Origin of the sequence: Kitasatospora acidiphila (genome assembly GCF_006636205.1) — a bacterium.
Classification (GTDB): Bacteria; Actinomycetota; Actinomycetes; order Streptomycetales; family Streptomycetaceae; genus Kitasatospora; species Kitasatospora acidiphila.
The window spans coordinates 3,267,844-3,383,186 of sequence record NZ_VIGB01000003.1; the positions used below are offsets into that span (position 1 = coordinate 3,267,844).

Sequence of the window (115,343 nt, forward strand, 5' to 3'; positions counted from 1 at the left end):
ATGAGGTCCTTCACCTTGGCCGCGTCCGCCTGGCCGCGGGTGGCCTTCATGACCGCGCCGACCAGCGCGCCGACCGCCTGCACCTTGCCGCCGCGGATCTTCTCCGCGACGTCCGGGTTCTCGGCGATCACCTGGTCGACGGCCGCGCCCAGCGCGGAGTCGTCGGAGACCACGGCCAGGCCGCGGGTGGCGACGACCTCGTCCGGCTCGCCCTCGCCGGCCAGCACACCCTCGATCACCTGGCGGGCCAGCTTGTCGTTGAGCTTGCCCTCGGCGACCAGCGCGCAGACCCGGGCCACCTGGGCCGGGGTGATCGGCTGCTCGGCGAGCTCGGTGCCGGTCTCGTTGGCCCGGCGGGCCAGCTCGCCCAGCCACCACTTGCGGGCCTGGTCGGCGGGGGCGCCGGCCGCGATGGTCTCCAGGATCGGCTCCACCGCACCGGCGTTGAGCACCGCCTGCATGTCCTTGTCGGACAGGCCCCACTCGGCCTGCAGCCGGGCCCGGCGCACCCGGGGCAGCTCCGGCAGTCCGGCGCGCAGCTCCTCGACCCACTCCCGGGACGGCGCCACCGGCACCAGGTCGGGCTCGGGGAAGTAGCGGTAGTCCTCGGCGTTGTCCTTGATCCGGCCGCTGGTGGTGCTGCCGTCGTCCTCGTGGAAGTGCCGGGTCTCCTGGATGATCTTCTCGCCCTGGCCCAGCACGGTGGCGTGCCGCCGGACCTCGAAGCGGGCGGCCCGCTCGACGCTGCGCAGCGAGTTGACGTTCTTGGTCTCCGAGCGGGTGCCGAAGGTCTCGGTGCCGTTCGGGCGCAGCGACAGGTTGACGTCGCAGCGCATCTGGCCCTTGTCCATCCGGGCCTCGGAGACGCCCAGCGCGCGGATCAGCTCACGCAGCTCGGCGACGTAGGCGCGGGCCACCTCGGGCGCCCGCTCGCCGGCGCCCTCGATCGGCTTGGTGACGATCTCGATCAGCGGAATGCCGGCCCGGTTGTAGTCGAGCAGCGAGTGGGTGGCGCCGTGGATCCGGCCGGTGGCCCCGCCGACGTGGCTGGACTTGCCGGTGTCCTCCTCCATGTGGGCGCGCTCGATCTCGACCCGGAACGTCGAGCCGTCCTCCAGCTGCACGTCGAGGTAGCCGTTGAAGGCGATCGGCTCGTCGTACTGCGAGGTCTGGAAGTTCTTCGGCATGTCCGGGTAGAAGTAGTTCTTCCGGGCGAACCGGCACCACTCGGCGATCTCGCAGTTCAGCGCCAGCCCGATCCGGATCGCCGACTCCACGCCGACCGCGTTGACCACCGGCAGCGAGCCGGGCAGCCCCAGGCAGGTCGGGCAGACCTGGCTGTTCGGCTCGGCACCCAGCTCGGTCGAGCAGCCGCAGAACATCTTGGTCTTGGTGCCCAGCTCGACGTGGACCTCCAGGCCCATCACCGGGTCGTACGACGCGAGAGCGTCCTCGTAGGAGACCAGGTTCATGACGCTCACAGCGTCCCCTTCACTCAAAAGTCTTGGAAGCGGCCGGCCGCGGCGCTGGGCGCCACGGCCGACCTGACGGAACGTCAGTCCGCGAGGATGTCGTCGCTGCCGAGCCGGCGCAGCTCGCGGACCAGCAGGGCGGTGCCGGTGGCCAGGGCCAGGGCCCCCACCAGGGCATTGGCCAGCAGCAGGCGGTCCTGCTCGGAGCGGGCCTTCTTGACGTCCTTGATGATGCTCAGGGCGCCGAATGCGCTGGTGCCGATGGACAGCAGCAGGCCGGGCTTCGAGTGCTTCCACCCTTTAAGCGACGGACTGGCTTTGGCCTTCTCGATCTTGCTCACAGTGCCGGTGCCTCCTCCAGCAGGGGGTGCCCCCACTTGTCGTCGAGTGCGGCCTCCACGGCGCCGCCCACCCGGTACAGGCGGTCGTCCGCCATCGCGGGAGCGATGATCTGCAGGCCGACCGGGAGATTGTCCTCCGGCGCCAGCCCGCAGGGCAGCGACATGGCCGCGTTGCCCGCCAGGTTGGACGGGATGGTGCACAGGTCGGCCAGGTACATCGCCATCGGGTCGTCGGCGCGCTCGCCGATCGGGAAGGCGGTGGTCGGGGTGGTCGGCGAGACCAGCACGTCGACCCCGGCGAACGCGGCGTCGAAGTCGCGCGAGATCAGGGTGCGGACCTTCTGCGCCGAGCCGTAGTAGGCGTCGTAGTAGCCCGAGGAGAGGGCGTAGGTGCCCAGGATGATCCGGCGCTTGACCTCGGCGCCGAAGCCGGCCTCGCGGGTCAGCGCGGTGACCTCCTCGGCCGAGCGGGAGCCGTCGTCGCCGACCCGCAGGCCGTAGCGCATCGCGTCGAAGCGGGCCAGGTTGGAGGAGGCCTCACTGGGGGCGATCAGGTAGTAGGCGGGCAGCGCCAGGGTGAAGGACGGGCAGGACACCTCGACCACCTCGGCGCCCAGCTCGCGCAGCAGCTCCACGGACTCGTTGAACCGCTGCATCACGCCGGCCTGGTAGCCCTCGCCGGCGAACTCCTTGACCACGCCGATCCGCATGCCGCGGATGTCGCGCATCTTGGCGGCCTCGACCACGGCCGGGACCGGCGCGTTGATCGAGGTGGAGTCCAGCGGGTCGTGGCCGGCGATCGCCTCGTGCAGCAGCGCCGCGTCCAGCACGGTGCGGGCGCACGGGCCGCCCTGGTCCAGCGAGGACGAGAAGGCGACCAGGCCGTAGCGGGAGACCGAGCCGTAGGTGGGCTTGACGCCGACCGTGCCGGTGACCGCGCCGGGCTGGCGGATCGAGCCGCCGGTGTCGGTGCCGATCGCCAGCGGGGCCTCGAAGGCGGCCAGCGCGGCCGCCGAGCCGCCGCCGGAGCCGCCGGGGATCCGGGACAGGTCCCAGGGGTTGCCGGTCGGGCCGTAGGCCGAGTTCTCGGTGGAGGAGCCCATCGCGAACTCGTCCATGTTGGTCTTGCCCAGGATCACCACGTCCGCGTCCTTCAGACGGGTCGTCAGGGTGGCGTCGTAGGGCGGGATCCAGCCTTCGAGGATCTTCGAACCGCAGGTGGTCGGCACGCCCTTGGTGGTGAAGACGTCCTTGAGGGCCAGCGGCACGCCGGCCAGCGGGCCGAGCTCGGTGCCGGCGGCGCGCTTGGCGTCCACCGCGCGGGCGGCGGCCAGCGCGCCCTCGGTGTCGACGTGCAGGAAGGCGTTGACCTTGTTGTCGACGGCGTCGATCCGGTCCAGGTGGGCCTGGGTCACCTCGACGGCGCTGACCTGGCCGGCCTTGATCGCCGCGGCGGTGTCCGCCGCTGTGAGCTTGATGAGGTCGGTCATGGCTGGTCAGTCCTCCCCGAGGATCTGCGGGACCCGGAAGCGCTGCTCCTCGGCGGCGGGGGCGCCGGAGAGCGCCTGCTCGGGGCTGAGCGACGGCCGCACCTCGTCGGCGCGCATCACATTGGTCAGCGGCAGCGGGTGGGAGGTCGGCGGGACGTCCTGTCCGGCGACCTCGGAAACGCGGGCGACCGCGCCGATGATCACGTCCAGCTGCTCGGCGAGGTGGTCCAGCTCCTCGGCCTGCAACTCCAGACGCGACAGCCGGGCGAGGTGGGCGACCTCCTCGCGCGTGATGCCAGGCATGCAGCGATCCTCAGGGTGAGTTCGGGCGAGGACGACACCGGCATCACCGCACGCGATCACCGCACGCGGGAGCGACCCGTCCTCCTTGTCTTTACCGACCATCCTAGGGGGCACGGCGCGTGACCGTTGTTACTGAGGGGTTGCCGGCGCCCGGCCGGGGCTACTGAGGGGCCGTCGGAGCCTGGCTCGGCGGGGCCAGCGGCTGGCGCGGCACCCCCGGGCGGGACAGTTCGGCCATCCCGGTCCAGCGCCGCAGCCCGGGCACCCGCTCGGCCGGCGGCGGGCCGGTGCGGTGCACCTTGAGCCAGGCGGTGGCCTGGTCGGCGGGCAGCGCGGCGGAGACCAGCCAGCCCTGGACGGCGTCCACCCCGAGGCTGTGCAGCCGCTCCCAGGTGGCGTCGTCCTCCACGCCCTCGGCCACCACGGTCAGCCCCAGCGAGTGGGCCAGCTCCACCGAGCAGCGCACCACCGCGGCGTCGTGGTGGTCGGCGACCATCCGGGAGACGAAGGACCGGTCGATCTTCAGCTCGCCCACCGGCAGGCTGCGCAGCCGCACCAGCGAGGAGTGGCCGGTGCCGAAGTCGTCCAGCGACATCCCGACGCCCTGCCGGCGCAGCTGGGCCAGGGTGTCGGCGGCCAGCCGGGAGTCGTCGAGCAGCAGCCGCTCGGTGATCTCCAGCTGGAGCGCGTGGGCCGGCACCTGGTGGCGGCTCAGGTGGTCGGCCACCCGCTGCGCGAAGCCGGGGCTGAGCACGTCGCGGGGCGAGACGTTGACGGCGACCTGCACCTGGAGGTCGTGGGCCCGCCAGGCGGCCAGCTGGCCGATCGCGGCCTCCAGCACGTAGTCGGTCAGCCGGGGCATCAGGCCGCTGGACTCGGCCAGGCCCACGAACTCGTCCGGCGAAACCCGGCCGCGCCCGGGCCGCTCCCAGCGCAGCAGCGCCTCCAGGCCCACCACCCGGCCGTCGAAGGCCACCTTGGGCTGGTAGTGCAGCTGCACCTCGCCGGTCTCCAGGGCCCGGCGCAGATCGCCGAGCAGGCCGATCCGGTACGGGGTGTCGACGTCCTGGGACTTGTCGTACCGGGCGACGCCGGTGCGGGAGCGCTGGGCGTGGCCCATCGCCACGTCGGCCCGGCGCAGCAACGATTCTGCGTCGTCGGCGTGCTGCGGGTAGACGCAGACGCCGGCGCTGGCCTCCAGCACCAGCAGCAGGCCGTCCAGCCGGATCGGAGCGGCCAGCTCGGCGATCAGCGCCTTGGCGAGGCGCTCCAGCAGGTCGGGGCGGCCGACGCCGGGCAGCAGCACCGCGAACTCGTCGCCGCCCATCCGGGCCACCACCGCGCGGCGGCCGTTCTCGGCCAGCGGCTCCAGGCCGGCCAGCAGCTCGCCGGTCTCCCGGCGGCGCTCGGCGGCCAGGGACGAGGCGGGCGGCGCCGAGGCGGGCGGCGATGAGGCGGGCGGCGCCGGCAGCGGGGCCTTGCGGGGGGCGGGGATGGGCGAGGCCGCGGGGATCGTGGTGGCGGCGAAGGAGGCGGGCTGCGGTGCCAAGCCGCCGGCAGCGGAGGACGGCAGCGCCAGCAGGGCAGCGGCGGCGCCGGCGCAGGAGGAGGTGGGCGCGGTCGGCCGGCCGTCCGCGGCCCCGCCACGCAGCACCCGGTGCAGCCGGCGCCCGATGTGCACCAGCAGCCGGTCCCCGGCGGCGTGACCGAGCGTGTCATTGAGCGATCGGAACCGATCGAGGTCGAGCAGGATCAGCCCGACCGAGTAGTCACCCTGGTCCTGGTGCTCGGCGATCGCCTCCTGGGCTGCGAGCAGCAGGGCATGCCGGTTGGGCAGGCCGGTGAGCGGATCGGTGAGCTGGTCCCGGGCCCGGTCCCGGGCGATCCGCCAGGCGGCCACCAGCACGGCCAGCGGCACCGCGAACAACGGCAGCAGTTCGGGCTCGTGCCGGCTGACCAGCACGGCCAGGGGAATGAGCGGTGCGGCACCGGCCAGCAGCACGCCGAGCAGCAGGACGGCGCCCGCCACCCCCTGCGGCGGACGCGTCGGCGCACCGCCGGTCGTACGATCCATACGCCCTGTCCTCCGTCAGGCCCGCCCCCGCCAGGCCGCATCGCGGCTGGAGCCGACCCGAAGAACGGTCGGCCTGGCACCTTCTGATCGAGTGCCAGTCGGTCTCAGCCTGGAAGCGCCCCTGTCGGCGCCGGCCACCCGCTGATCCCGCTGGCCGGTGCCCCCACTCCTGCTGACACACTGTTGCGCTCCAGGGTAAGTCCGCCCCCGTCGGGAGGGCGGACTTTCGGTCATCCGCGAGCACGTCAGCACGGAACCGGCGCCGCACAGTGACACGATGCCCTCTTTAGGCGCCCGGCACCCAGGTGACGGGGCATCAGCACCATAACAAGAGGGACACGTCAGCCCTGGTCAGCCCCCTCGGTGGTTACCTCGGCCGGCTCCTCCTCGCCGGTCGGCAGTCCGAGGTGGGCTCGCGCCGCGGCCGGCCCGGACTCCAGCAGCACCGCGAATCCGGCGTCATCCAGTACCGGCAGGCCGAGTTGGACCGCCTTGTCGTACTTCGACCCAGGGTTGTCACCGACGACCACGAAGTCGGTCTTCTTCGACACCGACCCGGTCACCTTCGCGCCCCGGACCACCAGCGCCTCCTTGGCGCCGTCCCGGGTGTGCCCGGCCAGCGTGCCGGTGACCACCACGGTGAGCCCCTCCAGCGGGCGCTCGCCCTCCTCCTCGGGGGCCTCCTCGACGAACCGGACCCCCGCCTCGCGCCACTTGCGCAGGATCTCCCGGTGCCAATCCTCCTGGTACCACTCGACGATGGCCTTGGCGATGATCGGCCCGACGCCCTCGACCGCGGCCAGCTCCTCCTCGCTCGCCGCGAAGATCCGGTCCAGGTCGCGGAACTCCCGGGCCACCGCCTGGGCGGCCACCGGGCCGACATGACGGATCGACAGGCCGTTGAGGTAGCGCCAGAGCTGGCGCTCCTTGGCGCCGGCCAGGTTGTCCAGCAGCACCGTGGTGTTCTTCTTGGGCTGGCCCTTGAGGTTGGCGAAGAAGGCGACCTCGCGCTCCTCACCCGTGGCGTCGTCCAGCTTGGGCATGCCGGTCTTCGGATCGCGCACCAGCACCCGGATCGGCAGCAGCTGCTCCACGGTCAGACCGAAGATGTCCCCCTCGTTCTTGACAGGAGCGTCAGCAGGCTCCAGCGGCTGGGTGAGCGCGGTGGCCGCCACATAGCCCAGCCCCTCGATGTCCAGCGACTCGCGTCCGCCCAGGTAGGCGATCCGCTCGCGGATCTGGGCCGGGCAGAACTCCGCGTTGGGGCAGCGCAGATCGATGTCGCCCTCGGACATCGGGCGCAGCTCGCTGCCGCACTCGTGGCAGTGCGAGGGCATCACGAACTCCTGCTCGGTGCCGTCCCGCAAGTCCTCCACCGGGCCGAGGATCTCCGGGATCACGTCACCGGCCTTGCGCAGCACCACGGTGTCGCCGAGCAGCACGCCCTTGGCCTTCACCACCTGCTGGTTGTGCAGGGTGGCGTACTGCACCATCGAGCCGGCCACCTTCACCGGCTCGGCCAGCACGGCGTACGGCGTGGCCCGGCCGGTGCGGCCGATGCCGACCTTGATCGAGGCCAGCTTGGCGGTGACCTCCTCCGGCGGGTACTTCCAGGCGATCGCCCAGCGCGGCGACTTGGAGGTGGAGCCGAGCCGGCCCTGCAGCGCGATCTCGTCCACCTTGACCACCACGCCGTCGATCTCGTGCTCGACGGAGTGGCGCTGCTCGCCGTACTGCTTGATGAACGCCCGCACCTCGTCCAGCGTGCCGACCACCTCGTTGTGCTTGGCGGTGGGCAACCCCCAGTCGCGCAGCAGCTGGTAGGCGTGCGACTGGCAGTCGATCACGAAGCCCTCGCGGGCGCCGATGCCGTGCACCACCATGTGCAGCGGGCGGGATGCGGTGACCAGCGGGTCCTTCTGGCGCAGCGAACCGGCGGCGGCGTTGCGGGGGTTGGCGAAGAGCTTGAGCAGCGCCTGCGGGCGCTTGCCCTCCTTGGCCCGCTCCTCGTTCTCCGCCTTGCGGCGCTCGTTCTCGGCGGCGAACGAGGCGTTCAGCTCCTCGAAGGCCTCGGTGGGCAGGTAGACCTCGCCGCGGATCTCCACCAGGGCGGGCAGGTCGTCGCCCTTGAGCTGCTGCGGGATCTCCTTGATGGTGCGGATGTTGGCGGTGATGTCCTCGCCGACCCGGCCGGTGCCGCGGGTGGCGGCCAGGGTGAGCCGCCCGTGCTCGTACGTGAGGTTGACGGCCAGGCCGTCCACCTTGAGCTCGCACAGGTAGTGGTAGTCGATGCCGTCCAGCTCGCGGGCCACCCGGTCCGCCCAAGCGGCCAGCTCCCCGTCGTCCATCGCGTTGTCCAGGCTGAGCAGCCGCTCGCGGTGCTCGACCTTGGTGAAGCCCTCGGCCGCGCCGCCGCCCACCTTCTGGGTCGGCGAATCCGGCGTGACCAGCGCGGGGTGCTCGGCCTCCAGCGCCTCCAGCTCCCGCATCAGCGAATCGAACTCGGCGTCGCTGACGATCGGAGCGTCCTGCTCGTAGTAGCGGACCCGGTGCTCCTCGATCTCGGTCGCCAGCTCCGCGTGCCGCCTGCGCACCTGCGCCGGGACGTCCTCCCAGCCCTCGACCGCCGCCACCTTGAGCCTCCTGTTCGCTACTCCGGGTTGTCCACCAGGCTCTGGGCGCCCCTCACGCTGAGTGACAACGCCTTGCGGGCGTAGACCGGGCTCGCGCCGGCCAGGCCGCAGGTCGGTGTCACCAGCACGCGGCGGCCCAGCAGTTCCGGATCGAGCCCGAGCCTGCGCCACAACGTCCTGACACCCGTGACACTACCGGCCGGGTCGGACATATCTTCGTCGGTGGACGGCACCACACCGGCCAGGATCACCGTGCCCGCCTCGACCGCCTCACCGATCACATCGTCCTCACGCTCCGTCAGCAGACCGAAGTCCAGTGACACGCCCGCGACCCCGGCCCGGCGCAGCAACGGGACCGGCACCCCGGGGGCGCAGCAGTGCACCACCACCGGCACGTCCAGGCCCCGGACCAGCTCCCGCAGCACCTCCTCGGCCAGCTGCCGGTCCACCGAGCGCAGCCGCTGGAAACCGCTGGCCGTCTTCACCTGCCCGGCCAGCACGGCGGGCAGCGAGGGCTCGTCCAGCTGCAGCACCAGCTGCGCACCGGGCACCCGCCTGCGGACGTCCGCCAGGTGCCGGCGCAGCCCCTCGGCCAGCGAGCCGGCGATGTCCCGGCAGGCACCCCGGTCGGCGAGCGCCTTCTCGCCGTGCTTCAGCTCGATGCCCGAGGCCAGCGTCCACGGCCCGACCGCCTGGAGCTTGAGCGCCCCCTGGTACCCCTGGGTGAACTCCTCCAGCGCGTCCAGGTCCTCGCCCAGCCACGAGTGCGCCCTGCGGGTGTCCCGGCCCGGCCGGTCGGCGAACCGCCAACCACTCGGCTGCACCTCGGCGAACAGCTCCACCAGCAGGCCCGCCGAGCGCCCGATCATGTCGGCCCCGGGCCCGCGCGCCGGCAGCTCGGGCAGGAACGGCAGCTGCTCGAGCGCACCGGTCGAGGTCTTCGCAGCCTCCCGGGCATCGGTACCCGGCATCGAGCCGATACCGGTGGCGGCGCCGAGCAGGTCGGGGAAGGGGAACGTGGTGGTCACGCCCGGCAGCCTACGGGAGTTCCGGGCCTCCCAGCAGTCCGGCCGGCCGCAGACGCTCCCGCCGCCCGACGCGCGGTTGCGCGGGCCCCGGGGCCGGCAGCTCCGCTGGTCCAGTGCAGCCGTCAGGCGGACTTCGCCTTCTGCTGGAACTGGGAGTAGTCGATCACCTGGTCGGCCGGCGGCGCCTGGACGTCGAGGGGCTTGTTGAAGTCACCGAGGTCCATCGTGCCCGGGTCGCTGTCGTTGCTCTCCACGCGCAGCAAGTAGGGCTGGCCCTGGGTGGCGATGTAGAGGGTGCTGCGACTGCCGCCGTCGGAGACCAGGAGACTGATGACGGGGGTGCCCTTGATCGTGGTGGGGTCGCCCACGATGGCGTTGGTGCCGTCCTTGGAGAAGCTGTCGGCCATGTCCGAGATGAGGCCGCACATGCCGACCGTCTCCTGGAGGTCGGGGTCGGCGTCGCCGCCGGTCAACCAGCGGCCTTTGAAGAGCTCGGCGACAGCGGGACCGGAGTCCGGCACGCCCGCCTGCTTGGCCATGCTCTGCCAGACGGCCGCGTCGGGGCGCACCCATGTGCCGGCGCTGTTGTGGAGGACGTCCATCGCGCCGGTCCCGCTGACGGTGACCTTGCCCGTGCAGTCCTTGGCCTTGTCAGCCGAGAGGTCGAGGGTGACCTGCTGGCCGTCCGATGTGGCGGTGCCGGACACGTGCATCGAGCTGAGCCCGCTCATCACCTTGCCGCTCGCGTGGAGGATCTGCCTGGCCGACAGATGGTAGGGGTCCAGTCCGGAGGCGGTCGCGGAGGCCGAGGCCGAGACCGAGGACGACGCGGTCGCGGAGACCGGGGCGGCGGCCTGGCCGGACGACCCGCCCTTGGCGCCTCCGCACGCGGTGACCGTGCCGGCCAGGGCGATGCACAACACGGCGGAGTGGACGAGGCGGTGGGAGAACATCGCGATCCTTCGACTGGACTACTGGCCGGTGTGACCAGAAGAGGATCAGTATGCAGATTGTCAGACTACGCGTGATCGAATTCGAGGCAGCAGTGATTGACGTCAGCTCCCCAACAACCCCGCCAGGCGAGCCCGGTACAGCACCGCCACGGTGAAGCCGTCGGTGATCCGGCCGTCGGCCACCAGGCGTTCGGCCTCGGCGAACGAGAACCGCACCGCCCGCCGGATGCCCTCGGCGTGCTCCACCTCGCCGTGGCCGGTCAACCGGGCCGCGTAGAGCACCACATGGCCGGCCACCAGGCCGGTGTCGGGGTGCAGCCGGCCCAGTGGCAGCAGTTCGTCGGCCCGGGCGCCGAGTTCCTCGGCCAGTTCGCGGCGGGCGTTCTGCTCGTCGTCGGCGCCCGGTTCGCCGTAGCCGCGCGGCGCCTCCAGGTGCCAGGAGCGGGTGGCGTGCCGGTAGTGCTCCAGCAGCAGCACGCCGTCCGGCAGCACCGGCAGCACCACCACGCCCGGTGCCCCGGCGGTGCCCAGCATCCTCAGGTGCAGGCCGAGGCCGCCGCCGGGGAAGCGCACCGGGTCGCGCAGCAGGGTGACGTACGGGTCGGCGTACACCACCCCGGACTGCGCGGCGGCCACCGGTGCCGTACCGCCGCGGTCGCGCACCGCCTGCTCGGCCGCGGCGGCCTCGGCCGGCGTGGTGAGGATCTGGATGCCGTCGGGGTCGTTGCGGAACAGCTCGGGCCGGTCGGTGCGGAGCTGGGCGTAGCGGTCCATGGATGTCCTTTCCTGCCTGCCGTCCATGGTGCCCGCTGCACCCGCTCCGCATCCGGGAGTTGACCTCGAGTTGCCCCGGGTCAGCCGACTCGCTCCGGCTCGGCCAGCTCGGCGGCCTCGGCCCGGCCGCCCACCGCCCCGACCTCGGTGAACCCGGCCAGTCGCAGATCCGCGATCAGCGCCTCCCACTGCCGTAGCCCGCTGCCCGGGAACCGCCCCTCGATCACCCGCAGGCTGCTGTCCAGCCGGGCCTGCTCGGCGCGGCCCACCTGCCGGTTGACCAGCAGCCGGACCACCACCGGCGCGGCCCGGTTGGCGAACGCCCGGGTGACCTCGCCGAGGATCTCGAACGCCGGATTGGCGCCCAGCAGCACCCGGACCCCGGCGTTGGCCACCTCGACCAGCAGCTCCACCGTCGGCATCCATCGCGCCATCCGGGCGGCCACCCGCCGCTTGGACACCAGCGAACTGGCCTCCCGGAGCATCTCCACATAGGCGGCGACCACGGCCGGCGCACCGTGCTCGGGGTCGGCGAACCGGGCCGGCTCGGCCACCAGGGGGTCGGTGAGCAGCCCCTGGAGCCGGGCCAGGTAGCGGCGCCACTGCGGGGTGCCGCGCAGCGCCAGCACGTCCGTCAGCGTGAGTTCGGCGAACGATTCGACGAACAGGCCTTCCTGGACCACCTCGAAGGCGGTGCGGCGGACGATCTCCACCAGCTGCCCGGGCGCCAGGTCCCGTCCGGGCGTCTGCCGCTTCAGGTGCCACTCCTGCAGCGCGGAGCGGGGCGGCGAGCCCTGCGGGGTGAGGGCGTAGGCGCCGAGGCGGTCGGCCAGGTTGACGTTGTAGGCGAGGTCGATCAGCTGCTTGATCTCGGCGCCGAACTCCCTGGTCCGGTCGTAGCCGCGGTCCGCCGGGTTGGCGCCGTCGGTCACCACGAAGTGCCGGTAGATGTCGTCGCGCAGCACCAGGCCGGTCTCCCGGATCCGGGTGTTGCAGAAGTCCGCCACGTCCAACAGCCGCTCGCGCAGCCGCTCCTGGCGCTCCGCCGGCACCTCGAGGACACGGGCCAGTGCGGGCACGTCGATCAGGTTGAGGTCGTGCGCGTAGCGGGAGAACTCCCGGCCGAGCGCCTGCGCGTCCTCCGCGTTGGCGGCGTCGTCCCAGTCCATCCGCAGGCAGCTCAGCCGGGTCTCCTGGCAGACCCGGCTCCAGCCCTGCCAGCCGGCGCCGTCCACCCCGAACCACGGCTCCTGCACCGGGGAGGACTCGTTCCAGAGGAAGGGGATCAGGACGCCGTCGGCCAGCAGCCGCTTGAACGCCTCGCGCTGCGGGGAGTCGTTCAGGTAGTCACGCGCCACGGCCGGGTTGTTGTAGAGGTAGGCCCGGTTGACCACCGTCTGCTCGCCGTTGACCAGGGCCCGCACGTACTCGGCCCGGACCCGCTCGTCCTGCCTGCGCAGCGCGGCCCTGGCGGAGAGCCGCCCGTCCCACAGGCCGCGCAGTTCCGGGGTGGCGAGCCACTGGTTGTCGAGGGCCTGGGCTATGACCGGCACCTGCTTCAGGCCGTCCGGCCCGATAGGTTCGAAGTCGACGTTCGCCTCGCTGGACATACGAGCGACTCTATCGGGCCGCAGTGACGGTCCGTCAGGCTTTTCAGACGGAGTTCACCTTCTGCTGGAAGGTGCCGCTGTCGATCACCTGGTCCGCCGGCCGGGCCTGGATGTCCAGCGGCTTGTCGTAGTCGCTGAGGTCCACGATGCCGCCGTCCGAGCCGTTGTTCACCACCCTGAGCAGGTACGGCTGCGCATCGGCCGCCGGATAGAGGACGGTGGGGCCGCTGTCATCGGTCACATTGACGACCAGCGCACGGGCGCCGTCGACGAAGGCGTAGTCGCCCTTGGTGGCGCTCGTCTTGGTGGAATCCTCGCCGAGGGCGTCGTCGATGCCCGCGAGCACGCCGCACATCTCGGCCATCCCCTTCAGGTCCGGGTCGTCCTGGGCGCCGGTCAGCCAGCGGCCCTTGAACAGCTCGGCGACGGCGTCCCCGGCCTGCGGGTTGCCCTTCTGGGTGGCCATGCTCTTCCAGTACGTCGCGTCCGGCTTGATCCAGGTGCCGGTGCTGTTGTGGATCAGTTCGATCGAGCCGGTGTCACCAGCGGTCACGGTGCCCGTGCAGTTCTTGTTCTTGCCGGCGGACACGTCGAGGGTCATCTTCTGGCCGTCCGACATGGCGTAGCCGGCCACGTGCACGGAGCTGACCGTGCCCATCGTGGCCCTGATCCGGTCGATGACCCGATCGGCCGACATGCTGCTCATGTCCGGGACGGACGGGGACGCGGCGGCTGAGGCGGATGCGCTCGCCGGGAAGGCGGCGGAAGCCGGGGCGGCCGCCTTGCCGGAGGAGCCCTGCGAGCCCCCGCACGCGGTGGCCCCGGCGGCCAGCACGGCACAGAGCACGGCGGAGGAGCGGGCGAGCCGGCTGGAGTACACGGTGATCCCTCTACTGAACGGCCTGCGCGGAACCTTCACGACGGGGACGGTCCGTCGGCTGCCTGCGCGCCGACGGACCGTCATGCCCACCTGCTCGCCGCTACACGGACGCCAGCTTCTTCTGGAACACGGTGTAGTCGATCGTCTGGTCTGCCGGCGGGGCCTGGACGGTGAACGGCTTGTTGAACTCGCTGAAGTCCATGGTGCCGCCGTCCGCACTCTTGTCCTCGATGCGCAGCGCGTAGGGCTGGCCCTGGGTGGCGACGTAGATGGTGCTGGGGCCGCTGTCGTCGGTCGTGCTGATGGGCAGGGCGGGGGTGCCGTTGACGGTGGTGGGGGCACCCTTGGTGGCGCCGGTCGACTTGGTGGTGTCGTCGGCGAAGTGCGGGAGCAGGCCGCACATGGCGGCGATCTGCTGCATCTTCTGGTCGCCGGGAGGGGCGGTCACCCAGCGGCCGTTGAGGAGCTTGGCGATGGCGGGCCCCTGCTGCGCGTGGCCCTGCTGGGCGGCCATGGTCTGCCAGAACGCCGCGTCCGGCTTGATCCAGGTGTTGGTGCTGTTGTGGATCAGCTCCACGTTGCCGCTCGAGCCGATGCCCATCGTGCCGGTGCAGTTCTGCTGCTTGTCCATCTGCAGCTTGAACGAGATCTTCTGGCCGTCCGAGTTCGTGGTTCCGGCCATCCGCGCCGACGTCAGGGCGGCCATCACCGTCCTGGCCTGGTCGGAGATCTGGTCGGCCGACATGGTGCTGAGGTCCGGGCCGGCCGGAGAAGCGGCCGCGGAGGCCGAGGCGGGAGCGGGCGCAGCCGAGTTGGTGGCGCCCTTCGACCCGCACGCGGTGGCCCCTACGGCGAGAGCGGCACAGAGCACAGCGGAGCGGACGAGCCGACTGGAAAGCATGACGATCCTTCAACGCAACAAGAACGGGTCCGACCAGATGGTCCGACAAGAAGGATCACAGTATGCACATGGCCCACCGGCCCACCTGCACGAGGCCGGTCAGTGATCCAGCACCGGGCTTCCGCCACCGACCAGCCGCATTCGCTCCCGCCAGCCCGGGCGGGCCGGGGCGGGCTCGGGCGGCTGGACCGGTGACGCAGCGCGACACTCACCACACCGTTCCTCGTCCGCGATGACCCGGAACCCCCGCTCGCAGCCCGTGCACATCGCCAGCTTCAGCGGCACCCGGTCGGCCTCGTCCTCGGGCATCTTTTCCCGCAAGCGGTGCCGCACCAACGCCGCCGGGCACTTCACGTGCGGGGGTAGCCCGGCCGCCAGCGCGTACCGCAATCCTGCCGCGCTGACGCCTCTGGCCAGCCACTGGGCGGCCAACGGCGCCAGCCGGGCCGCCTCCGCCGACCCCAGCACCAGGCGCGCGTCCACCTTGCGCAGCGACAGCAGCACCCGCTCCGCCGCCTCGCAGTCGAGCAGCTCGCCTCGCGGGACCGGGAGGGGGGAAGACGTCTGCTCCCCCAGTGTTCCTTCCGCAGGGAGGGCGGTGCCGGGCGACGGGGAGTCGGGTGGGCCGACCTCCTGTGATCCGGCACCCGGTGCACCGTCGGCTTCGCCCTCAGCGGAGACGGTGGCGGACACCGAGACCTCTGCCGGGCCAACTCTCCCCGCCGTGGCGCCGGCAATGTTCCTGACACCCCCGACCCCCGCCGCTGCGCGAAGATCCCCGCCGCCTCCTCCGCCCGCAGCGGCACGCTCGACACCAGCGACTCCGACCGCACCTGCCCGGCCGCGTTCCGCCACTTCGTCGAGTGCAGCAGCCCCTTCTTCCCCAGCTGCCGCCGCGCCCGGTCCGCGGTGATCCGACCACCCGTCAACCCGGCGGCCAGCTCCGTCACCGTCGTCCCCCGCGCCGCCGCATCCGACAGCGCGAGCGCCCGAACCAGCAACCGGAAGGCAGCATCTGACAGCTCGTCATCCCAGATGTGCGCATTGGCGATCTGCGTGAAGGCGCGCGCAGGCGCGATAACATTCCTAAGCATCCTCAGTGGCCTTTCCTTGAGCACCACTCGGCGGATGAAGAGCCCGGCCCAGGTGCGTCAACACCCGCCGGGCTCGCCCCTTTTCTGTTCGGGGGCGACCCGCTCCACCGCGCACGCTACCTCGCCCTCGCCTCGCCAAACGACCCTCGGCGATCGCGCGACCACCCTGCGCAACCACCCGTGCGCCCCCTCACGCCCCTTCGGCGCATACCGCAACAGCACCACGTCAGTCCGCGAGCGGCTCGGGGACGTCGTCGGCACCACCGACTGCCTGGTCATCACCGGCCGCACCCATCTTCGTTTCGGCGAACGGGACGCGGCCAGGCAGCCTTCGAGCGCGCGCTCCACCTCGCTCGCGAACACCGTCTGGATGCCTACATCGACCAAGCTCGTGAGGGACTCGATGCCGTTCGGGAGGTGACGTCGCTCGGGCAGGGCTTGGCCATGCCGACTTGAACGAGCGAGCACGGCGAAACCGACGCCACCTCTCCGGCCGCCCTAGCAAGGGCTCGTCAGATCGCGCCGAACTCGCCGGCCTTCACGCCCGCCACGAAGGTGGCGAAACCGGCGGGGGTGAAGGTGAGGGCGGGGCCCTCGGGGTCCTTGGAGTCACGGACGGGCACCGCGCCCGGGATGTTGGCGGCCACCTCGACACAGTCGCCGCCATTGGTGCCGCTGTAGCTGGACTTGAACCACTCGGGGTTGATCATCGGGTTCCCCTCTACTGGCGGCGGGCCGTCAGCCGCGTTCTACCCATACGGCGAGCGCAGGCAACTCCCCGGGTAGCACAAAGCCCCTGCGGAGCCGTCGGTGGCTGCACAGGGGCTTGTGTCAGATCGCGCCGAACTCGCCGCCCTTCACGCCCGCCACGAAGGCGGCGAAGCCGGCGGGAGTGAAAGTGAGGGACGGGCCCTCGGGGTCCTTGGAGTCACGGACGGGGATGACGCCGGGGACGTTGGCGGCCACCTCGACACAGGCGCCACCGTTGTCGCTGTAGCTGGACTTGAACCACTTGAGGTCGCTCACTGAAGTTCCCTTCTCACCTTGCTGATCAGCGCCACGGAGGCTGCCTGCGACAGCGCCTCTACCTGCAGATGATGGTAGGCCGTCAGCAAGCGGTGCGCGGCTTCGGGATCACGCTCGAATGAGCCCTGCAGAGCGGATTCCGAATATGCGGCCACTGATCGATCAGGCAGCACAAGCAGGTAGACCGGCAGGTTGATGCTCCGACTCTCGCCCATGGCGAACGGTGCCACCTGAAGCGTCACATGCGGTAGACCGGCCACCTCGACAAGGTAGTCGAGCTGCGCGCCCATGACCTCTGGAGGCCCGATCGGCCGCCGGATGCAGCTTTCGTCAAGGACTGCGTAGATCTGCGCGGGCGGCTTGCGAGTGAGGAGCTTCTGACGATTCGCCAGAACCTCCAGTCGTTCACCTGCCTGAACCTTGGTGATGCTTCCTCGGCTCACCGCTGACATCGCGAGGGCCTGCGCATACTCCGGCGTCTGCAGCAAGCCCGGCATGATGCCCACTTCGAAGACCCGCAGCTCCGTCGCCTTGGCCTCCTGGGTCACGTACTGACCGAACCCCTGGAGCAACGAGCTCGCCTGGACATCGAAGAACAGGTTTGCGAACTTGGTGCCGGTGCCGAACGCAAGGTCAGCCTTCTGCGCGAACCGAAAAGTTGGCGCCTTCCGACCAGTTTCCACGGACGAGATGTGCCCCGGCGAGTACCCCGTCCGCTCGGCGAACTGCTCTTGCGTCATGCCCAGCTCCTCGCGGACACGTCGCAGTTCGGCGCCGAAGGCGGCTCGGGGGGAGGCTTCCGGGTTGAGCGGCTTGATGTTCAAGGCTGACTTTTCTTTCTAATCGGCCACGTTGCAAGCACTTTGAGCCTAGAGGACAGTCTGTGCTCCCGGTAGTGAGTCGGCTGCGGAGAGGAGCAGCCACGCAATGGCAGGCCGGACTGCCGATGACCCGCCTACACCACAAGTCGGTTAGATGACAGTCGACTTGGCTGGGGCGGATGCCACGAGCGCCCATACGCGAGCGGCGAGCGACAGGGCTCGACTTCACTCGAAAGCGTGACCGCCCGAGTTGACCGCCGAACCCCAACCACCCGACTGCTCAGCCAAGTTGGACAACCAGCCTGAACCGAAAGGGAATCCCGTGCACGCCGCCTCCCCCACCTCACCCCTGCCGTTCGACCAGGCCGCCGCCCTGTCCGAACTGCGCACCCTCGGGCGCACGCTGGACCTCCAGGTGACCGAGCGCACCGGCACCACCGCACCCGAGCTGGACGCCACCCTCTACCTGATGAGGCAGCTGCACACCCAGGTCGAGCTGTCCCTGAGCGCAAGCCTGTGCTCCGTCGTCCACCGCTCCCTCCAGGCCCGCGCCGCCTAGCACTCCCAGAAGCTCCCGCAGCTCCCACAGCTCCCGCAGAGCCGAGTGTCTCTGCGGGCCCGGCCCCTCACCTGGTGAGGAGGGGCCGACACCGCCGTCGGCCAAGGGCGTTGGCCGACGGCGACAGGTCCCGCCCGCCAGGCGCCCCCGTCGCCGTGGGCGGGACCACCCACCACGCATCACCACACAACTCCCGCGCAGCTGAGCTTGGGGAAGCGGCCGCGCGGGCCCGCCCGCCCCCGTCGGCCGCGACGCGCACACCGGCCGGCCGGGGCGGGCCACCGTACACGGGGACTCGGGGGCGCTGATCCCACAGGACTGGAGACCACTATGCGTCTTGTTCCGTTGCCGAGCCCGTCCCCGACGGGAAGGCCGATCCCACCGGCGAAGACACCCTCCTCGCCCTCGTCGTCCGCTCCACCCTGCGCTCGGCCCGCCACCGCCTCCACGGCCACCTCACCGCCCACGGCCTGGACCCCGACGACGCCTGCCTGGTGCTCTCCGAGCTGGTCGGCAACGCCCTGCTGCACGGCGGCGACAGCGCCGCCGTCGCCTGGCGCCTGGACGGCGACCGGCTGCACATCGGGGTGGCCGACGGCGCCGCACTCGGCCTCACCGTGCTCCAGCAGCACTGCGCCCGCGACGGCGGGCGCGGCCTCTTCCTGGTCGACCTGCTCGCCGAGGAGTGGGGCGTCCGGCCGCTCGGCGATGCCGGCAAGGAGGTCTGGTGCCGGCTGGCGGTCAGAGCGGCCTGACGTACGCCGTGACCGTGCCGGCGACGACGACGCAGAGCACGGCGGAGCGGACGAGCCGACTGGCGTACATGCGGCCCGTCCGGGCACGGAACTTCCGCGCCTGCCGGCTACTACCGCCCCGGGCGCACCGTGATGTCGGTGATCTCCGCGTCGCGCGGCAGGTCGACGGCGGTCAGGATCGCCGTGGCCACCGACTCCGGGGCGATCCAGCGGTCGGCGTCGTACTCCTTGCCCTCCTGCTGGTGGACCTTGGCCTGCATCGGGGTGGCGGTGCGGCCCGGGTAGACCGAGGTGACCCGGACGCCGTTGCCGTGCTCCTCGTGGCGCAGCGAATCGGCCAGCGCCCGCAGCCCGTGCTTGCTCGCGGCGTAGGAGCCCCATTCGGCGTGGGCGTTGTGCCCGGCGCCGGAGTTGACGAAGACCACGTGCCCGCGGGCCTGGCGCAGTTGGGGCAGCAGCAGCCGGGTCAGCTCGGCCGGGGCGACCAGGTTGACGGCCAGCGTCTCCTGCCAGACCTTGACCGGGGTGTCGCCGATCGGGCCGAGCTCCACCATGCCGGCGATGTGCAGCAGCGAGTCCAGCTCCAGCGGCAGCTGCTGGTGGCCGAACGCCCAGGACAGCTTGGCCGGGTCGGCCAGGTCGCCGACCAGGGTGCGGGCCCCGGGGAAGCGCTCGCGCAGCTCGGTGGCGCGCTTGGCGTCACGGGCGAGCAGCCAGACCTCGTCGCCGCGCTCGATCAGGCGCTGGGCGGTGACGGCCCCGATGCCGGAGCCGGCACCGGTGAGCAGATGAGTGGGCATGACGACCTTTCAGGAATTCTGGTGGCTGTCGAGGAGGGCGAAGACCTCGGCGGGAGTCTGGACGAAGGTGATCAGCTCGTCGAGCGGGCGCGGCAGGAAGCCCTCGGTGTCCATCCGCTCCAACTGCACGCGCAGGCCGGTCCAGAAGCCCTCGGTGTCCAGCACCACTATCGGCTTGCCGTGCAGGTTGTGCTTCTTGAGTTCCAGCACCTCGGTGATCTCGTCCAGCGTGCCGAGGCCGCCCACCAGCACCACCACGGCGTCCGCCCGGGCCAGCAACTCGGCCTTGCGCTCGGCCAGATCGCCGGTCATCACCAGTTCGTCCGCACCCGGGTAGCCCTTGTGCGCGAGCAGCTCGACCATGACGCCGACCAGCTTGCCGCCGGCCGCCTTGACCTCGTCGGCCAGCAGGCCCATCAGGCCGGCGTTGGAGCCGCCCCAGACCAGGGTGTGGCCGCCGGCGCCGAGCAGCCGGGCGAACTCGGCGGCGGGGGCGGCGTAGCGATCGTCGAGCGAGTACGCGGAGCAGAAGACGGTGATGTTCATAGTGCGAACAGGCTTATCAGATCCCCGCTTCTCCGGTCGCCTCAGATCTTCGCGGTGTCCCGCCGCTCGGTCGCCGAGATGGTGGCCGAGCCGACCACCCGGGTGCCGTCGTACAGCACCACTGCCTGCCCCGGCGCGATCCCCCGCACCGGCCGCTCCAGCCGCACCCGCAGCTCGCCACCGGCCGCCTCGGCGGTCACCGGCACCTCCTCGCCGTGCGCGCGCAACTGCGCGGTGTAGCGGCCCTCGCCGACCGGAGCGGCGCCGCACCAGCGCGGCCGGATCGCGGTCAGCCCCAGCACGTCCAGGCCCTCGGCCGGGCCGACCGTGACGGTGTTGGTCACCGGGGAGATGTCCAGCACGTAGCGCGGCTTGCCGTCGGCGGCCGGGCGGCCGATCCGCAGGCCCTTGCGCTGGCCGATGGTGAAGCCGTACGCCCCGTCGTGCTCGCCGAGCTTGGTGCCGTCGGCGTCCACGATGTCGCCCGCGGCCGTGCCCAGGTGCTGGGCCAGGAACTTCTGGGTGTCGCCGTCGGCGATGAAGCAGATGTCGTGGCTGTCCGGCTTCTTCGCCACCGCCAGGCCGCGCCGCTCGGCCTCGACCCGGATCTCCTCCTTGGTGGTGTCGCCGAGCGGGAAGAGCGAGTGGGCCAGCTGCTCGGCGTCCAGCACGCCCAGCACGTACGACTGGTCCTTGGCCGGGTCCACCGCGCGGTGCAGCTCGCGGCCGCCGCCGGGCAGGTCGACGATCCGCGCGTAGTGGCCGGTGCAGACCGCGTCGAAGCCCAACGCCACCGCCTTGTCCAGCAGCGCCGCGAACTTGATCTTCTCGTTGCAGCGCAGGCAGGGGTTGGGCGTGCGGCCGGCCGCGTACTCCGCGACGAAGTCGTCGATCACGTCTTCGCGGAACCGCTCGGCCAGGTCCCAGACGTAGAACGGGATGCCGATCACATCGGCGGCCCGGCGGGCGTCCCGGGAGTCCTCCAGGGTGCAGCAGCCGCGGGCGCCGGTGCGGAACGACTGCGGGTTGGACGACAGCGCCAGGTGCACCCCGGTGACCTCGTGCCCGGCTTCGGCCGCGCGGGCGGCGGCGACGGCGGAGTCGACCCCGCCGGACATCGCGGCGAGCACGCGCAGACGGGAACCGGTGGACGGCCCGCTCGGGGCACCTGGGAAGTCAGTCATAGTGCTCCCAAGCGTACGCAATGGGCCGTGGGCCCATGCCAGCCGTCCCAGCGCCGACCGGCGTTACGGACCCGCTGCCCTGCCGGCACCGACCGGCATCCCAAGCCCGCTGGTCCGCTAGCGCCGACCGGCGTTGCGGGCCCGCTCGACCACCGGGCCGATCGCCTCCGCCAGCGCGTCCACATCCGCCGGCGTGGAGGTGTGCCCGAGCGAGAACCGCAGCGAGGAGCGGGCCAGCTTCGGCTCGGCCCCCATCGCCAGCAGCACATGGCTGGGCTGCGGCACCCCGGCGGAGCAGGCCGAGCCGGTGGAGACCTCGATGCCGGCCGCGTCCAGCAGCATCAGCAGCGCGTCGCCCTCGCAGCCGGGGAACGAGAAGTGCGCGTTGGCGGGCAGCCGGCCGGCCGGATCCGGGTCGCCGTTGAGGATCGCGTCCGGCACCGCCGCCCGCACCCGGTCGATCAGGTCGTCACGGAGCTTGGCGAGCTCCGCCGCATGCTCGCCGCGCCGCTCGACGGCGAGGGCGGCGGCCGCCGCGAAGCCGGCCGCGGCGGGCACGTCCAGGGTGCCGGAGCGTACGTCGCGCTCCTGGCCGCCGCCGTGCAGCAGCGGCACCGGCGCCGCGCCACGGGACAGCACCAGCGCGCCGATCCCGTACGGACCGCCGATCTTGTGGCCGGTCACGGTCAGCGCGTCCAGCCCCGAGTCGGCGAACGAGACCGGCACCTGGCCCAGCGCCTGCACCGCGTCGGCATGCATCGGGATGCCGAACTCGCGCGCCACGGCAGCCAGTTCGCGGATCGGCTGGACGGTGCCGACCTCGTTGTTGGCCCACATCACGGTGACCAGCGCGACCGCCGCCGGATCGCTCCCGATCGCCTCGCGCAGCGCCTGCGGGTGCACCCGGCCGTGAGCGTCCACCGGCAGGTACTCGACCCGGGCGCCCTCGTGCTCGGCCAGCCACTCCACGGCGTCCAGCACCGCGTGGTGCTCCACCGGGCTGCACAGCACCCGGGTGCGCGCCGGATCGGCGTCACGGCGGGCCCAGTAGAGGCCCTTGACGGCAAGGTTGTCCGATTCGGTACCACCGCCGGTGAGCACGATCTCGCTCGGCCGGGCGCCCAGCGAGGCGGCCAGCGACTCGCGGGACTCCTCGACCACCCGGCGGGCCCGGCGGCCGGCCGCGTGCAGCGAGGAGGCATTGCCGGTGACGCCGAGGTGCGCCGTCATCGCGGCGATCGCCTCGGGGAGCATCGGGGTGGTGGCCGCATGGTCGAGGTATGGCATGGCGGCACCAGTGTAGGCGGAACGGGGCCGGGCTCCCCTGCCCAAGTGTCGATTTGGCCATTGCACGCCATGCAACGCGCCATTAGCGTGCTGCGGCACGACGGCTGGGGCGTGTTCACGTTTGGGGGTGGGGCCCGATGTCGCAGACCGTGGACCGAGCGCTGACCATTCTGACCTCGCTGGGCGACGGCCCGGCCTCCCTGGAGCAGGCCGCCAACCGGATCGGGGTGCACAAGTCCACCGCGCTGCGGCTGCTGCGCACCCTGGAGGAGCACGGCTTCGTCCAGCGCCAGGCCGACCACCGCTACCGGCTCGGCGGCCGGCTGCTCTCGCTGGCCCACACCGCCCTTGAGGACATCGACGTCCGCCAGGTCTGCGCGCCCTACCTGGCCTCGCTCAACGAACGCTACGGCCACACCGTTCACCTGGCGGTGCTGGACGGCGGCGAGGTGCTCTACGTCGACAAGGTGGACGCCCGCTACCCCGCCCCACCGGACTGCTGGCCCGGCGAGGCCTCCCGGATCGGCGGCCGCGCCCCCGCCGCAGCCACCGCCGCCGGCCGGGTCCTGCTGGCCGACCTGACGGATGACCAACTGGCCACCGTCATGGAGGATGCGCGCTCGCCCGTCGACCTGCACTCCGACCTCGCCGCCGTACGCCGCCAAGGCTGGTCCCTCGACCAGGCCGACTACGCGGCGGGCGTCAACTGCCTGGCCGCCCCGATCAAGGGCAATGACGGGCGCGCCATAGCCGCGTGCGCCATCTCGGTGCCGACGTCGGTGGCGCCGCTGGGTGAACTGAACCGCCTGCTACCCGAGTTGCTGTGCACGGTGGAGGCGGTGTCGCTGGCCTACGGCGGCTCCCCGACGCCGCGCTGGTGCGACAGCCGCTGCGGGGCGAAGGCGGCGCCGACCGTCACCCCGCCGAGGTCCGGACCGTAGGGTTCCGCTCGTGGATCGCCTACGCAGAGCCGCCATCCGGCTCGCCCTCGCCGAGCAGCCCTCCGAGGAGCTCCCGATGCTCGCGGCCGAGGCCCTCGCCGCCGGTGTCGACAGCCCCGCCCTGCGCGAGCTCGCCGGACTCTCCCGCTCGGACGCATCCCAGGACCTCTTCGTCCAGGCGATGGCGGAGCTCGGCTTCCCCATCCCGGACCAACAGGACGCCTGGCGCCGACTCATGCTCTGGGAGGCGGAGGCGCTGCTCGACGGCACCCGCCAGCCCTACCAGGCCGGCCACGAAATCTACTGGTCCGCCTGCCACTTGGAGCGCTCACCGCACATCGAGAGCGTGATCGTGGAGTTCCTCGGCCTCTGGAGCACCTGGGAGGACCGCCCTGCCGACCGGGAAACCACCGAACGCGCGATGCACGAAGCAGCCGCGAGGCTCCTGGCCCACCACCACCCTTTGCGGGACGGGCCGTGACCTCCCAAGCCGCCCGACCCACCGTCGCGGCCGTCACAGATCCCTGCCTACCCGGTCCCTACTCCTCGCTCACCCGCGCCCCGTTGCGGTGCCAGGCCCGCGGCGCCCGCCAGCCGTACCGCAGCGCCAGCATGCGCAGTACGAACGCGGTGAGGGCGGCGGTGGTGGCGGTGAGGGTGGTCAGGTGGTGGGTGGCGATGAGGATGGCCACCATGGTGGCGCCGACCAGGGCGGGGACGGCGTAGATCTCGCGGTCCCAGCGGAGCAGGGACGGGGTCTCCTGGGCGAGGACGTCGCGGATCACGCCGCCGCCGGCCGCGGTGAGCATGCCGAGGGCGATGGAGGGGACCGAGCCGAGGCCGTAGTCGTGGGCCTTGGCGGTGCCGGTGACGCAGAAGAGGCCGAGGCCGAGGGCGTCCAGGGTCTGCACGCTGCGGTTGATCCGCTCCACCTCGGGGTGCAGGAAGAAGACCACCAGGCCGGCCACCAGCGGGGTCACGAAGTAGCCCATGTTGGTGAAGGCGACCGGCGGGACGGCGCCGATCAGCAGGTCCCGCATCACTCCGCCGCCGAGGGCGGTGGCCTCGGCGAGTACGCAGATGCCGAAGATGTCCATGTTCTTTCGGACCGCGAGCAGACCCCCGGACAGGGCGAAGACGAAGATGCCGATCAAGTCCAGGGTCTGCTGCACGTCGTGGCTGAAAATCTGCGATGTCACCGCCACAGTGTCACCCGGCCGAGGCCCGGCCTCCGAATTCCGGACCCCGCCCTCCCCGTCGGCAGTGCCGTTCGCCACACTGTGGGCCGTGCCCAGAACGTCATCCCGAACCGAAACAGCCCCGTCCGCCGGCACCGTCCGACGCGTCACGCGGTGGGCAGCCTTCGGCCCGCCGCTGATGGCCGGATTTGCACTGCTGGCCACCAACCGTCCCGGGCCGGAGGAGCCGGACACGCTGAGGTTCCACTTCCACAGGCATTTCATCCCACAGCGAGTGGTACGGTAAAGCCGTACGACTGATACGCAGACGTGCTCAAGCATCTCTGGAGGTCAGCACATGGCCATCTCGGCAAACGAAGCCAGACAACGGTTCTACCCGCTGATCAAGCAGGCCAACGAGGACCATGAACCGATCGAGGTGACCTCCCGCGAACACGGCGATGTGGTGATCATGTCCGCCGAGGACTTCCGCTCCTGGCAGGAGACGGTCTACCTGCTGCGCTCGCCGCGCAACGCGCAGATCCTCATGGAGTCCATCGCCGAACTGGACGCCGGGCGCGGGCAGGCGAGGGACCTCATCGAACCGCACGACGAGGTATCGGCCGCGTGAAGGTCGTCTTCTCCAGCCATGCCTGGGAGCAGTACACCCACTGGACAACAGCGGACCCGAAGATCCTCAAGAGGATCAACCGTCTGATCAAGGAAATTCAGCGGACACCCTTCGAGGGCGCCGGGAAGCCAGAACCGCTGAAGGAGAACTTGTCCGGTTGGTGGTCCAGGAGGATCACGGACGAGCACCGCCTCGTATACCGGGTTACCGACGGGTCCGTCGAGATCGCCCAAGCCCGCTACCACTACTGACAGATGCCGGCCGCCGAGCGGCGCAGCCCGAGAACGGACCGCGCCGCAGGCTGACGGCTACTCAGAAGCGTCCGCCACCGGGGCAGCGGCCGCCTCGCGCCCCTGGTTTTCAGGGCCCCCCTGGTTTTCAGGGCCCCCTGGTTTTCAGGAAAGTGGCAAGCCACCCGGTGCCCCGTGCTCAGTTCCGCCAGCGGCGGTTCCTGGGTCGCGCACACGTCCTGCGCCTTCCAGCAGCGGGTGCGGAAGCGGCAGCCGCTCGGCGGGTTGAGGGGCGAGGGCACGTCGCCGGTGAGCAGGATGCGCTCGCGGCGTTCCTTGCGGCGCGGGTCCGGGACCGGGACGGCGGACATCAGGGCGTTGGTGTAGGGGTGGGCGGGGCTGCGGTAGAGGGCCTCGCGGTCCGCGATCTCCACGATCTTGCCCAGGTACATCACGGCGACCCGGTCCGAGACGTGCCGGACCACCGAGAGGTCGTGGGCGATGATCAGGTAGGTGAGGCCGAGCTCCCGCTGCAGGTCGTCCAGGAGGTTGACCACCTGGGCCTGGATGGAGACGTCGAGCGCGGAGACCGGCTCGTCGGCCACGACCATCTTGGGCTTGAGCGCCAGGGCGCGGGCGATCCCGATGCGCTGCCGCTGGCCGCCGGAGAACTCGTGCGGATAGCGGTTGTAGTGCTCGGGGTTGAGGCCGCACAGCTCCAGCAGGTCCTGCACGGCCCGCTTGACGCCGTGCTCGGTGGCGACCTTCTGCAGCCGGAACGGCGCGCCCACGATGGTGCCCACGGTGTGCCGGGGGTTCAGCGAGGAGTACGGGTCCTGGAAGATGATCTGGATGTCCTTGCGCAGCGGCCGCATCCGGCCGGTGCTCAGGTGGGTGATGTCCTGGCCTCGAACTCGATCTTCCCGCCGGTGGGTTCGTCGAGCCGGGTGACCAGCCGCCCCATGGTGGACTTGCCGCAGCCGGACTCCCCCACCACGCCCAGGGTCTCGCCCGCGTTGACCGCGAAGCTGATCCCGTCCACCGCCCGCACCGCGCCGCGGTTGCCGCGCAGCATGCCGCCCTTGACCGGGAAGTGCCGCTCCAGGTCGGTGACCCGCAGCAGCGGCTCCCCGGCGGACTTGCGCACCGAAACAGTGCCCTGAGTGCCCTGCGTGCTCTGAGTATCCGTCATGATCCTTGAATCCTTAGGCAGTTCAGAGCCGCGGTGCGATCTCTTCGGCGAAGATCCGGTGCCGTTCGGCGGCCGGCAGGTGGCAGGCGGCGTGGTGCCCGGCCGTCACCTCGGCCAGCACCGGCCGGTCGGTCATCGACCGGCCGCCGGTCTGCTCGGCATAGGGGCAGCGCGGGTGGAAGGCGCATCCGCTGGGCACGTTGATCAGGCTGGGCGGGCTGCCCTTGACCGGCACCAGGCGGTCCTGGAGCGCCCGGTCCAGTCGCGGCATGGAGCCCAACAGGCCCCAGGTGTACGGGTGTTCGGGGTTGTCGAAGAGGGTGGCCGCGGGGCCGCGCTCCACGCACCGCCCGGCGTACATCACCATGATGTCGTCGGCCAGCTCCGCGACCACGCCCAGGTCGTGGGTGATGATGATGACGGCCGAGCCGAACTCCTCCTGCAGGTCCCGGATCAGGTCCAGGATCTGGGCCTGCACGGTGACGTCGAGCGCGGTGGTCGGCTCGTCGGCGATCAGCAGCGACGGGTCGTTGACCAGCGCCATGGCGATCATGGCGCGCTGGCGCATGCCGCCGGAGAACTGGTGCGGGTAGTCGTCGACGCGGCGGTCCGGCTGCGGGATGCCGACCCGGGCCAGCATCTCGATGGCCCGGGTGCGGGCCGCCTTCTTGTTGGCCTCGGGGTGGTGCACCCGGTAGGCCTCCATGATCTGGGCGCCCACCGTGTAGTACGGGTGCATCGCGGTCAGCGGGTCCTGGAAGATCATCGCCATCGAGTGGCCGCGCAGCTTGCGCACCTCCTCGGGCCCGGCGCCGACCAACTCCTTGCCGTCCAGCCAGATTTCGCCGCTGATCCGGGCCCGCTTGGAGCGGTGCAGGCCCATGATGCCCATCGAGGTGACGGACTTGCCGGAGCCGGACTCGCCGACGATGCCCAGGGTCTTGCCGCGGGCGAGGTCGAAGCTGACGCCGTCGACGGACTTCACCAGGCCGTCGTCGGTGTCGAAGTGGATGCGCAGGTCGCGCACCGAGAGGAAGGAGTCGTGGTCCTCGGAAACGCGGTCGGTCACGGGTTCGACGATCATGAGAGCCTCACCCGGGGGTCGACGGCGGCGTACAGGAGGTCAACCAGCAGGTTGCAGAGCACGATGAAGAAGGCGGCGATCATGGTGACGCCGAGGATCTTGGGCAGGTCGTTGTCCTTGATCGCGGAGACCGCGAAGAAGCCGATGCCCTGCATCGAGAAGACCTGCTCGGTGATGACCGCGCCGCCGAGCAGCAGGCCCAGGTCCATGCCGAAGATGGTGAGGATCGGGGTGAGCGCGGCGCGCAGACCGTGCCGGATCACCACCTTGCGCTCGATCAGGCCCTTGGCCCGCGCGGTGCGGATGTAGTCCTCGCTCATCGTCTCCAGCATCCCGGCGCGGGTAAGCCGGGCGTAGAGCGCGGAGTAGAGGAAGGCCAGCGACACCCAGGGCAGGATCAGGTTGGTGAACCAACCGACCGGGTCATCGGTGAAGTTGACGTAGTGCAGGTTGTCGAAGACGACCCACTTGTAGCTGAACAGGTAGTGCAGGATCGCGCCGGTGAAGAAGATCGGCAGCGAGACGCCGGCCAGCGCGATGCCCATCGAGAAGCGGTCGAAGAAGGACTTGGGCCGCAGCGCCGAGATCACGCCGGTGGTCACGCCGGAGAGCAGCCACAGCACCGCGGCGCCGAGCGCCAGCGAGAAGGTCACCGGGATCCGGCTCTCGATCTCGGGCCAGACCTCGATGTGGTTCTTGAACGAGTAGCCGAAGCAGGGGACGTGGCAAGTGGACGCGTCCGGGCCGTACTTGTACGTGGCACCGACGAAGATCTGCTTGACGAAGTGCCAGAACTGCTCGTACAGCGGCTGGTCGAAACCCAGGTTCTTCTTGACCGCGGCCAGCGCCTCGGGGCTCGGGTTCTTGCCGATGTACTGGGCGGCCAGCTGGTCGGTGGTCTCACCGGCCAGGCGCGGTAGCAGGAAGAAGATGCCGAAGGTGACCGCGCTGACGACCAGTAGCAGTACCAGGGCGGCGAACGTCCTGCGGAGGATGTAGAAGAACACAGTCGGACGGCTTGGGGCCCGCCCCGACCTTGGGTCCCGGTGGGGACCGGCGGTCGGGGCGGGGCTCCGCTCGCCTTCACCTGCCTTCAGGGATGGTGAGCCGGACTCTTACGTGGTGGGTCTCGATGACCCGGTGGTGCCGCTTAGTTGTTGCTGGTGGTGCCGATGTTGAGGTAGTCGTACTCACCGCTGAACGCCGAGGTGGAGACCATGTTGGTGGCGCTGGCCGGGCGGTAGTTGAAGACCTTGAAGTCGGTCAGCGGCACGTAGGCCGCGTCATCCATGACCTGCTTGTCGATCTGGGCGTAGTCCTTGTTGCGGGCGTCCCCGGAGTTGTTGGTGGCCGCGTCGTCGAGCAGGCTGTTGACCTTCGGGTCGTTCAGCAGCGCGATGTTGCTGTTGCCGGAGGACTTGATCGCCCGGCCGTCGGTGATCTGCTGCAGGAAGCCCAGGCCGGTCGGCCAGTCGGCGCCCCACTGCATCATCATCATGCCGACGCCGTGCTGGTTGATGAAGTCCGGCACGCCCGCGTAGTCGGTGAAGTACTTGCCCTGCGGGTACTGCTGGATCTCCAGCGTGATGCCGACCTTGGCCAGCGCGCCCTGGATGGCGGTGGCGGCCTTGACCTCGGTGTCACGCTCGGTGCGGGCGGTGATCACGGTCTTGAAGCCGTCCGGGTGGCCGCAGGCCTTGAGCTCGGCCTTGGCCTTGTCGACGTCACCCTTGTTGCCGGGGGTGGCGTAGGTGTCGAAGTCCTGGTGGCCGGTGACGTCCGGCGGCAGCACGGTGGTGGCGATGTCACCGCGGATCGGGCCGCCCTCGGCGGTCTGCACCGCGACCTTGTCGATCGCGTACTCCACGGCCTTGCGGCAGTCGGCGTTGTCCAGCGGCGCCTGCTTGGTGTTGAGCGCCAGGTAGGCGAGACGGCCGCCGGCGGCGTTGTCGCTCTGCGCCTTCAGCTTCGGATCCAGCAGGATCTTGGCCTGGGTCTGCGGGTCGACACCGCCGCCGACCAGGTCGACCTGGGCGTTGCCGGACATCAGGTCCTGGTCGATGGTCTGCTGGTCGATGTTCATCTTCAGCACGATCTTGTCCGCGAGCTGCTTGCGGAGCGGGTCGGTGCTCGCGTCCCAGTTGGTGTTGGGCACCAGCACGGCGCCCTTGCCGTCGTCGTACGACTGGAACTTGTAGGAGCCGCTGGAGACGATGTGCTTCACGTAGTTGGCGCCTTCGTCCTTGGCCTGCGGCACCGGGGCGGTGTCGGGCGCGCTGACCAGGTAGTCGAAGTCGGCGAACGGCTGCTTGAGCTGGAAGGTGATGGTGGTGTCGTCCGGCGTACCGATCGAGTGCAGGCCGGCCGGGTCCTTGTCCTTGTAGGGACCCTGGTACGGCGTGGGGTTGTCGACCAGGTACTGCTGGAAGTAGGTCGGGCCGTTGGAGAGCACGTCGGGCGCGAAGTTGCTGCGCTCGATGGCGTACTTGACGTCCTTGGAGGTGATCGGGGTGCCGTCGTCGTACTTCAGGCCCGGGCGCAGCTTGTACGTCCAGGTCTTGCCGTCCGCGCTGACCTGGCCCATGCCCTGCGCCAGGTCCGGGGCGAGCTTGTTGCCCTGCGCGCCGGGGGCGGGGGTGAAGGTGGTCAGCGCACGGGCGTACAGCCGCGAGAAGTTGTAGATGTAGGCGTAGTAGGTGTTCCCCGGGTCCAGCGAGTCCGGGGTTCCCTTCATCTCGTAGGTGACCGTCCCGCCCTTGTGGTCGGAGGCGTTCACGATGCCCTTGGTGGCGGCGTTGGCACCGGCGGCGGACGAGGATCCGCCCGTGGTGCCGCCCTTGCTGCTGGCGCAGCCGCTCACCACCAGCACAGCGGTGGCGGCTGCCGCGGCCAGGGCGAGAGTACGATTACGGCGCATTGCTGGATCAACCCCTTGCAAGTGTGTCGTGGGTCAAACGAACCGAGTGGGGCTCAGAGGAACTGAGTGGAGCTCAGACGAACTGAGTGGGACTCAGACGAGCCGAGTGGGACTCAGAGGATCAGTTGCTGCGCGGGTCGAGCGCGTCGCGCAGTCCGTCACCCAGCAGGTTGAAGGCGAGCACGGTGATGAAGATCGCCACGCCCGGGACGATGAGGTACTGCGGGTCCACCTGGTAGTAGTTGATCGCGTCGTTCATCATCCCGCCCCAGGAGGCCTGCGGCGGCTGGATGCCGACTCCGAGGAAGCTCAGGCCGGCCTCGAAGAGGATGTTGGTCGGGATCAGCAGGGTCGAGTAGACCAGGATCGGACCGACCAGGTTCGGCAGCAGCTCCTTGAACAGGATGAACGGGCCCCGCGCGCCCAGCGATCGGGCCGCGAAGACGAACTCCCGCTCGCGCAGCGAGAGCGTCTGCCCGCGCACGATCCGGCCCATGTAGGGCCAGTTGAAGAAGCCGATCACGAAGATCAGCACGCTGATGTGGAGCGGCAGGCCGTGCATTCCGAAGGCGCCGCCCTGCAGCGAGGCCGAGATCGAGATGGCGAACAGCAGCAGCGGGAAAGCCAGGAAGGTGTCCATCACCCGGCTGATCGCGGTGTCCACCCAGCCGCCGTAGTAGCCGGCGATCACGCCGAGCACGGTGCCGATGGTGTTGGACAGCAGCGTGGCGCCGAAGGCGACCAGCAGTGAGACCCAGGAGCCCTCGATGATCCGGGAGAGCAGGTCGCGCCCGAGCCCGGGGTCGATGCCCAGCAGGTGACTGCCGCTCATGCCGCCGAAGTTGCCGTTCGGCAGGCCGCCGAGGTCGGCGTTCAGCAGGTCGGGGTTCTGGGCGTTCGGGTCCAGACCGAAGGCCGATTCGATCGGCTTGGCCAGCACCGCGAGCAGGATCAGCAGGATGACCACGATCCCGCCGGCCATGGCCGCCTTGTCGCGCTTGAAGCGCAGCCAGGCGATCCGGCCGAGCGAGCGGCCCTCGATGCGGGTCTGCGGCGCGTCGGCGATCGGCGCCCCCGGGTCCGGCGGAATGGCGGCGGTGGTGTCGGTGGTTGTGCTCATCAGCAGTTGGCGTCCCCTCGCCGACGGTCGTCGGCCCAAGGCAGCCCGAAATCGGGCATGGCGGTGTCAGGTCCTGGTCAGAGCCTGCTTGCCATACGTTCGGGCTGCTCGGCTGGTGCGGTGCGCAGAACTCTTCACGTTCTCGCCAGTTCGGCGCCAGCCCCCATTGGTGAAGGATGCCCAACTGTGATCTACCGATTATCGAGATCCCTAAACCCGCCATGCGCACACCAGCTATGACCGCCTGGTCCAGCAGGCCACTGGATACGGTAGTTGACAGCTCGTCAGAAAGCGTGGAGGACGACATGGCTCTACCCGGGCCGTTATCGACGACCCGGGCACCGGATACTCAGATTCCGCTCAAGTCCCACATGAGCGTTCGCTATGCGAACAGGGGTGTCCGCTCAGCGGCCGGGCCAGGGCTGCTGCGGCCACGGGCTCGGCGTCGGATAGCCGTAGCCGGTCGGCATCGGATACGGCGGCACGGCCGGCGGCGGGGTCGCCTCGCGGTGGTAGAACGGCCGGGCGTTGGCCCGCATCCAGAGCGCCACCGGGTCGTAGTCGTCGCTCAGCGCCACCGTGGAGACCGCCAACCCCTGCGGGGCCTGCGAGATGGCCCGCTGCATCAGCGCCCGCACCGCCTCCACGGCCGGCGGCGAGTTGTCGTACAGCTCCAGCCCGATCGCCAGGTAGGGCTCCCCCAGCACCGGCCGCACCCAGGCCCGGCGCAGCGCCCGCACCGGACGCACGGAGGGCGCCTGGTGCTGCAGCAGCCCGAAGAACGCCTCGGTGCCCGGCACCTGGGGCTCACTCAGCCGCAGCGGCCCGGCGGGCAACCGGTCCAGCCCGGCCGCGATCCGGCGCAGATCGGCCCACGGCACCCCGACCCCGCCGCCGGGCGTGTGCGGGTTGAGCCACAGGCCCCAGCGGGTCCGGTAGAGGGTGGCGGCGATCTCCTTGCCGCTGATCACCTCGTGCGCCCGGCTCCAACCGCTGGCGGTCAGCTGCTCGGGCGAGGTGACGGCCGGCGCGTAGCCGTGGCCGCCGATGTCCATGTTCCCGTACTGGGCGTCCGGGCTGCCCGGGCTGCCGTGCCACAGCAGCATCCACACCCGGCCCGCCGACAGCTCGCGCAGCAGCTGCTCATAGGCCTCGAACCGGTCCGGGGCGACCTCTTTGAGGGCCCGCTCCAGGGTGCCCGGGTCGGTACCCGGGACCGAGGCCGGGCTCCACGGCCCTGATCCGCCCGTCGCTCCCGTCGTCACCGCACGCGCCCTTCTCTCGACTCGCCCATCGCCGGATCAACCCCGCTGGTAGAACGGGCGCACCTGGGTCAGCATCCAGTCCACCACCGGGTCCGCCGCCAGGTCCAGCAGCACGATGTGCACTCCCCCGGGGAGCGGGGCCACGCCCAGCGCCCGGCCCAGCGCCGCGTTCGCCCCGGCCGGGTCGGCGGGGTGGGACGGATCCAGCTGCACGCCCACGAACAGCACCGTCGGCTCGCCCTCCACCGAGGCCAGCGCCCGACGGGCCGTCAGTACTCCTGGCAGCGCGGCCAGCTCGGCGCAGACGGCGGTCAGGAACGCCACCGGCTCCTCGTGCGGCTCCGGCTCGCGCAGCGCCACCCGGGCGCCGTCGCCGACCGGCGCGTCCGGCGACCCGGCGACCGCGTCCCAGCGCTGCTCGCGCGGCCCGCGCCGCAGCTCGCCGACGCCCTCGGGCGGCACCGGGATGCCGACGGGGGCGTCGGGGTTGACGGCGATGCCGAGCCCGAGCGGCAGCCCGCGGGCGAACTCCCAGGCCGGGGCGACCGCGCAGGACATTCCCGGCGCGTGCCGGACGAACTGCTCCTCGGAGGAGAAGACCGGTACATAACGGGCGCCGGCCAGCTCGATGGTCGGCAGGTCGAGTGCCTGACCGGATGGATCTGCGCCGACCGGCAGCGGGATCCACACGTGACTGCGCGCCAGCACCTCGATCACCCGGGGCGTCGCGCCCGGGTCCCCGATCGCCGCACTGAGCACCTGCTCCAGCTCGTTCGCCGGCCACCCTCCGCCGGTCGGCGGCTGCCCCGGCTCGGCCCACGCGGGCGCGGGCACGGCAAACCCCTGAGTCTCCACCGGAGCAGACTACTAGGCGGCGGCCGGCCCACTGGCCACTACGCACCAGGCGGCGGCCGGCCGACTGGCCACTGTCCCGCCGTCGGCACCGCCCCCACTCCCGCTGAGCGAACGGGCATGCCATGATGTGCGCGATAAACAGAACTTCATACTGGCCGTTCGAACCCGCGCGGGAGAGTCCGGAGGTGCCGCAGGGCACGGACCGGCGCCGAAGGAGCAAGTCCTCCCCGGAATCTCTCAGGCACCCGATACCGCGTGGGCGAGGCGAATCTGGAAAGCGGAACACGGCCGTGCCGTGCGCCCACCCACGGTGCAAGCCGCGCCATGCTGGTCGCGGTGAAGCTCTCAGGTTGTGACGACAGACGGGGAGACTCCACCGTCCCTCCTTGCCCACCATCGGGCGAGAAGGGCCCATCTGCCTGTTACAGACCGGAGTCCCGCCATGTCCCCGCGCCTGACCGCGCTCGACGCCCTGCACCGCGCCCTCGGGGCGACCATGACCGACTTCGCCGGCTGGGACATGCCGCTGCGCTACGGCAGCGAGCGCGAGGAGCACCTCGCCGTCCGCACCAAGGCCGGCCTCTTCGACCTCTCGCACATGGGCGAGATCACCGTCTTGGGCCCGCAGGCCGGCGAGCTGCTGGACCACGCGCTGGTCGGCTTCATCTCCGCGCTCGGCGTGCTGCGCGCCCGCTACACCATGATCTGCCGCGAGGACGGCGGCATCCTGGACGACCTGATCGTCTACCGCACCGCCGAGAACGAGTACATGGTGGTCGCCAACGCCTCCAACGCCCAGGTGGTGCTGGACGCGCTGACCGAGCGCGCGGCCGGCTTCGACGCCGTGGTGCGCGACGACCGCGACGCCTACGCGCTGCTCGCCGTCCAGGGCCCGGAGGCGAACGCGATCCTCTCCTCGGTCACCGACGCCGACCTGCCGGGGCTGAAGTACTACGCGCTGCTGCCCGCCACCGTCGCGGAGAAGCAGGTGTGGCTGGCCCGCACCGGCTACACCGGCGAGGACGGCTTCGAGATCTTCTGCGCCCCCGCCGACGCCGAGCACCTGTGGCACGCGCTCACCGAGGCCGGCGCCCCGCACGGCCTGGTCCCGGCCGGCCTGTCCTGCCGCGACACGCTGCGCCTGGAGGCCGGCATGCCGCTCTACGGGCACGAGCTGGACACCTCGCTGACCCCGTTCGACGCCGGCCTCGGCCGCGTGGTCCGGTTCGACAAGACCACCAACGGCGGCGACTTCGTCGGCCGCAAGGCCCTGGAGGCGGCCGCCGCCCAGGCCGAGGTGAACCCGCCGCGCAAGCTGGTCGGCCTGGTCTCCGAGGGCAAGCGGGTGCCGCGCGCCGAGTACTCGGTGGTCGACGCCGAGGGCACCGTGATCGGCCGGATCACCTCCGGCTCGCCCTCCCCGACGCTGGGCAAGCCGATCGCCATCGCCTACCTGGACGCCGCCTTCGCGGCTCCCGGCACCGCCGTCGCCGTGGACGTGCGCGGCAAGCACGAGCCGGTCGAGGTCGTCGCGCTGCCGTTCTACAAGCGCGCCCGCTGATCCCGTCCCCCACACCGTCCGCCGGACCGCGGTCCACTGAGCGGACCGCTTCCGCACACCCGCTTCCCGCTAATGGAGAATGAGCTCATGAGCAACCCGCAGAACCTGCAGTACAGCAAGGAGCACGAGTGGCTGACCGAGGCCGACGCTGACGGCGTGTCGACCGTGGGCATCACCGAGCACGCCGCCGGCGCGCTGGGCGACATCGTCTACGTGGACCTGCCGTCCGTGGGCGACACCGTGACCGCCGGCGAGACCTGTGGCGAGCTCGAGTCGACCAAGTCGGTCAGCGACCTGTACTCGCCGGCCACCGGCGAGGTCGTCGCGGTCAACCAGGACGTCATAGACGAGCCGGCCCTGGTCAACTCGGCCGCCTTCGCCGGTGGCTGGCTGTTCAAGCTCAAGGTCACCGACACCGACGACCTGCTGAGCGCCGACGAGTACACCGCGTTCACCGCGGGCTGACTCATCTGAAAGGGCGGCCGCAGCGCGGCGGCCGCCCTCCGTCCCACCCGTCGCCCACCGCCACCCTTCCAGCGAGGCGCTGCGCGCGACACCCCCTCAGCACCAGAGCCCCACGGGAAGACGCCACCATGACGGTTCTCAACCAGTCCCTCCACGCTCTCGACCCGGAGATCGCCGCCGCGGTCGACGCCGAGCTGCACCGCCAGCAGTCCACCCTGGAAATGATCGCCTCCGAGAACTTCGCCCCGGTGGCGGTCATGGAGGCCCAGGGGTCGGTGCTGACCAACAAGTACGCCGAGGGCTACCCCGGCAAGCGCTACTACGGCGGCTGCGAGCACGTCGACGTGGTCGAGCAGATCGCCATCGACCGGATCAAGGCGCTGTTCGGCGCCGAGGCCGCCAACGTCCAGCCGCACTCCGGCGCGCAGGCCAACGCCGCCGCGATGTTCGCGCTGATCCAGCCGGGCGACACCATCCTGGGCCTCAACCTGGCCCACGGCGGTCACCTGACCCACGGCATGAAGATCAACTTCTCCGGCAAGCTCTACAACGTGGTGGCCTACCACGTGGACGAGAAGACCAGCCTGGTCGACATGGAGGAGGTGGAGCGCCTCGCCAAGGAGCACCAGCCCAAGCTGATCATCGCCGGCTGGTCCGCCTACCCGCGCCAGCTCGACTTCGCCGAGTTCCGCCGGATCGCCGACGAGGTCGGCGCCCTGCTGATGGTCGACATGGCGCACTTCGCCGGCCTGGTCGCGGCCGGCCTGCACCCGTCCCCGGTGCCCTACGCGGACGTGGTCACCACCACCACCCACAAGACCCTGGGCGGCCCGCGCGGCGGTGTGATCCTCTCCAAGGCCGCGCTGGCCAAGAAGATCAACTCCGCGGTCTTCCCCGGCCAGCAGGGCGGCCCGCTGGAGCACGTGATCGCCGGCAAGGCGGTGGCCTTCAAGGTCGCGGCCTCCGAGGAGTTCAAGGAGCGCCAGGAGCGCACCCTGGAGGGCGCCAAGATCCTGGCCGCCCGCCTGCTCCAGGACGACGCCACGGCGGCCGGTGTCTCGGTGCTCTCCGGCGGCACCGACGTCCACCTGGTCCTGGTCGACCTGCGCAACAGCGAGCTCAACGGCCAGGACGCCGAGGACCGCCTGCACGAGGTCGGCATCACGGTCAACCGCAACGCGGTGCCGAACGACCCGCGCCCGCCGATGGTCACCTCCGGCCTGCGGATCGGCACCCCGGCGCTGGCCACCCGCGGCTTCCAGGCCGAGGACTTCACCGAGGTCGCCGACATCATCGCCGAGACCCTGCTCCCTGGCTTCGACGAGGCCAAGATCGCGGCGCTGCGCACCCGGGTGACCGCGCTGGCCGAGAAGTACCCGCTCTACCCGGAGCTCTAGGCACCACCCACCGTGGCCGACGTCACTCCCGTCGGTCCGGTCCGTTCCCCCGGGGCACCGCGCACACTGGAACGTGAGCCGGTGCCCCGCACCATGCAGTCCCCCGCTTTCCTTCCGGTCCACGAGACCAGACAAGGACGTCCCCCGTGGCCATCAGCGTCTTCGACCTCTTCTCCATCGGTATCGGCCCCTCCAGTTCGCACACCGTCGGCCCGATGCGGGCCGCCCGGATGTTCGCCCGCCGGCTGCGCTCCGAGGACCTGCTGGACCAGGTCGCCTCGGTCAAGGCCGAGCTGTTCGGTTCGCTCGGCGCCACCGGCCACGGCCACGGCACCCCCAAGGCGGTGCTGCTCGGCCTGGAGGGCAAGTCCCCGCGCACCGTGGACGTCGCCAAGGCCGACCTCGACGTGGAGCGGATCAAGGAGACCAAGCGGATCGCGCTGCTCGGTGTCCACCTGATCGACTTCGACCCCGACCTCCAGGTGGTGCTGCACCGCCGCAAGTCGCTGCCGTACCACGCCAACGGCATGACCCTGGTGGCCCACGACGCGGCCGGCGCCGAGCTGCTCACCAAGACCTACTACTCGGTCGGCGGCGGCTTCGTGGTGGACGAGGACGCGATCGGCGCCGACCGGGTGGTCCCGGACGACACCCAGCTGCGCTACCCGTTCCGCACCGGCGAGGAGCTGCTCCGGCTGACCCGGGAGACCGGCCTGTCGATCTCCGGCCTGATGCTGGAGAACGAGAAGGCCTGGCGCTCCGAGGAGGAGATCCGGGCCGGCCTGCTGGAGATCTGGTCGGTGATGAAGGAGTGCGTGTCGGCCGGCATGTCCCGCGAGGGCATCCTGCCGGGCGGCCTCAAGGTGCGCCGCCGCGCCGCCGCCGGGGCCCGGGCGCTGCGCGCGGAGGGCATCGGCCCGGCCAACGCGATGGAGTGGGTGACCCTCTACGCGATGGCGGTCAACGAGGAGAACGCCTCCGGCCAGCGGGTGGTGACCGCGCCCACCAACGGCGCGGCCGGCATCATCCCGGCCGTCCTGCACTACTACCAGAACTTCGTACCGGGCGCCGATGACGAGGGCATCGTCCGGTTCCTGCTGGCGGCCGGTGCGATCGGCATGCTCTTCAAGGAGAACGCCTCCATCTCCGGCGCCGAGGTGGGCTGCCAGGGCGAGGTCGGCTCGGCCTGCTCGATGGCGGCCGGCGGCCTGGCCGAGGTGCTCGGCGGCTCCCCCGAGCAGGTGGAGAACGCCGCCGAGATCGGCATCGAGCACAACCTCGGCCTCACCTGCGACCCGGTCGGCGGCCTGGTCCAGATCCCCTGCATCGAGCGCAACGGCATGGCCTCGGTCAAGGCCGTCACCGCCGCCCGGATGGCACTGCGCGGCGACGGCCGGCACCACGTCTCCCTCGACAAGGCGATCAAGACCATGAAGGAGACCGGCGCCGACATGAAGGTCAAGTACAAGGAGACCAGCCGCGGCGGCCTGGCGGTCAACGTCATCGAGTGCTGATCACTCATCGGGGGCCCGTGCCGTGGTGACGGCGCGGGCCCCTGGCGCGTTCTCAGGCCCGTTCGCGGACCTTGAGTTCGAACCAGACGCCCTTGCCGCGCGGCAGCAGGTCGGCGCCCCAGCGGTCGGCCAGGGCGTCCACCACGGTGAGGCCGCGGCCGTACTCGGTCAGGCTGGGCTCGGCGACGATCAGGCAGGGCAGCGCCCGCGAGGAGTCGCGGACCTCCACCTTCAGCCAGCCGGGCCGACGCTGGAGTTTCAGGCCGATGGTCCGCCCGCCGGTGTGCCGCACGGCATTGGCCACCAGCTCGGCGGTGAGTAACTCGCCGATCTCCAGCAGCTGGTGCAGGCCCCAGGACTGCAGCACCGAGAGCACCAGCCGCCGGGCCAGCGGCGCCGACTCGCCCCGGGCCGGCAGCCGCACCTCCTCGGCGCCCGCCGGGTCGCGCAGCCGGGGCAGCACGGCCCGCTCCAACTCCCATGCGGAGAGCCGCTCCAGGGCGGCCAGCGAGGACCGCTCGGGTACCGGTGGGGCGTCAGCCGTCAGACTGAGCCCGAGATGTGATGACTGATCGACTTCGCCCCATCCCGCCATGCCCACCATCATCGCGGTTCGCACCCGCCCGCGTACGGACAATGACCAAAGGATCACTATTCAGTTGGCATATGACTGGAACAAGCCGGGCGGCCTACCAAGCGCTCCAGTCCATGTTCCAGCCGCTCAGGCCGTTGTCCGGGGCAACCTGGGCGCCCTTGGAGTTGACGACCTTCACGACATCTCCAACCAGCGAGGAGTCGTAGAACTTCGCGGCGGGGGTGTTCGGGCCGCCCTGGTTGCCGGGGTCGTCCTCCAGGCCGATGCAGCCGTGGCTGACGTTCTCCGAGCCGAAGGTGTCGTGCGAGGACCAGTTGTTGCCGTGCACGTAGGTGCCGGAGTCGGTCAGCCGCGCCGAGTGCGGCACCTGCAGGTCGTACTCGCCGGGCTTGAGGCCGGGCACCGAGGCGGAGGTCATGTGGGCGGTGCCCTCCTTGGCCTCGATCACCATGGTGCCGTTGTAGGTGGGGTGCTCGTCGGAGCCGGAACTGATCGGGATGCTCTGGTCGGGCTGGCCGTCGGTCTGCACGGTCATGGTGTGCTTGGCGGCGTCCACCGTGGAGACCTGGGAGCGGCCGATGGTGAACGACTCGTCGCGGTCGGAGTTGCCGTAGACGCCCGGCGAGACCTCGACGTTCTTCAGCCGGAAGTGGACCTTGACGGTGGTGCCGGGCTTCCAGAAGGTCTGCGGGCGCAGGTCCAGGCGCTGGTTGCCCATCCAGTGGCCCTTCACCTGCTGGCCGTCGGAGGCCTCGAAGGTGATCCCGGCCTCGGCCGCCTTCTGGTTCTTGATCGGCATGCCGAAGTCGACCGAGACGATCATGCCGACGCCGTAGGTGGACCCGGTGACCACGTTGTCCTGGCTGCGCGAGATCTTCGACGGGGTGAGCGTGGTGAACGAGCTGGACGCCGTGGTGGCGACGCCCTTGTCGTCGGTGGCCGAGGCCTTCACCTGGTAGGTGTCGGAGACCGAGAGCGCGGTGGCCGGCACCCAGTCGGTGCCGTCCGCGGAGATGCTGCCCTGGACCGCGGCGCCGCTCTTGTCGGTCACCGTCACCTGGGTCAGCTTGCCATTGGCAACCCCGACCTTGAGGGCGGTCGGCGCGGCGTCCTGGGTGCCGTCCTTGGGCTCGAGGTCCAGCACCGCGCTGGACGCGGTCGGCGACGGCGAGCTCGCCGCACCGCCCTTGCCGCCGCCCGGCGGAACGGGTGCCGGGGTGCCGCCGCCCTTGGGGCTGCTACTGCCGCAAGCAGTGGCCAGCAGCAGCGTGCCGCCGACCGCCAGTGCCGCGCCCACGCGTATCGAACGCATTCCACTACTCCCCATCACTCGATCCCCGGCTTCTACACGCAGCCCCGCTGCCGCCCGGTTCCCGCGCGAACCCTGGCCTCGGCTGTGACACCAGACAGAATGCCCCGCGGCCCGTACATGTGAACGAGGTGGCACGGGCCGCGGGTTGCGCCATGCGCCGGACTACCAGCTGCTCCACGGCATCGTCCAGCCGCTCAGGCCGTTGCTGCCGCTCACCGTCCTGCCCTTGGAGTTCTTGATGATCACCACGTCGCCGATCAGCGACGAGTTGTAGAACTTGCCGGCCACCGAGTTGTCGTCGCCGCCCTTGCCGTCCTGCAGGCCGACGCAGCCGTGGCTGGCGTTGGAGACGCCGAAGGCGTTGCCCCAGTAGTTGCCGTGCACATAGGTGCCGGAGTCGGTCAGCCGCATCGCGTGCGGCACGTCCGGCACGTCGTACTCGGCGCCGACCACGTTGGAGACGGTGGCCGAGTTCATCCTGGTGACCCGGTCCTTCTCCTCGATCGTCATGGTGCCGTTCCAGGACGGGTTCTGGTCGTTGCCCGCGGTGATCGGGATGGTCTGCACCACCTGGCCGTCCCGGCTGACGGTCATCTTGTCACTGGAGGCGTCGACGGTGGAGATCTGCGAGCGGCCGACCGTGAACGCCTCGTCGCTGTTCTTGGGGCCGTAGACGCCCGTGGCCACCTCGGTGCCGGCCAGCCGGAAGTGGATCTTCACATTGGTGCCGGACTTCCAGTACTGCTCGGGCCGGAAGTCCAGCCGGCGGGAACTGAACCAGTGGCCCTTCACCTGGGTGCCGTCCGAGGCCTCGAAGGTGATGCCCTTGAGGACGTCGTCCTTGTGGCTGACGGCCTTGCTGAAGTTCACCGAGACGATCATCCCGACGCCGTACGTGGTGCCGGTGGTGACGTTGTCGTTCACCGCGACGGTCTTGGCGGGGGTGAGCGTGGTGAAGCTGCTGTCCAGCGCGGACTGCAGGCCGGCCGCGTCCACCGCCTGGGCGTTCACCTTGTAGAGCATGCCGACCGCCAGCGGACCGGACGGCGTCCAGGAGGAGCCGTCCGCCGCGATCGCGCCCGCCACCTTGTTGCCGCCCTTGTCGGCCACCGTGACCTGGGTCAGCTTGCCGTCGGCCACCGAGACCTTGACCGCGCCGCTGGGCGCCACGTCGTCGGTGCCGTCCTTGGGGCTGACGCTCAGCACCGCCGCCGAGAGCTTCGGGGACGCCGACGCCGCCGGCCCGCCGGAGCCGTCCGCCTTGGAGGTGTCGTCCGGGCCGCAGGCGGTGGCCAGCACCAGCACCCCGCCCGCCAGCAGCGCGGCGGCCGTTCGCCGGTACCCGGCCCTGACCTGGCTGCTTCCTCTCGCGGCGGCTGCCGCCTGCACCGGGTCCACTAGGTGGCCCCTCCCGTTCACGTCCGTGGGTTCGCGCCTCAGCGTCCGGGCGCGCGCGAGCGCCAGGATAACTGCGCTGCATGAGTGAATCCCCGGCAGGAGGGCGGCGGCCCGCGGGCCGAAGATCACCGATCGGAAAGCGGCCAGTCCGCTGCGTGTCAGCCGGATTCCCGCTGGTACACGAGGGAACGATTCCACTCGGCGGACATCTGCCGGTAACAGAACCCTCGGCTCGGAAGGGCACGGCTCATGACGGCACCTCAGGAGGCGTCGCGCCCGGCGCCGGCGCACCTGCCCCCCGCCGCCCCGTGGCCGGGCAGCTGGCAACCGCTCGGCGCCTGCTACCGGCCCGGCACCGACGGCAGGGGCGGCACCAACTTCGCGCTCTGGGCGCCCGGCGCCGAAGCGGTCGAGCTCTGCGTGTTCGACGAGGACGGCGCCGAGACCCGGCACCCGCTGCCCGAGCAGACCTTCCAGACCTGGCACGGCTACCTGCCCGGGGTGGGCCCCGGCACCCGCTACGGCTACCGGGTGCACGGCCGCTGGGACCCGTGGACCGGCGCCCGCTGGAACCCGGCCAAGCTGCTGCTCGATCCGTACGCCAGAGCCGTCGACGGGGTCTTCACCGGCCACGCCGCCTGCTGCGGCTCGGTGCGCGACTGGCCCGAACCGCAGGCCGCGGACACGGTGCGCGACAATCGCGACTCGGCGCCGTACACCGCCCGCTCGGTGGTGGTGCACGACGATGACGACTGGGCGGACGACCACCGCCCCAAGACCCCGTGGGCCGAGACCGTCATCTACGAGCTGCACGTGGCCGGCTTCACCCGCCGCCACCCCGGGGTGCCGCCCGAACTGCGCGGCAGCTACGCCGGGTTGGGCCACCCGGCGGCGATCGAGCACCTGGTCTCGCTGGGCGTCACCGCGGTCGAGCTGCTGCCGGTGCACCAGTTCGCCGACGAGGACTTCCTGCGCGGGCGCGGGCTGGCCAACTACTGGGGCTACAACTCGATCGCCTGGTTCGCCCCGCACGGCGGCTACTCCGCCTCCGGCACCCGCGGCCAGCAGGTCGGCGAGTTCAAGCGGATGGTGCGGGCCCTGCACGCGGCCGGCATCGAGGTGATCCTCGACGTGGTCTACAACCACACCGCCGAGGGCGGCGAGCAGGGCCCGACGCTGTCGCTGCGCGGCATCGACAACGCCGGCTACTACCGGCTGGGCCGCGGCCGCCGCGGCTACACCGACTACACCGGCTGCGGCAACACCCTGGACACCCGGCAGCCGCAGGCCGTGCGCCTGATCACCGACTCGCTGCGCTACTGGGCCGCCGAGATGGGCGTGGACGGCTTCCGGTTCGACCTGGCCGCCGCCCTGACCCGCGGCAGCGACGGGGTCGACATGCACCACCCGCTGCTCGCCGCGATCTCCCAGGACCCGCTGCTCAGCCGGGTCAAGCTGATCGCCGAGCCGTGGGACCTCGGCCCGGGCGGCTACCAGGTCGGCAACTTCCCACCGCTGTGGGCCGAATGGAACGACAAGTACCGCGACGGCGTGCGGGACTTCTGGCGCGGCGCCCGGGCCGACGTCGCCGAGCTCGGCTACCGGCTCTCCGGCTCCTCCGACCTCTACCAGCTCGGCGGCCGGCGCCCCTACGCCTCGGTCAACTACGTCACCGCGCACGACGGTTTCACGCTGCGCGACCTGGTCTCCTACAACGCCAAGCACAACCAGGCCAACGGCGAGGACAACCGGGACGGCACCGACGACAACCGCTCCTGGAACTGCGGCGCCGAGGGCGAGACCGACGACCCCGCGGTCATCGAGCTGCGGGACCGCCAGATCCGCAACCTGCTGGCCACCCTGCTGCTCTCCACCGGGGTGCCGATGCTCACCGCGGGCGACGAGATGGGCCGCACCCAGGGCGGCAACAACAACGCCTACTGCCAGGACAACGAGGTCAGTTGGGTGGACTGGAGCCTGCTGGACGAGCCGCGCTGGCAGTCGCTGCGGGAGCTGACCGCCCGGCTGATCCGGCTGCGCCGCCGGCACCCGGTGCTGCGCCAGCGGGCCTTCTTCTCCGGCCTGGCCCCGCTGCCCGGCCAACTGCCCGACCTGACCTGGTACACCGCCCGCGGCAACGAGATGACGCCGGCCGACTGGCCCGCCCCGACCGCCGTGCTCGGGATGCTGCTGAACGGCGGCGCGATGTCCGAACGCGACCGGCACGGCTGCCCGTTGACCGATGACAGCTTCCTGCTGCTGCTCAACGGCAGTGCCCGCCCGGTGGAGTTCACGCTGCCGCCGCGCGGGCCGTTCGAACTGCTCCTCGACACCGCCGCACCCACCGCCGGAGCCACCGGCGGAACCGTCGGCGGACCGCTGGCGCCGCGCTCACTCCGACTGCTCCGTCTGCTCCGGTTGCCGCAGTCCTGACCGGAAAACCTGATGAGAACAGGTACGGGTGCGGCCTACCCTCCGAAGGATGGCAGAGAACCCCGCTCCCTTGCCGCAGCCGCCCACCCCCGAACCCACCAGGTCCACGGTGCGCTCGCTGCTGAGACTCCGCGCCTACGCGTACCCGATCCGCTGGTACCTGGCCGGAGCCGTACTGGCCGCCCTGCTGGCCTCCGGTGCGGTGCTGGTCACCCCGCTGGTGCTCGGCCGGATCGTGGACGGCCCGATCGCCCACCGCGACACCGGCGCGCTCTGGCCGCTGGTCGGGCTACTGCTGGTGCTGGGGCTGGCCGAGGCCGGCCTGTTCGGACTGCGCCGGATCCTGGTCGCCCGCCCGCTGGCCCGGGTCGAGGCGGCGATGCGCGGTGACCTGTACGCCAAGCTGCAGCGGCTGCCGGTGGCGTTCCACGACCGCTGGGCCTCCGGGCAGCTGCTCTCCCGGGCCACCTCGGACATGTACACCCTGCGGCTCTTCCTGGCCTTCGGGTTCATCTTCCTGATCGTCAACTCGCTGACGTTCCTGGTCGGTTCGGTGGTCATGCTGGTCCTGGACTGGCGGCTCGGACTGATCGCGCTGGCACCCTCGGTGCCGCTGATGCTGTTCTGCACCCGGTTCGAGTCCAAGTACTCGCTGGCCGCCCGCACCGCCCAGGACCAGAACGGCGACCTGGCCACCGTGCTGGAGGAGTCGGTGCTGGGCATCCGGATCCTCAAGTCGTTCGGCCGGCACCGCACCATGGCCCGGCAGTTCGCCGAGCGCGCCGAGCGGCTGCGCGGCACCGAGCTGCACAAGACCCGGCTGCTGGCCGACCTGTGGGCGGTGATCGTGCTGCTGCCCGAACTGGCGCTCGGCTCCGCACTGGCGGTCGGCGCGGTGCTGGTCGCGCACGACCAGCTGAGCACCGGCGCCCTGGTCGCCTTCCTCTCCACCGCGCTGGCGCTGCGCTGGCCGGTGGAGTCGATGGGCTGGCTGCTGGCCTACAGCAACGAGGCCGGCACCGCCACCGACCGGCTCTTCGAGGTGCTGGACGCCCCCGAGCCCCCGTTGACGCACGGCACCGCCGGCCCCGCCACCGGCGACGGCATCCGGCTGCGCGACGTGCGGTTCCGCTACCCCGACGCCCCCGACGGCACCCCCGACCTGCTGCGCGGCATCGACCTGCACATCCGGCGCGGCGAGACCATGGCCCTGGTCGGCGCGACCGGCAGCGGCAAGACCACGCTGACCGCGCTGCTGCCCCGGCTCTACGAGCCCACCGCCGGCAGCATCACGCTGGACGGCCGGGACACCGCCGCGCTGGAGCCGGCCGAGCTGCGCTCGCTGGTCGCGGTGGCCTTCGAGGACCCGATCCTGTTCTCCGCCACCGTCCGGGAGAACGTGCTGATGGGCGCCCCGGAGGCGACCGACGCGGCGCTGGAGAAGGCGCTGGCCGTGGCGCAGGCCGACTTCGTCACCGACCTGCCCGACGGCGTCGACACCGAGGTCGGCGAGCAGGGCCTGAGCCTGTCCGGCGGCCAGCGGCAGCGCCTGGCGCTGGCCCGGGCGGTGGTCGGCGGCCCGCCGTTCCTGGTGCTCGACGACCCGCTGTCCGCGCTGGACGTGCGCACCGAGGCGCTGGTGGAGGCCGCGCTGCGCGAAGTGCTGGCCGACAGCACCGCCCTGGTGGTGGCACACCGGCCGAGCACGGTGCTGCTGGCCGACCGGGTCGCGGTGCTGGCCGACGGCCGGATCCTCGACGTCGGCACCCACCCCGAGCTGTTGGCGCGGTGCCCCGAGTACCGCGCGCTGATGAGCGGTGCGCTGGAAGGGAGCGTGGCCTGATGGCGGTGCTGGAAGCCCCCGCCCCCGTCACCGACGAGGAGATCCCGGTCCCGCCCGGCGCCCCGGCGAGGCTGCTGCGCTCGCTGCTGGGCCCGCAGCGCGGCCGGGTGGTGCTGGCCGCCGTGCTGATCCTGGTGCAGCAGGCCGCGCTGCAGTCCGGGCCGCTGCTGGTCGCGTACGCCATCGACCAGGGCATCCCGGCGCTGCGCCGGCACGACTCCGGTCCGCTGGTCGCGATCATCGCCGGCTACCTGGGCTGCGCGCTGCTGAGCACCGTGCTGCAGCGTGCCTTCATCCGGCTCACCGGGCTGATCAACCAGGACATCCTGCTCCAGCTGCGCACCCGGATCTTCCGGCACGCCCAGGCGCTCGGCCTGGACTTCCACGAGCGCTACACCTCCGGGCGGATCATCTCCCGGGCCACCAGCGATGTGGACACCCTGCGCGAGCTGCTCAACGAGGGCCTGCAGGAGCTGCTCTCGGTGGCCATCTCGGTCTGCTACATCGGGGCGCTGCTGCTGGTGATGGACTGGCGGCTCGGGCTGCTGGCGCTGGCCTCCGTGGTGCCGATGGGGCTGCTGGTGCGGATGTTCCGGCGGCGCAGCACCCGGGTCTACCGGACCGGGCGGACCGCGGTCGCCTCGGTGATCGTGCGCTTCACCGAGACCATGAACGGCATCCGCCCGGTGCAGGCGTTCCGCCGCGAGGACGCCAACCTGGCCGCCTTCGCCGAGTCCAACCAGGCGTACACCCGGTCCAACGCCGGCGGCCTGCTGGAGATGGCCCGCTACGTCGGCTTCTCCCGGGCCACCGCCAATGTGTGGATCACCGCGGTGGTGCTGGCCGGCGCCTACCTGGTGACCGACCGCAGCCTGGAGATCGGGGTGCTCACCGGCTTCGTGCTCTACCTGCGCCGGCTCTACGACCCGATCGACCAGCTGGCGATGTTCCTGAACAGCTATCAGGCGGCGGTCGCGGCCCTGGAGAAGATCGCCGGTCTGCTGGCCCACCAGCCCTCGGTGGCGCCGCCCGCCACCGCGCACCGGCTGCCGGCCGGCACCGGCAAGGGCCGCACGGTGGCCTTCGACCGGGTCTCGTTCGGCTACCGGGACGGCACCGAGGTGCTGCCGGTCTTCGACCTGACCCTGTCGGCCGGCAGCACCACGGCGGTGGTCGGCGCCACCGGCGCCGGCAAGTCCACCCTGGCCAAGCTGCTGGCCCGGTTCTACGACCCGTCCGCCGGCCGGATCGCCCTGGACGGCGTGGACCTGCGCGACCTCGCCACCGAGGAGCTGCGGCGCGGCGTGGTGATGGTGACCCAGGAGTCCTTCCTGTTCTCCGGCACCGTCGCGGAGAACATCGCGATCGGCCGCCCGGACGCCACCCGCGCCGAGATCGAGCAGGCCGCCCGGGAGATCGGCGCCCACGACTTCATCACCGCCCTGCCCGACGGCTACGACACCGACGTCCGCAAGCGCGGCGGCCGGATCTCCGCCGGCCAGCGCCAACTGGTCGCCTTCGCCCGCGCATTGCTCGCCGACCCCGCCGTCCTGATCCTCGACGAGGCCACCAGCTCCCTGGACATCCCCGGCGAACAGGCCGTCCAGCACGCCATGCGCACCGTCCTCGCCGGCCGCACCGCCGTGATCATCGCCCACCGGCTCTCCACCGTGGAGATCGCCGACCGCGTCCTGGTCATGGACCGCGGCCGGATCGTCGAGGACGGCACCCCGGCCGCCCTGATCGCCGGCACCGGCCGCTTCGCCCAGCTGCACTCGGCCTGGCGGGAGAGCCTGGTCTGAGCCGCGGTGCGCGGGAAGTCGGCCCACCCGACGTCCCGCGCACCTGCTTGGCGGGCCCGCTAGCGCAGCACCCCCGCGTCCATGCCCGCCGACTCCACCGGCAGTGCCACCAGGCCCAGTTCGGCCGAGGCGGCGAGCAGCGGGTGGGAGGGGAGGACGCGGACCGTGTAGCCGAACGGGCCGGTGCGGTTGAGCTCCAGGGTGCCCTCGTAGCGCTGGCAGCCGGTCAGGTCGGGGCCGCCGGCCGGCTTGAGGGTGCCCAGGTCGACCTCGCGGAGGCGGTCCTGTTCGTCGACCGTGCCGGAGACCACCTGCACCTCGACGTCCTCGGCGGTCAGGGTGCCCAGGGTCACCTGCACCTTGAGGGCCAGCGCGGTGCCGAGCTCGGCGGCCTCGGCGACCGCCGCGTCCACCGGGCCGACGGCGACCTGGGGCCAGGCCTGGCGGATCCGCGCCTTCCAGTCGGCCAGTTGCCGGGCGCCCGGGCCGTCCAGCCGGCGCTGGGCCTGCGCCGCCGGGGCGTAGAGCCGCTCCACGTACTCCCGGACCATCCGGCCGGCCGGCACCTTGGGGCCCAGGGTGGCCAGGGTGTGCCGGACCATGGCGATCCAGCGGTGCGGCAGCCCGTCCGGCCCGCGCTCGTAGTAGCGGGCCGCCACCTGGTGCTCGATCAGGTCGTAGAGCGCCGCGGCCTCGATGTCGTCGCGCTGGTCCTCGTCGATCCCCGCGGCGTCGGCGGTGGGGATCGCCCAGCCGTTGCGCCCGTCGTACCACTCGTCCCACCAGCCGTCCAGCACCGAGAGGTTGAGGCAGCCGTTGAGCGCCGCCTTCATCCCCGAGGTGCCGCAGGCCTCCAGCGGGCGCAGCGGGTTGTTCAGCCAGACGTCGCAGCCCGGGTAGAGGCGGGTGGCCATCGCCATGTCGTAGTCGGGCAGGAAGACGATCCGGTGCCGCACCGCCGGGTCGCCGGCGAACGCCACCAGCTGCTGGATCAGCCGCTTGCCGCCGTCGTCGGCCGGGTGCGCCTTGCCGGCCACCACGATCTGCACCGGGCGGGTCGGGTGCAGCAGCAGCGAGCGCAGCCGCTCCTGGTCCCGGAGCATCAGGGTGAGCCGCTTGTAGGAGGGCACCCGGCGGGCGAAGCCGATGGTGAGCACCTCCGGATCGAGTACCGCGCCGGTCCAGCCCAGTTCGGCCTCGCCGGCGCCTCGGGCCCGCCAGGAAGCGCGCAGCCGCCGCCGGGCCTCCTCGACCAGCTGGGCCCGCAGCCTGCCCCGGACCTCCCAGATCTCGCTGTCGTCGATGTGCTCCACGGCGCTCCACGGCCCGGCCTCGCCGGCCGTCATCGCCGCCTCGGCCTGGTCGGCGCCGATCCGGGCGGCACCGAGGCGGACCACCGCCGGGTCCATCCAGGTGGGCGCGTGCACCCCGTTGGTGACCGAGGTGATCGGCACCTCGGCTGGGTCGAAGCCGGGCCAGAGGGCTCCGAACATGCCGCGGCTGACCGCGCCGTGCAGAGTGGAGACGCCGTTCGCCCGCTGGGCCAGCCGCAGGCCCATGGCGGCCATGTTGAACAGCTTGGGGTCGCCGCCCGGCCAGTTCTCCAGGCCGAGCGCCAGCACCCGCTCCACCGGCACCCCGCGCAGCGCCGCGTCGCCGCTGAAGTGACGGGCCACCAGCTCGGCCTCGAAGCGGTCGATGCCGGCGGGCACCGGGGTGTGGGTGGTGAACAGGGTGCCGGCCCGCACCGCCTCCAGCGCGGCGCCGAAGTCGTGCCCGCGGTCGTCTGCCACCAGCTCGCGGATCCGCTCGACGCCCAGGAATCCGGCGTGGCCCTCGTTGGTGTGGAAGACCTCGGGCGCGGGGTGCCCGGTGATCCGGCAGAACGCCCGCACCGCGCGCACCCCGCCGATGCCCAGCAGCATCTCCTGGAGCAGCCGGTGCTCGCTGCCGCCGCCGTACAGCCGGTCGGTGACGTCCCGTTCGCCGGCCGCGTTGGCCGCCACGTCGGAGTCGAGCAGCAGCAGCGGCACCCGCCCGACCTGGGCCCGCCAGATCTGCGCGGCGAGCCGCCGCCCGGCGGGCAGCGCCAGCTCGACCCGGGCCGGGGTGCCGTCGGCCTCGCGCAGCAGGGTGACGGCCAGCTCCTCCGGGTCGAGCACCGGGTAGCGCTCCTGCTGCCAGCCGTCCCGGCTGAGCGACTGGCGGAAGTAGCCGTGCCGGTAGAACAGCCCGACCCCGATCAGCGGCACCCCGAGGTCGCTGGCGGCCTTGAGGTGGTCGCCGGCCAGGATGCCCAGGCCGCCGGAGTACTGCGGCAGCGCGGCGGCGATGCCGTACTCCGGCGAGAAGTAGGCGATGGCGGCCGGCAGCGCCTCGGCGCCCGGGGCCGACTGGTACCAGCGCGGCGCGCCCAGGTAGTCGGCCAGGTCGTCGGTGAGGTCGCCGAGGCGGCGCAGGAAGCGGCGGTCGCAGGCCAGTGCGGCGAGCCGGCGGGCCGGCACCTCGCCGAGCAGGCGGACCGGGTCCTCGCCGACGGCCTCCCAAACTCCCGGATCGACCGCGCGGAACAGCTCCCGGGTCTCCGGATGCCAGGACCAGCGCAGGTTGAGCGCGAGCTCGTGCAACGGCTGGAGCTGCTCGGGCAGGACGGTACGGACGGTGAATCTGCGGATGGCCTTCACGGCTCGAAGCGTAGACCGCCGGGGGTGGCTGATGTGGCGTCAACTCCCGTAGCTGCTACCCATTCGGGCGATTGAACAGATCACGTCCGGCGCAGTCGAAGCTCCCTGGGGCGCACACGGCGCACTTGCCCCGCAAGGCGCACGCCGGGCGCGGTTTTCCGCCACCCGGGGGTTGAGGCGATTGGCCGAACTGCTCCCCCGCACCACCGCGCTGGCCTCATACCGAGTGGTAAGAGCTACGAACAGTGCGAGGATGTGCACAGGCCGCGCTCGCAGGGTCGGCATGGGTGGCGATTCCCGTGCGGCTCGGCCGGTCCTCCGCGTCTCCGTTGCCTTCCCTGACCGTCCGTTAGCCCACTCGGCTCACCGGAGTACTCCCTGGTGGGTCGTCGCGTGTCCTCACCCCTACCCCGGTCGTTTCCGCGGGTGGGTCGGAATCGCCCTACCGGGCGTGCCACGAGGCCGCGCGCCGGGACGTGCGCCGTCTCACCGTCCCGGGCCCCGTGGGCGCCGCCAGCAGCAAAAACAGCTGTCGGCCATACCCCGGACACGGCGGTACGGGCAGGCACCGGTCGCTCCTCTGTCCCCCCACCCAGAAGTCCTCCGGCACTCCCCGGCGCCCTGACGCCCCGGGACTGCCGCCGATCTCGGGCAGGAGTCTCGGCATGCACGGCGATACACGGAATCAGTCCGCACTGGTGTCCGAAGGATTGGAGTCATCCGCCCTGCCTTCGGTATCGATTCCGGCCATAGCGGTACCGGCTCCCACCCCGCTGCGGCGCCGCGCCACCCGAACGGCCGAGACGCCCGCGCAGTCCGGCGGTGCCAAGCCCGCCACCCCCAGTGGCGCCAAGCCCGCCACTGCCAGGAAGCGCACGGCCGCGCCCCGGACGAAGACCAAGGAGAGCGACCCGATGATCGGTCGGATCCCCGTGCTCGACGTCGCCCCCGTGGTGGACGGCGGCCGACGCCCGGCCCGCGCGGTGGTCGGCGAGACCTTCCTGGTCACCGCGACGGTGTTCCGCGAGGGCCATGACGCGGTGGGCGCCAATGTGCTGCTGCGCGATCCCAAGGGCCGCGGCGGGCTGAGGGTTGCGATGCGGGAGCTGGCACCCGGCACCGACCGCTGGGGCGCCGAGGTCACGCCGACGGCCGAGGGCCGGTGGAGCTACACCGTGGAGGCCTGGAGCGATCCGGTGGCCACCTGGCGGCACGCGGCCGCCATCAAGATCCCGGCCGGGCAGGACGTCGGACTGATCCTGGAGGAGGGCGCGCTGCTGCTCGAGCGGGCCGCCGCCGAGGTGCCCAAGCGGGACGGGCGCCCGCTGGTGCTGCGCGCGGTCACCGCGCTGCGCGATCCGTCCCGCCCGCCGCTCACCCGGTTGGCCGCCGCGCTGACTCCCGAGGTGACCGCCGTGCTGGCCCGCCACCCGCTGCGGGAGCTGGTGACCTCCTCGGCGCCGCTGCCGCTGCAGGTGGAGCGGCGGCGGGCGCTGTACGGGTCGTGGTACGAGTTCTTTCCCCGTTCCGAGGGTGCCACCCTGAACCCGCCGAGGTCCGGGACGTTCCGGACGGCTGCCGAGCGGTTGCCGGCGATCGCCGCGATGGGCTTCGACGTGGTCTACCTGCCGCCGATCCACCCGATCGGGCAGGCCTACCGCAAGGGCCCCAACAACACCCTGACCCCGGGCCCCGACGACGTCGGCTCGCCGTGGGCGATCGGCTCCCCCGAGGGCGGCCACGACGCGATCCACCCGGACCTGGGCACCATCGAGGACTTCGACGCCTTCGTCGCCCGCGCCGGTGAACTCGGCCTGGAGATCGCCCTGGACTTCGCCCTCCAGGCCTCACCCGACCACCCCTGGGTCAACAAGCACCCCGAATGGTTCAGCCACCGCATCGACGGCACCATCGCCTACGCCGAGAACCCGCCCAAGAAGTACCAGGACATCTACCCCATCAACTTCGACCAGGACTTCGACGGCCTGGTGCGCGAGACGCTCAAGCTGCTGCGCCACTGGATGGGCCACGGCGTGCGGATCTTCCGGGTCGACAACCCGCACACCAAGCCCGTCCACTTCTGGGAGAAGGTGCTCGGCGAGATCAACCGCACCGACCCCGACATCATCTTCCTGGCCGAGGCCTTCACCCGCCCCGCCATGATGCACACCCTGGCGAAGATCGGCTTCCAGCAGTCCTACACCTACTTCACCTGGCGCAACAGCAAGCACGAACTCACCGAGTACCTCACCGAGCTGTCCGGTGCGGCGGCCGCCTACATGCGGCCCAACTTCTTCGCCAACACCCCGGACATCCTGCCCCGGCACCTGCAGCACACCGGCCCCGCCGCGTTCGCGGTCCGCGCGGTGCTGGCCGCCACCCTCTCCCCCAGCTGGGGCGTCTACGCGGGCTTCGAGCACGCCGAGTGCGTACCGGCCGGCCCGGACACCGAGGAGTACCTGGACTCGGAGAAGTACCAGCTGCGCCCGCGCGACTGGACCCGCACCGACACCCTGGCCCCGCTGCTCACCCGGCTCAACGAGCTGCGCCGGGCCCACCCGGCGCTCCAGGAACTGCGCAACCTCGCCTTCCTGCCCACCGACAACGACCAGGTGATCGCCTACACCAAGCGCACCGGCGAGGACGAGGTCATCGTCGTGGTCAACCTCGACCCGTGGCACCCGCAGGAGGCCACCGTCACCCTTCCGAGTGACGGTCCGTTCGCCGTCACCGACGAGCTGAGCGGCGAGCAGTACACCTGGCACCGCCACAACTACGTCCGGCTCGACCCCTCAGCGTCGCCGGCCCACCTCCTCACCGTTCGGAGGATCTCCCTGTGATTGTGAACGAGCCCGTCCCCGACACCTTCGCGGACACCGAGCAGAAGGACCTGGACCCGGAGTGGTTCAAGCGTGCGGTCTTCTACGAGGTGCTGGTGCGGTCCTTCCAGGACAGCAACGGCGACGGTGTGGGTGACCTCAAGGGGCTCACCACCAAGCTCGACTACCTCCAGTGGCTGGGTGTGGACTGCCTCTGGCTCCCGCCGTTCTTCGCGTCCCCGCTGCGCGACGGCGGCTACGACGTGGCCGACTACACGGCGGTGCTCCCCGAGTTCGGCGACCTGGCCGACTTCGTGGAGTTCGTGGACGCGGCGCACAAGCGCGGCATGCGGGTGATCATCGACTTCGTGATGAACCACACCAGTGACCAGCACCCGTGGTTCCAGGCCTCCCGCAACGACCCTGACGGCCCGTACGGCGACTTCTACATGTGGGCCGACGACGACAAGCAGTACCCGGACGCGCGGATCATCTTCGTCGACACCGAGACCTCCAACTGGACCTACGACCCGGTCCGCAAGCAGTACTTCTGGCACCGGTTCTTCTCCCACCAGCCGGACCTCAACTACGACAACCCGCGGGTCCAGGACGAGATCATGGCGGCCCTGCGGTTCTGGCTGGACCTGGGCATCGACGGCTTCCGGCTGGACGCGGTGCCGTACCTGTTCGCCCGCGAGGGACCAACTGCGAGAACCTGCCGGAGACCCACGAGTTCCTCAAGCGGGTCCGCAAGGAGATCGACGCCGACTACCCGGACACCGTGCTGCTGGCCGAGGCCAACCAGTGGCCGGAAGACGTCGTCGACTACTTCGGCGACTTCACCTCCGGCGGCGACGAGTGCCACATGGCCTTCCACTTCCCGGTGATGCCGCGGATCTTCATGGCGGTGCGCCGGGAGTCCCGCTACCCGGTGTCGGAAATCCTCGCCAAGACGCCGGCCATCCCGCACGGCTGCCAGTGGGGCATCTTCCTGCGCAACCACGACGAGCTGACCCTGGAGATGGTCACCGACGAGGAGCGCGACTACATGTACGCGGAGTACGCCAAGGACCCGCGGATGCGGGCCAACGTGGGCATCCGCCGCCGGCTCGCCCCGCTGCTGGAGAACGACCGCAACCAGACCGAGCTGTTCACCGCACTGCTGCTGTCGCTGCCCGGCTCCCCGGTGCTCTACTACGGCGACGAGATCGGCATGGGCGACAACATCTGGCTGGGGGATCGCGACGGCGTGCGCACGCCGATGCAGTGGACGCCCGACCGCAACGCGGGTTTCTCCTCCGCCGACCCGGGCAGGCTCAGTCTGCCGCCCATCATGGATCCGGTCTACGGATACCAGGTGACCAACGTCGAGGCGCAGCAGAGCAGTTCGTCCTCGCTGCTGCACTGGACCCGGCGCATGATCGAGATCCGCAAGCTCAACCCGGCCTTCGGGCTCGGCAGTTACACCGAACTCCCGTCCAGCAACCCGGCCGTTCTGGCGTTCGTCCGGGAGTACGAGGGTGACCTGGTGATGTGCGTCAACAACTTCTCCCGCTTCCCCCAGCCCACTGAGCTGGACCTGCGGCAGTACGGCGGGCGCTACCCGGTCGAGCTGATCGGCGGGGTGCGGTTCCCGTCGATCGGCGAGTGGCCGTACCTGCTCACCCTGGCCGGGCACGGCTTCTACTGGTTCCAGCTGCGCCGGCCCGTGGCGCAGTAACGATCCAGCGACCCCGGGGGCGCGCGGCGCGAGGCAGCTGCGCCCCGGTCCACCGCGCGCCACCCCGTACGGAGAACAGCCCAACGCCTACCCCTCAGGCGTGACACCCGAGCCCGACTCGCGTGCCGCCGCCGCAGCGCCGCCGAAATCCGGAAGACTGGCGGGCCCGGCCTGATCCACCGGGCCGTCAGCCTGCTTCCGGGGAAAGGGAGTCATGTCGGAAATCTCCCGTTCTCAAGCCCACGCCCACCGCGACGCGGGAACCGCGCCCCGCGGCCAGGGCGGCGCGGGCGGTCCACACGGTGCCGGCGGCGCGGGCCGCGGCGCCGGCGGGCATTCCGGGCACACCGACAGACCGCGCGGCAGCACCTCCCTGGCGGTCGGCGAGCTGGTGGAGGCCGCGCTGCCGATGATCGCCGACTGGCTGCCCGGCCAGCGCTGGTACGCCGGCAAGGGCCAGGCGATCACCGGCCTGCGCCCGGTCACCGCGACCCCGCTGGTCACCGGCGACCCGGCGATGCTGCACCTGCTGCTCCGGGTGGAGCACGGCGAGCAGTCCGACCTCTACCAGCTGCTGCTCGGCCTGCGGGCCGAGGCACCGGCCGACCTGCTGCCCGAGGCCTCGCTCGGCAGCCTGACCCACGGCCCGTACGACGGCGCGGCGCTCTACGACGCGGTGCACGACCCGGAGCTGACCGGCCGGCTGCTCGCCCACCTGGCCACCGCCGACCGGTTCGGTCCGCTGGCGTTCCGCCGCACCCCCGGCCCCGGCCTGCCGAGCGACCTGCTGGGCCGGGCCGGCACCGCCGAGCAGTCCAACACCTCGGTGATCTTCGGCACCGCGTTCATCCTCAAGCTGTTCCGCCGGATCAGCCCCGGCACCAACCCCGACCTGGAGCTCTCGCTGGCGCTCTCCCGGGCCGGCAGCACCCGGATCCCCCGGGTGGCGGCCTGGTTCGAGAGCCGGATGGCCGGGTCCGAGCCGGCCACCCTGGGCCTGCTGCAGCGGTTCCTACCGGACGCGGAGGACGGCTGGGAGCTGGCCCTGGACCAGGTGGCCCGGCTCAAGGGCGACCCCAGCCCCGGCAACTTCGCGGTGGAGGCGCACCGGCTCGGCCGGGCCACCGCCGAGGTGCACCGGGTGCTGGCCCGCGCCCTGCCGGTGGCCCGGCTGGACCGCGAGCAGACCGGGCGGCTGGCCACCGGGATGGCCGAGCGGCTGGACGTGGCCGCCGCCGCGGTGCCCGCGCTGCGGCGCTACCGGCCGGCCCTGCACGCCGCCTTCCAGCAACTGACGGCGGACCACCTGACCGGCCTGATGGTCCAGCGGATCCACGGCGACCTGCACCTGGGCCAGGCGATGCGCACCCCGCACGGCTGGGTGCTGCTGGACTTCGAGGGCGAGCCGGCCAAGTCGGTGGCCGAGCGGCGGCTGCCGCAGCCGGCCCTGCGGGACGTGGCGGCGATGCTGCGCTCCTTCGACTACGCGGCCGCCCACCTGCTGGCCGGCGCACCGCAGCCGGACCCCCAGTTGGCCCATCTGGCGGCCAGCTGGGCGGCCCGCAACCGGACCGCCTACTGCGCCGGCTACACGGCGGCCGGCGGCACCGATCCGGCGGCCTGCCCGGAGCTGCTGCGGGCCCTGGAGATCGACAAGGCGGTCTACGAGGTGGTCTACGAGGCCCGGCACCGGCCCAGCTGGCTGCCGATCCCGCTGACCGCCATCCACAGGCTCGCCACCACCATCTGACTTATGGTCAGAGCAACTGCCCCGCCCGTTCCGTAGCCGTCCCAGGAGGATCCAGCCGTGGCCCCGCTCGACCGCCCCACCCCGAACGTGCCCGCCACCTTCCTTCCGGGCCGCCCGGGCAGCGGCGGCGGCCGAGCCCCGGCGGCGCACCAGGCCGGTCAGCCGGGTCAGCCGAGCCGTCGGAGCCGGGGCGGCCGGCGGCCGGCGCCGGTACCGGTCGTCCCCAAAGCACCGGCAGTCCCGGCCGTCGAGGCCCGGGCGGTGGACGGTCCGGTGCTGCGGCTCGCCGAGGCGCCGCTGCCGCCCGCCGAGATCGAGCGGCTGGTGAGCGGCGCGCACCACGACCCGCACGCACTGCTCGGTGCCCATCCGACCACCGGGGGACGGCCATCCGGGTGCTTCGCCCGCTGGCCGAGCGGGTCACCGTGGAGACCGCCTACGGCCCGGCCGAGCTGACCCACCAGCAGGGCGGCCTCTTCACCGGGCTGCTGCCGGGCTCGGCGATCCCCGCCTACCGGCTGCTGGTGAGCTATCCGGGTGGCGAACCGCTGCCCCAGGAGGACGGCTACCGGATGCCGCCCACCCTGGGCGAGCTGGACCTGCACCTGATCCGGGAGGGCCGGCACGAGAAGCTCTGGCAGGCCCTGGGCGCGCACCGGCGCACCGTGGCCGGGGTGGCCGGGATCGGCTTCGCGGTCTGGGCGCCGAACGCCGTCGGGGTCCGGCTGGTGGGCGACTTCAACCACTGGGACGGCACCGGGTTCCCGATGCGCTCGCTGGGCGCCAGCGGGGTCTGGGAGCTGTTCGTGCCGCACCTGCCGGTCGGCACCCGGTACAAGTTCGAGATCCGCGGCCGGGACGGGCAGCTGCGGCAGAAGGCCGACCCGCTGGCCCGGCAGGCCCAGATGCCGCCGGAGACCGCCTCGGTGGTCGCCGACTCCGACTACATCTGGGGCGACGCCGAGTGGCTGGCCAGGCGCGCCCAGGCCCACCACCACCGCGAGCCGATGTCCGTCTACGAGGTGCACCTGCCGTCCTGGCGCCCCGGCCTGGACTACCGCCAGTTGGCGATTGAACTCCCGGCGTACCTAAGGGAGTTGAATTTCACGCACGTGGAGTTCATGCCGTTGCTGGAGCACCCGTTCGGCGGGTCGTGGGGCTACCAGGTGTCGGGGTTCTACGCGCCGACGTCGCGGCTGGGCTCGCCCGACGACTTCCGCCACCTGGTGGACGCGCTGCACCAGGCCGGGATCGGCGTGATCATGGACTGGGTGCCGGCCCACTTCCCCAAGGACGACTTCGCACTGGCCAGGTTCGACGGCGAGCCGCTCTACGAGCCGGCCGACCCGCGCCGCGCCGAGCACCCCGACTGGGGCACCCTGACCTTCGACTACGGCCGCACCGAGGTGCGCAACTTCCTGGTCGCCAACGCGGTCTACTGGTGCGAGGAGTTCCACATCGACGGCCTGCGGGTCGACGCCGTCGCCTCCATGCTCTACCTCGACTACTCGCGGGCCGACGGCGAGTGGGTGCCCAACCAGTTCGGCGGGCGGGAGAACCTGGACGCGGTGCGGTTCCTCCAGGAGATGAACGCCACCGTCTACCGCCGCTGCCCCGGCGTCGTCACCGTCGCCGAGGAGTCCACCGCCTGGGACGGCGTCACCCGCCCCACCGACAGCGGCGGCCTGGGCTTCGGCCTGAAGTGGAACATGGGGTGGATGCACGACTCGCTGGTCTACATGTCCAAGGAGCCGGTGCACCGCAAGTACCACCACAACGAGATCACCTTCTCCATGGTCTACGCCTACTCGGAGAACTACGTGCTGCCGATCTCGCACGACGAGGTGGTGCACGGCAAGCGGGCGCTGGTGAGCAAGATGCCCGGCGACTGGTGGCAGCAGCGCGCCAACCACCGGGCGTACCTGGGCTTCATGTGGGCCCACCCGGGCAAGCAACTGCTGTTCATGGGCCAGGAGTTCGCGCAGGGCGCGGAGTTCCACCACGAGCAGGGCCCGCAGTGGTGGGTGCTGGACGAGGGCTGGCCGGCCGCCGAGGACCACCTCGGGGTGCGCCGGCTGGTCGCCGCGCTGAACCGGAGCTACCTGGACGTCCCCGCGCTCTGGGAGCAGGACACCCGGCCCGCCGGCTTCCGCTGGCTGGACGCCGGCGCGGCCGAGGACAACCTGCTCGCCTTCGTCCGGTACGCCGCCGACGGCACGCCGCTGGTGGTCGTCTGCAACTTCTCCCCCGTGGTCCGGCACGGCCACCGGATCGGGCTGCCCAAGCTGGCCGGCACCGACCAGCTCTGGCGCGAACTGCTCAACACCGACGATCCGCGGTTCGGCGGCAGCGGGGTGGCCAACGCCGCGCCGATCAAGGCCGAGAGCATCGCCTGGAACGACCAGCCGCAGAGCGCAGAGCTGATCATTCCGCCGCTCGCCACCCTCTGGTTGCTCCCAGCCTGATTCCCAGCGCTCTCCCAGTTACGCAACCGAACACGCGTACTGGCAGTCTTTGCTCTCGTGGAACTGACCGGCACGCCCTTCTTCATCCTGACCATCGTCCTCTTCGTGGCCTCGATAGCCCTGGCCCTGGCGTACTGGGGACGCGGCCGGGGCGGCTATGCGGAGGTCCCCGGCGGCCGCCGACGCGGTCGGGGCCGCCGCACGGGCGCAGCGACCCCGCTGGGTTACCTGGGCTCGTTCGCAACCGTCCTTCTCTGCCAGTTCACTGCCATTGCGGTGGTGTTCACCTGGGTGAACGACGACAACCAGCTGTACGCCAACTGGGACGACCTGCTCGGCACCACCAGCCATGTCCGCTCGGTGCCGGTGCCGCCCAAGGACAACGGCCTGGCGGGCGACCAGAAGTCCGGCACCCCCAAGGTGGTCGCCTCCTTCCACGCGCCCAGCTCCGACGCGGTGCCGCGGGACGTCAAGGAGACCGACCTGAAGGGCAAGCTCTCCGGGGTGGACGGCGAGGTGCTGGTCTGGACGCCGCCGCAGTACGACGACCCGGCGTACAAGGACAAGAACTTCCCGGTGGTCGAGCTGCTGGCCGGCTACCCCGGCAGCACCAGCACCTGGTACGGCGACACCGGCATGAACGTCACCAAGCAGCTCGAGCCGCTGATGAAGTCCGGCCAGATCACCCCGTTCATCCTGGTCACCCCGCGGGTCAACCTGCTGCAGAACGCCGACACCGGCTGCGCGGACGTCCCCGGCAAGGTCAACGCCGAGACCTGGCTGTCCCGCGACGTGCCGCAGATGGTCCTGGACAACTTCCGCACCACCGCCTCGCCCGACCAGTGGGCGGTGGCCGGCTACTCGGCCGGCGCGCACTGCGCGGCCCTGCTCGCCCTGGGCCACCCGGACCGGTACCGGGCCGCGATCGCCATGTCCGGCTACAACGACCCGAGTGGGGAGAGCGACTCGCTGACCGCCAAGGACCCCAAGCTGAGCCAGACCTCCAACCCGCTCTACCTGCTCACCCACGCCGCCACCCCGCCGAACGTCTCGCTCTGGATGAGCGGCCGCAAGACCGACGGCCTGCCGGACGCCACTGCGCTGCAGCAGGCCGCCAAGCCGCCGACGTCGGTCACCCAGGTCGAGACCACCGGGGCGCACCTGATGTCCACCTGGCGGCCGCTGGTGGTGCCGTCCTTCAAGTGGCTGAGCGGCATCATCCCGGCACCCAAGTGATCTTCGTCCCTAGCCCCGACCGGCCACTGCACATGCGAACGCCTGACCAGGCTGCGAAGGTATGGTCGAAGCGACCCGGCCCGCTGGGGCCTGAGGAATCGGACGGAACGGGGTAGCACGGGTGGCACGCAGTGTGTACGTGACCGGGATCGACCGGGGGGACGGCCGGCAGGCGGTCGAGCTCGGGGTCATGGAACTGCTGAGCCGCCAGGTGGACCGGGTCGGGGTGTTCCGCCCGCTGGTGCACACCGACGCGCCGGGGCGGGCCGACCACATGCTGCAACTGCTGCGCTCCCGCTACCGGGTGGACCTGCCGGCCGCCGAGCTCTACGGGCTCGGCTACGAGGAGGCGGCCGCGCTGGCCGCCGCCCAGGGCCAGGACGAGCTGGTCTCGGTGCTGGTCGAGCGGTTCCGCGCCCTGGAGCGCAAGTGCGAGGCGGTGCTGGTGCTCGGCACCGACTTCGCCGACACCAACATCCCCGACGAGCTGGCCTTCAACGCCCGCCTCGCCAACGAGTTCGGCGCCCTGGTGCTGCCGGTGGTCGGCGGCCAGCACAAGGACCAGCAGACCGTCACCGCCGAGGTGCTCAACGCCCACCGCGCCTACGCCGACCTGGGCTGCTCGATACTGGCGACGATCGCCAACCGGGTGCTGCCGAGCGCCGAGTCGCAGGTGCTGCTCGGGCTCGCCGGCAAGCTGCCGGAGCCGGTCTACGTGATCCCCGAGGAGCCGGCGCTGGCCGCCCCGACGGTGGCCCAGCTGATCGAGGCGACCGGGGCGGAGGTGCTGCTGGGCGACGCCGCGGGGCTGGCCCGGGACGTCCGCGGCTTCGTCTTCGGCGGGGCGATGCTGCCGGCCTTCCTCGGCGCGCTGACCGAGGGCGCCCTGGTGGTCACCCCCGGGGACCGGGCCGACCTGCTGATCGGCTCGCTGGCCGCGCATGCGGCCGGTGCCCCGCCGCTGGCCGGCGTGCTGCTGACGCTGGACCAGCACCCGGGCCCCGACGTGATGGCGCTGGCCGCCCGGCTGGCCCCCGGCACCCCGGTGGCCGTGGTGCACGAGGGCAGCTGGCCGACCGCCGCGGCTCTCACCCACATCGAGGGCCGGCTCGGCGCCGCCAGCCCGCGGAAGGCCGAGATCGCCCTGGGCCTGTTCGAACTGCACGTCGACTCCGCCGAGTTGACCAGCCGGATCGAGCTGGGCCGGTCGGACCGGGTGACCCCGATGATGTTCGAGCACGAGTTGCTGGAACGGGCCCGCACCGACCGCCGGCACGTGGTGCTGCCGGAGGGCACCGAGGAGCGGGTGCTGCGCGCCGCCGAGATCCTGCTGCGCCGCAACATCTGCGACCTGACGCTGCTCGGCGCGGAGGACGCCGTCCGGCGCAAGGCCGCGAGCCTGGGCATCTCACTGCCGGAGCCGGCCGAACCGGTGGAGCCGGTCGACCGGGCCCGGCTGTGGATCGTCGACCCGGCCACCTCGCCGCTGCGCCGCCGGTTCGCCCAGCGCTACGCCGAGTTGCGCGCGCACAAGGGCATGACCGTCGAACTGGCCCTGGACGTGGTCACCGACGTCAGCTACTTCGGCACCCTGATGGTCCAGGAGGGCATCGCGGACGGCATGGTCTCCGGCTCGGTGCACTCCACCGCCGCCACCATCCGCCCCGCCTTCGAGGTGATCAAGACCTCGCCGGGCGCCTCGATCGTCTCCTCGGTCTTCTTCATGTGCCTGGCCGACCGGGTGCTGGTCTACGGCGACTGCGCGGTCAACCCCGACCCGGACGCCCGGCAGCTGGCCGACATCGCCATCCGGTCCGCCGAGACCGCCGCCCAGTTCGGGGTCGAGCCGCGGGTGGCGATGCTCTCCTACTCCACCGGCAGCTCCGGCTCGGGCGTCGACGTGGACAAGGTCCGCAAGGCCACCGAGCTGGTCCGCGAGCGCCGCCCCGACCTGCTGGTGGAGGGCCCGATCCAGTACGACGCCGCCGTCGACCCGCAGGTGGCCGCCACCAAGCTGCCGGGCTCCGAGGTCGCCGGGCGGGCCACCGTGCTGGTCTTCCCGGACCTCAACACCGGCAACAACACCTACAAGGCGGTGCAGCGCTCGGCCGGCGCGGTGGCCGTCGGCCCGGTGCTGCAGGGCCTGCGCAAGCCGGTCAACGACCTGTCCCGCGGCGCGCTGGTGCAGGACATCGTCAACACGGTGGCGATCACCGCCATCCAGGCCCAGTCGAAGGAGTTCGGCGGTGCGTGAGGCGACCCGGATCCTGGTGCTCAACGCCGGCTCCTCGTCGGTCAAGTACCAGCTGATCGAGATGCTGGACGGCCGGCGGCTGGCGGTCGGCCTGGTGGAGAAGATCGGCGAGCGCACCGGTCGGCTGGTGCACACCCCGATCCACGGCGAGCGGCGCGAGTCGGAGCGGGTCTTCGCCGACCACGCGGCCGCGCTCAAGGCGGTGGCCGCCGAGCTGGCCGCCGACGGCGTCGGCCTGGACTCCCCCGAGCTGGCCGCGATCGGCCACCGGGTGGTGCACGGCGGCAAGCGTTTCACCGCACCGACCGTGATCACCGACGAGGTGCTGAAGGAGATCCGCCGGCTGGTCCCGGTGGCTCCGCTGCACAACCCCGCCAACATCACCGGCATCGAGGTGGCCCGGGCGCTGCGCCCCGACCTGCCGCAGGTTGCCGTCTTCGACACCGCCTTCCACACCACCATTCCGGACCACGCGGCCCGCTACGCGATCGACACCGCGGTCGCCGACGAACACCGGGTGCGCCGCTACGGCTTCCACGGCACCTCGCACCAGTACGTCTCCCGGGCCACCGCCCGGCTGCTCGGCAAGGACCCGGCCGAGGTCAATGTGATCGTGCTGCACCTGGGCAACGGCGCCTCCGCGGCCGCGGTGGCCGGCGGGGTCTGCGTGGACACCTCGATGGGCCTGACCCCGCTGGAGGGCCTGGTGATGGGCACCCGTTCGGGTGACATCGACCCGGGCGTGGTGTTCCATCTGCACCGGGTCGGCGGGCTCTCCATCGACGAGATCGACGACCTGCTGAACCGCCGCAGCGGCCTGCTCGGCCTGTGCGGCGAGAACGACATGCGCGAGATCATGCGGCGGGCCGAGGAGGGCGACCAGGCCGCCACGCTCGCCTTCGACGCCTATGTGCACCGGCTGCGCAAGTACCTCGGCGGCTACTACGCGGTGCTCGGCCGGGTGGACGCGATCGCCTTCACCGCGGGCGTGGGCGAGAACGCCGCGCCGGTGCGGGCCGCCGCCTGCGCAGGCCTGACCGAGCTGGGGATCGAGGTCGATCCGGAGCTCAACTCGGTGCGTTCCGGCCAGGCTCGGGTGATTTCACCGGAATACTCGCGAGTAGTGGTCGCGGTGGTGCCGACCGACGAGGAACTGGAGATTGCCCAGCAGGCGTACACCGTGGTCCACCAGGGTTAATGGCCGGAGTCAACGGCTCGTCCCCCGTTCCGGGAATAACTCATACGGATAGGATCATCGATATGCGCCGAGCAAAAATTGTCTGCACCCTGGGTCCGGCGACGGACTCGTATGAACAGTTGAAGGCCATTGTCGAGGCGGGCATGAACGTCGCCCGGCTCAACATGAGCCACGGCTCCCACTCGGAGCACGAGGAGCGGTACCTGAAGGTCCGCCAGGTGGCCGAGGACACCGGCCGCACCATCGGTGTGCTGGCCGACCTGCAGGGCCCCAAGATCCGTCTGGCGACCTTCGCCAACGGCCCGGTGACCGTTGACAACGGCGACACGTTCACCATCACCACCGAAGACGTCCCCGGTGACCAGCACATCTGCGGCACCACCTACAAGGGCCTGCCCGGCGACGTGAAGCCCGGCGACCCGATCCTGATCAACGATGGCGTCATCGCCCTGGAGGTCGTCAGCGTCGACGGCCCGCGGGTGAAGACCGTGGTGGTCGAGGGCGGGGTGCTCTCCAACAACAAGGGCATCAACCTGCCCGGGGCGGCCGTCAACGTGCCGGCCCTGTCCGAGAAGGACAAGGACGACCTGCGCTTCGCGCTGCGCCTCGGCGTCGACATGGTCGCGCTCTCCTTCGTGCGCAACGCCGCCGACATCGACGACGTGCACAAGGTCATGGACGAGGTCGGCATCCGGGTGCCGGTGATCGCCAAGATCGAGAAGCCGCAGGCCGTCGAGGCGATGGAGGAGATCGTCCTCGCCTTCGACGCGATCATGGTGGCCCGCGGCGACCTGGCGGTCGAGTACCCGCTGGAGAAGGTGCCGCTGGTCCAGAAGAAGCTGATCACGCTGGCCCGCCGCAACGCCAAGCCGGTCATCGTCGCCACCCAGATGATGGAGTCGATGATCCACGCCTCCCGGCCGACCCGCGCCGAGGTGTCGGACGTGGCCAACGCGATCCTGGACGGCGCGGACGCCGTGATGCTGTCGGCCGAGTCCAGCGTCGGCAAGTACCCGGTCGAGACCGTCAAGACGATGAGCCGGATCGCCGAGCAGGCCGAGGTGGAACTGCTCTCCCAGGGCCTGCAGCCGCTCAACCCGGGCCGCAAGCCGCGCACCCAGGGCGGTTCGGTGGCCCGCGCCGCCTGCGAGCTGGGCGACTTCCTGAACGCCCAGGCGCTGGTGGCCTTCACCAAGTCGGGTGACACCGCCCGCCGGCTCTCCCGCTACCGCTCGCCGATCCCGGTGATCGCCTTCACCCCGGACTCGGCCACCCGCAACCAGCTGTCGCTGAGCTGGGGCGTGGAGGCCTATGTGACCGAGCAGGTCGAAACCACCGACGAGATGGTGCTCCAGGTCGACCAGGAGCTGCTCAGCATGAAGCGGCTCGGCGCGGGCGAGACGGTGATCGTCACCGCCGGCTCACCGCCCGGCATCCCGGGCAACACCAACATGGTCCAGGTGCACCACCTGGGCTCCCGGGTCGGTCACTGACCCCGGACACGTCAGTGGGCCCCGCCGGTGGTTGACACCGGCGGGGCCCACCGCGTTGTCGGTCAGAGCCCGTCGTAGGGCTGGTCGTCGTTGTAGAGATGCATCCCCGGGATGTGCAGGTCACCGCCGAACTGGCCGGCCTGCACCGCCTTGACGCCGGTCAGCGCCATGTCGATCGGGATCGGGATCGCGCCGATCAGGTTGTAGAGCCACTGCGGCAGGGTGTCCGGGGTGAGCGTGATGGTGCCCAGCGGCGGCAGCGGGATGCCGTACAGCGAGGCCAGCTGGCCGCTGAGGCTCTCCACGTACATGGTGATCGGGCCGTTGCGCATGGTGGAGGTGGTGTTCGGGCCGCCCTTCACATGGAAGGTCTTGGCCTGGTTGCCGCCGGCCGCGGTGTCCTCGATCGTCGACATGTCGAGATTGTCGATGTCCACCGAGGAGACGGTGAACTTGAGCACCCGGTAGGTGCGGGTCGGGCTGTGCACCTCGTAGACACCGCCGAAGACCGCGCCGTAGAGCGACAGCTTGGTGGTGTGCAGGGTCCAGCTCTGGTCCGGCACCACATTGCCGGTCAGCGCGCCCGACGCGGTCAGCTTGCTGGTGTCCACCGGGCAGAGCGGGCGGGTGTCGCCGTTCGCCAGCGCCGAGGCGACCGCGGAGGGCGAGGCGGTGCCGGACGGCGAGGCGGAGTCACTCGGGGACGGCGACGCGGTGGGCGAGTCGCTGGGTGTCGCGCCGGGGCTGTCCGAGGGTGCGGCGGCCGACGGGCTCGCGGCGGTGCCGCTCGGGGTGGCACCGGGTGCCACCGGGACGGCGTCCCGGGGCGCCGGGGCGGCCGGGGTCGGGGAGCTCGCCGCCGTCGGGGAGTTCCCCGTCGTCGGGGCGCCGCTCGGGCTCGCGGCGCTGCTCGGCGACGCGGTGCCGCTCGGGCTCGGGCTGCCGGACGGGCTCGGCGGGTTCTGCTGGTTCTGGTGGCCCGGGTCGAAGATCCCGGCGATGCCGCCCAGGATGCCCCCGATCAGGTCCTGGCTCTGCGCGGCGCCCGGCTGGGCGGCGGCGGCCTGCACCGCCTGCCGGGTCACGTTGGTGGCGGCCTGCTGCTGGGCGGCGCTGGCCGGCGCGGCGGCGGGCACGGCGGCAGCGGGCTTGGCAGCGCCGGCCGGCTTGGTGCCGGTGGCCGGAGCCGACTGCGCGCCACCGGCAGCGGCGCCCGACTGGCCGGCGGGAGCGGCCGCCTGGCTGCCCCCGGTGGCAGCGCTCGGCTGGCCGCCTGCGGTCTGGCTCCCCGCGGCGGGCGTGCTCCCCACAGTGGCGGCGGGCGTGCTGGGCCCGGGCAGCGGCGTGAGCGAGCTCTTGGGCACCGGGGTGACGGTGGTGGCCGGGGTGGTCGCGGGGGTGCAGCTGGCCGCGGTGCCGGCGGTCGCCGCGTGGGCCAGCTCGGGGGCCACGGTGGCGGCCATCAGCAGCGCGGTCGGCACCGCGGCGGCGCCCAGCAGCTTGGCCCGGTTCAGGCCCCGCGTACGCGGCGCGGCATGCCGGCCGGAGCCGCGGCGCCGGGCGGGCTGGGCCGGCTCGGCTTGGTTGTCGCTCCCGCTCACTCGTCCGCTCCCGTCTGCTCGGCCTGTGCCGCCCCGGTGGCGGCGGACTCGGCAGGCGCCCCGGCAGCCTGCCCGCCGGCCGCCTCCCCGGCGGCCACCGACTGCGCCAGCCCGGCCGGCGCGGTGCCATCGCCCGCCCAGCGGGCGGCGAGCTGCTCCTCGACCGGGCGCCGGAAGGCCTCCGCCTCGGCGTGCGCGGCCAGCTGCTCCTCGGTCAGCGGAGTCCAGGCGCAGAGCAGGCCGCCGCCGATCAGGCCCAGGATCAGGCCCATCCCGAAGCCGCCGAGGTTGGAGACCGGGATCGAGATCAGGGTCAGGATGGTGACGCCGACCCCGCAGAACACCCGGCTCATCGGCTGGAACCAGGCGGCCACGCCGAGCAGCATCAGCAGCAACCCGATGACCAGCGAACCGGCTCCGGCGGTGGTCGCCATCGCGATGCTGAGCCCGCCCAGGCTGAGGTGCGCGTACGGGAAGTACAGGATCGGGATACCGGCGAGGACCGCGACCATGCCGCCCCAGAACGGCCGGCTGCGGCGCCAGGCGCGGAACCGCACTCCCAGCGGGACTGAGCGGGCGGCGCCGTCGGGCTGAAGGTTGGCAGTTGCGGTGGTCACGATGGAACTCCTCGCGGATCTGTCCGAGGGTGAAGACTCTGGGTGTGCGGCCAGGGGACGGCTCGAAACAGCCGCCCCCTGCCCATTGGGTCCGCGGTCGCGGTCCCGGTTCCGTTCCGTTCGGTGCCGTCCGGCGCTGTGACCCGGCCGGACGGACCGTCAGATCCGGATCAGTAGCACTCGTTGGCGCCCTGCGAGATGTTCAGCTTCAGGCCGGGGAGCTTGAAGGTGCCCGCCGAGGTGGCCCAGGCGGTCTGCTGGACGTTGTGCAGCTCGGCCTTGGGGGCGGACTGGGCGAAGCCCATGGCGCCGGTCGGCAGACCGCCGCCCTTGATGTCCTTGTAGCCCTGGGCGGCGGTGCCCGGCAGGGTGGACGCGTCCTGGCCGATGTTGATCGAGTGGAAGGTCGCGTCCGCGTTCAGGTCGGTCATGTCGATCAGCAGGTTGCTGGCCTGGATCTGAGTCGGGTCGGTCGACGGGTCGTAGCTGTTCTGGTCGTCGGTCGAATTCTGCTCGGGGGCACCACCCGCGTGCAGCTGCAGCGTCCACTTGCCCAGCGGGCCCAGGTCGGTGACCACGGACTGGCACATGTCGTGGAGGGTGGCCTTGTCGAACGCCGAGACGGCCACGGGGTGCGCCGACTTGCCGTCGGCCTGGACGTCGACCGAACCGAACTGCGCGAAGTTCGAGCCGCGCAGGTGGTTGACGGTGACCTTGAACTGCTGGCCGGAGACGGCGAACGAGGCGGCCAGGGTGCTCTGCGCGATGCTGATGCCGATACCGGCGGTGGCGGCGATGCCGGGCACCATCACGAGGGCGAAGCGCTTCCAGCGGGTCTTGCCATAAGTCTTGGACATGCGAGTCCTCCTTCTCGGACGTACATCTCCGGGCGGCCGGAGGGACCGGCCGGGGATGGGAGAAGAGCTACGTCCTCGGTGGCGACGAGCACCGGTAAACAGCGAGCCGACAACCGGTGTTCACCCCCCGAGCGACAACCAGCCGACCACGCGGGGTCGCGCGACCGGAACGAGGACAGGAACCGCGGTGGGACGCGGACACCCCCCTGCCCTCTCAACCGCCGAACGGGTCCGGCGGTTACCCGGTGGGGATCCCGCACTCCAGGTGTCCGGCAAGCTGCCGGGGGATGAAGTGAGGGACCGGGCGTCGCCGATCGTGCTGGAATCCCGGCCGAAGCACAAGAGGCGCCTTACTGACGGGTAATCCAACATCTGGTGATGATGATCATGAACCGGCCATGACATTGACGCAGAGTGACGAAATCCGGCGGCAGGCTCGGAGAAATCTGCTGGAAACAGGAATGAAACACCCGCACACCGTCACCTGAGGTGATGATGCGCGGGTGTTGTCAAGATTTGATAACCCCTCGTCCGGGTTGCCCTTTGTCGCCTTATCTCTGACGACACCGCAGGTCACCCGCCGTGCCACCAGCGGCACCCAGGGACGGTCCGACCGGACGTCAGAAGAGCAGCCGGGCCAGCGCGCTGCGCGCCGCCGTCACCCGCGGATCGTCCGGGCCGATCACCTCGAACAGCTCCAGCAGGCGCACCCGGGCGACGTTGCGGTCGGCGCCGGCAGTCCGGCCCACGGTGTCCAGCAGCCGCCCGAAGGCGTCCTCGACATGGCCGCCCACCAGCTCCAGGTCGGCCGCGTCCAGCTGGGCCCGCACATCGGAGGGGTTGTCCGCCGCCGTGCTCCGCACCGCCTGGGCGTCGAAGCCCTCCACCCGGCGCAGCAGCTCGGCCTGGGCCAGGCCCAGCTGGGCCTCGGTGTTGCCCGGCTGCTCGTCCAGCACGTTCTGGTAGGCCTGGATCGCACCGCCCAGGTCGCCGCGGTCCAGCGCCTCGTGGGCGGCGCTCAGCGCCGGGTCGCCGGGCGCGGCCGGGGCCGCCGGGGCGCCCGCGCCGGCCGTGCCGCCGACGACGCCGAAGCGCTGCTCGGCCACCATGATCAGCTGGTCCAGCACCTGGCGGACGTTGGCCTCGTTCTCCGCACCCTGGAAGAGCGGCACCAGCTGGCCCGCCACCACCGCCATCACGGCCGGGATGCCCTGGATGCCGAACTGCTGGGCGATCAGCTGGTTGGCGTCCACGTCGATCTTGGCGAGCACGATCCGGCCGGCGTACTCCTCGGCGAGCCGCTCCAGGATCGGGCTGAGCTGCTTGCACGGACCGCACCACTCGGCCCAGAAGTCGATCACCACCGGAACCTCGGTGGAGCGCTGCACGACCTCGGCCTCGAAGGTCTCCTCGGTGACGTCGATCACCAGCGGATAGCCGACCGCCGGGGTGCTCTCCCCGTCACCCCCGGCGGCGGCCTGACGGGCGCGTTCGGCGCGGGCCTGCTCGGCCTTCTGGGCGGCCTCCCCGGCCGCCTTCACCGCGGCGAGGTCGACCGCGCCGCGCAGGGCGGCGCTGTTCAGATGCGTGTTCCGTGGCTGCATGGCACCATCCTCCCCCGTCCGCGCCGGTGCCGGGCGCCATCCGCGAGGAAAAGCCGCGGACGCCCCCGGTAGCTGAGCCCGTCGCGCGGATCCCCACCCGCGCTGCCGCGCCCGCCCCTCCCACAGGGCCGGCGCGTGGTTGTCGCTCTATTCGCTACAGGTCGTAGCGTATCTCCCTCGATCCCCCGGGGCGCAACCCCCACCCGGCGCCCGCCGACGTGACGTGGCCCACTTTCGACGACGGCTTCCGCCGCCCGGCCCGGTGCGGCTACCGTGGCAGTTCCCCACCCAAGCTACTGACCAGTACAAATGAGGAGACGCGGTGGCCCCCACCCCGCAACCCGCGACACAGCCTGCGACGCGGCCCGTGCCACATCGTGCAAAAGGCCGCCCGCGCAGTGCCGCCGCGGACCGCGCGATCCTCGACGCCACCCGCGAGGCCCTGGCCGAACTCGGCTGGGGCGGCCTGACCATGGGCGATGTCGCGGTGCGGGCCGGGGTCGCCAAGACCACCCTCTACCGCCGCTGGCCGTCCAAGAACGAGCTGGTGGTGGACGCGGTGGCGAGCCTCTTCGACGAACTGGCGATCGCCGACCGGGGCAGCCTGCGGGCCGACATCGCCGACGTGGTCACGCAGTTCGCCGATCTGCTGGCCCGCCCGGAGAGCCAGGCCGCGCTGCTCGCGCTGTTCGCCGAGGGCAGCCGCGACCCGCAGCTGCGCCGGCGGATCCGCGAGCACATCGTCGACCCGCAGAAGCGGCTGGTGCACGAGGGCCTGGCCCACGCGGTGGCCCGCGGCGAGATACCGGCCGAGGGCGACGCCGTCGAGATCGCCGAGCAGATCGACATCATCTTCGACACCATCGCCGGCGCGGTCGAGCACCGGATGCTGGTGATCGGCGAGCCGGCCGACTCCGAATGGATCAACCGCTTCATCGACCTGCTGCTCAACCAGGGCCTCGTTCCCGGCTGCCCCGGATGCTGACATGACGAACCGCCGGGCGGCGAGGCCGACCCGGCGGTTGCGTTCGGAGCGACCGGCTCAGAACCCGGCCGGCTCCCGGTAGATCCCCCACTCCTTGCGCAGCACGTCGCAGATCTCCCCGAGGGTGGCCTCGGCCCGCACCGCGTCCAGCATCGCCGGGATCATGTTGGCGCCGTCCCGGGCGGCGGCCAGCATCGCGTCCAGCCCCGCGCGCACCGCGGCCTCGTCGCGCGCCGCCTTGCGCGCGCCCAGCGCCCGGACCTGCTCCCGCTCCACCTCGTGGCTGACCCGGAGGATCTCCAGCTCCTTGGTGACCGAGCCGGGGAAGCAGTTGACGCCCACCACCCGCTTCTCGCCCTTCTCCACCTTCTGCTGGTACTGGAAGGCGGCCTCGGCGATCTCGCCGGTGAAGTAGCCCTCCTCTATCCCGCGCAGGATGCCGGCGGTCATCGGGCCGATCGGGTGGTCCTCGGAGCCCTTGGCCAGGATCTTCGCGAAGATCTCCTCGGCCTGCGCCTCGATCCGGTCGGTCAGCGCCTCCACGTACCAGGAACCGCCCAGCGGGTCGGCCACGTTGGCCACCCCGGTCTCCTCCATCAGCACCTGCTGGGTGCGCAGCGCGATCTCGGCGGCCTGCTCGCTGGGCAGCGCCAGGGTCTCGTCGAGGGCGTTGGTGTGCAGCGAGTTGGTGCCGCCGAGCACCGCGGAGAGCGCCTCCACGGCGGTGCGCACCACGTTGTTGTAGGGCTGCTGGGCGGTCAGCGAGACGCCGGCGGTCTGGGTGTGGAAGCGCAGCCACTGCGCCTTCTCGGTCTTCGCGCCGTACCGGTCGCGCAGCCAGCGGGCCCAGATGCGGCGGGCCGCACGGAACTTGGCGATCTCCTCGAAGAAGTCCAGGTGCGCGTCGAAGAAGAACGACAGGCCCGGGGCGAAGACGTCCACGTCCAGCCCGCGGGAGAGGCCCAGCTCCACGTAGGCGAAGCCGTCGGCCAGGGTGTAGGCGAGCTCCTGGGCGGCGGTGGCCCCGGCCTCGCGGATGTGGTAGCCGGAGACGGAGAGCGGCTTGTAGGCGGGGATGCCCTGCGCGCAGTACTCCATCAGGTCGCCGATCAGGCGCAGGTGCGGCTCGGGGGCGAAGAGCCACTCCTTCTGCGCGATGTACTCCTTGAAGATGTCGGTCTGCAGGGTGCCGTTGAGCACGCCCGGGTCGACCCCCTGGCGCTCGGCGGCCACCAGGTACATGCAGAAGATCGGCACGGCCGGGCCGCTGATCGTCATCGAGGTGGTGACATCGCCCAGCGGGATGCTGTTGAACAGCACCTCCATGTCGGCGGCCGAGTCGATCGCCACGCCGCAGTGGCCGACCTCGCCGAGCGAGCGGGCGTCGTCCGAGTCGTAGCCCATCAGGGTCGGCATGTCGAAGGCGACCGAGAGGCCGCCGCCGCCCGCTTGAAGGATCATCCGGTAACGCTCGTTGGTCTGCTCGGCGTTGCCGAAGCCGGCGAACTGGCGGATGGTCCAGGTCCGGCCGCGGTAGCCGGTGGGGTGCAGGCCGCGGGTGTAGGGGTACTCGCCCGGCCAGCCGATCCGCTCGAAGCCCTCGTAGGACTGGTCGGCGGGCGGGCCGTAGACCGGCTGCACCTCGTCACCCGAGAGGGTGGTGAAGTCGGCGTCGCGCTTGCGGGCCCGGTCGTAGCGCTGCTGCCAGCGCTGCCGGCCCTGCTCGATCTCCTCGGCGTCCATGGGCTCCGCTCCGGTCAAGTAGTAGGACGTCCTATCAATTTACTCGGACGTCCTAGTACTTGTCGATGGCAGTCTCGTCCCTCGAACGCGCGAACCCCCGCCGTGGCGGGGGTTCGAGGGTGCTGCGTGCGGTCGTCAGGCGCCGACCGGCTCCTTGGCGGCGGCCGGGGCGGTGGCGGCCGCGGCCTCCCGGACCACCCGGCGCTCGGCGATGAAGGAGGCGAACGGGATGCAGCCGGCCGCCAGCGTGAAGATCAGGCGACCCAGTGGCCACTTGAGCTTCTGGCCCAGCAGGAAGGTCACGATGAAGTACCCGATGTACAGGTAGCCGTGCAGCATCGCCACGTACATGGTGGCGTTCTGGGCGACGTCGAAGCCGTACTTCGCGATCATGAAGCCGCAGAAGATCAGCAGCGCGCAGCCGGTGGCGATGGCCAGGGCGCGGTACCAGGCCAGCAGGGGGGTGGGCTTCATTGGTCGACAGCCTTCACTAGACAAGGGGCTCCGGTAGAGGGTAACCGGCTTGTTCAGGACTCCTCGGCGCGCCCCTCGGCGAAGTCCCCGGCAGCCACCCGCAGCGGCTTGAGCAGGTCGAACACCTGTCGGCACTGCCCCTCGTCGTAGGCCTCCAGGCCGAACTCGATCGCCATCAGCTCCCGGGTGGCCTGCTCCACCACCTCCCGGCCGCGCGGGGTGATGGTGGCCAGCACCCCGCGCCCGTCCAGCGGGTTGGGCCGGCGGGAGACCAGCCCGGACTTCTCCAGCCGGTCCACCGTGTTGGTCACGCTGGTCGGATGGACCATCAGCCGCTCGCCGATCTTGGAGAGCGGCAGCTCGCCGGTCCGGCTGAAGGTGAGCAGCACCAGCGCCTCGTAGCGGGCGAAGGTCAGGCCGTAGGGCTTGACCACCGCGTCCACCCGGGCCAGCAGGATCTGGTGGGCGCGCATCACGGAGGTGATCGCCGCCATCGCGGGCACCCGACCCCAGCGCTGCGTCCACAGCTCGTCGGCGCGGGCGATCGGGTCGAAGTCGAGCGAGAGGGGTTTGGCCACGTCCCACACCGTACCGGCGGCCCGAGCGGCCTCCGGCCCGCGCCCGCATGGTGGACCGCCCACCTGCCAGGACCGGCTATGCGGCCTCGGCCGAGAACTGACCCTTCTCCTCCTTGGCGAGCATCCGCTCCGCGAAGAAACCGCCGGTCGGGAGCACCGAGAGGACGAACAGCAGCGCCACCTTCTTGAGGTCCCAGCGCTGCTTCTGCCAGGCCAGGTAGAGGAAGGCCACGTAGGCGATGAACAGCATCCCGTGGACCCAGCCGAGCACCGGGACCGGGTTGAAGCTGGTGTTCGCCTTCAGCACCACCCCGATCAGCAGGAGTATGAAGGACAGCCCTTCGGGGCGGAGACGAGACGCAGGCGGTGCGCGGCGCTGTTCTGCATGGCAGGGAGTACCTCACGGGGGCGGGGTGCGAACGGGGGAGCTTGTGAAGGGGAGCACAAGCCGCCGCCCATTATGTGTCGCTCGTTCGGGCGAACGGGGGGCGGGGCCGGGTAGCGCTGGTCACACCCGTGGCCGGGCGTCGGAGGGCATCGCTATCCTGCTGGCGCACGGCAGCCATCAAGGCCCGACGGGGGAAAGCACCACATGTTCAAACGCGACTGGAACCGCCGCACCTGCGCCAAGCGCGGCCACATCACCTACGCACCGACCGAGCCCGACCTGCGCTCCCGGCTGCACGCCGCAACCGCCATGGGCGACGCCTGGCGCTGCCTGCGCTGCGGCGACTTCTCGCTGGGCGCGCCGCACGGCGGCGGGCCGGCGTCCAACGCCCCGCTGGTGCCGCGCGGCAAGGCGCTGCGCGAGCTCTTCGTGCTGCGCTTCCTGGCGGCGGAGCGGGTGCTCCGCGCAGTGCTCGGCCTGCTGATCGCCTGGGCCGTCTGGAAGTTCTCCAACAGCCAGGACGCGGTGCGCCAGCTCTTCGAGCACGACCTGACGACGCTGGGGCCGGTGGCGGACCACTTCCACTGGGACCTGGAGCACGCCTCGGTGGTGGACACCATCCGCAAGTCCTTCGACTACAAGCCGAAGACCCTGGCGTTCGTGGCCCTCGGGGTGGCGGTCTACTCGCTGATCGAGGGCGTCGAGGGCGTCGGGCTGTGGCTGAACAAGCGCTGGGCGGAGTACCTGGCCGTGGTGGCCACCGGCGTGTTCCTGATTCCCGAGGGGTACGAGCTGAGCCACCACGTCTCGGCAGTCAAGATCGCGACCACCATCGTGAACATCGCCGCCGTCCTGTGGATCCTGCTGTCCAAGCGGCTGTTCGGCCTGCGCGGCGGCTTCGCGGCCTTCGAGGCGGAGCGCCACTCGGCCTCGCTCCTCGAGGTGCGGACCATGGCCGCCCCGGCGCCGGCGGCCGCCTAGGCATGGGCGAGATTGTAGAAGATTGAACAATTCTGGGTATGCTGTCGGTATGGATACGCACGCTGACGAGCCGACGGAGCTGCCGGCCGCTGCCACGGAGGACGACGCCCCCTGGCTGACCGCCCGTGAACAGCGCTTCTGGCGTGCCCATCTGGAGGTCAGCAAGCTGCTGGAGTACCAGCTGGGCCGCGAACTGGCGCAGTACGACCTGGCGATCAACGACTACGAGATCCTCGTGGTGCTCTCCGAGTCCCCGGACCGGCGGATGCGGATGACCGACCTGGCCGCCGCCACCCTGCAGTCCAAGAGCCGGCTCAGCCACCAGATCACCCGGATGGAGAACGCCGGCCTGGTGCTCCGCCAGGAGTGCCCGGGCGACCGCCGGGGCCTGTACGCGCACCTCACCGACCAGGGCTGGCAGACCCTGCGCAAGGCCGCGCCCGACCATGTGCGCAGCGTCCGGGCGCACTTCATCGACCGGCTGGAGGACGACCAGCTGGACGCCATGTACCAGGCGCTGGCCCCGATCGCCGAGCATCTGCGCGGCCTGCGCGGCAAGCCCTGACCTGAGTACCGGAAAACGCTGATGGGCCCTCAACCGAGGGCCCATCAGCGTTTTCCGGTGCTCAGCGGTCGGTGAGGCCCGCCACCAGGCGGTCGGCCGCGCCGTACGGGTCCAGCCGGCCGCCGGCCACCTGGTCGGCCAGCGAGTCCAGGTGGCGGTCGCCGTGCAGGTCGCCGATCCGGGCCCGCAGCTGGGCCAGCGCGATCGCCTCGATCTCCTGGGCGGCCCGGCGGCGCCGGCGGGCCGCCAGCTCGCCGCCCTCCTCCAGCCAGGCGCGGTGCTTCTCCAGTGCCTCGACGACCTCGTCCACGCCCTCGCCCCGGGCCGCCACGGTCTTGACGATCGGCGGGCGCCAGTCTCCCGGCTGCCGGGCCTCGCCCAGGCCGAGCATGTGGCTCAGCTCCCGCGCGGTGGCGTCCGCGCCGTCCCGGTCGGCCTTGTTGACCACGAAGACGTCGCCGATCTCCAGGATGCCCGCCTTGGCGGCCTGGATCCCGTCGCCCATGCCGGGCGCCATCAGCACCACGGTGGTGTCCGCCTGGGCGGCCACCTCCACCTCGGACTGGCCGACCCCGACGGTCTCCACCAGGATCACCTCGCAGCCGGCCGCGTCCAGCACCCGCAGCGCCTGCGGCGCGGCCCAGGAGAGCCCGCCCAGGTGGCCGCGGGTGGCCATGGAGCGGATGAACACGTCCGGGTCGGTGGCGTGGTCCTGCATCCGCACCCGGTCGCCGAGCAGCGCGCCGCCGGAGAACGGCGAGGACGGGTCGACCGCCAGCACCCCGACCCGCTTGCCGAGCCGCCGGTAGGCGGAGACCAGCGCGGAGGTGGAGGTCGACTTGCCCACCCCGGGCGAGCCGGTCAGGCCGACCGTGTAGGCCTGACCGGTGTACGGCGCCAGCGCGGCCATCGCCTCGCGCAGCTGCGGGGCCGCGTTCTCGACCAGCGAGATCAGCCGGGCCACCGCACGCGGGCGTCCCGCGCGGGCCTGCTCGACCAGGGTGGGCACATCGATCATCGAACTTCTCTCCTGGATGGGGTTTGCGGCCTCGCTGGGGTTCAGGCCTTCGGCACCCGGATGATCAGGGCGTCGCCCTGGCCGCCGCCACCGCACAGCGCGGCCGCGCCGATGCCGCCGCCGCGCCGGCCCAGCTCCAGCGCCAGGTGCAGCACCACGCGGGCGCCGGACATGCCGATCGGGTGGCCGAGGGCGATCGCGCCGCCGTTGACGTTGACGATGTCGTGGCTGACGCCCAGGTCCTTGACGGACTGGTAGGCGACCGCGGCGAACGCCTCGTTGATCTCGATCAGGTCCAGGTCCTCGACCGCGATGCCCTCCTTGGCCACCGCGTGCTTGATCGCGTTGGACGGCTGGGACTGCAGCGAGGTGTCCGGGCCGGCCACGTTGCCGTGCGCGCCGATCTCGGCGATCCAGCTCAGGCCCAGCTCCTCGGCCTTGGCCTTGCTCATCACGACCACCGCGGCGGCGCCGTCGGAGATCTGCGAGGAGGTGCCGGCGGTGATGGTTCCGTCCTTGGTGAAGGCCGGACGCAGCTTGGCCAGGCTCTCGGCCGTGGTGTCGGCGCGGATGCCCTCGTCCTGGCTGAACAGCACCGGGTCGCCCTTGCGCTGCGGGATCTCCACCGGCACGATCTCGGCCTCGAAGACGCCGTTCTTCTGGGCGGCGGCGGCCCGCTGGTGCGAGCGGGCGGCGATCTCGTCCTGCGGCTCGCGCGGGATGCCCAGGCGGGTGTTGTGCTTCTCGGTGGACTCGCCCATCGGGATGTTCGCCCACGGGTCGGTCAGGCCGTCGTAGGCCATCGCGTCGAGCATCTCGACCGCGCCGTACTTGAAGCCCTCGCGGGACTTCGGCAGCAGGTGCGGGGCGTTGGTCATGGACTCCTGACCGCCGGCCACCACGATGTCGAACTCGCCGGCCCGGATCAGCTGGTCGGCCAGCGCGATGGCGTCCAGCCCGGAGAGGCAGACCTTGTTGATGGTCAGCGCCGGCACCGACATCGGGATCCCGGCGGCGACCGCGGCCTGGCGGGCCGGGATCTGGCCGGTGCCGGCCTGCAGCACCTGACCCATGATCACGTACTGCACCTGGTCGCCCGCCACCCCGGCGCGCTCCAGCGCGGCCTTGATCGCGAGGCCGCCGAGCTGGGCACCGGAGAAGTTCTTGAGCGAGCCGAGCAGGCGGCCCATCGGAGTGCGAGCGCCCGCGACGATCACGGACGTAGTTGCGGAAGCAGTAGGCATGGCACGAGCCCCTTCGCACGTCTTGGCCAGCGAGTCCGTCGGACCGGTGCGTGAGCACGGCGACGAGCCCGGGGAGAGGGATGCTGCTCAATGTACTGACCCGTAACTCGGGCGTCACCGGAGCCGCGGTGTGATCAGGCTCGCACGCGACCGCCGCCCGCCGAGGTGGGACACTGCGCAGCACTGGCCGCGACCGCTTCTCCCCAAGGGGGCCCCGAGTGCTGACCCGCATCGACCACATCGGCATCGCCTGCTTCGACCTCGACAAGACGGTCGAGTTCTACCGTGCCACGTACGGCTTCGAGGTGTTCCACTCCGAGGTCAACGAGGAGCAGGGGGTCCGCGAGGCCATGCTCAAGATCAACGACACCGGCGACGGCGGCGCCTCCTACCTCCAGCTGCTGGAGCCGACCCGCGAGGACTCCACGGTCGCCAAGTGGCTGGCGAAGAACGGCGAGGGCGTCCACCACATCGCCTTCGGCACGGCCGACGTCGACGGCGACGCGGCCGACATCCGTTCGAAGGGCGTCCGGGTGCTCTACGACCAGCCGCGGATCGGTTCGATGGGCTCGCGGATCACCTTCCTGCACCCCAAGGACTGCGGCGGGGTGCTGACCGAGCTGGTCACCTCCGCCGAGCACCCCGAGCAGCACTGAGCCGCCCGACCCGCCGGTAACCTGGCTAGCGGCCACCCTCGGCGGTTACAACGCCGCATCGGCCCACTACACTGCCCAGGGTCGCAGGGGAGTCCATTACCAGGGCACGGCTGAACAGTCGCTCGTCGGATCTGTCACCATTCTCCACAGGCAAGAGTTCGCCCAGGAGTCCACCCGGTCGGCGGAGTGCGGTGCCCCGCGCTCTGGCGGCCGTTCGGCTCCGACCGTGACCGTCCGGACTGGTCGCGGATGCAAGGACCGGCACGGCCGGCCCCCGGGCGGGGCCGACAGCCCTTCGGGGTACGGGGGACCGTACCGGTCGAAGACGCGACCAGGAGATGGATGGGACCGCGCAGTGCGGGGCAACGACCGCTACGAGGTTGAGGATCACCTCTCCCAGTTCGAGGCCGAGATGGAGCGGCTTCGCAAGGAGCGGGACAAGACGGTCGAGCATGCCGAGGACCTCGCCTACCAGGTGGAGGTGCTCCGGGCCAAGCTGCACGAATGCCGTCGGCAGCTCGCCCAGCCGCGGGCCTTCGACGCCGTCTCCGGTCAGGCCGAGCAGATGCTGCGCACTGCCGAGATGCAGGCCCAGCAGCTGCGCGAGCAGGCCGAGCGGCAGCTGCGCGAGTCCCAGGCGGCCACCCAGCGGATCATGGCCGAGACCGCCGAGCGCACCGCCCGGCTGGAGGCCGAGCTCACCGCCCGCCGCCGCCAGCTCGAGGAGGAGCTGGCCGACCTGCGCCGGGCCGCCGAGCAGCACGTCAACGAGAACGTCAACTGGGCCGAGCAGACCAGGGCCGGCACCGAGCAGGAGGCCCAGCGGCTGCTCAAGGAGGCCCGGGCCGAGGCCGAACGGCTGATGGCCGGCGCCCGCGCCGAGGCCGCCGCGCTGGCCGACCAGGCCCGCGCCCAGACCGCCGCCGACCTGGACGCCGCCCGCGGCGAGGCCCAGGCCGCCGCCCAGGCAGCCCTCAAGCGCGCCCAGAGCGACGCCGAGCGGCTGCTCGCCGGCGCCAGCGCCGAGGCCGCCGAGCAGCGCTCCGCCGCCGCCAGCGAGGCCCAGCAGCAGCTGGCCGGCGCGCAGGCCGCCGCCGAGCGCGGGCTGGCCGAGGCCCAGGCCCAGATCACCGAGCTCAAGCAGGCCGCGATCCGCGACCGGGAGCTGGCCGAGGCGGCCGCCGCCCAGGCCGCCGCCGAGATCGAGCGGCTGCGCGAGCACGCCCGGGCCGAGGCCGAGCGGGCCCGCCTGGAGTCCGCCGAGCTGCGCGAACAGGCCGCCCGCGCCGCCGAGCAGCTGCAGGCCGACGCCGAGGCCGCCGCCACCCGGCGGGTCGCCGACGGCGAGGCGGCCAGCGAGCAGCGCTCCCAGACGGCCAAGGCCGAGGTGGCCCGGATGGTCGCCAAGGCCACCGAGGAGGCCGACCGGATCCGTGCCGAGGCCGCCGAGCAGCTGGCCCGGGCGCAGACCGCGCAGGCCGAGGCGGACGCTGCCAAGGCCGCCGCCGACGACGAGAACGCCCGGCTGCGCGCCGCCGCCGAGACGGTCGCCCAGCAGCTGCGCTCCGAGGCCGAGGCGGCCATCGCCGAACTGCGGTCCGCCGCGCTGGCCGAGGCCACCGAGGTGCGCGCGCAGGCCGAGGCCGCCGCCGAGGCGATCCGCGACGACGCCCGCGAGCAGGGCCGGGCCGAGGGCGCCAAGGACGCCACCATGCACCTGGCCAAGGCCGCCAAGAGCGCCGAGGAGGCGCTGGCCCGGGCCACCCAGGACGCCGAGGCCACCCGGGCGGCCGCCGCCGCCGAGGCCGAGCGGATCCGGACCCGGGCCGCCGCCGAGGCCGAGCTGCTGCGCGAGCAGGCGCAGGAGGCCGTGGCGCAGGCGCAGAACGCCGCGCTGGACGACGCCGCCGACATCCGCGCCCGGATGGAGCGGATGCAGGACGAGGCGGCCCGGCTGCGGGCCGAGGCCGAGGAGCTGCGCGCCCAGGCCGCCGCCGAGGCCGACAAGACCCGCGGCGACGCCCGCCGGCAGGCCGTGGCGCAGATCGAGGAGTCCGCCAAGACCGCGGAGGAGCTGCTCACCAAGGCCAAGGCCGACTCGGACGAGCTGCGCGAGGGCGCCGCCGCCGAGGTGGTCCGGATGCGCGCCGAGGCCACCGAGCAGGTGGGGCAGAAGCAGGCCCGGGCCGAGCAGATGCTGGACCGGGCCCGCGCCGAGGCCGAGAAGCTCACCACCACCGCCACCCAGCAGGGCAAGGACGCGCTGGCGGCCGCCAAGGCCGCGGCCGCCGAGAACCGTGCCGCCGCCGAGCGGGAGACCGCCGAGCTGCGCCGGACCACCGCCGAGTACGACCAGCGGGTGCGGACCGAGGCCGAGGCCGCCGCCACCGCCGTGCAGGCCGCCGCCCAGCAGGCCGCCGAGGAGCGCGAGGCACAGGCCCGCACCGAGGCGGAGCGGCTGCTGGCCGAGGCCGAGGCAGCGGCTGCCGCGGCCCGCGCCCAGGCCCAGCGGGACGCCGAGGAGATCGCCGCCACCGTCGCCCGGGACCGGGAGGAGACGACGGTCCAGCTGACGGCCGCTCAGCAGCTGCGCGAGCAGGCCGAGGCGACCGCCCAGCAGGAGCTGGAGGCGGCCCGGACGGCCCGCCAGGAGGCCGAGACCGCCGCCGCGCAGCTGCGCGAGGACGCCCAGGCGGCCGCCGAGACGGCCCGCCAGGAGGCCGAGACGGCGGCCCGGCAGACCCGGGAGCAGGCCGACACCGCGGCCCGCGAGACCCACGAGCAGGCGCAGGCGGCGGCCGCCGAGCTGACCGCGCACACCACCGCCGAGCTGGCCGAGCTGCGGGCCGCGGCCGACCGGGAGACCGCCGAGCTGCGCGAGCGCACCGGGGCCGAGACGGCTGCCGAGCGGGCCGCTGCCGAGCAGGAGGCGGCCCGGATCGCCGCCGACGCGCAGAGCGCCGCCGAGGCGCTGCGGCTGCAGGCCGCCGACCAGCTGGAGCAGGCCGCGGCCGCCGCCGATCAGGAACGGGCGCAGGCCGCCGAGGAGGCCGTCGCGCTGCGCACCGAGGCCGCCGAGGCGCTGGAGCAGGCGCTGCTGGAGGCCGCCGAGGCCACTGCCACCGCCACCGCGCGGGCCGCCGAACTGGTCGCCGCCGCCGAGGAGGAGGCCGCCGCGGTCCGCCACTCGGTGGCCGGGCTGCACGAGCGGGCCGCCCAGCAGGTCGCCGAGCAGACCGCGCAGGCCGAGCGGGACGCCGCCGAGCTGCGTGAGCGGACCACCGCCGAGGTCACCGAGCTGCGCGGCACCGCCGAGCGCGAGACGACCGAGCTGCGCGAGCGCACCGCCGCCGAGACCGCCGCCGAGCGCCATGCGGCCGAGCAGGAGGCGGCCCGGATCGCCGCCGAGGCGGACGCCTACAGCGAGCAGCTGCGGGCCGAGTCCGACGCGGCGCGGGCCGAGGCGCTGGCGTTCCAGGAGCGGTCCAACGCCGAGGCCGAGGCGGCCGCCGCCCGGATCACCGCCGAGGCCCGCGACTTCGACGCGGCGCTGCGTGCGGATGCCGAGCAGTACGCCGAGCGGCAGCACGCCGAGTCCGACGCCCAGGCCCGGCAGACCGTGGCCGAGGCCGAGGAGCTGGCCCACCGCACGGTCGCCCAGGCCGAGGAGCGGTCCGCCGCCCTGCTGGCCGACGCCGAGCAGTACGCGGCCCGGCTGCGCGCCGAGGCGGACGAGTTCGCCGCCGCCACGCGCGCCCTGGCCGAGGAGTACGACACCACGACCCGGGCCAACGCGGACGCCTATGACCGCACCGTCCGGGACCAGGCCGAGCAGTACGACTCGGCCACCCGCGCCCAGGCCACCACGGTGCTGGAGAAGGCCTTCGCGGACGCCGAGTCGCTCGGCGAGGAGGCCCAGACCACCGCGCTGGCCACCACCGCCGCGGCCGAGGAGCAGGCGGACGCCATGGTGGCGGCCGCCCGCCAGGAGGCCGAGCGGCTGGTCGCGGCCGGCGAGGCCGCCGGCCAGGCGGAGGTGGAGCGGGCCCGTTCCGACGCCGACGCGCTGCTCTCCGAGGCCCGCCGGGACGCCACCGCGATCCGGGAGCGGGCCGAGGAGCTGCGCGAGCGCACCGAGGCCGAGATCGAGGCGCTGCACGAGCGCTCCCGCAAGGAGAACGCGCAGGCCATGAAGTCCGCCGGGGAGCGGGTGGACGCGCTGGTGACGGCGGCTCAGGAGCAGCTCACCGAGGCCGAGGAGCAGGCGGTGGCCGCCGTCGCCGAGGCCGAGGAGCGGGCCGCCGCCCTGGTCGCGGCCGCCGAGGAGCGGGCCGCCGAGCTCACCTCGGAGGCGTCCGCGGAGGCCTCCAAGGTGCGGATAGCGGCTGTCCGCAAGGCCGAGGGCCTGCTGAAGGAGGCGGAGCAGAAGCTCTCCGCGTCCACCACCAAGGCGGAGCAGCTGACCGGTGAGGCCGAGCAGAAGCTCAGCGCCGCCCAGAACGAGGCCGAGGAGCAGTTGGAGGCTGCCGCCGAGGAGGCCGCCAAGCGGCTGCGGGCCGCCGAGGAGGCCGCCGCCGAGCAGCTGCGGCTGGCCGAGGAGGAGGCCGACCGGGTGCAGGAGTCGGCCCGGACCGAGGCGAAGCGGATGACCGACGAGGGTCGGCGGGAGCTGGAGGAGCTGGTCCGGCGCCGCAAGGACATCAACACCGAGATCTCGCGGGTGCAGGACGTGCTGTCCGCACTGGAGGCCTTCGAAGCGCCGTCGCCGGTCCAGCAGGCGGCGACGCGGGAGGCGGCAGCGCCGGAGAAGCCGACCGGCCGCAAGGGTTCTGGAGCCAACGGGGGATCGAAGGCGGGCGCAGGAGTGGGCGCCCCCCGATCGGGTGGCAGTAGGTCCGAGAGGACACCACCCGATTGAGCGGACATTGTCCGTCAACCATAGGCTTTTTGCCTACGACACTCCGGTAACGTGTCAGGATTCCCTCAACCACCTCATTGGTTTGACGACAGGAAGCCCAGTCCCATGAGCGACAGTCACTCCCCTCACGGCTTCGACCTGGTGCGCCGTGGGTACGAGCGCGCGCAGGTCGACGAGCGGATCACCAAGCTGGTGGCCGATCGTGACAGCGCGTTGGCCCGGATCAGCGCCCTGGAGAAGCGCATCGAGGAGCTTCACCTCGAGACCCAGTCCGCCCAGGCTGCGGTGGCCGACGCCGAGCCGTCGTACGCCGGTCTCGGTGCCCGGGTCGAGAAGATCCTGCGTCTGGCCGAGGAGGAGGCCAAGGACCTGCGCGAGGAGGCGCACCGCGCCGCCGAGCAGCACCGTGAGCTGGCCGAGGCGGCCGCCCAGCAGGTCCGTACCGAGGCCGAGAACTACGCCAAGGACCGCAAGGCCAAGGCCGAGGACGAGGGCGTCCGGATCGTCGAGAAGGCCAAGAGCGACAGCGCCCAGCTGCGCGCCGAGGCCAACAAGGACGCGCAGAACAAGCGCGAGGAGGCGGACGCCCTCTTCGAGGAGACCCGCACCAAGGCCGCCCAGGCCGCGCTGGAGTTCGAGACCAACCTGGCCAAGCGCCGCGAGCAGTCGGAGCGCGACCTGGCGGCCCGTCAGGCGAAGGCCGAGAAGCGCCTCGCCGAGATCGAGCACCGCGCCGAGCAGCTGCGCCTGGAGGCCGAGAAGCTGCGCACCGACGCCGAGCGCCGGGCCCGCCAGACGGTGGAGACCGCGCAGCGCCAGGCCGAGGACATCGTGGCCGACGCCAACGCCAAGGCGGACCGGATCCGCAGCGAATCCGAGCGTGAGCTCGCCGCGCTGACCAACCGCCGCGACTCGATCAACGCCCAGCTGACCAACGTCCGCGAGATGCTGGCCACGCTGACCGGTGCCGCCGTCGCCGCGGCCACCGTGCCGGCCGAGGACTCGCTCGGCGTGCCGGCCCAGCAGTCCCGCTGACCCCGGCTCAGCCGCCCGTCGGCCCCGACCCGCTCCCGGGTCGGGGCCGACGGTTTTTCGCGTCCTGCCGCGGGTTCTGACGTCAGTTCGGCTTGACCCGGCGCAGCAGGTCGCGCACCGCCGCGTTGAAGGTCTCCGGGGCCTCCAGGGAGCTCAGGTGCCCGACCGAGGGGATCACGGTCAGTTCGGCGTCCGGGATCACCTCGGCCATCAACTGGGCCTCGGCGACCGGGCTGAGGGTGTCCTCCTCGCCGACCACCACCGCGGCCGGCACCCTCAGCCCGGCCAGCACCTCCAGTGACTCGGACCGGTTGGCCATCGCGCGCTGCGCCCAGGCGACCGCGGCCGGCGCGGCCTTGGCGATCATCGAGCGGACCTGGGCGACCAGTTCGGGCATCGGGGCCGGTCCGAGCTGCCCCTCCGCGGCCTTCTCGTCCAGCAGCAGCTGCACGCTGTTGCGGGCCAGTACCACCGCCGCGATCCGCTCCCGGTTGGCCCGGGCCTGCTCGGTGTCCAGGGTGGCCTTGGTGTCCGCCAGCAGCAGTCCGCGCAGCCGGTCCGGGTGGCGGCGGGCGAAGGCCATCGTGACGTAGCCGCCCATCGAGAGGCCGCCGACCACCGCCCGGTCGATCTCCAGGGCGTCCAGCAGCCGGGCCACGTCGTCCGCGATCTCGTCCAACGAGGGCTCCGCTGAGCCGAGTTCGGCGATGCCGAAGCCGCGCTGGTCCGGGGTGATCACCCGGGCCTGGTCGCCGGCCGGTCCGGGCAGCCGCTCCAGCTGGGCGGCGAACATCCGGGCCGACAGCGGAAAGGCGTGCAGTAGGACGAGCGGGATGCCGGAGCCGTTCTCGTGGACGGTCGGGGCGCTGGGGATCGTCATGCAGCCACCGTAGGGGGCCCGGCTCCGCGACACACGTGATCCCACGGGCCACCGTGTCCGGCTTGTCATAGTGTGATCACAAATGAGGGAGAGCGCATGATCGAGCTGCACGATCTGACGAAACGTTACGGTGACAAGCTGGCGGTCGAGTCGCTCAGCTTCCAGGTGCCCAAGGGCGTGGTCACCGGCTTCCTCGGACCGAACGGCGCCGGCAAGTCCACCACCATGCGGCTGATCCTCGACCTGGACCGGCCCAGCAGCGGCTCGGTCACCATCGACGCCAAGGGCTACGGCGTGCTCAAGGAGCCGCTCAAGTACATCGGCGCGCTGCTGGAGGCCTCCGCGTCGCACCCCGGCCGGACCGCCCGCAACCACCTGCTCTGGCTGGCCCAGAGCAACCGGATCCCGGTGCGCCGGGTGGACGAGGTGCTCGCCCTGGTCGGCCTGACCGAGGTGGCCGACAAGAAGGCCCGGGGCTTCTCCCTCGGCATGCGCCAGCGGCTCGGCATCGCCTCCGCGCTGCTCGGCGACCCGGAGATCCTGATGTTCGACGAGCCGGTCAACGGGCTCGACCCCGAGGGCATCCTGTGGATCCGCACCCTGATGAAGCAGTTGGCCGCCGAGGGCCGCACCGTCTTCGTCTCCTCCCACCTGATGAGCGAGATGGCGCTCACCGCGGAGCACCTGGTGGTGATCGGCAAGGGCCGGCTGCTCGCCGACCTGCCGATGGCCGACTTCATCGCGCAGAACTCGCACTCCGCGGTGCGGTTGCGCACCCCGCACCCGGAGCAGCTGCTGGACGCGCTGGCCGCCGAATCGATCCCGGTCCAGTCGGGCCCGGAGGGCAGCTTCGAGGTGACCGGCGGCGACCCGGCAAGGCTCGGCGAGCTGGCCGCCGCCCACGGCATCACCCTGCACGAACTGAGCCTGCAGCGCGCCTCGTTGGAGGAGGCGTTCATGCGGATGACCGCGGACGCCGTGGAGTACCACGCGGGACCCGAAGCAGCCGCTGGGCAGGGCGAGGAGCACGACGCGGCGGGCGCGCCCGGCAGCTGGGGCGCCGACTGGCAGCGAACCCGGAAAGGCTCGAACTGAACCATGGCGATGGCCTCCTTCCCCGCGATCCTGAGCTCCGAGTGGACCAAGATCCGCACGGTCCGCTCCACGGTCTGGACCCTGCTGCTCTCCTTCCTGGTCACGGCGGCGCTCGGCGCGCTGCTCTCACTGCTCACCAAGAACAACTTCGCCGACTTCCGCAAGGGCGCCACCACCCCGTTCGACGCCACCGCGACCAGCTTCTCCGGGATCGTGCTCGGCGAGATCGCGATGATCGTCTTCGGCGTGCTGGCGATCGGCAACGAGTACAGCAGCGGGATGATCCGGGTCTCCCTGGCCGCCGTGCCGCAGCGCGGCACGCTGCTGACCGGCAAGCTGGTGGTGATCGGCGCGCTGTCGCTGGTGGTCTCGCTGGTGACCGCGTTCGTCACGTTCTTCCTGGGCCAGGCGCTGCTGGGCGTGCACCACACCACGCTGGGCGCGCCGCACGTGCTGCGCGCGGTCTTCGGGGCGGCGGTCTACCTGACCCTGCTCTGCCTCTTCTCGGCGGGCGTCACCGCGATGCTGCACAACCAGACGCTGGCGCTGGGCGTGCTGGTGCCGTTCTTCTTCCTGCTCTCGCCGATCCTGTCGGCGGTGCCCAAGGTGAAGACGGTGGCGCACTACTTCCCCGACTACGCCGGGCGGCAGATGCTGATGGTCTTCCAGGAACCCGGCGCGCCCTACGGCTGGCTGGCCGGCTTCTTCCTCTGCGGCGCCTGGACGCTGGCCGCGATGCTCGGCGGGGCCGCGGTGCTCAAGTCCCGGGACGCCTGACGGGCCGGCGCTGCGTCAGTAGCGCGGGGCGCCACGCCCGCGCTGGACGGCCGTGGTGCGCCGCTCCCGCGCGCCCCAGCACGCCCGGTGCCAGTGCCGCCGGTCCTCCACTCCGGCCCCGTGGTCCGGCCAGGCCACCACATGGCCCACGCCGGGCGGGATCTCCTGGTCGCAGCCCGGGCAGCGGTAGTAGCGGCCGGGCGACCCGGCCACCGTCTGCACGACCCAGTCCTCGCCCCGGTAACTCTCCACCCGGCGCAGCGAACTCCCCATCGGCGCAGGGGTCGCGCTGCTGCGGTCGGCGGAGTCGCCGGTCCGATTGCGACGGGGAGACACCGGTTCACCTCTCAGGGGCCGTTCGGGGGGCGCGGGCAGTGCATCCAGGGTACGGGCCCACCGAGTGCGACCGGACCCGCACCCCAGGTGGCCGTACGGCGCCCCGGCACACCTATCACGGAAGTCACCCGCGGCATGGGGAATTCGGGGTAATCCACTCGTTCTCCGGGGAAATCGGAGGATCCGGGTGCCAATGGCACATGACATGGGTTACTCACGACAGGAAGAGCGGGGCGCACTGCCTGCGCGCACCCGAGGAGGGCAATCCCGTGACCCAGATCCGCGCCGACATCCCCGCGGCGGACCGCGCGCCGGCCGACCTCGCCGTCCGGGGCCAGCGCCCCGCCGTCGAGCCGCCGCCGGCACCCGCCCCCGAGCGCGGCGGCAGCCACCCGGCGGCGCAGGACACCCTGCGGGTGGGGGTCTTCCTGCTCTCCGCGCAGTTCCCCGGCCAGAGCCACACCCAGGCGCTGGACCGCACGGTGGCCGCCGCGGTGGCCGCCGAGCGGGCCGGGCTGGACGCTGCCTGGCTCGCCGAGCACCACTTCGTGCCGTACGGGGTCTGCCCGAACGCCGCCACCCTGGCCGCCCTGCTGCTCGGCCGGACCCGCCGGCTCCAGCTGGGCACCGCGGTCAGCGTGCTCTCCACCACCCACCCGGTGACCCTGGGCGAGCAGGCCGCGCTGCTGCACCTCACCGCCGGCGGCCGGTTCACGCTCGGCGTCGGGCGCGGCGGCCCGTGGATCGACCTGGCCGTCTTCGGCACCGGGGTGGCCGCCTACGAGGAGGGCTTCGCCGAGCGGCTCGACCTGCTGCTCGGGTTCCTGCGCGGCTCCCGGCTGAGGGCCGACGGGCCGCAGTTCAGCTTTCCCGAGGTGTCGGTGGTGCCCCGGGCGGCCGAGCCGGCCCGGCCGCCGCGCGGTGCCGAGCTGACCGACTGGCTGGGCCTGCCCGGCGAGATGCCGCTGCGGTTCCCCCGGCAGCGGACCGAGACCGGGTCCGCTGCCGGGGCCGAGGGCGGGCCGGTCGGCCCGCCGGTGATCGTGGCCTGCACCTCGCCCGCCAGCGTCCGGCTGGCCGCCGAGCGCGGCCTGCCGATGCTGCTCGGCATGCACTCCGGCGACGAGGACAAGCGGGCGATGCTGACCGCCTACCGCGCGGCCTGGCGGGCCGCCGGGCGCGGCGAGGAGCACCTGGCACGGGTCGAGCGCGAGCACGTGGCCGCCGGGGTCGCCCAGATCGACGACCGCTCCCCCGCCGCGCGGGCCGTTCTGCTGCGCTCGATGCCCGGCTGGTTCGAGTACGGGCTGGGCGCGCACCGCACGGTGGACGGGCGGGAGCGCCGGATGCGCGACCCGTACGCGTACACCGAGCTGCTCTGCGACCTGCACGCGGTCGGCACGCCCCGGCAGTGCGCCGACCGGCTGCTGGCCACCGCCGAGCGGACCGGGATCCGCCGGTTCGCGCTGCTCGCCGAGGGCTCCGGGGAGCAGGACGGCACCCTGCACAACATCGCCCGGCTCGGCGCCGAGGTACTGCCGCAGCTCAGCTGAGGCCGGGTCGGTCCGCCTGTTCCGACCGGCGCCACCCCCCTCCCGCGCGGGCCGGACTCAGCAGTCCCGCAGCAGCGGCGACTGGTTCAGCAGCTGGGCCCGGACCGAGGTGAACCGCAGGCGGCGCTCCTCGGCATCGGACGTGGGGCCGAAGACGGCCACCCGGTGACAGTTCTGGAAGGCCAGCTTGACCCCGAAGTGACGCTGCAGCGCGCCACGGATGGCATCGCTCGCCATGGCGCGCAGCAGCTGGCCGCGCGCCTGCTCACTGGGCGGGGGACCTGGTTGTCCGCGAAGCCGGTGCCGTCGACCTCCATCTGGGCGACGAGCGAGCTGATCAGGTCCCAGGCATAGGGCAGGGACGTACGGACGCAGTCGACGAACTCCCGCTCGTCGACCTCGCCTCGCTCGGCCTTCTCCAGAAGAGCCGGTGAGACGTCGAGCGACATGGGTTCTCCTCTCGCGGTCCGCCCGCGCTCCCCGCGCGGGCGGTGGTGCCTTGAAGCAGATGGTGCTTTTGGTGCGATTGGTACAAATGTGCTGACCACACCCATGACTGGGCGGACGCGGCTCAAACAAGAGTGGCAGTCCGAGCCCGGCGGATCTGGCGAATGCCACGATTGCCGCCGAAAACGTCATGATCTTGGGCACAATGGCCGGAATCGATCCTCGGGCTCATCTCCACTCCATCCCCGTTGGCTACGCGGGCGCCCCGAGGCGTCACCCAACGTAGCGGTCCGTGCGCGCAGACGCCAGACTTCGGGCGGTACGGACTGCTGGGTTCCCATGGTTCGCCCCCCTCTAGCGCCTGGTACACCCTTCGGACGGAGTCGCTTCAAATGGCTCTGCGAGGCCGAGCGGGCCGACCGGACGTTCAAGCGCGGACGCGAACAAGGGCCGCGCATCATGTCCGCAGTCGAACGACAGTCCGACGGCTTGACGTACGGACGGTCGTCGCTACGTCACTTCCGGTGAGCGGGTCAGGGGCGCCCGCTGAAGCGCCTAGGCTTACCGCCATGCGTCTTGTCATCGCCCGCTGCTCGGTCGACTACGCCGGCCGGCTCTCCGCCCACCTGCCCTCCGCCACCCGCCTGATCCTGGTCAAGGCCGACGGAAGCGTGAGCATCCATGCCGACGACCGTGCCTACAAGCCGCTCAACTGGATGTCACCGCCGTGCTCCCTCAAGGAGGCCGACGGGATGTGGACGGTGGAGAACAAGGCCGGGGAGAAGCTGATCATCACCCTGGAGGAGGTCATGCACGACTCCTCGCACGAGCTCGGCGTGGACCCGGGACTGATCAAGGACGGCGTCGAGGCGCACCTGCAGGAGCTCCTCGCCGACCGGATGGAGGTGCTCGGCGCCGGCTGGTCGCTGGTGCGCCGCGAGTACCCGACGGCGATCGGGCCGGTCGACATCCTCTGCCGGGACGCCGAGGGCGGCACCGTCGCCGTGGAGATCAAGCGCCGCGGCGAGATCGACGGCGTCGAGCAGCTCACCCGCTACCTGGAACTGCTCAACCGCGACCCGCTGCTGGCACCGGTCAAGGGCATCTTCGCGGCCCAGGAGATCAAGCCGCAGGCCCGGGTACTGGCCACCGACCGCGGCATCGGCTGCGTCGTCCTCGACTACGACGCGCTGCGCGGCATCGACGACGACAAGCTCAAGCTGTTCTGAACCGGTAGTCCGCCCGTTCGGGGGCGGTGCCGACACCCTCCCCCAGCGCCCCGGCCTGACGGCCGGGGCGCTGGGGTCGTCTCGGCCGGTCCTCGCCCGACCCCGCCGCGGAGCGGCTGGGCAGGGCGCGGACCGCGGTGCTCAGCCTGCGGCCGCGGGCTTGAGCGTCGGGCTCCCCGAGACCGGGGGCGGCGTGGTCGGCGGGACGGCGCTGCTCGCCGGGGCGCTCGGGTCGTCGGGTCCTGCGAGGGCGTCGGGGGCGGCGAGATCGAGTGGCTCGGCGACGCAGGGCCGGGATCCGACGGCACCGGCGCGCTCGGGGTGGTCGGCGCGGCCACCGGCGGGGCCGGCTGGTCGGGGGTGCCCGGTGCCGTGGCGCCGCCGCCCGTGGTCTGCTGGGTGCTCGGTACGGCCGAGTGCGACCGGCCGGCGGTGGCAGTCGCCGAGGCCGGACCACCCGCCGTGGCCGTCGTGCTCGCCGAGGCCGAGGCCGAGGCGCTGCCGGAGGCCGTCGCACTCGCCGTCGCACCGCCGGCGGTGACCGCCGTGCCGGTGCCGGTCAGCGTGTTCCCCGACACCCCGTTGTCGCCGCCGACCGTCGCCCCGGCCGGAGCCGGAGCAGGCGACGACCCGGCGCCCAGCACCCCCACCGTGGTACCCACCACCGCGAGCACCACCAGCCCGCCCGCGGCCACCAGCACGTTCCGCCTCGACCAGCCGCGCAGCACCGACGCCGACTGCGAGGCCGACTGCCAGGAGCGCTCCGCCAGCGCCCGGATGACGGGCCGTCGGATCGCCTGGGTCTGCGCCTCGGAAGCCGCCGGCGTCAACTCCAGCCGCTGAATCATCGTCAGCAGCCGCCGCGAGGCCAGCATCCCGCGCGAGTCCCCGGCCCCGAGCGCAGCCGCCCGGCCGCCTCCAGCGCCGTCCTGGCCTGCTCCTGCTGATCCTGGCAGAGCCACAGCACCCCGAGCTCATGCCGGAACCAGGCCTCGTCCCGGGCGCTGCCGAGTTCCCTGGCCTGCTCCGCGCCCAGCTCCAGCACCTGCCGCCAGGCGCCCCAGCGCAGCGCCAGGGCCAGCGCGGGCGCGGCCGACCGGGCCAGGCCAAGCACGGCGGCCGGACGGCCGGCCGCTCGCTCCGCGCGCAGCGCGCCGAGCAGCACCTCGGCCTCCGCCGCGATCTGGGCACCGCTCACCGAGGCATGGCCGACCCACCAGGTGAAGTGCTCGGCCGCGCCCTCGGTGCTCTGCGCATCGGTGCCCCAGCGCGGCGCCAGCGCGGTCAGCACGCCGGCGGTGAGCCGGTGGTGGCCGCCGAGCGACTCTGCGAGGCCGCACTCGGTCAGCTCGCGCAGCGCGCTCTCGCCGTGGTCCACGTCGATCAGGGCCGGCAGGTGCGGGGCGGTCGGGCACTCGCCGCCGAACGCCACCGCCAGTCGGAGCACCGAAAGCGCCTCGTCGCTGAGCCCCTCCACCAGCAGCTGGGCCGGCGCGGCGACCTCGGCCACCGACGGCAGCGCCACCGTGGCACGCAGCTCGGCCTCGCGGATCGCCGGATCGGTGAGCCCGGTGGGCTCGGCCGGGCGCCCGAACAGCGTGCTGCGGTCCTCCGCGGCGGCCAACCGGGCGTCCACCTCGGCGTCCCGGCGGCGCAGCAGCGCGGCGGCCTGGACGAAGCGCAGCGGCAGGCCCTGCGACTCGAACCAGAGGTCCACCGCCCAGGACCGCTCGGCCTCGTCCAGCGGCCGCCCGGTCAGCCGGGCCAGCAGCGCCAGGCAGGCCTCCCGGGACAGACCGCCCAGCAGATGGTCCTCCAGCCGGGATCCGACCGGCAGTGCGCCGCCGGAGCCGGGCGCCACCGAGAGCAGGAACGCGCACTCGGGGGCGGCGGCCAGCAGCTCCTCCAGCTCGGCGCCGTCCGGGCCCACCTCGTCGATCACCACGACCGCGCCCACCCCGGCCAGCAGCTCCAGCAGCCGGGCCCGGTCAGGCCGGTAGCCGTCGGCCTGGTAGCTGGCGGCGAACAGGTCCTGCAGCAGGTCGTCGGCGGTGCGCCGGTAGCCGGACAGCTGCACCACGCCGTCCGGGGCCAGGCCGGCGGCCGCCTCGGCGACGGCCGCGAGCAGCGCGCTGCGGCCCGAGCCCGGGTCGCCGAGCAGCCGGATCGAGCGGCCCTCGGAGAGCATCCCGACCAGCTGGGCGACCTGTCCCTCGCGGTCCAGCAGCGGCAGATCGCCCGGGGCCGCGCCGAGCGCGACCGGGCCGACGGCCGGCATGGGGCCGGGCCCGGCGGCGGCGCCCGCCCCGGAGCCGGCACCGCCGACCGGGCGGCGGCGCGGCTCCGGGTGGCGGTGCGGCGGGCACGGCTGGACCTCTGATCCGTCCGGTCCCGCCACGGTCACCAGGTACCGCCCGGCGACCAGGTCGCCCGACCGCACGCGCAGGTTCTCCTGTCCGATGCCATCGGATGGCTGTGCCACGATTGCGCTCCGCCTGTGCTCCGCCGGGCGGCCGCGGGCCGCCGGCCGCTGTGAGGGACCGAACCGTACGGACACCCGGTTGCGTCCGACGGGCGACCAACCGTCGCCCCCGTAGGGCGGCGCCGCCACAGCCGGCCCGCGGGGATCAACAGTCCTGTCGACCGCAGACTCTCGCACACTTGGGCGACACCACGCAGGTTCGGTCCCCGCCGGGGCCCCGGCGGGGACTCAGCGCCCCCGCGCGGTCACGGTGAGGTGATCACCGGCGGCAGCGGCCCGGCGCCCGGCACACCGGCCAAGCCGGGCAGCGCGGCGCTCAGCGAATCCGGCGAGCCGCCCTCGACGGCCAGGATCCGGTGCAGCCGGGTGGCCACCAGCAGCCGCTGCAACTGCTGCGGCACCGCGCGCAGCACCAGCCGGCGGCCGAGCCGCCCGGCCCGGCGGTGGGTGCCCATGATCACGCCGAGGCCGGTGGCGTCCCAGGAGCGCAGGGCGGCCAGGTCGAGCACCAGGTCGCCGGCGCCGTGGTCGACCGCCTGGTGCAGCCGGGCCCGGGCGTCGGCCGCACTGCGCACGTCCAGGCTGCCGTCCAGCGCCAGGACAGCCTGGCCGCCGGTTCCCGGGTACTCCACGATGCGCACGCTGTCCTCCTTAGGCAGTGGGTTCGGCAGTGAGTTCGGCACTGAGCTCGGCACGGGACCCCCACCGTCTCAACCATCTGACGTCGGACCAGCGGCCCGGGTTGCTGCTCCCCGCCCGTTCTGAAGCAACTTCACTCGTCCGAGGGAATATACGCAGAGCAGCCCGGCACTCATGCTGCTTTGCGGTGCAAATCACCCGTCCGAGGCACCCCAGGTGAGCAAGCTCACCCGGGGTGGGCCCGCGCCGGCGGCCAGGGTGAGGCTCGGTCAGCTCTGGTAGTCGTAGAAGCCCTTGCCGGACTTGCGGCCCAGATCGCCGGCGGTGACCATCCGGGCCATCAGCTCCGGGGCGGCGAACTTCTCGTCCTGGGTCTCGGCGTAGATGTTGCGGGCCGCGTGCAGCAGGATGTCGACGCCGGTCAGGTCGGCGGTCTGCAGCGGCCCCATCGGGTGGCCGAAGCCCAGCCGGCAGGCGGTGTCGATGTCCTCGGCGCTGGCCACGCCCGACTCGTAGAGCTTGGCCGCCTCCACCACCAGGGCGGTGATCAGCCGGGTGGTGATGAAGCCGGCCACGTCCCGGTTGACCACGACCACGTCCTTGCCCACCCCCTCGGCGAAGGCCCGCGCGGCGGCCAGCGTGGCGTCGCTGGTCTTGTAGCCGCGCACCAGCTCGACCAGCCGCATCAGCGGGACCGGCGAGAAGAAGTGCACGCCGACCACGGCCTCCGGGCGCTCGGTGACCGCCGCGATCCGGGTGATCGGGATCGCCGAGGTGTTGCTGCCCAGCACCGCGCCATCCTTGGCGATCTTGTCCAGCTCGCGGAAGACGCCCTCCTTGACCTCCAGCTGCTCGAACACCGCCTCGATCACGATGTCGGCCTCGGCGACCCCGCCCAGGTCGGTCGTGGTGGTGATCCGGCCCAGCGCGGCGGCGGCCTCCTCCTCGGTCATCCGGCCCTTCGCCACGAACTTCGCGTAGGAGGCCTCGATGCCGTCCAGCCCGCGCCGCAGGGCCTGCTCGGTGACGTCCCGCAGCACCACCGGGTGGCCGGCCTGCGCCGACACCTGGGCGATGCCGGCACCCATCAGGCCGGCACCGATGACCGCGATCTGCTGCCCCTGCGTGGAAACACTGCTCATGGCTGGTTCTCCCGAAGTCCCGTACGGGCGGGCCCGCCACGAGGTTCGTCCCCGGGAGCCGCGCCGCTCACGGCTGGGACTGTAGTGGTCCGGCGCGGGTGATGAAACGACTCCCGGGTGTGATCTGCGTCGGGCCGATCAGCGGTTCTCGCCCGGCACCCAGAGCACGTCGCCGCGCTCCTTGTTGGCCACCCGGGCCAGGATGAACAGCAGGTCGGAGAGCCGGTTCAGGTACTTCGCGGTGAGCGGGTTGACGGTGTCGCCGTGCTCCTCGATCGCCGCCCAGGTGGCCCGCTCGGCCCGCCGCACCACGGTGCAGGCCAGGTGCAGGTAGGCGGCCCCCGGGGTGCCGCCCGGCAGGATGAAGCTGCGCAGCTTCTCCAACTGCTCCAGGTAGGCGTCGCACTGGCCCTCCAGCCAGTCGACGTAGCCCTGCTCGACCCGCAGCGGCGGGTACTTGGGATCCGGCACCACGGGCGTCGCCAAGTCCGCGCCGACGTCGAACAGGTCGTTCTGGATCCGGGTCAGCACGGTCACCAGGTCCTCGGCCAGCCCGCCGACCGCGATCGCCACCCCGAGCGCGGCGTTGGCCTCGTTGGCGTCGGCGTAGGCGATCAGCCGCGGGTCGGTCTTACTGGTGCGGCTCATGTCGCCGAGTGCGGTGCTGCCGTCATCGCCGGTACGGGTGTAAATGCGCGTCAGATTGACCATGGGCTGAAGACTACTCAGCGCCGCGCGGCTCACCGGTGACGGCGGTGTCGATCACGAACCCCTTGGCGGGGCCTTCGGGGATGGTGACGGGGGTGCCGTAGGGCATGCGGACTTCGGCCAAGTAGGCGCTCGTCTGCGGGTCGGGATCGGTGAGGACGCTGACATGCCCGAGGCCGTCGTAGTCGTCGATGATCACGTAGACCGGAACACCAGCTCGTGCATAGCAGCGACGCTTCCGGATGAGATCACGCGTCCGCCCGTCATGCCCTGGTGACACAACCTCGGCGACCAGGGACACCCGGGTCGCGTCGACACCCCAACCATCGGGATCTGGAATATCCTCCAGGTCCTCCGGTCCGATAACCAGATCCGGGATGTAGACCTGGTGACCGTGAAGCACATTGAGGTCCTGGAAGGAGGCGAACCCGGTTCCCTCCAGGAAACGGACAAGCGCATCACGAAGGCGGTTGGCGATCCGAGCATGGCTCCGCCGTCCGGTAGGCGACACGTCGATGAACCCCTCGATGATCTCGGCACGAAAGCCCTCGGGGAGTTCCAGCGTGAGCCAGGCTTGCCACAACGCCTCACTCAGTCCCGGCTCAAGATCTAGTTCCGTGGCCATAGCGGTCATCGAGCACACACCTCCTCCGTACAGTCTGGGCGGGCAGGCCAAGCATGCACAACAGCCCCGCCCAGCTGCCGCCAAACCAAAAGGTGGCCGCTCGAACGAGCGACCACCTCTCACGCGACGTTGACCCTCCCCCAGCCTTCGGCCGGGGGGACCCCCATCCCTGCGAGTCTCGTCGCTACGCGACATTGACCCTCCCCCAGCCTTCGGCCGGGGGGACCCCCATCCCTGCGAGTCTCGTCGCTACGCGACATTGACCCGCTGTCCCGGCGGGGCCGCCTCCAGCCAGGCCAGGAAGCCGGTCAGGGCGTCCTCGCTCATGGCGAGCTCCAGCGGCGAGCCGTTGTGCAGGCAGCGCAGCACCACTGAGCCGGAGAGCAGGGCGAGTTCCTCCTGACCCTCGGGGTAGCGGCGGCCGAGCACCTCGATCTCGCGGCGCGGCAGCACCCGGCGCGGGCGGGGGGCGTAGGAGAAGACCCGGAACCACTCGATGTGGTCGCCGCTGTACCGCCCGATACCGAAAACCCACCCCTTGCCGTCGGTCGCGGGGACCGGGGCGGAGGTGGGCTGTCCGTTCTCGTCGAGGTCCGGGAGCGTGGAGGCGTCCGCGGGCATTTTGAGCCGGTAGCTGCAGTCGAACGTGCCGCCGACCCGCTGGATCAGCCGGCGTCGTACCGCGAACCCCAACAGGCCGACCACCCCGAGAGCAATCACCGCCGCGCACACCACAAGGGCGAGGACCATGCCCACCGACCTCCTCGCTTGCTCGCTGACGCCGGCGGCCGTGTGCAGCGGCCCCGCATCTCCCCGTCCCGGCAGCTCCCGTCGGGCCACCGGGTTGAACTCTCCAACCGATACGACGGTCCCGGGGTCACGCTGGCGCGTCCCCGGGACCGTCGGTCAAGCTCAGTGTCAGGCTGCCTTGCGGCGGCCTGCGGCGACGAGGCGGACCTCGGCGCGGCGCGCGGCGTGCGCGTCGCTGTCGGACTTGGCAGTCTCCAGCGCGCGCTCGGCGCGGTTGACGTCGATCTCGTCCGCCAGCTCCGCGACCTCGGCGAGCAGCGACAGCTTGTTGTCGGCGAACGAGATGAAGCCACCGTGCACGGCGGCGACGACGGTGCCGCCGTCGGTCGTGCGGATGGTGACCGGACCGGACTCCAGCACGCTCAGCACCGGGGTGTGGTTCGGCATGATGCCGGTGTCACCGGAGGCCGTGCGGGCGACAACCAGGGTGGCCGCACCGGACCAGACCTTGCGGTCGGCTGCGACCAGCTCGACGTGCAGCTCAGCCAACGTGGGCTCCTAGGCTCTTGCAACGCCCGATTACTCGGGAGTTTCGGTAAGAATAACGGGCTCGCGCCGCTGGCATGAAACGCACGGCGCACAGATGACCGGAATCACAGCCGTTGTGCCATGAGGGGTGGTCCCCGACTCGCGGGGACCACCCCTCATGGTCACTTGGCCATCAGCCGGTGCTTACTTCTTGGCCAGCTCGGCAGCGTTCTTCTCGAGGTCCTCGATGCCACCGCACATGAAGAAGGCCTGCTCCGGAACGGCGTCGTACTTGCCGTCCGCGATGCGGTTGAAGGCCTCGATGGTCTCCGACAGCGGCACCGTCGAACCCTCGACACCGGTGAACTGCTTCGCCACGTAGGTGTTCTGCGAGAGGAAGCGCTCGATGCGGCGGGCCCGCTGCACCGTGATCTTGTCTTCCTCGGACAGCTCGTCCATACCGAGGATCGCGATGATGTCTTGGAGGTCCTTGTACTTCTGCAGGATCCCCTTGACGCGCATGGCCGTGTCGTAGTGGTCCTGCGCGATGTAGCGCGGGTCCAGGATGCGGGACGTCGAGTCCAGCGGGTCGACGGCCGGGTAGATGCCCTTCTCCGAGATCGGGCGCGACAGAACGGTGGTCGCGTCCAGGTGGGCGAAGGTGGTGGCCGGGGCCGGGTCGGTCAGGTCGTCCGCGGGGACGTAGATCGCCTGCATCGAGGTGATCGAGTGACCGCGGGTCGAGGTGATGCGCTCCTGCAGGAGGCCCATCTCGTCGGCCAGGTTCGGCTGGTAGCCCACCGCGGAGGGCATGCGGCCGAGCAGGGTCGACACCTCGGAACCGGCCTGGGTGAACCGGAAGATGTTGTCGATGAAGAGCAGCACGTCCTGGCTCATCACGTCGCGGAAGTACTCCGCCATGGTGAGCGCGGACAGCGCGACCCGCAGACGGGTGCCCGGCGGCTCGTCCATCTGGCCGAAGACCAGCGCGGTCTTGTCCAGGACGTTGGAGTCGATCATCTCCTGGATCAGGTCGTTGCCCTCACGGGTACGCTCCCCGACGCCGGCGAAGACCGAGACACCACCGAAGTTGGCGGCGACGCGGTAGATCATCTCCTGGATCAGAACGGTCTTGCCGACACCGGCACCACCGAACAGGCCGATCTTGCCACCGCGGACGTACGGGGTGAGCAGGTCGATGACCTTGATGCCGGTCTCGAACATCTCGGTCTTGGACTCGAGCTCCGAGAAGTTCGGCGCCTTGCGGTGGATCGGCCAGCGCTCGGTGACCTGGGCGTTGAACTCCACCGGGTCGGTGTTCAGCACGTCGCCCAGGGCGTTGAAGACCTTGCCCTTGGTGATGTCGCCGACCGGCACCGAGATCGCCGCACCGGTGTCGGTGACCGTGGCGCCACGGACCAGGCCGTCGGTGGGCTGCATCGAGATGGCCTTGACCAGGCCGTCGCCCAGGTGCTGGGCGACCTCCAGGGTCAGGGTCTTCTTGCCGCCGCCCGCCGGGTCGTCGACCTCGACGTGCAGGGCGTTGAACATGTCCGGAATCGCGTCGACGGGGAACTCCACGTCGACGACCGGGCCGATGACCCGCGCGACGCGGCCCGTCGCCGTGGTCGGCTCAACAGTGGTGGTCATTCTCATTCGCTCCCCGCGCTAGCGTCGGCCAGCGCGTTGGCGCCACCGACGATCTCGCTGATTTCCTGGGTGATCTCGGCCTGACGGGCCGAGTTGGCAAGCCGCGTCAGCGACTTGATGAGCTCGCCGGCGTTGTCCGTCGCGCTCTTCATCGCGCGACGGCGGGCGGCGTGCTCGGAAGCAGCCGACTGCAGCATCGCGTTGTAGATCCGGCTCTCGACGTACCGCGGCAGCAGTGCGTCCAGGACGCCCTCCGCCGACGGCTCGAAGTCGTACAGCGGGAAGATCTCCGCCTTGGCCGGCCGGTTGTCGCTCAGCTCGACCTCGTCCAGCTTGAGCGGCATCAGCCGGGCGTCCTGGGCGGTCTGCGTCAGCATCGACACGAACTTGGTCGACACCAGGTGCAGTTCGTCCACCGCGCCGGTCGTGAAGGCCTCGATCAGGAGACCCGCCACGTTCTTGGCGTCCGCGTAGGTGGGCTTGTCGGAGAAGCCCTCCCAGGAGCCGGCCACCTGCAGGTTGCGGAACCCGTAGTACTGCTTGCCCTTGCGACCCGCGATGTAGGTGACCACCTCCTTGCCCTCCGCCTTGAGGCGCTCGGTCAGCGCGAGCGCCTGCTTGATGGCGTTGGTGGAGTAGCCGCCGGCCAGACCACGGTCCGCCGTCACCAGCAGGACCGCGGCCCGCTTGGCGTCCGGGTTCTCGTGGGTGAGCGGGTGCTTGGCGTTGGACCGGGTGGCCACCGCCGTCACCGCCCGGGTCAGCTCATCGGCGTACGGAGTGGAGGCGGCCACCGCGCGCTGCGCCTTGACGATGCGCGCCGCGGAGATCATCTCCATCGCCTTGGTGATCTTCTTCGTCGCGGTGACAGAGCGGATCCGGCGCTTGTAGACCCGAAGCTGTGCTCCCATGGGTCGTTACGTCCTTTCCCTCGCTACCGGACTCAGGCCTGCTCGCTGAGCAGCTTGCCGTCAGCCGTGGTGAAGCCCAGCTTGAAGGAGTTGATCGCCTCGGTCAGGGCGTCGATGGTGCCGTCCTCAAGCTTGGAGGTCTCGACGATCGCGGCCAGCAGGTTCTTGTGCGAGCCACGCAGGTAGTCGAGGAACTCGCGCTCGAAGCGGCGGATGTCGGCGACCGGGACGTCGTCCAGCTTGCCGGTGGTGCCGGCCCAGATCGAGACGACCTGCTCCTCCACCGGGAACGGCTGGTACTGGCCCTGCTTCAGCAGCTCGACCATGCGGGAACCGCGCTCCAGCTGGGCCTTGGAGGCCGAGTCCAGGTCGGAACCGAAGGCGGCGAACGCCTCCAGCTCGCGGTACTGGGCCAGGTCCAGGCGAAGGCGGCCGGCGACCGACTTCATGGCCTTGATCTGGGCGGAGCCACCGACGCGGGAGACCGAGATACCGACGTTCACGGCCGGGCGGATGCCGGCGTTGAACAGGTCGGACTCCAGGAAGCACTGGCCGTCGGTGATGGAGATGACGTTGGTCGGGATGTACGCCGAGACGTCGTTGGCCTTGGTCTCGATGATCGGCAGACCGGTCATCGAGCCGGCGCCCAGCTCGTCGGAGAGCTTGGCGCAGCGCTCCAGCAGGCGGGAGTGCAGGTAGAAGACGTCGCCCGGGTAGGCCTCGCGGCCCGGCGGACGGCGCAGCAGCAGGGAGACGGAGCGGTAGGCCTCGGCCTGCTTCGACAGGTCGTCGAAGACGATCAGGACGTGCTTGCCGTCGTACATCCAGTGCTGGCCGATGGCCGAACCGGTGTACGGGGCAAGGTACTTGAAGCCCGCCGGGTCAGAGGCAGGAGCCGCCACGATGGTGGTGTACTCCAGCGCGCCGGCCTCCTCCAGGGCGCCGCGCACGGACGCGATGGTGGAGCCCTTCTGGCCGACCGCGACGTAGATGCAGCGGACCTGCTTCTTCGGGTCGCCGGAGGCCCAGTTGTCCTTCTGGTTGATGATCGTGTCGATCGCCACCGCGGTCTTGCCGGTCTGGCGGTCGCCGATGATCAGCTGGCGCTGGCCGCGGCCGATCGGGGTCATCGCGTCGATGGCCTTGATGCCGGTCTGCATCGGCTCGTGCACCGACTTGCGGACCATGACGCCGGGGGCCTGCAGCTCCAGGGCGCGGCGGCCCTCGGAGGCGATCTCACCCAGGCCGTCGATCGGGTTGCCCAGCGGGTCCACCACGCGGCCGAGGTAGCCGTCGCCGACCGGAACCGAGAGGATCTCGCCGGTGCGGCGGACCGTCTGGCCCTCTTCGATGCCGCCGAACTCACCGAGGACGACGACACCGATCTCGCGGTCCTCGAGGTTCAGCGCGAGGCCGAGGGTGCCGTCCTCGAACTTCAGCAGTTCGTTGGCCATGACCGAGGGCAGACCCTCGACATGGGCGATGCCGTCCATCGCGTCAGTGACCGTGCCGACCTCTTCACGCGAGGCGGCGTCCGGCTGGTACGACTGGACAAAGTCGGCCAGCGCGTCCCGGATCTCCTCCGGCCGGATCGTAAGCTCCGCCATCAGGCTTCCCTGCTCTCCTAGGTTGCGTCCTCGGCCCGCCCAAGGAGGGCCGCAAGTATTCGATCCTCGGCCGGTGCTGTTGGACCGGCCGTACGTATGTGCCGGCTGCCCCGTGGGTGGGACCGGCGCCCGACCGAGGGTCGGATGTGCTGTGCGGGTGGCTCAGCCTTCGAGGGCCTGACGAGCGCCCTCGAGGCGGCTCGACACGGTGCCCTCGATGATCTCGTCACCGATCTGCACCCGGACACCGCCGACGACCTCGGGGTCGACGTCGATGTTCAGGAGCACCGCCCGGCCGTACAGCTTGGCCAGCGCGCCGGAGAGGCGCTGCTTCTGGCCGTCGCTGAGCGGCACCGCGGTGGTGACCAGGGCCACCACACGGTCGCGGCGGTCGGCGGCGAGCTTGGCGTAGGACTCCAGGCCCTGTTCCAGGCTACGGCCACGCGGGGTGGTGACCAGCGAGGTGACCAGGCGGACGGTGCCCGGCAGGGCGCGGCCGCCCAGCAGCTTCCGGACCAGCTCCGCCTTGGCGGCGGTGCCGGCCTTCGGCTCGGTCAGACCGGCGCGCAGCTCGTGCGAGCCGCTGACGATCCGCCCGAACCGGAAGAGCTCGTCCTCCATGTCGTCGAGCTTGCCGGCCTTGTCGGCGGCGACCACCTCGGCGTAGGCGGACAGCTGCTCGGTGGCGTCGACCAGGTCGCGCCCACCCGACCAGCGGGACCGGACCAGGCCGGAGACCAGGTCGACGGTCTCACCGGAGACCTGGCCGGACAGCAGCGAGGTGACCAGCGACGCCTTGTCCTGACCGGACCGCGAGGGGTCGGTCAGCACGCGGCGGAGCGAGACCTCGCGGTCGAGCAGCGTGGTGACGGCGCTGAGCTCCTCGGCCAGCTTGCCCGCGTCCACCGAGGTGTTGTCGGTCAGGCTGTCGAGGTTCTCCCGACCGGCACTCAGGGCCTCACGGCTGGCGCCGATCACTTGGCAACCGCCGCGTTGGCAGCGGCCTTGGCCTCCAGCTCGTCCAGGAAGCGGTCGATGACACCGCTCTGCCGCGCGTGGTCCTCGAGGGACTCACCCACGATCCGGGAGGCCAGCTGCGAAGCGAGCGAACCCACGTCCTGGCGCAGGGCGGCGGTCGCCTGCTTCTTGTCGGCCTCGATCTGGGCGTGGCCGGCCGCGATGATGGCCTCGCGCTGGCGCTGGCCCTCCTCGCGCATCTCGGTGATCAGGGCAGCGCCCTGCTCGCGGGACTGCTCGACGATTCGAGCGGCCTCGTGACGCGCCTCAGCGAGATCGGCGCGGTACTGCTCAAGGAGGGCCTGAGCCTCAGCCTGCGCGGCGTCGGCGCGCTCAATGCCGCCCTCGATCATGTCCCGGCGCTCCGCCAGCGTCTTCTCGATGCTGGGGAGGAGCTTCTTGCCGAGCAGACCGAAGACCACGAAGAAGCAGATCAGGCCGATGATGAGCTCAGGCGCCTTGGGGATCAGAGGGTTGAAGTCCTCCGCGGCCAAGTGCATCGCGACGAGCGACATATCTGGACCTTCCGTCTGATGGGTCTACGGCGGGCTTACTTGGGGCCCTGGCCGTAAACGAACGGCATGACGATGCCGATCAGGGCGAGGGCCTCGGTCAGCGCGAAGCCGATGAACATGTTGGAGCGGATCAGGTTGGTGGCCTCGGGCTGGCGAGCCATGGCCTGCACACCGTTGCCGAAGATCAGACCGACGCCGATGCCGGGGCCGATGGCGGCGAGGCCGTAGCCGAGGGAAGCGACGGAGCCGTAGACACCGGTGGCGGCGAGGAGAGCGGACATCTCAGCTAGTCCTTTTCGGGGTAGAGATACCGGTGGTGGTTGGCCACCGGGGGTTCAGGGGCGCAGCCTGGGCTGCGCAGGATCAGTGCGCCTCTTCCAGCGCACCGGCGATGTAGCTGCTGGCCAGGGTCACGAAGATGTAGGCCTGCAGGAACTGCACCAGGAGCTCGAAGCCGGTGAGGGCGAGCGTCACCACGAAGGAGGTGGTGCCGTACAGCGCGCCGATGGTCGGGCTCAGCAGGTACCAGGTCGCGACGGAGAACACCACGATCAGCAGGTGGCCGGCGAACATGTTGGCGAAGGCACGGACCGCGAGCGTGAAGGGCCGGACGAAGATGTTCGAGAAGAACTCGATCGGCACCAGGATGACCATGACCCAGCCGGGCACACCGGACGGCCAGCAGAGGTTCTTCAGACCGCCGACGAAGCCGTGCTTCTTGAAGGTCAGCGACATGTAGGTGATCCAGCACACCAGCGCCAGACCGGCCGGCCAGCCGATGACCGCGGTCACCGGGAACTGCGCCACCGGGATCACGGACATGACGTTCATGATCCAGACGAAGAAGAACAGCGAGACCATCATCGGGACGTACTTCTCGCCCTTTTTGCCGATGTTCTCGTAGACGATCGCGCGCTTGACGAAGTCATAACCGATCTCGCCGACCAGCTGCATCTTGCCCGGCAGCACCTTGGGCTTGGCGAAGGCGACCCAGAAGAAGACGATGATCAGCAGGGCGCAGATGAACGACAGCAGCATCGGCTTGTTGAAGCCGAAGCCGGCGACCGTGAAGATCGGGTGGAACTGGAACTCGTTCAGGCCCGGCGCCGGGAAGCCGCAGCCGGAGAACAGGTGGCAGCCCCCGGAGGCAAGCTGCACGGCGAGCTGGTCAGCACTCACCACGGACTCCTTCGTCGTGACGCATGGTTACGGCAACCTCGGTGTGTCGGCGCGGCACGGGGCCACGGAGCGGCACTGGAACTAGATGGGTTTCTCCTGGACGACCCGGCGCACCGGCGCTTCGTGTCGGCGCGGGATCTGTCAAGACTGCGTGAGCTCGGGGGGCGATCCGTCCGTTGGGCGGAGGGACCAGGCCGCGTCCCGTACTCGATTGTTGCGACGGACGATAGCAGCCTGTCAGGACCGCATAAACACCGCCCCCTCGCCAGGGGGACAGCCAGGGCGACTCACTGTTGACGCCCTGGCTTCGACTGTTCGTCAGGCTTGTCGTCGTCGGTCTGCACGTAGAACTGCTTGGTCTTGAGGTGGGTGCGCACCTGCATGCCGCACCAGACGAAGACGCAGCCGAGCAGGGTGAAGCCGAAGACCTTGGTGTCGAAGAGGCTGGTGTCCTTGAACACCGCCAGCACGATGCCCACCAGCAGGATCTGCGTCGTGTACACCAGCAGCGCCACAGCCATCATCAGCTGCGGGTTGTTCCTGGTCAGGCGGTCGAGGGCGAACTGGCCCGCGCCGAAGAAGACCATGACCAGCACCGCCGCGAAGCCGGCGCCGATGGCGCCCTTGCCCCCTGCCACCGCAGCGGAGATCGCAGTGGCGAGAATGCCGGCGACCGCAGTGGGGATTGCGGCGCCGCGGATGGTCCGGGCGTCGTGGGACGGCATGTCGGCTACTCCGGCGGCATGTCGAGGACAGGGGAGCTCAGGAAAACAGGGGTGGCGCACTGGTGCGGGGACACCGGACCGAGCGAGTCGGCCGCGATACCGGCCGACGAGCGGGCCGGGATCGACCAAACAAACCCACTGCGGGACGGAGGTCCAGCACCACTGGGTCTTTCGGCGCTCTCTCGGTACTCGTGAACGGTATCACAAACTATTTGATGAGAGCTTTACCATGAACGTGTGGTGCCTGTCACACCAGCGGGCTACTCGTGCCGCCGAACGGGTGAGGCAAACAGAGTAAGGGAGTTGACGTCCCATCAGACCCATCCGGCCCACTCCCACCGGGTGCACTGGCACTCCGTCAGCTCCGTCGGCCCCATCAGCTCTGCCGGCGGTCGCCGACGGCGTGCGCGCCGGTGCCCAGGCTCCCGAGCAGCTCCTGATCACGGGCCGACAGCTCGGCCATCGCGCCCTGCTCGGCCTGCGCCGGCGCCTGAGAGGCGGCCGCGGCCTCGGTCCCGGCAGCGGCCCTGCCGCCCCGGCGGTAGCGCGGCGGCACGAACGCCTGCACCGCGCTCGGCGCCTTGGGCCGGAACCACGGCAGCAGCAGCACCACCAGGCCGACCAGGCAGAGCCCGGCGCAGGCCAGCACCACGGCCCGCCCGGTGTTGGTGACCGAGATCCCCACCGTGCCGAAGGCGATCAGCGCCGCCCAGAAGTACATGATCAGCACGGCCCGGCTGTGCGAGTGGCCGATCTCCAGCAGCCGGTGGTGCAGGTGCTTCTTGTCCGCTGCGAACGGCGAGCGGCCCGCCCAGCTGCGGCGCACCACGGCCAGCACCAGGTCGGCCAGCGGCAGCGCGATCACCGCCAGTGGCAGCAGCAGCGGGATGTAGGTCGGCACCAGGATGTGGGTGGCGGCGGTCTGCGAGCCGGCCTGCGCGGTGATCAGGTCGGGGTCGACGCGGCCGGTCACCGAGACCGCGGAGACCGCCAGCATCAGGCCCAGCATCATCGAGCCGGAGTCGCCCATGAAGATCCGGGCCGGGTGCAGGTTGTGCGGCAGGAAGCCCAGGCACATGCCGATCAGCAGCGCGCTGAACAGCACCGAGGGCGCCGCCTCGCTGATCTGGTAGACGTACCAGAGGCGGTAGGAGTACAGGAAGAACGCGATCCCGGCGATGCAGACCATGCCGCCGGCCAGCCCGTCCAGGCCGTCGATGAAGTTGACCGCGTTGACCATCACCACGACCAGCGCGACCGTGATGACCATGCCCAGGGTCGGGCTGAGCGCGACCGGGCCGACACCGGGCACCGGGATCGAGATCACCGTGATGCCCTGGTAGACCATCACACCGGCGGCGATCATCTGCCCGCCAAGCTTCACCAGCGCGTCCACGCCCCACTTGTCGTCGAGCACGCCGAGCACCCACATGATGCCGACCCCGGAGAGCAGCGCCCGGATGTCCGAGGAGTCGCTGAACACCTTGCCGAGGCCGTGCAGCTGGGAGGCGACCAGCAGGCCCGCGCAGAGCCCGCCGAACATCGCGATGCCGCCGAGCCGCGGGGTCGGCTCCCGGTGCACGTCACGGGCCCGGACCGCCGGCATCGCCCCGGCCATGATGGCGAACTTCCGCACCGGGCCGGTCAGCAGGTAGGTGACGGCCGCGGTGCAGAACAGCACCAGCAGATACTCACGCACCGCCGTCCTCCTTCCGTGCGCACGACCGGGTGCGTACGGGAGCTGCTCCCGCACGGGCAAGGGGTTCGAGGTGCGTCGCCACGGCACCCACCTTATTGAGTCGGACGAGCGCGGTGTGCACCGCGGTTCGCTCTAGCGCCCGGCATTCCCCGGGAATGCGCGGGCCAGCTCCCGCACCCGGGCCGCCACCGGGTCCGGCTCGGCGCCCGCGATCAGGCCCCCGACCAGCGCACCCGCCTCGGCGAGCTCGGCCGGCCCCATGCCGAGCGCGGCGCAGCAGCCGGTGCCCAGCCGGATCCCGGAGGTCTCGACGGCCGGTGCCGGATCGAACGGCACCGCGCACTTGCCGAGCATCAGGCCGACCGCCGCGCAGCGCCGCTCGGCCTGGGAGCCGGTCATGCCGAGCGCGCCGATGTCGGCCACCACCAGGTGGGTGTCGGTGCCGCCGGTCAGCGGCCGGGCCCCGGTCTCGGCCAGGGCGCCGGCCAGGGCGCGTGCGCCGTCCACCGCGCGCCGGATGTACGCGCCGAACTCCGGAGTGGCCGCCTGCGCGAACGCGACCGCCTTGGCCGCCACCTCGTTCATCGCGGCCCCGCCCTGGCTGAACGGGAAGACCGCCCGGTCGATCCGCTCGGCCAGCTCCCCGGTGCAGAGCAGCAGCCCGCCGCGCGGCCCGCGCAGCAGCTTGTGGGTGGCGGCCACCACCACGTCGGCGTACGGCACCGGGGAGGGCGCGGCGCCGGCCGCGATCAGTCCGGTGGTCTGGCCGGCGGCGGCGATCAGGTAGGCGTCCACCTCGTCGGCGATCTCCCGGAAGGCCGCCCAGTCCGGATGCCGCGGGTAGGAGATGCCGCCGGCCACGATCGCCTTCGGCCGGTGCGCCTTGGCCAGCTCGCGCACCTGGTCCAGGTCGATCCGGCCGTCCTCCTCGCGGACCCCGTAGCCGATGAAGTCGAACCAGCGGCCGGAGAAGTTGGCCCGGGAGCCGCAGGAGAGGTGCCCGCCGTGCTCCAGCGACATCGCCAGCACCGCGTCGCCCGGCCGCAGCAGCGCCGCACAGGTCGCCAGCATCGCCGAAGTCCCGGACCGGGCTTGGACGTTGGCGTGCTCGGCGGCGAACAGGGTGCGGGCCCGGGAGACGGCGAGCAGCTCGGTGGCGTCGGCCACGGCGCAGCCGGTGTGGTGGCGGTGGCCCGGGTAGCCCTCGGCGTACTTGTCGACCAGCGGTCCGGCCAGGGCGGCCAGTACCGCCTCGGTCGCCAGGTTCTCCCCCGCCAGCAGCTGCAGCCCGCCGGCTCGCCGCTCGGCCTCGGCCGCCAGCAGGTCGGCCACTTCGGGATCGGCGGTGCGCAGGGCCTCAGCGGGCTCCCAGTGACGGTGGTCGACGAAACCGTGCGCGGCATCGGTGAGGGTCATGGCGGCGCTCCGGGGCTACTGGGCTGGTGGAGCCCAGCCTAGGACCGTGCGCCGTGGCTGTCCTGGGGGCGCGGACCGGGTACGCCCGTCAGGGCGGTCAGCACCGGGTCGAGCGCGTCGAATATCTCCTCGCCGCAGTGCCGGAACATGCCGATCGGCGCGCCGTAGGGGTCGTCCACCTCGTCCGTGACCGGGTCCGCGGACGGCCGCCAGCCGCGCAGTGCGGCCGCCGCCCGGACCAGCGCCCGGGCCCGCTCGGTCACCTCGGCGCCCTGACCGACGGCCGGCAGGGTGGCCGCGTCTATCAGCTGCACCAGCCGGGTGAACTCCTTGAGCGTGAAGGTGCGCAGGCCCGCGGCGTGGCCCATGGAGATCACCTGGGCCCGGTGGTCCAGGGTGGCGGTCAGCACCAGGTCGGCCTCGACCACGTGCTCGTCCAGCAGCTCGCGGCCGGCGAAGTTGCCGCTGTCCACGCCGTACTCGTCGAGCACGGTGGCGGCGTGCGCCTCCATCGGGGCGCCCTCGTGGCCCCAGGTGCCGGCGCTCTCCACGACGATCCGGCCGGCCGCCCGCCAGTCCAGACGGGTGTCCAGCTCATGCCGGGTCAGCCGCTCGGCGATCGGCGAGCGGCAGATGTTGCCGGTGCAGACGAAGAGGATCTTGAAGTTGTCCGCGGTGCGCGGCGGCAGGGCGCGGCGCACCGCCGGGCGGGCGTGCGCCGGGCCGGGGTGGAGCGAGGCCGTCAACTGCCGGCCTCCAGGTCGGGGACGACCTCCCTCAGCTGCTCCAGGCTGACCGCACCGGCCCGCAGCAGCACCGGGGTCTTCCCGGTGACGTCGACGATCGAGGAGGCCTGCCCGTGCTCGGTCCTGCCGCCGTCCAGGTAGACCGCCACCGAGTCGCCCAGCTGGTACTCGGCGTCCTCGCAGTCGGCGGGGGCCGGCTGGCCGGACTTGTTGGCGCTGGAGACGGCCAGCGGGCCGGTGGTGTTGAGCAGCTCGATGGCGACCGGGTGCAGCGGCATCCGGACCGCGACGGTGCCGCGGGTCTCGCCCAGGTCCCAGCGCAGCGACGGCTGGTGACGGGCCACCAGGGTCAGGCCGCCCGGCCAGAAGGCGTCGACCAGCTCCCAGGCCTTCTCGGAGAAGTCGGTGACCAGGCCGTGCAGCGTGGTCGGGGAGCCGACCAGCACCGGGGAGGGCATGTGGCGGCCGCGGCCCTTGGCGGCGAACAGGGCGGCCACCGCGTCGGCGTTGAAGGCGTCCGCGGCGATCCCGTAGACCGTGTCGGTCGGCACGACGACCACGTCGCCGCGGCGGATCGCCGAGGCGGCCTCACGCAGACCGGTGGCGCGGTCGCCGGCGTCGGCGCAGTCGTAACGGCGGCTCATCGGAGCACTCTCCTCTTCGAATTACAGCGGCTTACAGCGACGTCTTGCGAGCGGTGGTGAACCTTGGCCTGCCGTTGAGATCCCGGTGGTCGGCCGTGTCCGTCCAGCCGCCCTCCTCATTGAAGATCCACGGCACCTGCCCGCCCTGGGTGTCGGCGTGCTCGATCACCACCGCGCCGCCGGGCCGCAGCAGCCGGGCCGCCACCCGCTCGATGCCGCGGATGGTGTCCAGGCCGTCCTCGCCGGAGAAGAGCGACATCTGCGGGTCGTGGTCCCGGGCCTCCGGCGCCACGTACTCCCACTCGGTGAGCGGGATGTACGGCGGGTTGCTGATCACCAGGTCGAACCGGCCGTTCCAGGACGGATCGTCGGCGAAGGCCTTGGTGGCGTCCCCGGCGTGCAGGGTGACCCGGTCCCGGTCGCCGCTGGCCGCGATGTTGCGCCGGGTGTACTGCATCGCGCCCTCGTCCATCTCGAAGGCGTGCACGATGGAACGCGGCAGCTCCTGGGCCAGGGCGAGCGCGATGGCGCCGGAGCCCGTGCACAGGTCGACCACCAGCGGCTCGGCCACGTCCATCTCGCGGACGGCCTCTATGGCCCACTCCACCACGCTCTCGGTCTCCGGCCGGGGCACGAAGACCCCGGGGCCGACCTCCAGCTCCAGGTAGCGGAAGAACGCCCGCCCGGTGATGTGCTGCAGCGGCTCGCGCGCCTCCCGGCGCGACACCGCCTCCCAGTACCGGGCGTCGAAGTCGGCGTCCTGCACGGTGTGCAGCTGGCTGCGCTTGACGTGGTGGATGTGCGCCGCCAGCTCCTCCGCGTCGAAGCGCGGCGACGGCACTCCGGCCGCGGCCAACCGCTGGGTGGCTTGGGCCACCTCGGCGAGCAGCAGGTTCATCCGACCCGACCCCTCAGTCTCAGTTCTCCTGGGCGGCGGCCAGCTTGGCCGCCGCGTCGGCGTCGACCGCCGACTGGATCAGCGCGCCCAGATCGCCGTCCAGCACCTGGTCCAGGTTGTACGCCTTGAAGCCGGTGCGATGGTCGGAGATGCGGTTCTCCGGGAAGTTGTAGGTCCGGATCCGCTCCGAGCGGTCGACCGTGCGGACCTGGCTGCGCCGGGCGTCCGAGGCCTCCTGCTCGGCCGCCTCCTGCGCCGCGGCCAGCAGCCGGGACCGCAGGATGCGCATCGCCTGCTCCTTGTTCTGCAGCTGGCTCTTCTCGTTCTGGCAGGACGCCACGATACCGGTCGGCAGGTGGGTGATCCGGACCGCCGAGTCGGTGGTGTTGACCGACTGGCCGCCCGGGCCGGACGAACGGTAGACGTCGATCCGCAGGTCGTTGTTGTTGACCTCGACCTCGACCTCCTCGGCCTCCGGGGTGACCAGCACGCCCGCCGCCGAGGTGTGGATGCGGCCCTGCGACTCGGTCGCGGGCACCCGCTGCACCCGGTGCACGCCGCCCTCGTACTTCAGCCGGGCCCAGACGCCCTGGCCGGGCTCGGAGGCGCCCTTGGTCTTCACGGCCACCGAGACGTCCTTGTAGCCGCCGAGGTCGGACTCGTTGGAGTCGATGAGCTCGGTCTTCCAGCCCACCCGCTCGGCGAACCGCAGGTACATCCGCAGCAGGTCGCCGGCGAACAGCGCGGACTCCTCGCCGCCCTCGCCCGCCTTGATCTCCAGGATCACGTCCTTGTCGTCGCTGGGGTCGCGCGGCACCAGCAGCAGCCGCAGCTCCTCGGTCAGCTCGGCCTGGCGCTTCTCGGCGGCCTTGGCCTCGGCCAGGAAGCCGGGGTCCTCGGCGGCGAACTCGCGGGCCGCCTCGATGTCCTCGCCGGCCTGCCTCCAGGCGCGGTAGGTGCGGGTGATCGGGGTGAGCTCGGCGTAGCGCTTGGACAGCTTGCGCGCGTTGGCCTGGTCCGCGTGGACGGACGGGTCGGCAAGCCGCTCTTCGAGGGCGGCGTGCTCGACGAGGAGCTCTTCGACTGCCTCGAACATGGGGGCCTACTTTCCCGGGAGAACGTGGATGACTGAGGAGGACGGACGGGCAGACGCGAACGGCGCCGGTCCCCGACGCCCCCGTGGATACGGGGACGCCGGAGACCGGCGCCGCGTGAGCGCTAGGCCTTCGCGCTGTGCTGCTTGCCGAAGCGGGCCTCGAAGCGGGCCACGCGGCCACCGGTGTCGAGGATCTTCTGCTTGCCGGTGTAGAAGGGGTGGCACTGCGAGCACACCTCGGCGCGGATGACGCCGGAGGGCTCGGTGGAGCGAGTGGTGAACTCGGCGCCACAGGTGCAGGTCACGTTGGTGACCACATACGTGGGGTGAACGTCGCGCTTCAAGGGGATCTCCTAGGTTTCGGGAGGGCACCGGGTCGGCGGCAGGGAAGCCGCTCGTGAACCGGGACCGACGGACCAGTGTGCCAGCACCGGCCGCTTCTTCCCAAACCGGCCGGGTGCTCCAGAAATTCCGCGGGCCCCGATCAGGAGCCGCGGCCAGGAGCCGCGGCGCCCCAACCCGGCGGCTAGCGGCTCCCGGTGGCGCTGGGCGCCGGGCTGGGAGCCGCACTCGGGCTCGCCGGGGCGGTCGGATCGGCCGGGTTCGCCGGCTGGCTGCTGACGACCTGGGCCGGGGCCGGCCGGTCGGCCCGCAGCGCGGCCCAGAGCTGGTCGGCGTCGGGCGCCTTGGCCACCACCCGGTTGGGGTCGGTGGGCGCGGGCAGCACCGGCAGCGTGACCATGGTCAGCTGGTCGGTCCCTATCGCCTTCAGCTCCTCCCCCAGCCCGGTCAGCGCCGAGACCGAGGCCAGCGCGGAGTCGGTGGTGATCGACTTGGTCAGGGTGTCGCCGACCGAGTACAGCTTGACCGGGTTGCCGAACAGCCCGATCGACGAGACCTGCTTGACGATCGACTTCACCATCTGCTTCTGCAGCTCGATCCGGCCCAGGTCGCTGCCGTCGCCGACGCCGTGCCGGGTGCGCACGAAGGCCAGCGCCTGGGTGCCGTTGAGGTGGTTGGTGCCGGCCGGCAGGTTCAGTCCGCTGTCCTTGTCGTGGATGTTGACCGTGGTGGTGACGGTGGCACCGCCGATCGCGTCGATGAAGCTCGCGAAACCGCTGAAGTCGATCTCCACGAAGTGGTTCATCCGCATCCCGGTCAGCTGCTCGGTGGTCTTCACCGCGCAGGCCGCCCCGCCCGTCTCGAACGCGCTGTTGTACATCACGCCCTTCGCGGCCGGCACCGTGCTGCCGTTCTTGGCGGTGCAGGCGGGCCGGGAGACCAGGGTGTCGCGCGGGATGGAGACCACGGTGGCGCTCTTGTGGTCCTGGGCGACGTGCACCACCATCGCGGTGTCGGAGCGGGCGGTGCCGTCGGTGTTGCCGCCGGCCAGCGAGCTGTTGGAGCCGGCCCGCGAGTCGGAGCCGAGCACCAGCACGTTGAACGAGCCGTCGCTGGGCGCGCTGGGGCGGTTGGTGCCCAGCTGGGCGTCGATGTCGACGCTCTTGATGTTGCCGTTCAGCTTCCAGTACGCGTAGCCCGCCGCGCCGCCGCCGACCAGCACCAGGCCGGCCGCCGTGAACGCACCGGCCCGCAGCAGCTTGGACCTGCGGCTGCACACCTTGCGGTGCCGGCGCGCGGGCCGGGAGTTCTCGTTCTGCTGCTGCGATTCGGACATCTTTTGAGCATATGCGAGCGTATGTCCGGTTCGCGTAACAGCCGTGCGGCGCACCGGAACGCCGAGGGCCGCCCGGCCTGTCGCCCCTCGGGAATCCTTGGGTCGACGGGCCGGGCGGCCCTGGTGTCACACTCCGTCAGACGACGGCCCGTCAGTCGCCGGAACCCGGAGTGGTCTTGGCGATCTGCATCAGGAACTCGGCGTTCGACTTGGTCTGCTTCATCTTGTCCAGCAGCAGCTCGATCGCCTGCTGGGAGTCGAGCGCGTGCAGCACCCGGCGCAGCTTCCAGGTGATCGCCAGCTCCTCGCTGCCGAGCAGGATCTCCTCCTTGCGGGTGCTGGACGCGTCCACGTCCACCGCCGGGAAGATCCGCTTGTCGGCGAGCTTGCGGTCCAGGCGCAGCTCCATGTTGCCGGTGCCCTTGAACTCCTCGAAGACCACCTCGTCGGCCCGGGAGCCGGTCTCCACCAGGGCGGTGGCGAGGATGGTCAGCGAGCCGCCGTTCTCGATGTTGCGGGCGGCACCGAAGAACTTCTTCGGCGGGTAGAGCGCGGTCGAGTCGACACCACCGGACAGGATGCGGCCGGAGGCCGGGGCCGCCAGGTTGTAGGCACGGCCCAGGCGGGTGATCGAGTCGAGCAGGATCACCACGTCGTGGCCCAGCTCCACCAGGCGCTTGGCGCGCTCGATGGCCAGCTCGGCAACGGTGGTGTGGTCCTCGGCCGGGCGGTCGAAGGTCGAGGAGATGACCTCGCCCTTGACCGACCGCTGCATGTCGGTGACCTCTTCCGGACGCTCGTCGACCAGGACGACCATCAGGTGGCACTCGGGGTTGTTGCGGGTGATCGCGTTGGCGATCGCCTGCATGATCATCGTCTTACCGGTCTTCGGCGGGGCGACGATCAGACCGCGCTGGCCCTTGCCGATCGGCGACACCATGTCGATGATGCGGGTGGTCAGCACACCCGGGTCGGTCTCCAGGCGCAGCCGCTCCTGCGGGTAGAGCGGGGTGAGCTTGCCGAACTCGGGGCGGTTGCGGCCGCTCTCCGGGTCCATGCCGTTCACCGAGTCCAGCCGCACCATGGCGTTGAACTTCTCGCGGCGCTCGCCGTCCCGCGGCTGGCGCACCGCACCGGTGATCGCGTCACCCTTGCGCAGGCCGTTCTTGCGGACCTGGGCGAGCGAGACGTAGACGTCGTTGGAGCCCGGCAGGTAGCCGGAGG

General features: G+C 71.6%; 97 protein-coding genes, 4 pseudogenes and 1 riboswitch (2 of these 102 only partly in view). Of the genes and pseudogenes, 32 read left to right on the top strand and 69 right to left on the bottom strand.

All coding sequences use genetic code 11. The annotated features are described in order from the left end of the window. The 16 genes from gatB to E6W39_RS15455 all read right to left on the bottom strand — a co-directional run. Nucleotides 1-1,472, bottom strand: partial view of an Asp-tRNA(Asn)/Glu-tRNA(Gln) amidotransferase subunit GatB gene (gene gatB / locus E6W39_RS15380; protein ID WP_181799696.1) — the 5' portion only. Its footprint begins 22 nt before the window's first position; only the first 1,472 of its 1,494 coding nucleotides appear in the window; it begins with the start codon at nt 1,470-1,472; the stop codon falls past the left edge of the window. Nucleotides 1,473-1,555: 83 nt separating this feature from the next. After that, nucleotides 1,556-1,813: a hypothetical protein gene (locus E6W39_RS15385; RefSeq protein ID WP_181799281.1), complete on the bottom strand. Its 258-nt coding sequence runs from the start codon at nt 1,811-1,813 to the stop codon at nt 1,556-1,558. Next, entirely contained in the window at nt 1,810-3,303 is a 1,494-nt protein-coding gene (gene gatA / locus E6W39_RS15390) for an Asp-tRNA(Asn)/Glu-tRNA(Gln) amidotransferase subunit GatA (protein WP_141634008.1), read from the bottom strand. The genes E6W39_RS15385 and gatA overlap by 4 nt, the downstream gene beginning before the upstream one ends. Before the next feature lie 6 nt (nt 3,304-3,309). After that, a complete protein-coding gene (gatC, locus tag E6W39_RS15395) occupies nt 3,310-3,606 on the bottom strand; it encodes an Asp-tRNA(Asn)/Glu-tRNA(Gln) amidotransferase subunit GatC (protein WP_141634009.1) in 297 nt (98 codons plus the stop codon). A gap of 160 nt (nt 3,607-3,766) precedes the next feature. Then, entirely contained in the window at nt 3,767-5,680 is a 1,914-nt protein-coding gene (locus E6W39_RS41600; protein WP_141634010.1) for a putative bifunctional diguanylate cyclase/phosphodiesterase, read from the bottom strand. Nucleotides 5,681-6,021: 341 nt separating this feature from the next. Then, on the bottom strand, nt 6,022-8,313 hold the full coding sequence (ligA, locus tag E6W39_RS15405; protein WP_141634011.1) for an NAD-dependent DNA ligase LigA: 2,292 nt from the start codon (nt 8,311-8,313) through the stop codon (nt 6,022-6,024). Between the two features lie 17 nt (nt 8,314-8,330). Then, nucleotides 8,331-9,284: a methionine synthase gene (locus E6W39_RS15410; RefSeq protein ID WP_141637759.1), complete on the bottom strand. Its 954-nt coding sequence runs from the start codon at nt 9,282-9,284 to the stop codon at nt 8,331-8,333. Between the two features lie 179 nt (nt 9,285-9,463). Then, complete coding sequence (locus tag E6W39_RS15415; RefSeq protein ID WP_141634012.1) at nt 9,464-10,294, bottom strand: hypothetical protein; 831 nt, start codon at nt 10,292-10,294, stop codon at nt 9,464-9,466. 102 nt (nt 10,295-10,396) lie between these two features. Beyond that, entirely contained in the window at nt 10,397-11,068 is a 672-nt protein-coding gene (locus E6W39_RS15420; protein WP_141634013.1) for an NUDIX hydrolase, read from the bottom strand. Between the two features lie 80 nt (nt 11,069-11,148). Next, on the bottom strand, nt 11,149-12,678 hold the full coding sequence (locus tag E6W39_RS15425; RefSeq protein WP_141634014.1) for a hypothetical protein: 1,530 nt from the start codon (nt 12,676-12,678) through the stop codon (nt 11,149-11,151). A gap of 43 nt (nt 12,679-12,721) precedes the next feature. Beyond that, nucleotides 12,722-13,558 (bottom strand): hypothetical protein, encoded by an 837-nt coding sequence (locus E6W39_RS15430; protein ID WP_141634015.1) that lies wholly within the window; start codon nt 13,556-13,558, stop codon nt 12,722-12,724. 100 nt (nt 13,559-13,658) lie between these two features. After that, entirely contained in the window at nt 13,659-14,459 is an 801-nt protein-coding gene (locus E6W39_RS15435) for a hypothetical protein (RefSeq protein ID WP_141634016.1), read from the bottom strand. 99 nt (nt 14,460-14,558) lie between these two features. Further along, nucleotides 14,559-15,152, bottom strand: coding sequence for a hypothetical protein (locus tag E6W39_RS15440; protein ID WP_141634017.1), 594 nt, complete (start codon nt 15,150-15,152; stop codon nt 14,559-14,561). Between the two features lie 913 nt (nt 15,153-16,065). Beyond that, nucleotides 16,066-16,263 (bottom strand): DUF397 domain-containing protein, encoded by a 198-nt coding sequence (locus E6W39_RS15445; protein ID WP_141634018.1) that lies wholly within the window; start codon nt 16,261-16,263, stop codon nt 16,066-16,068. 121 nt (nt 16,264-16,384) lie between these two features. After that, nucleotides 16,385-16,579, bottom strand: a complete 195-nt coding sequence (locus E6W39_RS15450; protein WP_141634019.1) for a DUF397 domain-containing protein — start codon at nt 16,577-16,579, stop codon at nt 16,385-16,387. After that, nucleotides 16,576-17,403, bottom strand: coding sequence for a helix-turn-helix domain-containing protein (locus E6W39_RS15455; protein WP_141634020.1), 828 nt, complete (start codon nt 17,401-17,403; stop codon nt 16,576-16,578). Before E6W39_RS15455 ends, E6W39_RS15450 begins: the two co-directional genes overlap by 4 nt. Nucleotides 17,404-17,722: 319 nt before the next feature. Between E6W39_RS15455 and E6W39_RS15460 the strand changes: the two genes are divergently transcribed. Both E6W39_RS15460 and E6W39_RS15465 read left to right on the top strand, forming a co-directional pair. Then, a complete protein-coding gene (locus tag E6W39_RS15460) occupies nt 17,723-17,959 on the top strand; it encodes a hypothetical protein (RefSeq protein ID WP_141634021.1) in 237 nt (78 codons plus the stop codon). A gap of 422 nt (nt 17,960-18,381) precedes the next feature. After that, nucleotides 18,382-18,714, top strand: a complete 333-nt coding sequence (locus E6W39_RS15465) for an ATP-binding protein (protein ID WP_323809152.1) — start codon at nt 18,382-18,384, stop codon at nt 18,712-18,714. A 110-nt stretch (nt 18,715-18,824) separates the two neighbouring features. On the opposite strand, the gene E6W39_RS15470 is transcribed toward E6W39_RS15465, so the two are convergent. The 4 genes from E6W39_RS15470 to E6W39_RS15485 form a co-directional block, all read right to left on the bottom strand. Further along, nucleotides 18,825-19,514 carry an SDR family oxidoreductase gene (locus E6W39_RS15470; RefSeq protein ID WP_141634023.1) on the bottom strand — a complete coding sequence of 230 codons (690 nt, stop codon included), beginning with the start codon at nt 19,512-19,514 and terminating at the stop codon, nt 18,825-18,827. A 9-nt stretch (nt 19,515-19,523) separates the two neighbouring features. Beyond that, nucleotides 19,524-20,060 (bottom strand): LOG family protein, encoded by a 537-nt coding sequence (locus tag E6W39_RS15475; protein ID WP_141634024.1) that lies wholly within the window; start codon nt 20,058-20,060, stop codon nt 19,524-19,526. A 41-nt stretch (nt 20,061-20,101) separates the two neighbouring features. Then, nucleotides 20,102-21,244 (bottom strand): tRNA 2-thiouridine(34) synthase MnmA, encoded by a 1,143-nt coding sequence (mnmA, locus tag E6W39_RS15480; protein ID WP_141634025.1) that lies wholly within the window; start codon nt 21,242-21,244, stop codon nt 20,102-20,104. Between the two features lie 117 nt (nt 21,245-21,361). Then, nucleotides 21,362-22,531, bottom strand: a complete 1,170-nt coding sequence (locus tag E6W39_RS15485; RefSeq protein ID WP_141634026.1) for a cysteine desulfurase family protein — start codon at nt 22,529-22,531, stop codon at nt 21,362-21,364. Between the two features lie 137 nt (nt 22,532-22,668). On the opposite strand from E6W39_RS15485, the gene E6W39_RS15490 reads away from it, so the two are divergent. Together E6W39_RS15490 and E6W39_RS15495 are read left to right on the top strand one after the other, a co-directional pair. Further along, nucleotides 22,669-23,472 carry an IclR family transcriptional regulator gene (locus E6W39_RS15490; RefSeq protein WP_141634027.1) on the top strand — a complete coding sequence of 268 codons (804 nt, stop codon included), beginning with the start codon at nt 22,669-22,671 and terminating at the stop codon, nt 23,470-23,472. Nucleotides 23,473-23,482: 10 nt separating this feature from the next. Then, nucleotides 23,483-23,953, top strand: a complete 471-nt coding sequence (locus E6W39_RS15495; protein ID WP_141634028.1) for a hypothetical protein — start codon at nt 23,483-23,485, stop codon at nt 23,951-23,953. A 58-nt stretch (nt 23,954-24,011) separates the two neighbouring features. Here E6W39_RS15495 and E6W39_RS15500 read toward each other — a convergent pair whose 3' ends face one another. Then, entirely contained in the window at nt 24,012-24,671 is a 660-nt protein-coding gene (locus E6W39_RS15500) for a trimeric intracellular cation channel family protein (protein ID WP_141634029.1), read from the bottom strand. 337 nt (nt 24,672-25,008) lie between these two features. Between E6W39_RS15500 and E6W39_RS15505 the strand changes: the two genes are divergently transcribed. Both E6W39_RS15505 and E6W39_RS15510 read left to right on the top strand, forming a co-directional pair. Further along, nucleotides 25,009-25,281 carry a type II toxin-antitoxin system Phd/YefM family antitoxin gene (locus E6W39_RS15505; protein WP_141634030.1) on the top strand — a complete coding sequence of 91 codons (273 nt, stop codon included), beginning with the start codon at nt 25,009-25,011 and terminating at the stop codon, nt 25,279-25,281. Beyond that, nucleotides 25,278-25,532, top strand: coding sequence for a Txe/YoeB family addiction module toxin (locus tag E6W39_RS15510; RefSeq protein ID WP_141634031.1), 255 nt, complete (start codon nt 25,278-25,280; stop codon nt 25,530-25,532). Before E6W39_RS15505 ends, E6W39_RS15510 begins: the two co-directional genes overlap by 4 nt. Here the strand turns inward: E6W39_RS15510 and E6W39_RS15515 are convergent. The 7 genes and pseudogenes from E6W39_RS15515 to E6W39_RS15545 form a co-directional block, all read right to left on the bottom strand. Next, nucleotides 25,526-26,703: pseudogene (locus tag E6W39_RS15515) on the bottom strand (ABC transporter ATP-binding protein). The gene E6W39_RS15510 and the pseudogene E6W39_RS15515 overlap by 7 nt on opposite strands. A 22-nt stretch (nt 26,704-26,725) precedes the next feature. After that, the gene (locus E6W39_RS15520) at nt 26,726-27,787 is read right to left on the bottom strand and encodes an ABC transporter ATP-binding protein (RefSeq protein ID WP_141634032.1); all 1,062 of its coding nucleotides are present in this window, start codon (nt 27,785-27,787) and stop codon (nt 26,726-26,728) included. Beyond that, complete coding sequence (locus E6W39_RS15525; protein WP_101382272.1) at nt 27,784-28,794, bottom strand: ABC transporter permease; 1,011 nt, start codon at nt 28,792-28,794, stop codon at nt 27,784-27,786. The genes E6W39_RS15520 and E6W39_RS15525 overlap by 4 nt, the downstream gene beginning before the upstream one ends. 143 nt (nt 28,795-28,937) lie before the next feature. Continuing rightward, on the bottom strand, nt 28,938-30,704 hold the full coding sequence (locus E6W39_RS15530) for an ABC transporter substrate-binding protein (RefSeq protein ID WP_141634033.1): 1,767 nt from the start codon (nt 30,702-30,704) through the stop codon (nt 28,938-28,940). Between the two features lie 121 nt (nt 30,705-30,825). Beyond that, nucleotides 30,826-31,824 carry an ABC transporter permease gene (locus E6W39_RS15535; RefSeq protein WP_101382270.1) on the bottom strand — a complete coding sequence of 333 codons (999 nt, stop codon included), beginning with the start codon at nt 31,822-31,824 and terminating at the stop codon, nt 30,826-30,828. A 404-nt stretch (nt 31,825-32,228) separates the two neighbouring features. Continuing rightward, on the bottom strand, nt 32,229-33,089 hold the full coding sequence (locus E6W39_RS15540) for an enhanced serine sensitivity protein SseB C-terminal domain-containing protein (RefSeq protein WP_181799282.1): 861 nt from the start codon (nt 33,087-33,089) through the stop codon (nt 32,229-32,231). 36 nt (nt 33,090-33,125) lie between these two features. Continuing rightward, nucleotides 33,126-33,923, bottom strand: a complete 798-nt coding sequence (locus E6W39_RS15545) for an enhanced serine sensitivity protein SseB (RefSeq protein WP_181799283.1) — start codon at nt 33,921-33,923, stop codon at nt 33,126-33,128. A 181-nt stretch (nt 33,924-34,104) separates the two neighbouring features. Further along, a riboswitch (glycine riboswitch) is annotated at nt 34,105-34,208 on the top strand. A 178-nt stretch (nt 34,209-34,386) separates the two neighbouring features. Here E6W39_RS15545 and gcvT point away from each other — a divergent pair. The 4 genes from gcvT to E6W39_RS15565 all read left to right on the top strand — a co-directional run bounded on the left by gcvT (nt 34,387) and on the right by E6W39_RS15565 (nt 38,881). Further along, a complete protein-coding gene (gcvT, locus tag E6W39_RS15550) occupies nt 34,387-35,505 on the top strand; it encodes a glycine cleavage system aminomethyltransferase GcvT (protein ID WP_141634035.1) in 1,119 nt (372 codons plus the stop codon). An 87-nt stretch (nt 35,506-35,592) separates the two neighbouring features. Beyond that, complete coding sequence (gcvH, locus tag E6W39_RS15555) at nt 35,593-35,970, top strand: glycine cleavage system protein GcvH (protein WP_101382267.1); 378 nt, start codon at nt 35,593-35,595, stop codon at nt 35,968-35,970. A 128-nt stretch (nt 35,971-36,098) separates the two neighbouring features. After that, nucleotides 36,099-37,367 carry a serine hydroxymethyltransferase gene (gene glyA / locus E6W39_RS15560; RefSeq protein WP_141634036.1) on the top strand — a complete coding sequence of 423 codons (1,269 nt, stop codon included), beginning with the start codon at nt 36,099-36,101 and terminating at the stop codon, nt 37,365-37,367. A 146-nt stretch (nt 37,368-37,513) separates the two neighbouring features. Continuing rightward, nucleotides 37,514-38,881 (top strand): L-serine ammonia-lyase, encoded by a 1,368-nt coding sequence (locus E6W39_RS15565; protein WP_141634037.1) that lies wholly within the window; start codon nt 37,514-37,516, stop codon nt 38,879-38,881. Nucleotides 38,882-38,933: 52 nt separating this feature from the next. Here E6W39_RS15565 and E6W39_RS15570 read toward each other — a convergent pair whose 3' ends face one another. From E6W39_RS15570 to E6W39_RS15580, 3 genes are all read right to left on the bottom strand, one after another. Next, complete coding sequence (locus E6W39_RS15570) at nt 38,934-39,488, bottom strand: ATP-binding protein (RefSeq protein ID WP_141637760.1); 555 nt, start codon at nt 39,486-39,488, stop codon at nt 38,934-38,936. A gap of 82 nt (nt 39,489-39,570) precedes the next feature. Further along, the gene (locus E6W39_RS15575; RefSeq protein ID WP_228718173.1) at nt 39,571-40,788 is read right to left on the bottom strand and encodes a L,D-transpeptidase; all 1,218 of its coding nucleotides are present in this window, start codon (nt 40,786-40,788) and stop codon (nt 39,571-39,573) included. Between the two features lie 162 nt (nt 40,789-40,950). Next, a complete protein-coding gene (locus E6W39_RS15580) occupies nt 40,951-42,186 on the bottom strand; it encodes a L,D-transpeptidase family protein (protein ID WP_141634039.1) in 1,236 nt (411 codons plus the stop codon). Nucleotides 42,187-42,435: 249 nt separating this feature from the next. Between E6W39_RS15580 and glgX the strand changes: the two genes are divergently transcribed. Genes glgX through E6W39_RS15595 form a run of 3 tightly spaced genes read left to right on the top strand, consistent with a single transcriptional unit; the run spans nt 42,436 to nt 48,264 of the window. After that, complete coding sequence (gene glgX / locus E6W39_RS15585) at nt 42,436-44,619, top strand: glycogen debranching protein GlgX (RefSeq protein ID WP_141634040.1); 2,184 nt, start codon at nt 42,436-42,438, stop codon at nt 44,617-44,619. 49 nt (nt 44,620-44,668) lie between these two features. Then, entirely contained in the window at nt 44,669-46,462 is a 1,794-nt protein-coding gene (locus E6W39_RS15590; RefSeq protein WP_141634041.1) for an ABC transporter ATP-binding protein, read from the top strand. Further along, on the top strand, nt 46,462-48,264 hold the full coding sequence (locus E6W39_RS15595; protein ID WP_141634042.1) for an ABC transporter ATP-binding protein: 1,803 nt from the start codon (nt 46,462-46,464) through the stop codon (nt 48,262-48,264). Before E6W39_RS15590 ends, E6W39_RS15595 begins: the two co-directional genes overlap by 1 nt. Before the next feature lie 59 nt (nt 48,265-48,323). Here E6W39_RS15595 and glgP read toward each other — a convergent pair whose 3' ends face one another. Then, a complete protein-coding gene (gene glgP / locus E6W39_RS15600; RefSeq protein WP_141634043.1) occupies nt 48,324-50,948 on the bottom strand; it encodes an alpha-glucan family phosphorylase in 2,625 nt (874 codons plus the stop codon). A gap of 914 nt (nt 50,949-51,862) precedes the next feature. Between glgP and E6W39_RS15605 the strand changes: the two genes are divergently transcribed. The 8 genes and pseudogenes from E6W39_RS15605 (at nt 51,863) to pyk (ending at nt 65,883) form a co-directional block, all read left to right on the top strand. Then, the gene (locus E6W39_RS15605) at nt 51,863-53,788 is read left to right on the top strand and encodes an alpha-1,4-glucan--maltose-1-phosphate maltosyltransferase (protein ID WP_181799284.1); all 1,926 of its coding nucleotides are present in this window, start codon (nt 51,863-51,865) and stop codon (nt 53,786-53,788) included. After that, a pseudogene (gene treS / locus E6W39_RS15610) lies at nt 53,785-55,487 on the top strand (maltose alpha-D-glucosyltransferase). The gene E6W39_RS15605 and the pseudogene treS overlap by 4 nt, the downstream one beginning before the upstream one ends. Nucleotides 55,488-55,701: 214 nt before the next feature. Then, nucleotides 55,702-57,237: a maltokinase N-terminal cap-like domain-containing protein gene (locus E6W39_RS15615; protein ID WP_181799285.1), complete on the top strand. Its 1,536-nt coding sequence runs from the start codon at nt 55,702-55,704 to the stop codon at nt 57,235-57,237. An 87-nt stretch (nt 57,238-57,324) separates the two neighbouring features. Continuing rightward, nucleotides 57,325-59,702, top strand: a pseudogene (glgB, locus tag E6W39_RS15620) (1,4-alpha-glucan branching enzyme). 57 nt (nt 59,703-59,759) lie between these two features. Continuing rightward, nucleotides 59,760-60,938 (top strand): alpha/beta hydrolase, encoded by a 1,179-nt coding sequence (locus E6W39_RS15625; RefSeq protein WP_141634045.1) that lies wholly within the window; start codon nt 59,760-59,762, stop codon nt 60,936-60,938. Between the two features lie 121 nt (nt 60,939-61,059). Beyond that, a complete protein-coding gene (gene pta, locus E6W39_RS15630; RefSeq protein WP_141634046.1) occupies nt 61,060-63,192 on the top strand; it encodes a phosphate acetyltransferase in 2,133 nt (710 codons plus the stop codon). Next, complete coding sequence (locus tag E6W39_RS15635; RefSeq protein WP_141634047.1) at nt 63,185-64,390, top strand: acetate kinase; 1,206 nt, start codon at nt 63,185-63,187, stop codon at nt 64,388-64,390. Before pta ends, E6W39_RS15635 begins: the two co-directional genes overlap by 8 nt. Nucleotides 64,391-64,452: 62 nt before the next feature. Beyond that, nucleotides 64,453-65,883 (top strand): pyruvate kinase, encoded by a 1,431-nt coding sequence (gene pyk, locus E6W39_RS15640; RefSeq protein ID WP_141634048.1) that lies wholly within the window; start codon nt 64,453-64,455, stop codon nt 65,881-65,883. Between the two features lie 62 nt (nt 65,884-65,945). Here the strand turns inward: pyk and E6W39_RS15645 are convergent, their stop codons facing one another. The 4 genes from E6W39_RS15645 to trxA form a co-directional block, all read right to left on the bottom strand. Then, a complete protein-coding gene (locus E6W39_RS15645; RefSeq protein ID WP_141634049.1) occupies nt 65,946-67,484 on the bottom strand; it encodes a hypothetical protein in 1,539 nt (512 codons plus the stop codon). After that, nucleotides 67,481-68,101 (bottom strand): DUF6114 domain-containing protein, encoded by a 621-nt coding sequence (locus E6W39_RS39370; RefSeq protein ID WP_181799286.1) that lies wholly within the window; start codon nt 68,099-68,101, stop codon nt 67,481-67,483. Before E6W39_RS39370 ends, E6W39_RS15645 begins: the two co-directional genes overlap by 4 nt. A gap of 170 nt (nt 68,102-68,271) precedes the next feature. Then, entirely contained in the window at nt 68,272-68,958 is a 687-nt protein-coding gene (locus E6W39_RS15655) for a DUF6230 family protein (RefSeq protein WP_141634050.1), read from the bottom strand. Nucleotides 68,959-69,578: 620 nt separating this feature from the next. After that, on the bottom strand, nt 69,579-70,562 hold the full coding sequence (gene trxA / locus E6W39_RS15660; RefSeq protein ID WP_141634051.1) for a thioredoxin: 984 nt from the start codon (nt 70,560-70,562) through the stop codon (nt 69,579-69,581). A gap of 367 nt (nt 70,563-70,929) precedes the next feature. Here trxA and E6W39_RS15665 point away from each other — a divergent pair, with 367 nt between their 5' ends. Next, nucleotides 70,930-71,547: a TetR/AcrR family transcriptional regulator gene (locus E6W39_RS15665; RefSeq protein ID WP_228718174.1), complete on the top strand. Its 618-nt coding sequence runs from the start codon at nt 70,930-70,932 to the stop codon at nt 71,545-71,547. A 57-nt stretch (nt 71,548-71,604) separates the two neighbouring features. Here E6W39_RS15665 and E6W39_RS15670 read toward each other — a convergent pair whose 3' ends face one another. The 4 genes from E6W39_RS15670 to E6W39_RS15685 all read right to left on the bottom strand — a co-directional run bounded on the left by E6W39_RS15670 (nt 71,605) and on the right by E6W39_RS15685 (nt 74,652). Further along, nucleotides 71,605-73,290 (bottom strand): acyl-CoA mutase large subunit family protein, encoded by a 1,686-nt coding sequence (locus E6W39_RS15670; protein WP_141634053.1) that lies wholly within the window; start codon nt 73,288-73,290, stop codon nt 71,605-71,607. Between the two features lie 135 nt (nt 73,291-73,425). After that, a complete protein-coding gene (locus E6W39_RS15675) occupies nt 73,426-73,764 on the bottom strand; it encodes a DUF3817 domain-containing protein (RefSeq protein WP_141634054.1) in 339 nt (112 codons plus the stop codon). A 53-nt stretch (nt 73,765-73,817) separates the two neighbouring features. After that, complete coding sequence (locus E6W39_RS15680; protein ID WP_141634055.1) at nt 73,818-74,342, bottom strand: MarR family winged helix-turn-helix transcriptional regulator; 525 nt, start codon at nt 74,340-74,342, stop codon at nt 73,818-73,820. Between the two features lie 76 nt (nt 74,343-74,418). After that, the gene (locus E6W39_RS15685) at nt 74,419-74,652 is read right to left on the bottom strand and encodes a DUF3817 domain-containing protein (RefSeq protein WP_323809035.1); all 234 of its coding nucleotides are present in this window, start codon (nt 74,650-74,652) and stop codon (nt 74,419-74,421) included. Nucleotides 74,653-74,934: 282 nt separating this feature from the next. Here E6W39_RS15685 and E6W39_RS15690 point away from each other — a divergent pair, with 282 nt between their 5' ends. Further along, nucleotides 74,935-75,711, top strand: coding sequence for a DUF2127 domain-containing protein (locus E6W39_RS15690; RefSeq protein WP_141634057.1), 777 nt, complete (start codon nt 74,935-74,937; stop codon nt 75,709-75,711). A 49-nt stretch (nt 75,712-75,760) separates the two neighbouring features. Next, a complete protein-coding gene (locus E6W39_RS15695; protein WP_141634058.1) occupies nt 75,761-76,276 on the top strand; it encodes a MarR family winged helix-turn-helix transcriptional regulator in 516 nt (171 codons plus the stop codon). 61 nt (nt 76,277-76,337) lie between these two features. Here the strand turns inward: E6W39_RS15695 and meaB are convergent, their stop codons facing one another. Continuing rightward, complete coding sequence (gene meaB, locus E6W39_RS15700) at nt 76,338-77,294, bottom strand: methylmalonyl Co-A mutase-associated GTPase MeaB (protein ID WP_141634059.1); 957 nt, start codon at nt 77,292-77,294, stop codon at nt 76,338-76,340. Between the two features lie 41 nt (nt 77,295-77,335). After that, nucleotides 77,336-78,538, bottom strand: a complete 1,203-nt coding sequence (locus E6W39_RS15705; protein WP_141634060.1) for an acetyl-CoA C-acetyltransferase — start codon at nt 78,536-78,538, stop codon at nt 77,336-77,338. Nucleotides 78,539-78,756: 218 nt separating this feature from the next. Here E6W39_RS15705 and mce point away from each other — a divergent pair, with 218 nt between their 5' ends. The 3 genes from mce to E6W39_RS15720 all read left to right on the top strand — a co-directional run bounded on the left by mce (nt 78,757) and on the right by E6W39_RS15720 (nt 85,147). Next, nucleotides 78,757-79,194 (top strand): methylmalonyl-CoA epimerase, encoded by a 438-nt coding sequence (gene mce / locus E6W39_RS15710; RefSeq protein WP_101382239.1) that lies wholly within the window; start codon nt 78,757-78,759, stop codon nt 79,192-79,194. Nucleotides 79,195-79,549: 355 nt separating this feature from the next. Further along, the gene (locus tag E6W39_RS15715; protein ID WP_141634061.1) at nt 79,550-84,112 is read left to right on the top strand and encodes a hypothetical protein; all 4,563 of its coding nucleotides are present in this window, start codon (nt 79,550-79,552) and stop codon (nt 84,110-84,112) included. Nucleotides 84,113-84,217: 105 nt separating this feature from the next. Beyond that, entirely contained in the window at nt 84,218-85,147 is a 930-nt protein-coding gene (locus E6W39_RS15720; protein ID WP_141634062.1) for a coiled-coil domain-containing protein, read from the top strand. A gap of 82 nt (nt 85,148-85,229) precedes the next feature. On the opposite strand, the gene E6W39_RS15725 is transcribed toward E6W39_RS15720, so the two are convergent. Then, nucleotides 85,230-86,027, bottom strand: a complete 798-nt coding sequence (locus E6W39_RS15725; RefSeq protein ID WP_141634063.1) for an alpha/beta fold hydrolase — start codon at nt 86,025-86,027, stop codon at nt 85,230-85,232. A gap of 96 nt (nt 86,028-86,123) precedes the next feature. On the opposite strand from E6W39_RS15725, the gene E6W39_RS15730 reads away from it, so the two are divergent. Beyond that, complete coding sequence (locus E6W39_RS15730) at nt 86,124-87,122, top strand: ABC transporter ATP-binding protein (RefSeq protein WP_141634064.1); 999 nt, start codon at nt 86,124-86,126, stop codon at nt 87,120-87,122. A 9-nt stretch (nt 87,123-87,131) separates the two neighbouring features. Then, nucleotides 87,132-87,899 (top strand): ABC transporter permease subunit, encoded by a 768-nt coding sequence (locus E6W39_RS15735; RefSeq protein WP_141637762.1) that lies wholly within the window; start codon nt 87,132-87,134, stop codon nt 87,897-87,899. A gap of 15 nt (nt 87,900-87,914) precedes the next feature. Here the strand turns inward: E6W39_RS15735 and E6W39_RS15740 are convergent, their stop codons facing one another. Then, nucleotides 87,915-88,235, bottom strand: a complete 321-nt coding sequence (locus E6W39_RS15740; RefSeq protein ID WP_101382236.1) for an ATP/GTP-binding protein — start codon at nt 88,233-88,235, stop codon at nt 87,915-87,917. 410 nt (nt 88,236-88,645) lie between these two features. Here E6W39_RS15740 and E6W39_RS15745 point away from each other — a divergent pair, with 410 nt between their 5' ends. Next, the gene (locus E6W39_RS15745) at nt 88,646-89,788 is read left to right on the top strand and encodes an LLM class flavin-dependent oxidoreductase (RefSeq protein ID WP_141637763.1); all 1,143 of its coding nucleotides are present in this window, start codon (nt 88,646-88,648) and stop codon (nt 89,786-89,788) included. Between the two features lie 57 nt (nt 89,789-89,845). Here the strand turns inward: E6W39_RS15745 and E6W39_RS15750 are convergent. Next, nucleotides 89,846-90,342 (bottom strand): annotated as a pseudogene (locus E6W39_RS15750) (SCO5389 family protein). Nucleotides 90,343-90,804: 462 nt separating this feature from the next. Between E6W39_RS15750 and nucS the strand changes: the two are divergent. After that, entirely contained in the window at nt 90,805-91,464 is a 660-nt protein-coding gene (gene nucS, locus E6W39_RS15755) for an endonuclease NucS (protein ID WP_141634065.1), read from the top strand. Between the two features lie 372 nt (nt 91,465-91,836). Further along, nucleotides 91,837-92,307, top strand: a complete 471-nt coding sequence (locus tag E6W39_RS15760; RefSeq protein WP_141634066.1) for a hypothetical protein — start codon at nt 91,837-91,839, stop codon at nt 92,305-92,307. Nucleotides 92,308-92,314: 7 nt separating this feature from the next. Here E6W39_RS15760 and E6W39_RS15765 read toward each other — a convergent pair whose 3' ends face one another. The 24 genes from E6W39_RS15765 to rho all read right to left on the bottom strand — a co-directional run. Beyond that, entirely contained in the window at nt 92,315-93,946 is a 1,632-nt protein-coding gene (locus E6W39_RS15765) for a hypothetical protein (protein WP_141634067.1), read from the bottom strand. A gap of 245 nt (nt 93,947-94,191) precedes the next feature. Further along, nucleotides 94,192-94,578: an STAS domain-containing protein gene (locus tag E6W39_RS15770; RefSeq protein ID WP_141637764.1), complete on the bottom strand. Its 387-nt coding sequence runs from the start codon at nt 94,576-94,578 to the stop codon at nt 94,192-94,194. Between the two features lie 276 nt (nt 94,579-94,854). Beyond that, nucleotides 94,855-95,727, bottom strand: a complete 873-nt coding sequence (locus E6W39_RS15775; protein ID WP_141634068.1) for a 3-hydroxyacyl-CoA dehydrogenase family protein — start codon at nt 95,725-95,727, stop codon at nt 94,855-94,857. Nucleotides 95,728-95,865: 138 nt separating this feature from the next. Next, nucleotides 95,866-96,438, bottom strand: coding sequence for a cob(I)yrinic acid a,c-diamide adenosyltransferase (locus E6W39_RS15780; RefSeq protein WP_141634069.1), 573 nt, complete (start codon nt 96,436-96,438; stop codon nt 95,866-95,868). Nucleotides 96,439-96,448: 10 nt separating this feature from the next. Continuing rightward, the gene (locus tag E6W39_RS15785; protein ID WP_141634070.1) at nt 96,449-97,069 is read right to left on the bottom strand and encodes a Uma2 family endonuclease; all 621 of its coding nucleotides are present in this window, start codon (nt 97,067-97,069) and stop codon (nt 96,449-96,451) included. A 240-nt stretch (nt 97,070-97,309) separates the two neighbouring features. Next, the gene (locus E6W39_RS15790; protein ID WP_101382229.1) at nt 97,310-97,810 is read right to left on the bottom strand and encodes a DUF2550 domain-containing protein; all 501 of its coding nucleotides are present in this window, start codon (nt 97,808-97,810) and stop codon (nt 97,310-97,312) included. Between the two features lie 168 nt (nt 97,811-97,978). Further along, nucleotides 97,979-98,359 carry a F0F1 ATP synthase subunit epsilon gene (locus E6W39_RS15795; RefSeq protein WP_141634071.1) on the bottom strand — a complete coding sequence of 127 codons (381 nt, stop codon included), beginning with the start codon at nt 98,357-98,359 and terminating at the stop codon, nt 97,979-97,981. A 183-nt stretch (nt 98,360-98,542) separates the two neighbouring features. Further along, nucleotides 98,543-99,988: a F0F1 ATP synthase subunit beta gene (gene atpD / locus E6W39_RS15800; protein ID WP_141634072.1), complete on the bottom strand. Its 1,446-nt coding sequence runs from the start codon at nt 99,986-99,988 to the stop codon at nt 98,543-98,545. Between the two features lie 2 nt (nt 99,989-99,990). Continuing rightward, entirely contained in the window at nt 99,991-100,899 is a 909-nt protein-coding gene (locus tag E6W39_RS15805; RefSeq protein ID WP_141634073.1) for a F0F1 ATP synthase subunit gamma, read from the bottom strand. A 32-nt stretch (nt 100,900-100,931) separates the two neighbouring features. Next, a complete protein-coding gene (atpA, locus tag E6W39_RS15810; protein ID WP_141634074.1) occupies nt 100,932-102,506 on the bottom strand; it encodes a F0F1 ATP synthase subunit alpha in 1,575 nt (524 codons plus the stop codon). A gap of 162 nt (nt 102,507-102,668) precedes the next feature. Beyond that, nucleotides 102,669-103,484: a F0F1 ATP synthase subunit delta gene (locus E6W39_RS15815; protein WP_101382224.1), complete on the bottom strand. Its 816-nt coding sequence runs from the start codon at nt 103,482-103,484 to the stop codon at nt 102,669-102,671. Continuing rightward, nucleotides 103,481-104,038 (bottom strand): F0F1 ATP synthase subunit B, encoded by a 558-nt coding sequence (locus E6W39_RS15820; RefSeq protein WP_101382223.1) that lies wholly within the window; start codon nt 104,036-104,038, stop codon nt 103,481-103,483. The genes E6W39_RS15815 and E6W39_RS15820 overlap by 4 nt, the downstream gene beginning before the upstream one ends. A gap of 35 nt (nt 104,039-104,073) precedes the next feature. Further along, nucleotides 104,074-104,319, bottom strand: coding sequence for an ATP synthase F0 subunit C (gene atpE, locus E6W39_RS15825; RefSeq protein ID WP_101382222.1), 246 nt, complete (start codon nt 104,317-104,319; stop codon nt 104,074-104,076). An 82-nt stretch (nt 104,320-104,401) separates the two neighbouring features. After that, nucleotides 104,402-105,217: a F0F1 ATP synthase subunit A gene (atpB, locus tag E6W39_RS15830; protein WP_228718175.1), complete on the bottom strand. Its 816-nt coding sequence runs from the start codon at nt 105,215-105,217 to the stop codon at nt 104,402-104,404. Nucleotides 105,218-105,504: 287 nt separating this feature from the next. Beyond that, complete coding sequence (locus E6W39_RS15835; RefSeq protein ID WP_141634075.1) at nt 105,505-105,942, bottom strand: hypothetical protein; 438 nt, start codon at nt 105,940-105,942, stop codon at nt 105,505-105,507. Between the two features lie 376 nt (nt 105,943-106,318). After that, nucleotides 106,319-107,641 (bottom strand): MraY family glycosyltransferase, encoded by a 1,323-nt coding sequence (locus E6W39_RS15840; protein WP_141634076.1) that lies wholly within the window; start codon nt 107,639-107,641, stop codon nt 106,319-106,321. Between the two features lie 132 nt (nt 107,642-107,773). After that, nucleotides 107,774-109,057 (bottom strand): serine hydroxymethyltransferase, encoded by a 1,284-nt coding sequence (locus E6W39_RS15845; protein ID WP_141634077.1) that lies wholly within the window; start codon nt 109,055-109,057, stop codon nt 107,774-107,776. 38 nt (nt 109,058-109,095) lie between these two features. After that, on the bottom strand, nt 109,096-109,758 hold the full coding sequence (locus E6W39_RS15850; RefSeq protein ID WP_101385263.1) for an arsenate reductase/protein-tyrosine-phosphatase family protein: 663 nt from the start codon (nt 109,756-109,758) through the stop codon (nt 109,096-109,098). A gap of 41 nt (nt 109,759-109,799) precedes the next feature. After that, the gene (locus tag E6W39_RS15855; protein WP_141634078.1) at nt 109,800-110,447 is read right to left on the bottom strand and encodes an L-threonylcarbamoyladenylate synthase; all 648 of its coding nucleotides are present in this window, start codon (nt 110,445-110,447) and stop codon (nt 109,800-109,802) included. Between the two features lie 31 nt (nt 110,448-110,478). After that, nucleotides 110,479-111,345: a peptide chain release factor N(5)-glutamine methyltransferase gene (gene prmC / locus E6W39_RS15860; protein WP_101382216.1), complete on the bottom strand. Its 867-nt coding sequence runs from the start codon at nt 111,343-111,345 to the stop codon at nt 110,479-110,481. A gap of 19 nt (nt 111,346-111,364) precedes the next feature. After that, nucleotides 111,365-112,441: a peptide chain release factor 1 gene (gene prfA, locus E6W39_RS15865; protein WP_141634079.1), complete on the bottom strand. Its 1,077-nt coding sequence runs from the start codon at nt 112,439-112,441 to the stop codon at nt 111,365-111,367. A 122-nt stretch (nt 112,442-112,563) separates the two neighbouring features. After that, nucleotides 112,564-112,785: a 50S ribosomal protein L31 gene (gene rpmE, locus E6W39_RS15870; RefSeq protein WP_101382214.1), complete on the bottom strand. Its 222-nt coding sequence runs from the start codon at nt 112,783-112,785 to the stop codon at nt 112,564-112,566. 182 nt (nt 112,786-112,967) lie between these two features. Then, entirely contained in the window at nt 112,968-114,119 is a 1,152-nt protein-coding gene (locus E6W39_RS15875; protein WP_141634080.1) for an LCP family protein, read from the bottom strand. Between the two features lie 151 nt (nt 114,120-114,270). Beyond that, a protein-coding gene (gene rho, locus E6W39_RS15880) for a transcription termination factor Rho (RefSeq protein ID WP_141634081.1) crosses the window boundary here: on the bottom strand, nt 114,271-115,343 show its 3' portion. The gene runs 952 nt beyond the window's last position; 1,073 of the gene's 2,025 nt are visible here — the last part of the coding sequence; its start codon lies beyond the right edge, outside the window; the stop codon is at nt 114,271-114,273.

What these genes read in the sequence shown, in the direction of transcription:
- E6W39_RS15575 (WP_228718173.1), bottom strand. Translation starts at nt 40,788, where the DNA reads ATGCGTTCGATACGCGTGGGCGCGGCACTGGCGGTCGGCGGCACGCTG.
- E6W39_RS15790 (WP_101382229.1), bottom strand. Translation starts at nt 97,810, where the DNA reads ATGGTCCTCGCCCTTGTGGTGTGCGCGGCGGTGATTGCTCTCGGGGTG.
- E6W39_RS15420 (WP_141634013.1), bottom strand. Translation starts at nt 11,068, where the DNA reads ATGGACCGCTACGCCCAGCTCCGCACCGACCGGCCCGAGCTGTTCCGC.
- E6W39_RS15590 (WP_141634041.1), top strand. Translation starts at nt 44,669, where the DNA reads ATGGCAGAGAACCCCGCTCCCTTGCCGCAGCCGCCCACCCCCGAACCC.
- E6W39_RS15845 (WP_141634077.1), bottom strand. Translation starts at nt 109,057, where the DNA reads ATGACCCTCACCGATGCCGCGCACGGTTTCGTCGACCACCGTCACTGG.
- E6W39_RS15695 (WP_141634058.1), top strand. Translation starts at nt 75,761, where the DNA reads ATGGATACGCACGCTGACGAGCCGACGGAGCTGCCGGCCGCTGCCACG.
- E6W39_RS15435 (WP_141634016.1), bottom strand. Translation starts at nt 14,459, where the DNA reads ATGCTTTCCAGTCGGCTCGTCCGCTCCGCTGTGCTCTGTGCCGCTCTC.
- mnmA (WP_141634025.1), bottom strand. Translation starts at nt 21,244, where the DNA reads ATGACTGACTTCCCAGGTGCCCCGAGCGGGCCGTCCACCGGTTCCCGT.
- E6W39_RS15705 (WP_141634060.1), bottom strand. Translation starts at nt 78,538, where the DNA reads ATGCCTACTGCTTCCGCAACTACGTCCGTGATCGTCGCGGGCGCTCGC.
- E6W39_RS41600 (WP_141634010.1), bottom strand. Translation starts at nt 5,680, where the DNA reads ATGGATCGTACGACCGGCGGTGCGCCGACGCGTCCGCCGCAGGGGGTG.
- E6W39_RS15735 (WP_141637762.1), top strand. Translation starts at nt 87,132, where the DNA reads ATGGCCTCCTTCCCCGCGATCCTGAGCTCCGAGTGGACCAAGATCCGC.
- E6W39_RS15485 (WP_141634026.1), bottom strand. Translation starts at nt 22,531, where the DNA reads ATGCCATACCTCGACCATGCGGCCACCACCCCGATGCTCCCCGAGGCG.
- gatC (WP_141634009.1), bottom strand. Translation starts at nt 3,606, where the DNA reads ATGCCTGGCATCACGCGCGAGGAGGTCGCCCACCTCGCCCGGCTGTCG.
- glgX (WP_141634040.1), top strand. Translation starts at nt 42,436, where the DNA reads ATGACGGCACCTCAGGAGGCGTCGCGCCCGGCGCCGGCGCACCTGCCC.
- gcvH (WP_101382267.1), top strand. Translation starts at nt 35,593, where the DNA reads ATGAGCAACCCGCAGAACCTGCAGTACAGCAAGGAGCACGAGTGGCTG.
- E6W39_RS15835 (WP_141634075.1), bottom strand. Translation starts at nt 105,942, where the DNA reads ATGCCGTCCCACGACGCCCGGACCATCCGCGGCGCCGCAATCCCCACT.
- gcvT (WP_141634035.1), top strand. Translation starts at nt 34,387, where the DNA reads ATGTCCCCGCGCCTGACCGCGCTCGACGCCCTGCACCGCGCCCTCGGG.
- atpD (WP_141634072.1), bottom strand. Translation starts at nt 99,988, where the DNA reads ATGACCACCACTGTTGAGCCGACCACGGCGACGGGCCGCGTCGCGCGG.
- gatA (WP_141634008.1), bottom strand. Translation starts at nt 3,303, where the DNA reads ATGACCGACCTCATCAAGCTCACAGCGGCGGACACCGCCGCGGCGATC.
- prfA (WP_141634079.1), bottom strand. Translation starts at nt 112,441, where the DNA reads ATGTTCGAGGCAGTCGAAGAGCTCCTCGTCGAGCACGCCGCCCTCGAA.
- E6W39_RS15725 (WP_141634063.1), bottom strand. Translation starts at nt 86,027, where the DNA reads ATGACGATCCCCAGCGCCCCGACCGTCCACGAGAACGGCTCCGGCATC.
- E6W39_RS15690 (WP_141634057.1), top strand. Translation starts at nt 74,935, where the DNA reads ATGTTCAAACGCGACTGGAACCGCCGCACCTGCGCCAAGCGCGGCCAC.
- E6W39_RS15720 (WP_141634062.1), top strand. Translation starts at nt 84,218, where the DNA reads ATGAGCGACAGTCACTCCCCTCACGGCTTCGACCTGGTGCGCCGTGGG.
- trxA (WP_141634051.1), bottom strand. Translation starts at nt 70,562, where the DNA reads ATGCAGCCACGGAACACGCATCTGAACAGCGCCGCCCTGCGCGGCGCG.
- E6W39_RS15805 (WP_141634073.1), bottom strand. Translation starts at nt 100,899, where the DNA reads ATGGGAGCACAGCTTCGGGTCTACAAGCGCCGGATCCGCTCTGTCACC.
- E6W39_RS15595 (WP_141634042.1), top strand. Translation starts at nt 46,462, where the DNA reads ATGGCGGTGCTGGAAGCCCCCGCCCCCGTCACCGACGAGGAGATCCCG.
- E6W39_RS15475 (WP_141634024.1), bottom strand. Translation starts at nt 20,060, where the DNA reads ATGAACATCACCGTCTTCTGCTCCGCGTACTCGCTCGACGATCGCTAC.
- E6W39_RS15615 (WP_181799285.1), top strand. Translation starts at nt 55,702, where the DNA reads ATGTCGGAAATCTCCCGTTCTCAAGCCCACGCCCACCGCGACGCGGGA.
- E6W39_RS15425 (WP_141634014.1), bottom strand. Translation starts at nt 12,678, where the DNA reads ATGTCCAGCGAGGCGAACGTCGACTTCGAACCTATCGGGCCGGACGGC.
- nucS (WP_141634065.1), top strand. Translation starts at nt 90,805, where the DNA reads ATGCGTCTTGTCATCGCCCGCTGCTCGGTCGACTACGCCGGCCGGCTC.
- atpA (WP_141634074.1), bottom strand. Translation starts at nt 102,506, where the DNA reads ATGGCGGAGCTTACGATCCGGCCGGAGGAGATCCGGGACGCGCTGGCC.
- E6W39_RS15730 (WP_141634064.1), top strand. Translation starts at nt 86,124, where the DNA reads ATGATCGAGCTGCACGATCTGACGAAACGTTACGGTGACAAGCTGGCG.
- E6W39_RS15445 (WP_141634018.1), bottom strand. Translation starts at nt 16,263, where the DNA reads ATGATCAACCCCGAGTGGTTCAAGTCCAGCTACAGCGGCACCAATGGC.
- pyk (WP_141634048.1), top strand. Translation starts at nt 64,453, where the DNA reads ATGCGCCGAGCAAAAATTGTCTGCACCCTGGGTCCGGCGACGGACTCG.
- atpE (WP_101382222.1), bottom strand. Translation starts at nt 104,319, where the DNA reads ATGTCCGCTCTCCTCGCCGCCACCGGTGTCTACGGCTCCGTCGCTTCC.
- glyA (WP_141634036.1), top strand. Translation starts at nt 36,099, where the DNA reads ATGACGGTTCTCAACCAGTCCCTCCACGCTCTCGACCCGGAGATCGCC.
- meaB (WP_141634059.1), bottom strand. Translation starts at nt 77,294, where the DNA reads ATGATCGATGTGCCCACCCTGGTCGAGCAGGCCCGCGCGGGACGCCCG.
- E6W39_RS15875 (WP_141634080.1), bottom strand. Translation starts at nt 114,119, where the DNA reads ATGTCCGAATCGCAGCAGCAGAACGAGAACTCCCGGCCCGCGCGCCGG.
- prmC (WP_101382216.1), bottom strand. Translation starts at nt 111,345, where the DNA reads ATGAACCTGCTGCTCGCCGAGGTGGCCCAAGCCACCCAGCGGTTGGCC.
- E6W39_RS15570 (WP_141637760.1), bottom strand. Translation starts at nt 39,488, where the DNA reads ATGATGGTGGGCATGGCGGGATGGGGCGAAGTCGATCAGTCATCACAT.
- E6W39_RS15775 (WP_141634068.1), bottom strand. Translation starts at nt 95,727, where the DNA reads ATGAGCAGTGTTTCCACGCAGGGGCAGCAGATCGCGGTCATCGGTGCC.
- E6W39_RS15410 (WP_141637759.1), bottom strand. Translation starts at nt 9,284, where the DNA reads ATGCCGGGTACCGATGCCCGGGAGGCTGCGAAGACCTCGACCGGTGCG.
- E6W39_RS15470 (WP_141634023.1), bottom strand. Translation starts at nt 19,514, where the DNA reads ATGCCCACTCATCTGCTCACCGGTGCCGGCTCCGGCATCGGGGCCGTC.
- E6W39_RS15530 (WP_141634033.1), bottom strand. Translation starts at nt 30,704, where the DNA reads ATGCGCCGTAATCGTACTCTCGCCCTGGCCGCGGCAGCCGCCACCGCT.
- E6W39_RS15780 (WP_141634069.1), bottom strand. Translation starts at nt 96,438, where the DNA reads ATGGTCAATCTGACGCGCATTTACACCCGTACCGGCGATGACGGCAGC.
- E6W39_RS15415 (WP_141634012.1), bottom strand. Translation starts at nt 10,294, where the DNA reads ATGTTCTCCCACCGCCTCGTCCACTCCGCCGTGTTGTGCATCGCCCTG.
- E6W39_RS15670 (WP_141634053.1), bottom strand. Translation starts at nt 73,290, where the DNA reads ATGGACGCCGAGGAGATCGAGCAGGGCCGGCAGCGCTGGCAGCAGCGC.
- E6W39_RS15605 (WP_181799284.1), top strand. Translation starts at nt 51,863, where the DNA reads ATGATCGGTCGGATCCCCGTGCTCGACGTCGCCCCCGTGGTGGACGGC.
- E6W39_RS15535 (WP_101382270.1), bottom strand. Translation starts at nt 31,824, where the DNA reads ATGAGCACAACCACCGACACCACCGCCGCCATTCCGCCGGACCCGGGG.
- E6W39_RS15655 (WP_141634050.1), bottom strand. Translation starts at nt 68,958, where the DNA reads ATGTCCAAGACTTATGGCAAGACCCGCTGGAAGCGCTTCGCCCTCGTG.
- E6W39_RS15490 (WP_141634027.1), top strand. Translation starts at nt 22,669, where the DNA reads ATGTCGCAGACCGTGGACCGAGCGCTGACCATTCTGACCTCGCTGGGC.
- E6W39_RS15855 (WP_141634078.1), bottom strand. Translation starts at nt 110,447, where the DNA reads ATGAGCCGCCGTTACGACTGCGCCGACGCCGGCGACCGCGCCACCGGT.
- E6W39_RS15820 (WP_101382223.1), bottom strand. Translation starts at nt 104,038, where the DNA reads ATGTCGCTCGTCGCGATGCACTTGGCCGCGGAGGACTTCAACCCTCTG.
- E6W39_RS15675 (WP_141634054.1), bottom strand. Translation starts at nt 73,764, where the DNA reads ATGAAGCCCACCCCCCTGCTGGCCTGGTACCGCGCCCTGGCCATCGCC.
- E6W39_RS15520 (WP_141634032.1), bottom strand. Translation starts at nt 27,787, where the DNA reads ATGATCGTCGAACCCGTGACCGACCGCGTTTCCGAGGACCACGACTCC.
- E6W39_RS15785 (WP_141634070.1), bottom strand. Translation starts at nt 97,069, where the DNA reads ATGACCGCTATGGCCACGGAACTAGATCTTGAGCCGGGACTGAGTGAG.
- E6W39_RS15505 (WP_141634030.1), top strand. Translation starts at nt 25,009, where the DNA reads ATGGCCATCTCGGCAAACGAAGCCAGACAACGGTTCTACCCGCTGATC.